At 54.6% G+C, this 115343-nt stretch carries 109 protein-coding genes, 6 tRNA genes, 3 other RNA genes and 1 pseudogene (2 of these 119 cut by a window edge); 63 read left to right on the top strand and 56 right to left on the bottom strand.

Annotated features, from left to right (window positions below; all coding sequences use genetic code 11):
• Together M8Q36_RS13490 and M8Q36_RS13485 are read left to right on the top strand one after the other, a co-directional pair.
• Positions 1-865: the 3' portion of a LytS/YhcK type 5TM receptor domain-containing protein gene (locus M8Q36_RS13490; protein ID WP_175273358.1), read on the top strand. The gene continues 821 nt to the left of window position 1, outside the view; only the last 865 of its 1686 coding nucleotides appear in the window; the start codon falls outside the window, past its left edge; it ends in the stop codon at positions 863-865.
• Between the two features lie 12 nt (positions 866-877).
• On the top strand, positions 878-1606 hold the full coding sequence (locus M8Q36_RS13485) for a LytR/AlgR family response regulator transcription factor (RefSeq protein WP_020454597.1): 729 nt from the start codon (positions 878-880) through the stop codon (positions 1604-1606).
• Here M8Q36_RS13485 and glk read toward each other — a convergent pair.
• Entirely contained in the window at positions 1603-2568 is a 966-nt protein-coding gene (gene glk / locus M8Q36_RS13480) for a glucokinase (RefSeq protein WP_249881217.1), read from the bottom strand. The two genes, M8Q36_RS13485 and glk, sit on opposite strands and share 4 nt — an antisense overlap.
• Before the next feature lie 179 nt (positions 2569-2747).
• Between glk and M8Q36_RS13475 the strand changes: the two genes are divergently transcribed.
• Positions 2748-3983 carry an ion channel protein gene (locus M8Q36_RS13475; protein WP_249881216.1) on the top strand — a complete coding sequence of 412 codons (1236 nt, stop codon included), beginning with the start codon at positions 2748-2750 and terminating at the stop codon, positions 3981-3983.
• Here M8Q36_RS13475 and M8Q36_RS13470 read toward each other — a convergent pair whose 3' ends face one another.
• Complete coding sequence (locus M8Q36_RS13470) at positions 3984-5642, bottom strand: alpha-keto acid decarboxylase family protein (RefSeq protein WP_249881215.1); 1659 nt, start codon at positions 5640-5642, stop codon at positions 3984-3986.
• 172 nt (positions 5643-5814) lie between these two features.
• Between M8Q36_RS13470 and mgrA the strand changes: the two genes are divergently transcribed.
• Positions 5815-6813, top strand: a complete 999-nt coding sequence (mgrA, locus tag M8Q36_RS13465) for an L-glyceraldehyde 3-phosphate reductase (protein ID WP_249881214.1) — start codon at positions 5815-5817, stop codon at positions 6811-6813.
• A 123-nt stretch (positions 6814-6936) separates the two neighbouring features.
• Positions 6937-7251, top strand: a complete 315-nt coding sequence (locus tag M8Q36_RS13460; protein WP_249881213.1) for a DUF2502 domain-containing protein — start codon at positions 6937-6939, stop codon at positions 7249-7251.
• A gap of 41 nt (positions 7252-7292) precedes the next feature.
• On the opposite strand, the gene M8Q36_RS13455 is transcribed toward M8Q36_RS13460, so the two are convergent.
• A complete protein-coding gene (locus tag M8Q36_RS13455; protein WP_249881212.1) occupies positions 7293-8531 on the bottom strand; it encodes an Nramp family divalent metal transporter in 1239 nt (412 codons plus the stop codon).
• A gap of 353 nt (positions 8532-8884) precedes the next feature.
• Between M8Q36_RS13455 and M8Q36_RS13450 the strand changes: the two genes are divergently transcribed.
• Entirely contained in the window at positions 8885-10072 is a 1188-nt protein-coding gene (locus M8Q36_RS13450) for a NupC/NupG family nucleoside CNT transporter (protein ID WP_020454603.1), read from the top strand.
• 41 nt (positions 10073-10113) lie between these two features.
• Here M8Q36_RS13450 and M8Q36_RS13445 read toward each other — a convergent pair whose 3' ends face one another.
• The 3 genes from M8Q36_RS13445 to M8Q36_RS13435 form a co-directional block, all read right to left on the bottom strand.
• Entirely contained in the window at positions 10114-12303 is a 2190-nt protein-coding gene (locus M8Q36_RS13445; RefSeq protein ID WP_249881211.1) for an EAL domain-containing protein, read from the bottom strand.
• Between the two features lie 209 nt (positions 12304-12512).
• A tRNA-Ala gene (locus tag M8Q36_RS13440) sits at positions 12513-12588 on the bottom strand.
• Between the two features lie 41 nt (positions 12589-12629).
• Positions 12630-12705: transfer RNA gene (locus M8Q36_RS13435), tRNA-Ala, on the bottom strand.
• 220 nt (positions 12706-12925) lie between these two features.
• On the opposite strand from M8Q36_RS13435, the gene M8Q36_RS13430 reads away from it, so the two are divergent.
• Both M8Q36_RS13430 and M8Q36_RS13425 read left to right on the top strand, forming a co-directional pair.
• Positions 12926-13285 carry a YfeC-like transcriptional regulator gene (locus M8Q36_RS13430; protein WP_086870949.1) on the top strand — a complete coding sequence of 120 codons (360 nt, stop codon included), beginning with the start codon at positions 12926-12928 and terminating at the stop codon, positions 13283-13285.
• Position 13286: 1 nt separating this feature from the next.
• On the top strand, positions 13287-13679 hold the full coding sequence (locus M8Q36_RS13425) for a YfeC-like transcriptional regulator (protein ID WP_200550271.1): 393 nt from the start codon (positions 13287-13289) through the stop codon (positions 13677-13679).
• 42 nt (positions 13680-13721) lie between these two features.
• Here M8Q36_RS13425 and M8Q36_RS13420 read toward each other — a convergent pair whose 3' ends face one another.
• Complete coding sequence (locus M8Q36_RS13420; RefSeq protein ID WP_045513916.1) at positions 13722-14063, bottom strand: RamA family antibiotic efflux transcriptional regulator; 342 nt, start codon at positions 14061-14063, stop codon at positions 13722-13724.
• A 38-nt stretch (positions 14064-14101) separates the two neighbouring features.
• Positions 14102-15217, bottom strand: a complete 1116-nt coding sequence (locus M8Q36_RS13415) for an MBL fold metallo-hydrolase (protein ID WP_249881210.1) — start codon at positions 15215-15217, stop codon at positions 14102-14104.
• A gap of 177 nt (positions 15218-15394) precedes the next feature.
• Between M8Q36_RS13415 and M8Q36_RS13410 the strand changes: the two genes are divergently transcribed.
• On the top strand, positions 15395-15985 hold the full coding sequence (locus tag M8Q36_RS13410) for a TetR/AcrR family transcriptional regulator (protein WP_045513910.1): 591 nt from the start codon (positions 15395-15397) through the stop codon (positions 15983-15985).
• Positions 15975-16340, top strand: a complete 366-nt coding sequence (locus M8Q36_RS13405) for an MmcQ/YjbR family DNA-binding protein (RefSeq protein ID WP_020454610.1) — start codon at positions 15975-15977, stop codon at positions 16338-16340. The genes M8Q36_RS13410 and M8Q36_RS13405 overlap by 11 nt, the downstream gene beginning before the upstream one ends.
• Here M8Q36_RS13405 and M8Q36_RS13400 read toward each other — a convergent pair.
• Positions 16337-17209, bottom strand: a complete 873-nt coding sequence (locus tag M8Q36_RS13400; protein WP_249881209.1) for a helix-turn-helix transcriptional regulator — start codon at positions 17207-17209, stop codon at positions 16337-16339. The two genes, M8Q36_RS13405 and M8Q36_RS13400, sit on opposite strands and share 4 nt — an antisense overlap.
• 108 nt (positions 17210-17317) lie before the next feature.
• Between M8Q36_RS13400 and M8Q36_RS13395 the strand changes: the two genes are divergently transcribed.
• Complete coding sequence (locus M8Q36_RS13395) at positions 17318-18742, top strand: MFS transporter (RefSeq protein ID WP_249881208.1); 1425 nt, start codon at positions 17318-17320, stop codon at positions 18740-18742.
• A gap of 66 nt (positions 18743-18808) precedes the next feature.
• Complete coding sequence (locus M8Q36_RS13390; RefSeq protein ID WP_249881207.1) at positions 18809-19606, top strand: PhzF family phenazine biosynthesis protein; 798 nt, start codon at positions 18809-18811, stop codon at positions 19604-19606.
• On the opposite strand, the gene M8Q36_RS13385 is transcribed toward M8Q36_RS13390, so the two are convergent.
• The 4 genes from M8Q36_RS13385 to M8Q36_RS13370 all read right to left on the bottom strand — a co-directional run bounded on the left by M8Q36_RS13385 (position 19595) and on the right by M8Q36_RS13370 (position 23897).
• Positions 19595-20464, bottom strand: coding sequence for a DMT family transporter (locus M8Q36_RS13385; protein WP_249881206.1), 870 nt, complete (start codon positions 20462-20464; stop codon positions 19595-19597). The two genes, M8Q36_RS13390 and M8Q36_RS13385, sit on opposite strands and share 12 nt — an antisense overlap.
• Positions 20465-20538: 74 nt before the next feature.
• Positions 20539-21519 (bottom strand): LacI family DNA-binding transcriptional regulator, encoded by a 981-nt coding sequence (locus M8Q36_RS13380; RefSeq protein WP_249881205.1) that lies wholly within the window; start codon positions 21517-21519, stop codon positions 20539-20541.
• Between the two features lie 117 nt (positions 21520-21636).
• A complete protein-coding gene (pheP, locus tag M8Q36_RS13375; RefSeq protein ID WP_096325423.1) occupies positions 21637-23034 on the bottom strand; it encodes a phenylalanine transporter in 1398 nt (465 codons plus the stop codon).
• Positions 23035-23126: 92 nt separating this feature from the next.
• A complete protein-coding gene (locus tag M8Q36_RS13370) occupies positions 23127-23897 on the bottom strand; it encodes a DeoR/GlpR family DNA-binding transcription regulator (RefSeq protein WP_249881204.1) in 771 nt (256 codons plus the stop codon).
• A 97-nt stretch (positions 23898-23994) separates the two neighbouring features.
• Here M8Q36_RS13370 and M8Q36_RS13365 point away from each other — a divergent pair, with 97 nt between their 5' ends.
• Positions 23995-24381, top strand: a complete 387-nt coding sequence (locus M8Q36_RS13365; protein WP_249881203.1) for a VOC family protein — start codon at positions 23995-23997, stop codon at positions 24379-24381.
• A gap of 38 nt (positions 24382-24419) precedes the next feature.
• On the opposite strand, the gene M8Q36_RS13360 is transcribed toward M8Q36_RS13365, so the two are convergent.
• Together M8Q36_RS13360 and M8Q36_RS13355 are read right to left on the bottom strand one after the other, a co-directional pair.
• Positions 24420-26360: a methyl-accepting chemotaxis protein gene (locus tag M8Q36_RS13360; protein WP_249881202.1), complete on the bottom strand. Its 1941-nt coding sequence runs from the start codon at positions 26358-26360 to the stop codon at positions 24420-24422.
• A 297-nt stretch (positions 26361-26657) separates the two neighbouring features.
• The gene (locus M8Q36_RS13355) at positions 26658-26918 is read right to left on the bottom strand and encodes a DUF2534 family protein (protein WP_017458690.1); all 261 of its coding nucleotides are present in this window, start codon (positions 26916-26918) and stop codon (positions 26658-26660) included.
• A 158-nt stretch (positions 26919-27076) separates the two neighbouring features.
• Here M8Q36_RS13355 and M8Q36_RS13350 point away from each other — a divergent pair, with 158 nt between their 5' ends.
• The 4 genes and pseudogenes from M8Q36_RS13350 to M8Q36_RS13335 all read left to right on the top strand — a co-directional run bounded on the left by M8Q36_RS13350 (position 27077) and on the right by M8Q36_RS13335 (position 29748).
• Positions 27077-27550: an NUDIX hydrolase gene (locus M8Q36_RS13350; RefSeq protein ID WP_249881201.1), complete on the top strand. Its 474-nt coding sequence runs from the start codon at positions 27077-27079 to the stop codon at positions 27548-27550.
• A 124-nt stretch (positions 27551-27674) separates the two neighbouring features.
• Positions 27675-29084 (top strand): glutamine synthetase family protein, encoded by a 1410-nt coding sequence (locus tag M8Q36_RS13345; RefSeq protein WP_249881200.1) that lies wholly within the window; start codon positions 27675-27677, stop codon positions 29082-29084.
• Between the two features lie 76 nt (positions 29085-29160).
• A complete protein-coding gene (locus M8Q36_RS13340; RefSeq protein ID WP_017458693.1) occupies positions 29161-29400 on the top strand; it encodes a type II toxin-antitoxin system RelB/DinJ family antitoxin in 240 nt (79 codons plus the stop codon).
• A 61-nt stretch (positions 29401-29461) separates the two neighbouring features.
• Positions 29462-29748: pseudogene (locus M8Q36_RS13335) on the top strand (type II toxin-antitoxin system RelE family toxin).
• Positions 29749-29771: 23 nt separating this feature from the next.
• Here the strand turns inward: M8Q36_RS13335 and M8Q36_RS13330 are convergent.
• A complete protein-coding gene (locus M8Q36_RS13330; RefSeq protein ID WP_249881199.1) occupies positions 29772-30296 on the bottom strand; it encodes a GNAT family N-acetyltransferase in 525 nt (174 codons plus the stop codon).
• Positions 30297-30392: 96 nt separating this feature from the next.
• Between M8Q36_RS13330 and M8Q36_RS13325 the strand changes: the two genes are divergently transcribed.
• Entirely contained in the window at positions 30393-31289 is an 897-nt protein-coding gene (locus tag M8Q36_RS13325; RefSeq protein WP_249881198.1) for a LysR family transcriptional regulator, read from the top strand.
• An 8-nt stretch (positions 31290-31297) separates the two neighbouring features.
• Here the strand turns inward: M8Q36_RS13325 and M8Q36_RS13320 are convergent, their stop codons facing one another.
• From M8Q36_RS13320 to betC, 4 genes are all read right to left on the bottom strand, one after another.
• Entirely contained in the window at positions 31298-33511 is a 2214-nt protein-coding gene (locus tag M8Q36_RS13320; protein WP_502825472.1) for a TonB-dependent receptor, read from the bottom strand.
• Between the two features lie 49 nt (positions 33512-33560).
• Positions 33561-34646, bottom strand: coding sequence for a YncE family protein (locus M8Q36_RS13315; protein ID WP_249881197.1), 1086 nt, complete (start codon positions 34644-34646; stop codon positions 33561-33563).
• 321 nt (positions 34647-34967) lie between these two features.
• Positions 34968-35912 carry a choline ABC transporter substrate-binding protein gene (gene choX / locus M8Q36_RS13310; RefSeq protein ID WP_249881196.1) on the bottom strand — a complete coding sequence of 315 codons (945 nt, stop codon included), beginning with the start codon at positions 35910-35912 and terminating at the stop codon, positions 34968-34970.
• 2 nt (positions 35913-35914) lie between these two features.
• A complete protein-coding gene (betC, locus tag M8Q36_RS13305; protein ID WP_249881195.1) occupies positions 35915-37456 on the bottom strand; it encodes a choline-sulfatase in 1542 nt (513 codons plus the stop codon).
• Positions 37457-37561: 105 nt separating this feature from the next.
• Between betC and M8Q36_RS13300 the strand changes: the two genes are divergently transcribed.
• The 3 genes from M8Q36_RS13300 (at position 37562) to M8Q36_RS13290 (ending at position 40273) form a co-directional block, all read left to right on the top strand.
• Complete coding sequence (locus M8Q36_RS13300; protein ID WP_249881194.1) at positions 37562-38491, top strand: LysR substrate-binding domain-containing protein; 930 nt, start codon at positions 37562-37564, stop codon at positions 38489-38491.
• Between the two features lie 103 nt (positions 38492-38594).
• Positions 38595-39431 carry an ATP-binding cassette domain-containing protein gene (locus M8Q36_RS13295; protein ID WP_249881193.1) on the top strand — a complete coding sequence of 279 codons (837 nt, stop codon included), beginning with the start codon at positions 38595-38597 and terminating at the stop codon, positions 39429-39431.
• Between the two features lie 8 nt (positions 39432-39439).
• The gene (locus M8Q36_RS13290; RefSeq protein WP_249881192.1) at positions 39440-40273 is read left to right on the top strand and encodes an ABC transporter permease; all 834 of its coding nucleotides are present in this window, start codon (positions 39440-39442) and stop codon (positions 40271-40273) included.
• Here the strand turns inward: M8Q36_RS13290 and M8Q36_RS13285 are convergent.
• The 4 genes from M8Q36_RS13285 to M8Q36_RS13270 all read right to left on the bottom strand — a co-directional run bounded on the left by M8Q36_RS13285 (position 40267) and on the right by M8Q36_RS13270 (position 43477).
• Positions 40267-40653 carry a hypothetical protein gene (locus tag M8Q36_RS13285; RefSeq protein WP_249881191.1) on the bottom strand — a complete coding sequence of 129 codons (387 nt, stop codon included), beginning with the start codon at positions 40651-40653 and terminating at the stop codon, positions 40267-40269. The genes M8Q36_RS13290 and M8Q36_RS13285 overlap by 7 nt on opposite strands.
• A 120-nt stretch (positions 40654-40773) precedes the next feature.
• Positions 40774-41640, bottom strand: coding sequence for an ABC transporter permease (locus M8Q36_RS13280; RefSeq protein WP_249881190.1), 867 nt, complete (start codon positions 41638-41640; stop codon positions 40774-40776).
• Positions 41612-42454, bottom strand: a complete 843-nt coding sequence (locus M8Q36_RS13275) for an ABC transporter ATP-binding protein (RefSeq protein WP_249881189.1) — start codon at positions 42452-42454, stop codon at positions 41612-41614. Before M8Q36_RS13275 ends, M8Q36_RS13280 begins: the two co-directional genes overlap by 29 nt.
• Before the next feature lie 15 nt (positions 42455-42469).
• On the bottom strand, positions 42470-43477 hold the full coding sequence (locus M8Q36_RS13270; RefSeq protein WP_249881188.1) for an ABC transporter substrate-binding protein: 1008 nt from the start codon (positions 43475-43477) through the stop codon (positions 42470-42472).
• Positions 43478-43704: 227 nt separating this feature from the next.
• On the opposite strand from M8Q36_RS13270, the gene M8Q36_RS13265 reads away from it, so the two are divergent.
• The 5 genes from M8Q36_RS13265 (at position 43705) to M8Q36_RS13245 (ending at position 47997) form a co-directional block, all read left to right on the top strand.
• Complete coding sequence (locus M8Q36_RS13265) at positions 43705-44727, top strand: malate/lactate/ureidoglycolate dehydrogenase (protein ID WP_249881187.1); 1023 nt, start codon at positions 43705-43707, stop codon at positions 44725-44727.
• Between the two features lie 304 nt (positions 44728-45031).
• Positions 45032-46240, top strand: coding sequence for a SpoIIE family protein phosphatase (locus tag M8Q36_RS13260; protein WP_249881186.1), 1209 nt, complete (start codon positions 45032-45034; stop codon positions 46238-46240).
• A gap of 5 nt (positions 46241-46245) precedes the next feature.
• Complete coding sequence (locus tag M8Q36_RS13255) at positions 46246-46827, top strand: SiaB family protein kinase (protein ID WP_249881185.1); 582 nt, start codon at positions 46246-46248, stop codon at positions 46825-46827.
• On the top strand, positions 46820-47236 hold the full coding sequence (locus M8Q36_RS13250; protein WP_249881184.1) for a DUF1987 domain-containing protein: 417 nt from the start codon (positions 46820-46822) through the stop codon (positions 47234-47236). The genes M8Q36_RS13255 and M8Q36_RS13250 overlap by 8 nt, the downstream gene beginning before the upstream one ends.
• On the top strand, positions 47230-47997 hold the full coding sequence (locus M8Q36_RS13245) for a GGDEF domain-containing protein (protein WP_249881183.1): 768 nt from the start codon (positions 47230-47232) through the stop codon (positions 47995-47997). The genes M8Q36_RS13250 and M8Q36_RS13245 overlap by 7 nt, the downstream gene beginning before the upstream one ends.
• Positions 47998-48190: 193 nt before the next feature.
• Here the strand turns inward: M8Q36_RS13245 and M8Q36_RS13240 are convergent, their stop codons facing one another.
• From M8Q36_RS13240 to M8Q36_RS13220, 5 genes are all read right to left on the bottom strand, one after another.
• A complete protein-coding gene (locus tag M8Q36_RS13240; RefSeq protein WP_249881182.1) occupies positions 48191-48697 on the bottom strand; it encodes a DUF4760 domain-containing protein in 507 nt (168 codons plus the stop codon).
• A 282-nt stretch (positions 48698-48979) separates the two neighbouring features.
• A complete protein-coding gene (locus M8Q36_RS13235) occupies positions 48980-49741 on the bottom strand; it encodes an amino acid ABC transporter ATP-binding protein (RefSeq protein WP_017458705.1) in 762 nt (253 codons plus the stop codon).
• Positions 49734-50399, bottom strand: coding sequence for an amino acid ABC transporter permease (locus M8Q36_RS13230; protein WP_045513859.1), 666 nt, complete (start codon positions 50397-50399; stop codon positions 49734-49736). Before M8Q36_RS13230 ends, M8Q36_RS13235 begins: the two co-directional genes overlap by 8 nt.
• A gap of 14 nt (positions 50400-50413) precedes the next feature.
• Complete coding sequence (locus M8Q36_RS13225) at positions 50414-51055, bottom strand: amino acid ABC transporter permease (RefSeq protein ID WP_045513856.1); 642 nt, start codon at positions 51053-51055, stop codon at positions 50414-50416.
• 45 nt (positions 51056-51100) lie between these two features.
• On the bottom strand, positions 51101-51949 hold the full coding sequence (locus tag M8Q36_RS13220; protein ID WP_017458708.1) for a transporter substrate-binding domain-containing protein: 849 nt from the start codon (positions 51947-51949) through the stop codon (positions 51101-51103).
• Positions 51950-52181: 232 nt separating this feature from the next.
• On the opposite strand from M8Q36_RS13220, the gene pdxR reads away from it, so the two are divergent.
• From pdxR to M8Q36_RS13195, 5 genes are all read left to right on the top strand, one after another.
• Positions 52182-53645 carry a MocR-like pyridoxine biosynthesis transcription factor PdxR gene (pdxR, locus tag M8Q36_RS13215; protein WP_249881181.1) on the top strand — a complete coding sequence of 488 codons (1464 nt, stop codon included), beginning with the start codon at positions 52182-52184 and terminating at the stop codon, positions 53643-53645.
• An 85-nt stretch (positions 53646-53730) separates the two neighbouring features.
• Positions 53731-54849 carry a YbdK family carboxylate-amine ligase gene (locus M8Q36_RS13210; protein ID WP_249881180.1) on the top strand — a complete coding sequence of 373 codons (1119 nt, stop codon included), beginning with the start codon at positions 53731-53733 and terminating at the stop codon, positions 54847-54849.
• A gap of 211 nt (positions 54850-55060) precedes the next feature.
• Positions 55061-56968 (top strand): methyl-accepting chemotaxis protein, encoded by a 1908-nt coding sequence (locus M8Q36_RS13205; protein WP_249881179.1) that lies wholly within the window; start codon positions 55061-55063, stop codon positions 56966-56968.
• A gap of 73 nt (positions 56969-57041) precedes the next feature.
• Entirely contained in the window at positions 57042-57284 is a 243-nt protein-coding gene (locus M8Q36_RS13200) for a DUF1158 family protein (RefSeq protein ID WP_017458712.1), read from the top strand.
• A gap of 330 nt (positions 57285-57614) precedes the next feature.
• On the top strand, positions 57615-58214 hold the full coding sequence (locus M8Q36_RS13195; RefSeq protein WP_020454640.1) for a nitroreductase family protein: 600 nt from the start codon (positions 57615-57617) through the stop codon (positions 58212-58214).
• Positions 58215-58303: 89 nt separating this feature from the next.
• Here the strand turns inward: M8Q36_RS13195 and gltX are convergent, their stop codons facing one another.
• Entirely contained in the window at positions 58304-59719 is a 1416-nt protein-coding gene (gltX, locus tag M8Q36_RS13190; RefSeq protein ID WP_249881178.1) for a glutamate--tRNA ligase, read from the bottom strand.
• Positions 59720-59975: 256 nt separating this feature from the next.
• On the opposite strand from gltX, the gene M8Q36_RS13185 reads away from it, so the two are divergent.
• From M8Q36_RS13185 to M8Q36_RS13150, 8 genes are all read left to right on the top strand, one after another.
• Positions 59976-60051: transfer RNA gene (locus tag M8Q36_RS13185), tRNA-Val, on the top strand.
• A gap of 41 nt (positions 60052-60092) precedes the next feature.
• Positions 60093-60168, top strand: a tRNA-Val gene (locus M8Q36_RS13180).
• Positions 60169-60209: 41 nt separating this feature from the next.
• A tRNA-Val gene (locus M8Q36_RS13175) sits at positions 60210-60285 on the top strand.
• A gap of 4 nt (positions 60286-60289) precedes the next feature.
• A tRNA-Lys gene (locus tag M8Q36_RS13170) sits at positions 60290-60365 on the top strand.
• A gap of 24 nt (positions 60366-60389) precedes the next feature.
• Positions 60390-60521: non-coding RNA, RtT sRNA (locus M8Q36_RS13165), on the top strand.
• A 94-nt stretch (positions 60522-60615) separates the two neighbouring features.
• Positions 60616-60751, top strand: a non-coding RNA gene (locus M8Q36_RS13160) — RtT sRNA.
• Positions 60752-60845: 94 nt separating this feature from the next.
• Positions 60846-60981: non-coding RNA, RtT sRNA (locus tag M8Q36_RS13155), on the top strand.
• 396 nt (positions 60982-61377) lie between these two features.
• Positions 61378-61725: a FlxA-like family protein gene (locus tag M8Q36_RS13150; RefSeq protein WP_020454643.1), complete on the top strand. Its 348-nt coding sequence runs from the start codon at positions 61378-61380 to the stop codon at positions 61723-61725.
• Here M8Q36_RS13150 and M8Q36_RS13145 read toward each other — a convergent pair.
• Positions 61716-62645: a LysR family transcriptional regulator gene (locus tag M8Q36_RS13145; protein ID WP_249881177.1), complete on the bottom strand. Its 930-nt coding sequence runs from the start codon at positions 62643-62645 to the stop codon at positions 61716-61718. The two genes, M8Q36_RS13150 and M8Q36_RS13145, sit on opposite strands and share 10 nt — an antisense overlap.
• An 89-nt stretch (positions 62646-62734) precedes the next feature.
• Between M8Q36_RS13145 and M8Q36_RS13140 the strand changes: the two genes are divergently transcribed.
• Entirely contained in the window at positions 62735-63724 is a 990-nt protein-coding gene (locus M8Q36_RS13140; RefSeq protein ID WP_249881176.1) for a bile acid:sodium symporter family protein, read from the top strand.
• On the opposite strand, the gene M8Q36_RS13135 is transcribed toward M8Q36_RS13140, so the two are convergent.
• From M8Q36_RS13135 to zipA, 3 genes are all read right to left on the bottom strand, one after another.
• Positions 63721-63936: a DUF3820 family protein gene (locus M8Q36_RS13135; protein WP_020454646.1), complete on the bottom strand. Its 216-nt coding sequence runs from the start codon at positions 63934-63936 to the stop codon at positions 63721-63723. The genes M8Q36_RS13140 and M8Q36_RS13135 overlap by 4 nt on opposite strands.
• Positions 63937-65955: an NAD-dependent DNA ligase LigA gene (gene ligA, locus M8Q36_RS13130; protein ID WP_249881175.1), complete on the bottom strand. Its 2019-nt coding sequence runs from the start codon at positions 65953-65955 to the stop codon at positions 63937-63939.
• Positions 65956-66025: 70 nt separating this feature from the next.
• The gene (zipA, locus tag M8Q36_RS13125) at positions 66026-67012 is read right to left on the bottom strand and encodes a cell division protein ZipA (protein WP_249881174.1); all 987 of its coding nucleotides are present in this window, start codon (positions 67010-67012) and stop codon (positions 66026-66028) included.
• A gap of 226 nt (positions 67013-67238) precedes the next feature.
• On the opposite strand from zipA, the gene cysZ reads away from it, so the two are divergent.
• The 5 genes from cysZ (at position 67239) to crr (ending at position 72080) form a co-directional block, all read left to right on the top strand.
• Positions 67239-68000: a sulfate transporter CysZ gene (gene cysZ / locus M8Q36_RS13120; RefSeq protein ID WP_249881173.1), complete on the top strand. Its 762-nt coding sequence runs from the start codon at positions 67239-67241 to the stop codon at positions 67998-68000.
• Positions 68001-68140: 140 nt separating this feature from the next.
• On the top strand, positions 68141-69112 hold the full coding sequence (gene cysK, locus M8Q36_RS13115) for a cysteine synthase A (RefSeq protein WP_017458913.1): 972 nt from the start codon (positions 68141-68143) through the stop codon (positions 69110-69112).
• Between the two features lie 383 nt (positions 69113-69495).
• On the top strand, positions 69496-69753 hold the full coding sequence (gene ptsH / locus M8Q36_RS13110; RefSeq protein ID WP_007370907.1) for a phosphocarrier protein Hpr: 258 nt from the start codon (positions 69496-69498) through the stop codon (positions 69751-69753).
• 50 nt (positions 69754-69803) lie between these two features.
• The gene (gene ptsI, locus M8Q36_RS13105) at positions 69804-71531 is read left to right on the top strand and encodes a phosphoenolpyruvate-protein phosphotransferase PtsI (RefSeq protein WP_249881172.1); all 1728 of its coding nucleotides are present in this window, start codon (positions 69804-69806) and stop codon (positions 71529-71531) included.
• A 39-nt stretch (positions 71532-71570) separates the two neighbouring features.
• Entirely contained in the window at positions 71571-72080 is a 510-nt protein-coding gene (gene crr, locus M8Q36_RS13100) for a PTS glucose transporter subunit IIA (RefSeq protein WP_017458915.1), read from the top strand.
• Between the two features lie 45 nt (positions 72081-72125).
• On the opposite strand, the gene pdxK is transcribed toward crr, so the two are convergent.
• The 10 genes from pdxK to M8Q36_RS13050 all read right to left on the bottom strand — a co-directional run bounded on the left by pdxK (position 72126) and on the right by M8Q36_RS13050 (position 80455).
• Complete coding sequence (pdxK, locus tag M8Q36_RS13095; RefSeq protein WP_249881171.1) at positions 72126-72965, bottom strand: pyridoxine/pyridoxal/pyridoxamine kinase; 840 nt, start codon at positions 72963-72965, stop codon at positions 72126-72128.
• Positions 72966-72982: 17 nt separating this feature from the next.
• Complete coding sequence (gene cysM, locus M8Q36_RS13090) at positions 72983-73894, bottom strand: cysteine synthase CysM (protein ID WP_249881170.1); 912 nt, start codon at positions 73892-73894, stop codon at positions 72983-72985.
• 101 nt (positions 73895-73995) lie between these two features.
• A complete protein-coding gene (gene cysA / locus M8Q36_RS13085) occupies positions 73996-75090 on the bottom strand; it encodes a sulfate/thiosulfate ABC transporter ATP-binding protein CysA (RefSeq protein ID WP_249881169.1) in 1095 nt (364 codons plus the stop codon).
• Positions 75080-75955 carry a sulfate/thiosulfate ABC transporter permease CysW gene (gene cysW, locus M8Q36_RS13080; RefSeq protein WP_249881168.1) on the bottom strand — a complete coding sequence of 292 codons (876 nt, stop codon included), beginning with the start codon at positions 75953-75955 and terminating at the stop codon, positions 75080-75082. Before cysW ends, cysA begins: the two co-directional genes overlap by 11 nt.
• Positions 75955-76785: a sulfate/thiosulfate ABC transporter permease CysT gene (gene cysT / locus M8Q36_RS13075; RefSeq protein WP_017458920.1), complete on the bottom strand. Its 831-nt coding sequence runs from the start codon at positions 76783-76785 to the stop codon at positions 75955-75957. Before cysT ends, cysW begins: the two co-directional genes overlap by 1 nt.
• On the bottom strand, positions 76785-77801 hold the full coding sequence (locus M8Q36_RS13070; protein WP_249881167.1) for a sulfate ABC transporter substrate-binding protein: 1017 nt from the start codon (positions 77799-77801) through the stop codon (positions 76785-76787). The genes cysT and M8Q36_RS13070 overlap by 1 nt, the downstream gene beginning before the upstream one ends.
• 163 nt (positions 77802-77964) lie before the next feature.
• Complete coding sequence (locus tag M8Q36_RS13065; RefSeq protein WP_249881166.1) at positions 77965-78864, bottom strand: Dyp-type peroxidase; 900 nt, start codon at positions 78862-78864, stop codon at positions 77965-77967.
• Between the two features lie 93 nt (positions 78865-78957).
• A complete protein-coding gene (locus tag M8Q36_RS13060) occupies positions 78958-79533 on the bottom strand; it encodes an RpoE-regulated lipoprotein (protein WP_249881165.1) in 576 nt (191 codons plus the stop codon).
• A gap of 60 nt (positions 79534-79593) precedes the next feature.
• Positions 79594-80043, bottom strand: a complete 450-nt coding sequence (locus tag M8Q36_RS13055) for a DUF2919 domain-containing protein (RefSeq protein ID WP_249881164.1) — start codon at positions 80041-80043, stop codon at positions 79594-79596.
• Positions 80030-80455 carry a GNAT family acetyltransferase gene (locus M8Q36_RS13050; RefSeq protein WP_017458925.1) on the bottom strand — a complete coding sequence of 142 codons (426 nt, stop codon included), beginning with the start codon at positions 80453-80455 and terminating at the stop codon, positions 80030-80032. The genes M8Q36_RS13055 and M8Q36_RS13050 overlap by 14 nt, the downstream gene beginning before the upstream one ends.
• Positions 80456-80668: 213 nt before the next feature.
• Between M8Q36_RS13050 and amiA the strand changes: the two genes are divergently transcribed.
• Positions 80669-81544: an N-acetylmuramoyl-L-alanine amidase AmiA gene (amiA, locus tag M8Q36_RS13045; RefSeq protein ID WP_020454660.1), complete on the top strand. Its 876-nt coding sequence runs from the start codon at positions 80669-80671 to the stop codon at positions 81542-81544.
• Complete coding sequence (gene hemF / locus M8Q36_RS13040; protein WP_249881163.1) at positions 81541-82443, top strand: oxygen-dependent coproporphyrinogen oxidase; 903 nt, start codon at positions 81541-81543, stop codon at positions 82441-82443. The genes amiA and hemF overlap by 4 nt, the downstream gene beginning before the upstream one ends.
• A 481-nt stretch (positions 82444-82924) precedes the next feature.
• On the opposite strand, the gene maeB is transcribed toward hemF, so the two are convergent.
• Complete coding sequence (gene maeB, locus M8Q36_RS13035; protein WP_200550217.1) at positions 82925-85204, bottom strand: NADP-dependent oxaloacetate-decarboxylating malate dehydrogenase; 2280 nt, start codon at positions 85202-85204, stop codon at positions 82925-82927.
• A 280-nt stretch (positions 85205-85484) separates the two neighbouring features.
• On the opposite strand from maeB, the gene tal reads away from it, so the two are divergent.
• Positions 85485-86435, top strand: coding sequence for a transaldolase (gene tal / locus M8Q36_RS13030; protein WP_249881162.1), 951 nt, complete (start codon positions 85485-85487; stop codon positions 86433-86435).
• A 20-nt stretch (positions 86436-86455) separates the two neighbouring features.
• Positions 86456-88450 carry a transketolase gene (gene tkt, locus M8Q36_RS13025; protein ID WP_249881161.1) on the top strand — a complete coding sequence of 665 codons (1995 nt, stop codon included), beginning with the start codon at positions 86456-86458 and terminating at the stop codon, positions 88448-88450.
• A gap of 38 nt (positions 88451-88488) precedes the next feature.
• Here tkt and M8Q36_RS13020 read toward each other — a convergent pair whose 3' ends face one another.
• From M8Q36_RS13020 to aegA, 4 genes are all read right to left on the bottom strand, one after another.
• Positions 88489-89427, bottom strand: coding sequence for a hypothetical protein (locus M8Q36_RS13020; protein ID WP_249881160.1), 939 nt, complete (start codon positions 89425-89427; stop codon positions 88489-88491).
• Between the two features lie 49 nt (positions 89428-89476).
• Positions 89477-90520 (bottom strand): DUF1176 domain-containing protein, encoded by a 1044-nt coding sequence (locus M8Q36_RS13015; protein WP_249881159.1) that lies wholly within the window; start codon positions 90518-90520, stop codon positions 89477-89479.
• A 122-nt stretch (positions 90521-90642) separates the two neighbouring features.
• Positions 90643-91218 carry a GDP-mannose pyrophosphatase NudK gene (gene nudK, locus M8Q36_RS13010; RefSeq protein ID WP_097407651.1) on the bottom strand — a complete coding sequence of 192 codons (576 nt, stop codon included), beginning with the start codon at positions 91216-91218 and terminating at the stop codon, positions 90643-90645.
• Between the two features lie 82 nt (positions 91219-91300).
• A complete protein-coding gene (gene aegA, locus M8Q36_RS13005; RefSeq protein WP_249881158.1) occupies positions 91301-93280 on the bottom strand; it encodes a formate-dependent uric acid utilization protein AegA in 1980 nt (659 codons plus the stop codon).
• A gap of 223 nt (positions 93281-93503) precedes the next feature.
• Here aegA and narQ point away from each other — a divergent pair, with 223 nt between their 5' ends.
• Both narQ and acrD read left to right on the top strand, forming a co-directional pair.
• Positions 93504-95198, top strand: coding sequence for a nitrate/nitrite two-component system sensor histidine kinase NarQ (gene narQ, locus M8Q36_RS13000; protein ID WP_249881157.1), 1695 nt, complete (start codon positions 93504-93506; stop codon positions 95196-95198).
• A 199-nt stretch (positions 95199-95397) separates the two neighbouring features.
• Positions 95398-98511, top strand: coding sequence for a multidrug efflux RND transporter permease AcrD (acrD, locus tag M8Q36_RS12995; RefSeq protein ID WP_249881156.1), 3114 nt, complete (start codon positions 95398-95400; stop codon positions 98509-98511).
• A gap of 100 nt (positions 98512-98611) precedes the next feature.
• On the opposite strand, the gene ypfM is transcribed toward acrD, so the two are convergent.
• Entirely contained in the window at positions 98612-98671 is a 60-nt protein-coding gene (gene ypfM, locus M8Q36_RS12990; protein WP_100181659.1) for a protein YpfM, read from the bottom strand.
• Between the two features lie 184 nt (positions 98672-98855).
• Between ypfM and M8Q36_RS12985 the strand changes: the two genes are divergently transcribed.
• The 4 genes from M8Q36_RS12985 to M8Q36_RS12970 all read left to right on the top strand — a co-directional run bounded on the left by M8Q36_RS12985 (position 98856) and on the right by M8Q36_RS12970 (position 101089).
• Positions 98856-99293 (top strand): GNAT family N-acetyltransferase, encoded by a 438-nt coding sequence (locus M8Q36_RS12985; protein ID WP_249881155.1) that lies wholly within the window; start codon positions 98856-98858, stop codon positions 99291-99293.
• 91 nt (positions 99294-99384) lie between these two features.
• Positions 99385-99741, top strand: a complete 357-nt coding sequence (locus tag M8Q36_RS12980) for an ArsC family reductase (RefSeq protein ID WP_249881154.1) — start codon at positions 99385-99387, stop codon at positions 99739-99741.
• Between the two features lie 3 nt (positions 99742-99744).
• Entirely contained in the window at positions 99745-100872 is a 1128-nt protein-coding gene (gene dapE / locus M8Q36_RS12975; RefSeq protein WP_249881153.1) for a succinyl-diaminopimelate desuccinylase, read from the top strand.
• A gap of 16 nt (positions 100873-100888) precedes the next feature.
• A complete protein-coding gene (locus M8Q36_RS12970; RefSeq protein ID WP_017458940.1) occupies positions 100889-101089 on the top strand; it encodes a YpfN family protein in 201 nt (66 codons plus the stop codon).
• Between the two features lie 41 nt (positions 101090-101130).
• On the opposite strand, the gene ypfH is transcribed toward M8Q36_RS12970, so the two are convergent.
• From ypfH to dapA, 6 genes are all read right to left on the bottom strand, one after another.
• Positions 101131-101829 (bottom strand): esterase, encoded by a 699-nt coding sequence (ypfH, locus tag M8Q36_RS12965; protein WP_249881152.1) that lies wholly within the window; start codon positions 101827-101829, stop codon positions 101131-101133.
• A 77-nt stretch (positions 101830-101906) separates the two neighbouring features.
• Positions 101907-103922 (bottom strand): tRNA(Met) cytidine acetyltransferase TmcA, encoded by a 2016-nt coding sequence (locus M8Q36_RS12960; protein WP_249881151.1) that lies wholly within the window; start codon positions 103920-103922, stop codon positions 101907-101909.
• A gap of 10 nt (positions 103923-103932) precedes the next feature.
• Positions 103933-104799, bottom strand: coding sequence for a KPN_02809 family neutral zinc metallopeptidase (gene ypfJ, locus M8Q36_RS12955; RefSeq protein ID WP_249881150.1), 867 nt, complete (start codon positions 104797-104799; stop codon positions 103933-103935).
• A 132-nt stretch (positions 104800-104931) separates the two neighbouring features.
• Positions 104932-105645 (bottom strand): phosphoribosylaminoimidazolesuccinocarboxamide synthase, encoded by a 714-nt coding sequence (purC, locus tag M8Q36_RS12950; RefSeq protein ID WP_017458944.1) that lies wholly within the window; start codon positions 105643-105645, stop codon positions 104932-104934.
• A gap of 106 nt (positions 105646-105751) precedes the next feature.
• Entirely contained in the window at positions 105752-106786 is a 1035-nt protein-coding gene (gene bamC / locus M8Q36_RS12945; RefSeq protein ID WP_020454676.1) for an outer membrane protein assembly factor BamC, read from the bottom strand.
• Positions 106787-106802: 16 nt separating this feature from the next.
• Complete coding sequence (dapA, locus tag M8Q36_RS12940) at positions 106803-107681, bottom strand: 4-hydroxy-tetrahydrodipicolinate synthase (RefSeq protein ID WP_045510336.1); 879 nt, start codon at positions 107679-107681, stop codon at positions 106803-106805.
• Between the two features lie 145 nt (positions 107682-107826).
• On the opposite strand from dapA, the gene M8Q36_RS12935 reads away from it, so the two are divergent.
• From M8Q36_RS12935 to hyfF, 8 genes are all read left to right on the top strand, one after another.
• Entirely contained in the window at positions 107827-108399 is a 573-nt protein-coding gene (locus M8Q36_RS12935; RefSeq protein ID WP_208616137.1) for a glycine cleavage system transcriptional repressor, read from the top strand.
• Entirely contained in the window at positions 108399-108869 is a 471-nt protein-coding gene (gene bcp / locus M8Q36_RS12930) for a thioredoxin-dependent thiol peroxidase (RefSeq protein ID WP_020454679.1), read from the top strand. Before M8Q36_RS12935 ends, bcp begins: the two co-directional genes overlap by 1 nt.
• A gap of 267 nt (positions 108870-109136) precedes the next feature.
• Positions 109137-109757, top strand: a complete 621-nt coding sequence (locus tag M8Q36_RS12925) for a 4Fe-4S dicluster domain-containing protein (protein WP_249882772.1) — start codon at positions 109137-109139, stop codon at positions 109755-109757.
• Positions 109757-111778: a hydrogenase 4 subunit B gene (gene hyfB / locus M8Q36_RS12920; RefSeq protein ID WP_249881149.1), complete on the top strand. Its 2022-nt coding sequence runs from the start codon at positions 109757-109759 to the stop codon at positions 111776-111778. The genes M8Q36_RS12925 and hyfB overlap by 1 nt, the downstream gene beginning before the upstream one ends.
• Before the next feature lie 13 nt (positions 111779-111791).
• Positions 111792-112739 carry a respiratory chain complex I subunit 1 family protein gene (locus M8Q36_RS12915; RefSeq protein ID WP_249881148.1) on the top strand — a complete coding sequence of 316 codons (948 nt, stop codon included), beginning with the start codon at positions 111792-111794 and terminating at the stop codon, positions 112737-112739.
• 16 nt (positions 112740-112755) lie between these two features.
• On the top strand, positions 112756-114195 hold the full coding sequence (locus M8Q36_RS12910; protein WP_249881147.1) for a hydrogenase 4 subunit D: 1440 nt from the start codon (positions 112756-112758) through the stop codon (positions 114193-114195).
• An 11-nt stretch (positions 114196-114206) separates the two neighbouring features.
• Positions 114207-114857 carry a hydrogenase 4 membrane subunit gene (gene hyfE, locus M8Q36_RS12905; protein WP_017458953.1) on the top strand — a complete coding sequence of 217 codons (651 nt, stop codon included), beginning with the start codon at positions 114207-114209 and terminating at the stop codon, positions 114855-114857.
• 4 nt (positions 114858-114861) lie between these two features.
• On the top strand, positions 114862-115343 hold the 5' portion of the coding sequence (gene hyfF / locus M8Q36_RS12900; RefSeq protein WP_249881146.1) for a hydrogenase 4 subunit F. Its footprint extends 1102 nt past the window's final position; only the first 482 of its 1584 coding nucleotides appear in the window; its start codon is at positions 114862-114864; the stop codon falls past the right edge of the window.

The raw sequence follows: 115343 nt of genomic DNA, 5'->3' as shown, positions 1-115343 counted from the left end.
TCACCAGGCGATGAACACCGGCGAAATTATCATTAAAAACAATGATGAAGCCCACCGCACGCCAGAAATCCACTCAATGCTGGTGATCCCGCTGCGTGAACAGGGCATTGTGACCGGCACGCTGAAGATCTATTACTGTCACGCGCACCAGATCACCTCGTCATTACAGGATATGGCCGTTGGCTTATCGCAGATTATTTCGACACAACTGGAAGTTTCCCGCGCCGAACAGCTGCGGGAGATGGCAAACAAAGCGGAACTGCGCGCTCTGCAAAGTAAGATCAACCCGCATTTCCTGTTTAACGCCCTGAACGCTATCTCGTCGTCGATTCGTCTGAACCCGGACACTGCCCGGCAGCTCATTTTCAATTTGTCGCGTTACCTGCGCTATAACATTGAATTAAAAGATGATGAGCTCATTGATATCAAAAAAGAGCTCTATCAAATCAAAGACTATATCGCCATTGAGCAGGCCCGTTTTGGCGACAAGTTGACGGTGATTTATGACATCGATGAAGAGGTCAGTTGTGTGATCCCGAGCCTGCTGATCCAGCCATTGGTTGAAAACGCGATTGTGCATGGCATTCAACCGTGTAAAGGCAAAGGTGTGGTCACCATCAGTGTGGAAGAGTGTGGCAACCGCGTGCGTATCGCGGTGCGCGATACGGGCAACGGTATCGATCCGCAGATGATTGCCCGCGTTGAAGCCGATGAGATGCCCGGCAACAAAATTGGCCTGCTGAACGTGCATCAGCGCGTGAAGCTGCTATACGGCGAAGGGCTGCATATCCGCCGTTTAACGCCGGGCACGGAGATCGCGTTCTTTGTGCAACGCCAGCCGTCTCCCGCTGCATTGTTGCCTTAACAGGAGAGCTGTATGAAAGTCATCATTGTTGAAGATGAGATCCTGGCGCAACAGGAGCTGAGCTGGCTTATCAAAGCGCATAGCCAGATGGAAATTGTCGGCACTTTCGACGATGGTCTCGACGTGCTGAAATATTTACAGCACAACAAAGTCGACGCCATTTTTCTCGATATTAATATCCCCTCTCTGGATGGCGTATTGCTGGCGCAGAATATCAGCCAGTTCGCCCATAAGCCGTTTATCGTCTTTATTACTGCCTGGAAAGAGCATGCGGTGGAGGCTTTTGAACTGGAAGCGTTCGACTACATCCTGAAACCGTACCAGGAGTCACGCATCATCAGCATGCTGCAAAAACTGGAAACGGCCTGGCAGCAGCAATCAGGCCCGGTTGCCAGCCCGCAGCCACGGGAAAACGCGACCATTAATCTGGTGAAAGACGAGCGCATTATCGTCACCAGTATTCATGATATTTATTATGCGGAAGCGCATGAGAAGATGACGTTTGTCTATACGAAGCGGGAATCGTACGTGATGCCGATGAACATCACTGAGTTTTGCAGCAAACTGCCGGCGGCGCACTTCTTTCGCTGCCACCGCTCTTACTGCGTCAATCTGGATAAAATCCGCGAGATCGAGCCCTGGTTTAACAATACCTATATTTTGCGGCTGCGGGACCTGGAGTTTCAGGTGCCCGTCAGCCGCAGCAAAGTTAAAGAGTTTCGTCAGTTAATGAATCTTTAAAGCACGTAACCCAGCGTCTGGCGCAGATGAGCGCCAGAGCCCAACAGCCCCGGATTATCATGCACGATCAGAAATACCGGGATATCCTGGACGTAGGATTTAAAACGTCCTTTGTCCTCGAAACCGCCGCGAAAACCGGAAGCGGTAAAGAAATCGAGGAAGCGCGGCACAATACCACCGGCAATGTAAACGCCGCCGAAAGTGCCGAGATTAAGCGCCAGGTTGCCGCCAAAACGCCCCATAATGACGCAAAACAGTGACAACGCGCGACGGCAGTCAATGCAGCTGTCTTCCAGCGCGCGTTCAGTCACATCTTTCGGTTGCAGATTTTCCGGCAGGCGGCCATCTGATTTGACGATCGCGCGATAGAGATTAACGAGGCCAGGACCGGAGAGCACTCGTTCAGCAGAAACGTGACCGATTTCCGCACGTAACTCTTCGAGGATTATCCCCTCTTCTTCGCTGTTTGGCGCGAAATCGACATGGCCACCTTCGCCCGGCAAACTCACCCAGCGCTTATCCACATGCACCAGATGCGAAACGCCAAGCCCGGTGCCTGCGCCGTAAACGGCAATCGGTTTACCTTCAACCGGCGCCAAACCGCCAAACTGAATCAAGTGTTCGGCTTTGAGCATCGGGATCGCCATTGATACAGCGGTAAAATCATTAATGATTTCCAGATGTGCGAAACCGAGGTTTTTCTTCATTTCGGCAATCGAAAACGCCCAGGTGTGGTTGGTCATTGCCACCCAGTCACCAGTGATCGGGCAGGCGATGGCAATACAGCCGTCTTCCACCGTGACGTCGTGCTCTTTCAGATAAACACGCACCACGTCTTCCAGGCTTGGATAATCGAGGCCGGAGTAGGTTTTGGCCCGGGAGATGTCACCGCTATCGACATCACACAACGCTAAGCGCGCGTTCGTGCCACCCACATCTCCCACTAAAGCATACTTTGTCATTCTTTTACGGCTCCGCTAAAGTCAGAATAAATCTTTGGCACACTGTAAATTCAAGGCGCTGTAACGACAACGACCATATCATGAGTGCCCCAGGATTATCGATCTTCATCACAGATTACCTTAAAGGTTTCAGCCCGGTTGCATCCTCCGTTGCCAGGCTTCGTTACAAGGATAAAAAGATGCTCCATCCGCGTGCGAGAACGCTGCTGTTACTGGCGCTGCCTGCGCTCACTATTGGTGTTGCGTCGAGTCTGATCTTAGCGCTGGTGATGAAAATCGCTGCCCTGCTGCAAACTGTGTTGTGGAGCGGCGTGCCGTGGCGGCTCGGCATCTCACCGGATTCCCCCTGGTGGATACTGGTCGTGTTGACACTCACCGGCGTTGCTATTGGCCTGGTTATCCGTTTCAGCGCCGGTCATGGCGGGCCGGATCCGGCGACGGTGCCGCTGATTGGTTCGCCGGTTGCGGTCAATGCGCTACCGGGGCTGACGCTGGCAATGATCCTCGGTCTGGCGGGCGGCGTAAGTCTTGGCCCGGAACAACCGGTGATGGTGCTGAATATCGCCCTTGCCGTTGCACTTGGCGCGCGCATTTTCCCGCGCGTTGCGCCGCTGGACTGGACAATTCTTGCCTCCGCCGGCACGCTCGGCGCACTGTTTGGCACGCCTGTGGCGGCAGCGCTTATCTTCTCGCAAACCCTGAAAGCCAGTGAAGACGTGCCACTGTGGGATCGCCTGTTCGCGCCGTTGATGGCTGCCGCAGCAGGCGCGCTAACCACCAGCCTCTTTTCGCCACCGCATTTCACGCTGCCCATTCCCCATTATCCGCAGATGCATATCGTTGATATTTTTAGCGGTGCGGTCGTGACGCTGTTCGCCATTGCGCTGGGAATGGTGGCAGTTTGGTGTTTACCGCGTCTGCATCACTTACTGCATCGCCTGAACAACCCGGTGATGACGTTGGGGATTGGCGGCTTCCTGCTTGGCCTTCTGGGCATGGCTGGCGGCCACGTTACCCTATTTAAGGGGCTGGATGAGATGCAGCAACTGGCGTTTGCCCATACCTATACCGTTACCGATTACCTGCTGTTTGCCCTGGTGAAGCTCGCCGCGCTGGTGATCGCTGCCGCCTGCGGTTTTCGTGGTGGGCGTATTTTTCCGGCGGTGTTTGTCGGAGTGGCATTAGGCTTAATGCTGCATGAACATGTCGATGCCGTTCCGGCTGCGGTCACTGTGTCCTGCGCGGTGTTAGGACTGGTGCTAGTAGTGACGCGCGATGGCTGGCTGAGCCTGTTCCTGGCGGCTGTCGTCGTACCGGATACCACTTTGTTGCCGCTGCTGTGTATCGTGATCCTGCCCGCCTGGTTAGTGCTGGCCGGAAAACCGATGATGATTGTCCCCCGTCGCAGTAAGTAACTACTCACTGTTACGCGTTTCCAGCGCATGGGTGACATCTCGCAGCAGATCCGGCAAATCGGCTTGCGGCAACATCACTTCAATCAGCGCAAGCCGATGATGATGCGAGGCGGCTTCCAGCGCCTCCGCCAGTTGCACCGTTTCGCTAACACGCCAGCATTCGGCCTGGCAGTCATGGCTGAGTGCATGCGGGATATGTGTCCAGTTCCAGCGTGCAATATCGTTATAACGCTGATGCGCACCGTGGATCGCCCGCTCCACCGTGTAACCATCATTATTGAGCAATAAAATGATCGGCCGTTGCCCGTCACGCAGCATGGACCCCAGCTCCTGAATAGTGAGCTGCGCTGCGCCGTCGCCGCTAAGCAAAATGACCCGCCGCTCCGGGCAGGCGGTTTGTGCGCCGAACGCGGCGGGCAGGCAATAACCAATCGATCCCCACAGCGGCTGCGTCAGCATGTCAACCTCGGCTGGCAGGCGCAGAGACGCTGCGCCAAAGGCGGCGGTTCCCTGATCGGCCAGTAAAATATCACCGGGGCGAATAAAAGCCTGCAGCGTTTGCCAGAATGTATGCTGATTCAATGTGCCGGAGTGGTGCGGCGAATTGGCGGAGGGCGCGGGAACAGGGTCAAGCACGCAGCGTGGGTTATTGCGACAAACCGAAATCAATGTATTCACCGCGTCCTGCATTGTAATCCCGCTGAACCACTCTTCCCCTACCCGCGCCGCAAAGGGCTGGATATCAATCGTGCGTTCCGCAGGTAGCTGCTGGGTAAACCCGGCGGTGATGGTGTCCGTAAAACGCACGCCGACACACATTACCGCATCGGCACTCTCGATCGCCTCCCGCACCTGCGGCGGGCTGGCGGCACCGCTGTAAGTGCCGACAAACCCAGGCTGCGTTTCATCAAACAAGCCTTTACCCATTAACAATGTGGCGTGCGGGATGGGCGAATCCTTCATCCAGCACTGCAACATTTTCTGTACACCAAAGCGGTGAGCGAGAAAATCCGCCAGCAGCGCAACGCGCGGGCTTTCGCTGAGCATCGCCTGTACACATCGACGAAAGCTGTCCAGACGCCCTTCATTAGGCTGAAGCGGTGCAGGAGTGATAACGTTTACAGGCGGCGTTGCCGCCATTTTTGCCACATCGGCGGGCAACATCAGGTAACCGGGGCGGGATTCACTAAGCATCGAGCGGATCACGCGGTCAATTTCATAGCAGGCGTTTTCTGCTGTTAATACCGCCAGTGCGGCGCTAACAGGTTCATACATGCGCCAGAAATGGCTGAAATCACCGTCTCCCAGTGTGTGGTGCAGAAGTTCACCACGTTGCTGTACGCTGCGACAGGGCGCGCCCACGATATGCAACACCGGCACATATTCCGCAAAGCTACCGGCGACACCATTAATCGCACTTAACTCCCCCACGCCAAAGGTGGTCAGCAGCGCGCCCGCCCCCTGGCAACGCCCGTAACCATCGGCGGCATAAGCAGCATTCAGTTCATTGGCGCAGCCCACCCAATGTACTGCCGGATGCTGGATAACGTGATCGAGAAATTGCAGGTTGTAGTCGCCCGGTACGCCGAAAAGATGATGAATACCGCAGCCGGCAAGCCTGTCCAGTAGGTAGTCGGCAACTGAATAATCGTTTTGCATTGCGCTACGTCTCCAAATACTGACACTTACCTGAGTATTGGAGAACTGTGATGAGAGTCCAGGATACGCGTCAGAGAGAAAGTGGAAAGCAAGCTTTACGGTACCAGGCGGTGTAAGCTCAGTGAATGTAAACGCATACACTAACGTTACGCTGATAAAAAGGAGCAACTGCATGGTTTATCTGGCCAATCCCGCACGTTATGAAAAGATGCACTACCATCGCTGCGGCGACAGCGGGTTAAAGCTGCCGGCAATTTCGCTTGGGTTGTGGCATAACTTCGGTGATACCACGTTGCTGGAAAATAGCCGCCAGTTGTTGCGGCATGCCTTTGATCTGGGTATTACCCATTTTGATCTGGCCAACAACTATGGGCCGCCGCCGGGATCCGCAGAGCGCAATTTTGGCCGGATTTTGCAGGAGGACTTCCTGCCCTACCGCGATGAATTAATTATCTCGAGCAAAGCCGGTTATACCATGTGGGACGGCCCGTATGGCGACTGGGGCTCACGTAAGTACCTGATTGCCAGCCTCGACCAGAGCTTGCGCCGCATGGGTCTGGAGTATGTTGATATCTTCTACCACCATCGCCCGGATCCCGAGACGCCGCTGCAAGAAACCATGCGCGCACTGGACCATATTGTGCGCCAGGGCAAAGCCCTGTATGTGGGACTTTCCAACTATCCGGCGGCGCAGGCGCGCGAAGCTATCGATATTCTTAATGACCTGGGAACACCGTGTCTTATCCACCAGCCGAAATACTCAATGTTTGAACGCTGGGTAGAAGCGGAATTGCTTGATGTATTGCAGGAAAAAGGTGTCGGCAGTATTGCGTTCTCACCGCTGGCAGGCGGGCAACTGACCGACCGTTATCTGCACGGCATTCCACCCGATTCCCGCGCCGCCAGCGGCAGCCGCTTTCTCAACCCGGAGCAAATTACGGATGAAAAGCTGATGACCGTTCGCGCGCTGAATGCACTGGCGGAACGGCGCGGACAGAAGTTATCGCAGCTGGCGCTGGCCTGGGTGCTGCGCAACGATCGTGTTACCTCGGTGCTGATTGGCGCCAGTAAAACCAGCCAGCTTGACGATGCAGTCGGCATGCTGGCAAACCGCCACTTCACCACAGCGGAAAACAATGAGATCGACGCCATTCTCAGCGGCGCAAAATAACAGCAGATTTAGCAAAAAATGCTGCCATTCATGATTTAGGAGTTCCGCCAATAATACGGGGTTTGGCCGCCCCGTAATATTGTTGTAACAGGCCGTTTCGGCCCGATCGTGAAGGAGAAGAGTATGTTCAGGTCACTGATTCTGGCAGCTGTGTTAATGGCTTCTGCGCCGCTGGTGGCAAATGCTGGCGAAATCACCCTGTTGCCATCTGTAAAATTACAAATTGGCGATCGCGATAATTACGGTAACTACTGGGACGGCGGCCGCTGGCGCGACCGTGACTACTGGGGCCGCAACTATGAGTGGCGCGGCAACCGTTGGCACAAACACGACCACGGCTGGCATCGCGGCTGGGACAAAAAGAATGCGTATGAACGCGGTTACCGTGAAGGCTGGCGCGACCGCGATGATCATCGTGGCCGGGGACACCACCACTAATTCAAAAAAAGGAGCGCAAGCGCTCCTTTTTCTCATGCGATTTACAGGCCTGCCGCACTGCCGATTAACAGCCAGCCATTCAAACTGACCACCAGCACCACAATCACCCAGCCAACCCGTTTAACCATTGGCGTATTGACTAACTCGCCCATTAATTTGCGGTTACTGGTGAAAATCAGCAGCGGCACCAGCGCCAGCGCGATGCCGAAACTCAGCAGCACCTGGCTCATGACAAGGATCCTCGTCGGATCCAGCCCCAGCCAGATAACAATAAACGATGGCATCATGGTGATGGTGCGCCGCACCCACAGGGGAATATGAAAACGCACAAACCCCTGCATCACCACCTGCCCGGCCAGCGTCCCCACCACCGTAGAAGAGAGCCCCGCTGCTACCAGGCTAAGACCAAAAATGGTCGCTGCCGCATGGCTTAATAATGGCTCCAGCGTCAGGTACGCCTGGTCGAGATCGGCAACACCGGTATGCCCGTTAAAATGGAACGCCGCGGCCGCTGTCGCCATCATCGCCAGATTCACAAACCCGGCGATAGTCATTGCGATGCCCACATCCCATTTCGTGGCGGAATAACGCTCGCGCTGAGTGCCCTGGTGCAGATGCTGCGTCAGAGACGAGTGCAGGTAAATAACGTGCGGCATAATGGTCGCGCCCAGTACGCCAGCCGCGAGGAACACCGCTTCGCTACTCGGCAAACTCGGGATCGCAATGCCTTGCGCCAACTGAGCCAGCTTCGGCTGGGAAAAAACCAGCTCGACAATATAAGCCGCGGCGACAAACAGCAGCAGGCCGCCTATTACTTTCTCCAGCGGTTTTTGCCCTCGCCGCTGTAACATCAGAATCAAGAACGTCGCCACGCCAGTGAGCACCGCACCTTGCAGTAACGAAACGCCGAGGATGAGCTTAAACCCGATGGCGGCACCAATAAATTCAGCCAGATCGGTTGCCATGGCGATAATTTCTGCCTGAACCCAGTAGAACCACACCAGCGGGCGCGGATAGTGATCGCGGATCTGCTCTGCGAGGTTCTTCCCGGTGGCTATCCCCAGTTTGGCGGAAAGCAGTTGGATCAGCATCGCCATGATATTGGCCCAGACCACCACCCACAGCAGTTGATAGCCAAAACTGGCGCCCGCCTGAATATTGGTAGCGAAGTTGCCCGGATCGATATAACCGATAGCAGCAATAAACGCGGGTCCCATTAAGGCAAACCGTAACTTGCGCGCTGCACGCCCATTACTATTCTCAACGCGACTACTGTTCATTTATTGCCCCTAAATATAGCCTTTGCTATGTTTTATGCTACCAAAATGAGAATGATTATCAAGTTCATTTAAATGGGTTTACCTGATTTCTCTGATAGCCAGAAACAATAGAAGGGTTGAATGTCAAGGATGGTGACGACGACAACAGCTTTTGCCGCAGCGTTATGTTAAGAGTCTAGCAGTATGACGCAACTTTTCACGCTTTTACTTAACATAACAGAAATGTATGTTGGATCACTAATTTTGAGTCTGGTCACAGGTCATTAATATAGTGTGTGTTTGATCTCGTTTTCTTTTGCCTTGTTACATAGAATGTGCACGAAATTCCTACCCGTCTCATATTTGGAGCAAATATGTCCCGCGTTTTGCACTTTGTCCTGGCGCTTGCTGTTGTGGCGCTGCTTGCCCTGCTCGTAAGCAGCGATCGCAAGAAGATCCGCATTCGTTTTGTTATTCAACTGCTGGTGATTGAAGTTTTACTGGCCTGGTTCTTCCTGAACTCTGATATTGGCCTTGGCTTCGTTAAAGGCTTCTCCGAGATGTTCGAAAAACTGCTCGGTTTTGCTAACGAAGGTACCAACTTCGTCTTCGGTAAAATGAATGATGAAGGTCTGGCGTTCTTCTTCCTGAAAGTGCTGTGCCCGATTGTCTTCATTTCTGCTCTGATTGGTATTTTGCAACACATTCGTGTGCTGCCGATCATTATCCGCGCCATCGGTACGGTGCTGTCCAAAGTGAACGGCATGGGCAAACTGGAGTCGTTTAACGCTGTCAGCTCCCTGATTCTGGGCCAGTCTGAAAACTTCATCGCTTACAAAGACATTCTCGGCAAAATGTCCCGCAACCGCATGTACACCATGGCAGCGACCGCCATGTCGACTGTTTCGATGTCCATCGTCGGCGCGTACATGACCATGCTCCAGCCGAAATATGTTGTTGCGGCGCTGGTGCTGAACATGTTCAGTACCTTTATTGTGCTGTCGATTCTCAACCCGTACCGCGTGGATGAGAGCGAAGAAAACCTGCAAATGGCGAAGCTGCACGAAGGCCAGAGCTTCTTTGAAATGCTGGGTGAATACATTCTGGCGGGCTTCAAAGTTGCCATTATTGTTGCGGCAATGCTGATTGGTTTTATCGCCCTGATTTCCGGCCTGAACGCGCTGTTCGCCGCCGTGCTGGGCATCTCCTTCCAGGGGATTCTGGGCTACATTTTCTACCCGATTGCGTGGGTGCTGGGCGTGCCGGCTCACGAAGCGCTGCAGGTTGCCAGTATCATGGCGACCAAACTGGTTTCTAACGAATTTGTGGCGATGATGGATCTGCAGAAAATCGCGGCGAACCTCTCTCCGCGTTCAGAAGGCATCCTGTCCGTGTTCCTCGTCTCCTTCGCGAACTTCTCGTCTATCGGCATTATCGCCGGTGCAATCAAAGGCCTGAATGAAGAACAGGGTAACGTGGTTTCCCGTTTCGGTCTGAAACTGGTGTATGGCTCCACGCTAGTGAGCGTGCTGTCTGCGGCTATCGCTGCGCTGGTTATTTGATTGTCACAGGCTAAAAAAACCGGGGAAATCCCCGGTTTTTTTTATTCAGTGTTAGCCAGCGGCTGCGGTTTACCCAGCAAATACCCCTGCAAGTAATCGACGCCAACATTCAGCAACAATTCGCGCTGCGCTTCATTTTCCACATACTCCGCAACCACAGTCAGCGATTTGGCCTTCGCCAGTTCGCATATCGCTTTGACAATCATTGCATCCTGCTTGTCCTGCAAAATATCCCGGATAAAACAGCCGTCGATTTTAATGATATCGGCCTGGAGCCTTTTCAAACGTTCAAAGTTGGCATAGCCGGTACCAAAATCATCAATCGCGATTTTGAATCCCGCCTTTCGCAACTGCTTAATATTATGGATACTGATTTCCGAATTGGAGAAAGCCTGCTCTTCCGTTATCTCGATGATCACCTGCTGCGGCAATACCGCATAGCGTGCAAAAAGTGCCAGAAACTGCGCGGCGAACTCTTTTTGCATCAGGGTGAGTGGCATTAAATTCACCGAAAAACGCGCCGAATCGCCGGGCTGCGGGTGCGCCTGCATCCACTGGAGCAGGCATTCTATAACCTGCATATCAAACCGTGCGCCAAGATTGAACTGGGCAATAACGGGAATAAAAAGATCTGGCGTAATAAATTCGCCATCAACAACCAGCCGCGTGAGGACTTCCTGGTAACCGTCCCCTTCGGCATTCACGATCGGCTGCCCATAGAGGACAATGCCATTTTCGCTGAGCGCACGTTTCACTTTGTTCAGCTGTAACACGCGTTCCGTGGTTTGATCGGTAACCACTTGCAGGCTGTTTGTCAGCGCCAGTACGCGGTGCTCCGCACTTGCCTGTTCTGAAAGCCAGCTTAACTGGCCCAACGTCTGGTGCAGTTCTTCGCCCGAGCCCTGCAATTCCCCCCAGGAAGCGCCAAACTCAATATCCAGAACGGCATTGTTCCAGTAAATACGGCGACTGTTCAGGTAATCCAGCATATGATGCAAACGCGCCAGGATTTCTGGCCCATCAAGTAACAATAAAAGCTCACTGCCCGGAAGCTGGAAAAAGCGTTCCCCATCCTGTAGCAAAGGCTGAAGCTCACGCGTTACGCTGCGTTTCACATATACACGCATCATCATGCCGAAATGGCGGCTGAGGAATTCGAGGTTTTTCATATGCAGGCAGCACACGATACCATTTGGCTGCTGCGCCATCTGCTGTTCCAGCGCACGCAGGTTGGGCAGGCCCGTTAATGGATCACTCATGGCCTGTATTTCCCAACGCCCTTTCAGCCACTCGCTGCGGTTAAAAACACGCGTCATATAAAGCATGCAGATGGTAAAGCTGATAAGTACCGACATCACAAATGCCAGCGAGTAATCGGAACGCACACCATGAAGAAAATTATCGTTGTACGCCAGCAACAGGAACGCCGAAACGCCCCAACTTAATGAAATGAGCGTAGAACTTAACCTACTGATACCAAAAGTGAATAAAATAAAAATAACCGGCACCAAATAACCCGCAATATAATCATTTTTATATGGAGCGCATAAAATAGCAACAAGCGCAGCAAGCGAAATAAGCCAACAAAGCGTAAAGACTCTATTTTCCCTGGAGAAACACGGTTTAAAACTTCTCAACCATAAGGCGCGGGCAAAGCGAGGATTAAGAATCATCCGCAAAAGATAATAAAAAACCATGGTAAAAATGAGTGCGGCGCAAATCAGGCTCTGGATATCAATAATAGAATAAATAACCGAACCAGCCCCAAAAAAATTCGATAAATTAACCGGATAGTTAAACCAGGCCCCAGCAATATACATCGATGCTTTTATTCCGACAGGCGCAATAAACCCTAACCACAGGATACGCACACCCATATCTTTATTTGGCAGACCATGACGCCAGCGAGAACCCAGCTGCCAACGAACAATACCGCAGATCAGCAACACCGAAAATAATTGGCAAAATAAAAGCATCAATGCTTCAGCGAGGGGAAGATGAAAAAAAACCTCATTTACCAGAGCAAACCCAATGATAATCGGTAATATTCCATGCCAGCCAAATAATAGAAGTATTGCCAGCATTGCACTCAACGGTAACCAGGCAAGATAAACTTCACTGGCATCAACAAGGGTGAGTGGAGAAATAAATCGTGAAACCGGAATAGCCACCAGGCATAAAATTAACGCGAGGAAGAATTTTCTTACCGCACTGTATTTACTGTATTTCATCAGCGTTAATTAAATGCTCCCAACTGGTCAAAAATGAGTCGCCGAGATAATAGGTTTATTCATAGTGCGAATCAAGCTATCAGCGGCTCGAATACCGAGCATAACTGTCGCCTTACCGGACGTATGCTTATTTAGGTATAGCAGAAAGAATTGAATAAAAGAGGAAGATAAAAACAAAAACCCCCACGTAAACGCGGGGGTTTGAATTTTGGTGGAGCTAAGCGGGATCGAACCGCTGACCTCTTGCATGCCATGCAAGCGCTCTCCCAGCTGAGCTATAGCCCCACAATATGCCTTAACGTGCCAATTCCGTTGGGTGCGGAATTTGGTGGAGCTAAGCGGGATCGAACCGCTGACCTCTTGCATGCCATGCAAGCGCTCTCCCAGCTGAGCTATAGCCCCATCGCGTAAAGCGTGTCGTGTTGACGGGCGGCATAATATGAATTCCCTTGCCAGGTGTCAACGGCAAAATCGCGCCGCATTATTCAATCGCTGAAAAAGCATGCAAATGAAAGACATTGCGAACGCCCTCGCAGCCAGTAGTTAAACATGTCACATTTTCCCGTAAAATGGTGCTATAACATAAGCCATTAATTACCCTTACAACAATTCGGGAAATTACATGCTCAAGGAACGAATGACGCCAGAAGAGTTGGCCAGCCTTACAGGATATAGCCGACAAACCATCAATAAATGGGTGCGCAAAGAAGGCTGGGTGACCTCACCAAAACCCGGCGTACAAGGAGGTAAAGCCCGTCTGGTCCATATAAATGAACAAGTCCGCGCATTTATTCGCAGCGCACAGCGCACTGAAGACCAACCCAAAACCACGCTTACCGCCAGCGATACCTCACTTGAGGCGTTATTAATCCGGCTGGCAAAAGAGATGACCGACGCGGAGCAAAAACAACTCTCTTCACTTTTATTACGCGACGGCATTACCGGCTTGTTGCAACGTCTGGGGCTCCGCGATCAAAAATAATATGATGAAATTACCTAACAAAATGACCACCGAAGAATTAGCGGAGTTTCTCGGCGTCGCCAGACAAACGGTGAATCGTTGGATCCGCCAGCAAGGTTGGGAAACAGAACCGTTACCCGGTGTAAAAGGCGGTCGTGCCAGGCTGATTCACCTCACGAAAGAGGTGCGCAGTTTCATTATGAAAACGCCCTCTATGCGCCATCATAATTCTCCCTATTCTATCGCCGAACCCGCTCCGGTTTACGCCAGTGGAAATAGCGCGCTGCATGAGATTATCAAAGTGCTGCAAAACATGACCGCTGAGGAACAAAAGCAGCTTTCAACGCTGCTGGCGCGCGAAGGTATTAGCGGGCTTTTAAGCCGTTTAGGCATCGAGAAAACGCTGGCAGAATAAAAAAACGGCCTTATGCAGGCCGATTTTTTTATCTGTTTTCCATCAATGGGTATGCTGATGATTCTCCCGCCGGTACGCACCCGGCGGCAGATTAAAGGTGCGGGTAAAGATGCGCGTAAACGTCTGCTGCGAATCAAAACCGTACTTCAGGCAGATGTCGTAAACCTTCTGATCGGTATTACGTAAATCGCGTGCAGCGAGAGATAATTTGCGCGTGCGAATATAGCGCCCCAGACTCTCCCCTTTATAGTGCAAGAAAAGCCGTTGCAGATGCCATTTGGAATAGCCCGCATGCGCTGCAATATCATCAATACGTAATGGTTGATGGAGATTGTCGTCGATCCACTCGACGATGGTGTCGATAACCTGAGCGGAAATAGTCATACTGCGATCCCCCTCTGCTCTTCGATTAATAAACGGGTTTATTCCCACCAGGCGCGGAAAACTTGCGCAGTATCAGCCGCAAGCACCGGTTCGCCCAGCCTCGGTGTCAATAAGCGATAGCTTTTGTCCCGGCTTGCTGCCGCCAGCCGTTTGTACGGATCGTCCCATGTGTGTTTTGCCAACACAAAACGCCCCGCATGGCCCGGCAGAACCGCGCGAGCATTAAGTTCCTGCGCTGCCAGAGCGGTCTCTTCGGGCATCATGTGAATGTACTTCCAGTCCTCGTCGTACTGGCCATTTTCCATAATCGCCAGATCAACCACGCCAAACTGTTCGCCAATCGCTTTGAAATGCGAGCCATAGCCGCTATCGCCGCTGTAATAAACGTTCTGCGTGGCGGTAGTGAACATAAAGCTGGCCCACAATGTCTGATTACGTTTCAGACCGCGCCCGGAAAAGTGGCGCGCGGGTAAAACGTGCACGGCCAAATCGTCGCTCACCACCACTTTCTGCTGCCAGTCGGCTTCATGAATGATTGCCGGATCCATTCCCCAGTAACGCAGGTGCGAGCCTACACCGAGCGGCGTCACCACTTTTTTGATTTTCGGCATCAGCGCCTTGATGGTGGCGTAATCCAGGTGGTCATAGTGATCGTGCGAAATAATCAGCAGATCGATCTCCGGCATGTTTTGCGCCGTCCAGAGATCGTTACCGGCAAACGCCTTATTGAGAAATGAAAACGGCGCCGCGTAATGACTCAGAATTGGATCGATCAGAATGCGCTTGCCCGCCAGGTGCAAATACCAGGACGAATGTCCCATCCACACCAGCGTATCCTGCTCAAGCGGCAGGCTGGCGAGATCGGTGTGCACCGCCGGTAACGGCTGCTGCGGGCGCGCGTTCTCGCGTTTAATAACCAGAAAATCCCACCATGCTGCCAGCATATTTTTCTTTCCGGTGAAACCCGGGGTCGGCAACTGGTTTTGAAACTTTCCGTCACGATAATGCGGTGATTTTTCGACTTCAGTAAGCTGTTCGCCCTGCGGGAGTTGGCCAAATCCGGCATTCAGAACAAAAGGTAAACTTGCGGCAGAGGCAACGAGCATAACAAGAACCACGCTGAAAATGAGACGCTTCATATCCTGACCCGACAAAATCGATCCATTCCGTAGATATGACGCTGGTTAAACTTGATTATGAGTGAGTAAGCACTCATTATAGAAAGCAACGCTCAACCGTCAAGATCATTTTTTTTCTATGACATTCGACGTTGCAGCGTTACAGAGGGCATGTTTCAATCGTGGTTTTTACAATGTGAGAGGAAAAGTGTAGTGGCTCGTCCAAAAAGTGAAGATAAAAAACTGGCGTTACTGGAAGCGGCTACCGAAGCCATTGCACAGTCGGGGATCGCTGCCTCCACCGCGTTAATCGCCCGCAATGCGGGTGTTGCGGAAGGGACGCTGTTTCGCTACTTCGCCACCAAAGACGATCTGCTCAACGCACTTTACCTGCATCTGAAAAGCGATCTGTGCGGCACCATGCTGGCGAATATCGATCTCTCAATCAACGATTCCAGGCATCACACGCAATGTATCTGGAACAGCTATATCGACTGGGGCATCCGTCACCCGAATGGTCACTGCGCCGTGCGCCAGATAGCCGTCAGCGACAAACTCACCGACGCCACCCGCCAGCAAGTCGCGGAAATTTTTCCGGAGCTGCATGAGTTATGCCACCGTTCAGTACGGCCGGTGTTTCTGACCGATGAATACTCCCCTTTTGGCGATGCGATTTTCCTGTCGATGGCGGACACTACCATTACCTTCGCCAGCCGGGATGCGTCTCGCATCACCGAGTTTAAGCGCCTTGGCTTCGAAGCCATGTGGCGTGCGCTGGCCATTGAGGAAAATAATGGACAGTAAAACCCTGCAAGCGAGCGCGCACCGTATTGCGCTCGAACTGCCCTTCACCGAACATTGCTGGCCGTTTGGGCCGGAACATGACGTGTTCAAAGTGTGCGGGAAGATTTTTATGATGACCACCACCGCGCACGGCAGGCCGATGGTGACGATGAAAGCCGAGCCGCAAAAATCGCTGCTCAACCAGCAGATCTACCCCAGCATTGAACCGGGGTATCACATGAACAAAAAACACTGGATTTCCGTATTCGCTGGCGACGACATCGACGAATCGCTGCTCGCGTTCCTGATTCAGGAATCATGGAACCGCGTGGTCGACGGCTTGCCGCGCAAAGATCAAAAACGCCTGCGCCCTTAAGCGTTGTCCGCCAGCCAGCTCAACGCCTTTTCACCCGCCTCATCCACCGGCAGATACACCAGCAACCGCGAGCCGTTACGTGGTGCTGAGTACCAGTACATTTGCTGAAGAGAAAACTCGCCAAGCTGCGGATGGTTAAAGATTTTTATCTTATTTTCCAAGCCGCGCACGTCCAGATGCTTGCGCCATAACGCTTCAAATTCCGCAGAAGCCGCACAAAACCGCGCCAGCTTCGCTTCCCACACCGCATCGCCCCGGTGCTCAGCCATGGCCGCGCGGAAATAGGCAACAAAGGTCTGTAACACGCTCTCATCATAGCCGAGCCGGGTACGCCATTGCGGGTGGGTGAGATAGAGATAAATACAGTTGCGATCATCGTCGGGGATTTCGCTGAAATTAACCCCCATCAGGCGCTCAAAACCGACGTTCCACGCCACAATGTCAAAGTTGGTTTTCTGAATACTGGCCGGTTGCGGCAGCAGGCTATCCAGCAAGCGCCGGGTGCCTTCGCTGATGCCTTCACACTGCGGCGTATTCAGCGCTTCCGTTGGCGTTAACCCGGCCAGCAAAAACAGATGGCGGGTTTCCGTTGGCGAACATTGCAAAGCCGCGGCAATCGCCTGCAACACGGTAGCGGAAGGATTAACGTCCCTGCCCTGTTCGAGCCAGGTGTACCAGGTGACGCCAACGTCTGCCAGCAGCGCCACCTCTTCACGCCGCAGCCCCGGCGTGCGCCGGCGCGTACTGCGCGGCAGCCCCAGCCGCTGCGGATCGAGGCTTTCCCGCCGCGCACGCAAAAATGCACCAAGCTGTTTACGGTTCTCATCCAGCACCGTCAGTTCCGGGATCTTTTCGACCATCGACGTCATAACCCTCTCCAGCATGGTAGTGCCAGTACCAGTATAGGCAAGAACTGGTACCCGTTTTTCTGTTAAGCGATGCTACGTCCATCCGATGAATGACGCAATGGAGTTCCCATGAAAACGTCTGCTGTTTCTCCGGGCCGGGCAGGCCTGATCCTTCTGCTGACCGGGCAAATGCTGCCATTGATTGACACCTCAATTACCAATGTCGCGCTCGACTCCATCACTCTGTCGCTGCACACCACCGCCACACAGCTGGCGCTGATCGTCGCGCTGTACGGCGTAGCTTTTGCCGTCTGTCTGGCGATGGGCAGTAAACTGGGGGACAACTTCGGCCGCCGGCGGATATTCTTATGGGGCGTGGCCCTGTTTGGTATCGCTTCGCTGTTGTGCGGGCTGGCAAATTCGGTCTCCGCATTGCTAGGCGCGCGAACGCTACAGGGCATGGGCGCGGCGCTGATTGTGCCGCAGATCCTCGCGACGTTGCATGTCACGCTAAAAGGCACAGCCCACGCACGCGCCATTAGCCTCTACGGCGGTATTGGCGGTGTGGCGTTTATCATCGGGCAGATGGGCGGCGGCTGGCTGGTCTCGGCGGATATTGCCGGTCTTGGCTGGCGCAACGCCTTTTTTATCAATGTACCCATTTGCCTTCTGGTGCTGGCGCTCAGTCGCCGCTATGTGCCGGAAACCCGGAGCGAAACGCGCACACGCATTGACTGGCAAGGCACTGTTGCGCTGGCGATGATCCTCTGCTGTCTGCTGTTCCCGCTGGCGCTTGGCCCCGAGCTGCACTGGCCGTGGGAAACGAAAGCCGCGCTGCTGGCGCTGATTCCGCTGGCATGGTGGATGCGCACCAGCGCATTAAAACAGCAACAAGCGGGTTTAATCCCGCTGCTACCGCCGCGCTTACTCAAGTTGCACAGTATCCGTTTCGGCCTGCTGATTGCGTTGCTGTTCTTTAGCGCGTGGTCGGGTTTTATGTTCTGTATGGCGCTCACGTTGCAAGCCGGAATGGGCATGACGCCGTACCAGTCAGGCAACAGCTTTGTCGCGCTGGGCGTCGCCTATTTTGTCTCTGCCTGGTATGCGCCAAAACTGATTGGTCGCTATAGCATGCGCACCATTTTGCTCACCGGGCTGATGATCCAGGTCAGTGGTCTGCTGGCATTGATTGCTACCCTGCAGCTCTCCGGGCGGGCGGTGGGTGCGCTGGCACTTGCGCCGTCTACCGCGCTGATTGGCTATGGCCAGGCGCTGATTGTGAATAGCTTTTACCGCATTGGCATGCGCGATATCACCACCCAGGATGCAGGCGCAGGTAGCGCACTGCTCAGCACATTGCAGCAGGCCACGCTCGGCCTCGGTCCGGCAGTACTCGGCGGGTTGTTTTTGCATCTTGTCGGCCAGTCGCAAGGCAACTACAGCACGGCGCTGAGTGGTTTTCTGGCAACAGAAGTGGTGATGATGCTGGTGCTGGCGGCAGCGGCAGTGAGCGCCCGCCATCAACTGGCACCGCGCTGCCCGGCTAACTCCTGATTAGCGCTATCCGCAGGCGTAAAAAGGGGATAATGTTATCCCCTTGTTAACAAAGGGAGCGCCGTAGTGGAACTTGATATTTACCAGGTGGACGCGTTCAGTACGCGTCCTTTTTCCGGTAACCCGGCAGCGGTATGTATTACACCGCAGGGGCTGGAAGCCGCATTAATGCAGCGGATAGCTGAAGAGATGGCGGTATCCGAAACCGCGTTTTTAAACCTTGCGGACAATAACCTGCGCTGGTTTACGCCGCAGGCCGAAGTTGATTTATGCGGCCACGGCACGCTGGCGACCGCGCATATTCTGCGCCAGAACGGGCGGCTTGCCGAAGGCGACGCCATCACCTTTTACACCCTTTCCGGCCCGCCGACGGCAACCGCCGTGGCGCAGGGCATTGAGCTTGATTTCCCGCTCCTGACACCGCACATGCAGCCCGAAGCGCCAGCGGAATTACTGAAGGCACTTGGGCTGGCGCATGAACAGGTGAGTGGTTACGGTTTGTTCGGCGCGAAGCAACTGGTGGTGGTTGAGGATGCGCAATTAGTTTACGCACTCACGCCTGATTTTGCGGCGCTTCGCGCCTTGCCAGGCCGCGGCGTGGCAGTCACCGCGCCCGGTCAGGATGCGTATGATTGCGTGTCGCGCTACTTCGCCCCGTGGGTAGGAGTGAATGAAGATCCGGTGACCGGCTCTGCGCACTGTGCGCTGGCGGCCTACTGGTCGGCGCGGCTGGGTAAGCGCTCGCTTACCGCCTTCCAGGCCTCACCGCGCGGCGGCGTTTTAGCGCTGGCGCTCAGGGAAAATGGACGCGTGCTGATCGGTGGTGGTGCGCATACGGTGCTGGCCGGCACGTTACGGCTTTGACGGTAGACGCGCAATCATCCGCCAGCGGAACCAAATCTGCGCCAGCAGGATCAACACGCCGCCAAGGATTTTTTGCAGCGGTAAGCGCTCACCGTACCAAATCGAAGCGGCGATCACCGTCAGTAAGGGTTCCAGCACCATAATGATGGCAGCGCTGGCGACGGCAGCATATTTTTGCCCTTGCAGCTGCAGGCCAAACCTGAGACTTGTAGCAATTAAAATGCTCGCCGCCAGCCACATCGCCGTGGTGCTGGTAAAGGGTTGAGTCCAGGACTCAAACAGCGCAGAAATCACCAGCCCGGCAATGCCGGTGATCGCAAGCTGTACCGCCGTGAGCGGCAGCAGCGGCACTTCTCTGGCACAGCGGCTGGTGTAGCAAAAATAGATCGACTGCACGAACGCCGTCAGCAAAAACCAGCCCTGGCTGGCATGAAACGTGATGGGCATGTGCAGGCTCAGCAGTGCTAACCCAATAATGGCGACCGGCAAACACTCCCAGTAGGCGCGCGCCGGACGGGTTTTTAGCATCACCCAGGCCACCAGCGGCACAAACAGCATCGACAGGCTCATGATAAATGCCCCCTCGCCCAGCGATGGCGTGGTCGATACCGACCAGATCCACAGACAAAGGTTGAGTGCCATCCATACGCCACTTATCACCACCTGACGCACTTTTTCCAGCGCGATGCGTTGCCCACGGCAAAACGGCAGCAGCACCAACGCCGCGCCAAAAAAGCGCAGCCCAAGAAAGGCGAAAACCGGCATTCCGCTAATGGCTTCGCGCGAGAAAATCCACCCGCAGGCGGCAATCAGTGTGGTCAGAACCAGAAATAAATCAGCTTGTCGTTGCCGGGTCATGGCAAGGCTCCCTGAGCAATAAAAAAGCCAGCGCGGCGGCTGGCGAAATCTTTACACACATCATGCCTGAAATGTCAGGCGCTGGCGCGGGAAATATAACGCCAGTCCATGATTACGCTTTCTGGCGGGCTATCGGGATTATCAATACGGTTCAGCAACAGCCGGACGGCTTCGCGCCCCATTGCCTGCGAAGGTTGCTCGATAGTGCTGAGCGGCGGCGTAACCATCTCTGCCAGTTCAGTGCCATCGAAACCGACCACCGCGATATCCTGCGGCATTTTCAATCCGACTTCATGGATCGCCAGCAGCGCCCCGGCGGCCAGCGTATCGGAAACAGCAAACACCGCGTCCGGGCGTTGCGGCGCATTAAGCAGTTGCTGCATCGCGCTTTTCCCGGCGCTGAAACTCAAATCGCGGGCGTATTCCACGTTTTCATAGCGCAGGTGTTTTGCCTGTAAACCGCTCCGGTAGCCACGTTCACGCAGCCGGGCATATTTATAACTCAAATCGTGGTTAATCATGGCAATGCGCTGGCAGCCGCGCTCAACTAAGCGGTCAATCACGCAGCAGGCGGCGTCGACATCGTTAATGCCCACGCAGGAGACGTCGCCGTTATCGGCATACTCGGCACATTGCACCCAGGGCGCGGCGCCAATCATGGTGGACAGCTCCGGCAATTTCGCACACGCATCCATGGTGATGATGCCATCGACAATCTTGCCCGACAGCAATTTGAGTGCTGAGCGCGAGCGCGCCATGTCCGCACCGGAGTTACACAACAGGATGCGGTACCCGTTTTTTTCCGCCTCTTCTTCGATGCCCTTCACCACTTCGGCGCAAAACGGGTTACCGATATTAGAGACCAACACCAGAATCATTGAGCTGCGCGCGGTGCGCAACTGGCGGGCTAATAAGTTGGGTTGGTACTGGCACGCCTTGATGGCCTGCAATACGCGTTCGCGATTTTTCGGTTTCACGGATTCGCTGTTATTCAACACCCGTGAAACCGTTGCAACGGAAACGCCCGCCATCCTGGCAATTTTTTGAATGGACATAACAACAATATATTCTGCGATTGGCCATAAGATCCGAGGCTATCACAGTTGAGACATAGACATCATCACCAGTCCGGCAGGCCGCAGCCCACTGGATCTGGTAGGGAGTCGCACGAGTTACCCGCGCTTCGGCGTACGACGCAGCAGTTTGAAAGCGACAAACAGGAACACAATCCATACCGGCAGCAACACCGCTGACAGGCGCATATCGTCCATCGTGCACATCAAAACGAGGATCATCAGCATGAAGCCAATGCACAGATAGTTACCCGCCGGAAAGAGCAGCGCTTTAAACTGCGGATCGCGCCCTTTGCGGCGCATCGCCGCGCGGAATTTCAGGTGCGCCAGTGAAATCATGATCCAGTTCAGCAGCAGCGTCGCCACCACCAGCGCCATCAGCATGGCGAAGGCTTTTTGCGGCAGCAGATAATTAACCAACACCACCAGCGAGGTGATAGCCCCCGAGAGGAACAGCGAATTCACTGGCACACCACGGCGGCTGACGCGCGTCAAAAAGGCCGGCGCGTTGCCTTGCACTGACAAACCAAACAGCATACGGCTATTGGAATAGACACCGCTGTTATACACCGACAGGGACGCCACCAGAATGACGAAATTGAGCGCTGATGCCACCAGATTACTGTCCAGTTCGTGGAAAATCATCACAAACGGGCTGCTGTTGGCTTTGACGTCAATCCACGGATAGAGCGCCAGTAGCACCACCAGCGAGCCGATATAGAAGAGTAAAATGCGGTACACCACCTGGTTAACCGCTTTCGGAATGGTGGTGTGCGGCTCACTGGCTTCCGCGGCGGTAATGCCGATCAGCTCCAGGCCGCCAAAAGAGAACATAATCACTGCCAGCGCGAGGATAAGCCCGTGCCAGCCGGTGGCGAAAAAGCCGTTATAGCGCCAGAGGTTATCGAAGCTGGCGCGCTCACCGCCATGGCCGGTAAACAGCATCCACAAGCCAAAACCAATCATGCCGATAATCGCCAGCACTTTAATCAGCGCAAACCAGAACTCGGTTTCGCCATACAAGCGCACATTAACGAGGTTGACGGCGTTGATGATGACAAAGAAAGCGGCGGCCCAAATCCAGGTCGGCACGTCCGGGAACCAGTACTGCATGTAGATACCGGCGGCGGTCAGTTCCGCCATTCCCACCAGCACAAACATCGCCCAGTAGTTCCAGCCGGAGAGGAAACCGGCGAACGGCCCCCAGTATTTGTAGGCAAAATGGGAAAATGAACCAGAAACCGGCTCTTCAACCACCATTTCACCGAGCTGGCGCATAATCAGAAAAGCGATAACCCCGGCAATGCCGTAGCCCAGTAACACGGCAGGCCCGGCCATCTGGATCGCGGGGCCAATGCCCAGAAAAAGCCCGGTGCCAATCGCGCCGCCCAGCGCAATCAGCTGAATATGGCGGTTTTTTAAACCTCGTTGTAGTGTCGGCCCTGCTTCCGACGCGGCATCGGTGCTACTTCCCGCTGCCTGTGACGCGTTTTTCACGTCCTTCCCCTTTGTGGTTTCATTTAAAGGGGCACCTTTTAACATCTCCGCTGTGGGCTGGCAAGAAATGAACCCTGCGCGTCTGGTGATGTTTAAACCGTCAGGATCTCAATATTCTCTGCGCGCAAGGCCTGATGAAACGCTTTGCTGAGATCGGTTTCGACCACCAGCACATCAATCTGCTGGCTGGCAGCAACAATGTAGCGGGCCACACCCGGGATCTTACTTGCCGTTAAGGCCACCACCACCTGGTTGCTTTGGGCAATCACCGCCTTTTTAAATTCGCAGTCGGCATAATCAAACCCGGTCAGCCCCATCTCCGGCGACATCGCGCAGCCACCGATAAACGCCTGATCGAAAATGATCCCGTTAAGCTGGCTGATTGCCGGTGCGCCGACGCAACCACCGGTGCTGCTCTGCACCACCCCACCCAGCATGATCACTTCGCAGCGGGGATATTTACACGCAACAGCGGCGATTTCCGGTGAGTTAGTCACTACCGTCAGGTTTAACTCTGGCGGCAGCGCTTTTGCCAGTTCAAGGTTGGTGGTACCAGTATCAATAAAGATGCAGGTGCCGGGTTGAAGCAGTTGCACGCAGCGCTGCGCGAGGAGGCTTTTTGTTGCTCGATCCTGCTCTTTTCTTTGCGTAAAGCTCCCGGCAGTTGCCAGCTGCAATACCGCGCCGCCATAGACCTTCTTGCAGATGCCCGCTTTACTCAGTTCCTGCAAATCGCGGCGAATGGTGTGCTCTGAAACCTGTAATTCAGCGGCCAGCTCCGTACAAACTACCCGTCCCTGCTCCTGAAGACGCTGGCGGATCAGATCTTGTCGTTGATCCGGAAAAGCTGCATAATCGAGCATAAATCCTCTTTTTTAAATTTAAATCGAGCAATAATGAGCACAATCATGCAAATGAATCAGGCTGTCAATTACCATCCCCTACGCCCTGGAGGTCACCTTGAACATTGCCCATGTCGCACTCTGGACACGCCATCTCGACGCACAGCGCGCATTCTGGCGCGACTTTTTTGCCGCCACCAGCAATGAGAAATATGTCAGTCAAAACCGCGCCGGTTTTGCATCCTATTTTATGTCGCTGCACAACGGGCCAACCATTGAACTTATGACCGTGCCGGAGCTGGCCGATGCGCCAAACGCCGCAGAGTTTGTTGGCTGGGCGCATATCGCTATCAATGTCGGCGATGTTGGGGCGGTGGATGCGATGGCAGAAAAAGCCCGTCAGCAGGGCCGGTTAGCCAGCGCCGCGCGATGGACGGGGGATGGTTTTTACGAAGCCGTGATTCTGGATCCGGATAATAACCGTATCGAACTGGTTGCCGGCTAAGATAGGCAGAGAGCCTGTTGCCAGGCTCTCTGTTGAGGTTACGCGTCGAGGCGGAACTGATGCACCGTCTGCGCCAGTTGCTGCGCCTGATCTTCGAGTGAGGTTGCTGCCGCAGCCATTTGCTGCACCAGCGAGGCGTTTTGTTGCGTGACACCGTCCATTTCATTGACGGCAATCGTCACCTGGCTAATGCCTTTGGCCTGCTCATCCGAGGCGCTGACAATCTCATTGATGATGGTCTGCACGGAATTCACCGCCTGCGTCATCTCCTGCATGGTGTGACCGGCATCGTTCACCAGTTGCACCCCGGCTTCGACGCGTTTGCTGGACTCTTCAATCAACGCGCCGATATCTTTCACCGCATCGGCGCTGCGCTGCGCCAGGTTGCGCACTTCAGACGCCACCACCGCAAAACCACGCCCTTGCTCACCGGCACGCGCCGCCTCTACCGCGGCGTTCAACGCCAGGATATTGGTCTGGAAAGCAATGCTGTTGATGATCGCCGTGATATCGCCGATTTTTTTCGCGCTGTCGTCAATTTTCGCCATCGTTTCCACCACCTGACCGACCAGCGTTTCACCCCGGCTGGCAATCTGCGTGGCATTGGCGGTCAGCGCCGTCGCCTGGTGGGCGTTGGCGGCGTTATGTTTCACCGTGGCGCTAAACTGCTCCATACTGGCGGCGGTCTGTTCCAGCGCTGCGGCCTGCTGTTCAGTACGTGAAGAGAGGTTAATGTTGCCGCTGACAATCTCGCCAGCCCCCTGACGCACCGAGTCACTGGCTTCTTTGATCTGCCCGACAATCTGCCGTAACTGCGCCTGCATGGTATGCAGGGCATAGAACAGGCTGCTGCGATCGTTACCTTTCACCGGGATGGTGTTATCGAGTTTGCCGTCCGCGACCGCCAGCGCGATATTCGCCCCTTCCAGCGGTTCGCCACCAATCGGTTTCAACACTTTACGGCTGAAGACCAGGCCGAGCAGCGCACACACCAACAGGATGCTGATAACCCCCAGAACAATGGCGTACATCAGTTGACGGTTAGCTGCCGCCATCACCGAACTCACCGGCGCAACGACGCCGAGATACCAGTTATCGGTACTGTTGCCAATAGAGACTGGCTGCCAGGTGATCAGCGCTTTTTCGCCGAGGATCGGATCATCTTGTTCCACGACTTTACTGGTGAAGCCCTCTGTTTTACCGGGGTAAGGCTTACTGGTCAAGTTTTTATCCGGGTAAGAAATCACCTTTCCGGCGGTAGAGAGCAGCACTGCATAACCGCCCCCTTCCCACGGTTTGATCTGATTCACTTTCTGTTGCAATGAAGCCAGCGAGATATCCGATGTCACAACGGCATGCAGTTTGCCACCGCTGACAATCGGTGCTGCCACTGAGGTCAGCAGCGTCGGTACACCGTTATAGGCATAGCTGTAAGGCTCAATTAACGTGTCTTTCTGGCTTTTTTGCGGCAGCAGATAGTAGTCGCCCTGGCCTGGCGTAAAGATCGACGTTAACGGGTGCAGCTTAAAATTACCGGATTGATCGTGATCGACAAAGAAGGCGTAGCGGCCTTTGGGTGCCTGATCGGGTTTATCCGCGAACTCTGCATCGCGACCGTCATAGGCGTTGTCTTCAAAAATAACCGAGATAGAGAGATAGTCAGGATTATCGCGCAGGGCGGAGATCAGCAGTTTATCCGCCGCCTGGCGGTCAGTGATCCCGGCTTCTGGCAAGGCAATCATACTGTGACCGAGGTTATGCGCCACATCGCGGGCATAGTTCAGTTGTTGCTGGATAGTCAACGCCTGGCTTTCAGCAATTTTTTGCAGATATTGTTCGGCGAGGTGTTTTTGTTCACTGCTGGACTGCCAGCTCAGTACCCCGATAGTGACAACAAAACCGAGGGTGATGGTGATGGCTCCCGTCAGCAACATTTGCGCGCGGGTGCTCATTTTTTTGGTCACAAATTCTCTGGCCATTACGGCTCTCCTGGAGTCAGCCTTTACATCGTCATCTTCCTTTCAGCTCGAACTCCCTGTGAGATCTCTATCGGCGATTATTTTTTGATCTTTAATTGTTAACGGAGATGTTATTACGAGGTAAAAACGCGTTTGCAGGCGATAAACAGCAGCCTGCACAAGCCAATGAATGTAGTGGCAGTTAACCTATCGGTCACTGAGGCTTACTGCAGAACTTTACGCTGAGGACGCGAGAGATCACGATTTCGATTAAGGCGCAAGAGAGACAGCCCCGACAGCACGCCAGGGCAGGAGGGATTAGCCACGATCGTCTTTCGGGCCAAGGAAATAAAAACCAAACGGCAGTGAACCAATGATGGTGAACATCAGGCTGTAGATAGCAACCCATGCGCCCTGCATGATAAACATCGTTACCGTCCAGGATTCCATCGGCAAATTGTACTGATCTTCAACGCCCTCGAAGGTCACTTTCGAAATGACGCTGACGGCAACCAGGAATACAATCACCACCGCAATGATAAATTTTTTCCCCTCGCGGGTACGCAATTTTTCCAGCATATAAACCTCCTGTCATGTGGCTTTTCTGTGCCGCGAGTGTAACCGATCTGCTGCCTGGTTGTTGTGAAAAATCAGGAAAAAGGCCATTTGCGCGAAACCATAACAAGCCCTGGCGATACCCTGATACGGCTGCTTTAGCCATTAACATGGAGAAAACAATGAGTAAGGAAATCCCGATACGCTGCTTTTCGATAGCCCTGTTTGTGCTGTGCAACTCCGCAGCGGGCTGGCGCGTTCTGCTGCTTAAACGCAGCGGTAAAATGCTTAACGGCCTGTGGTGCCAGATTGCAGGCGGCATTGAACACGGTGAAACAGCCTGGCAAACCGCACGGCGTGAAGCTCAGGAAGAGACGGGCTTGCAGCTTAGCGAACTCTATTCCGCCGACTGCTGCGAGCAGTTTTACGAAGCGCACCGCGACGCCATCACCGTCGTGCCGGTGTTTGTTGCGTACGTCGATGAAGCCTGCGAGATAACGCTTAACCACGAGCACAGCGAATACCGTTGGGTCAGCTTTGCTGACGCCCACGAATTGCTCACATTTCCAGGCCAGCGCAAAACACTCGACTGGGTAAAAACGCATTTCGCGGATAGCGCGCCCTCGGCGCTGCTAAAAATGCCTTCTACGCTTTAAGCGCGCCATTTTTATACTATTTTTATCGCCGCGTATTTCCTTTTTACGCGGCGTTTATATCAAAATAAAAAGCGCTCTTTTATGCTGAGTTCACCGCCAAAAAGGCCTGACAGAAAGAAAAAAGATGAACTCGCTGATGACTATTCCGCTGCTGAAAAATATCCGCACCTTTTTTACCACCACAACATTTCCAACACCGTTGCATTCGCGATCTGTGTTGATGGTGGATCAGGAGATCAGACAATTTCAGCAAAATTTTTCTCATGAAATCAAGGAGTATCTGAACGAACACCCGCAAACAAAACACGTTGATATATATCTTAACGATACCCATGGCACATTCCGCGGAAAAAGAGTCGCCGTCGAAAACTTATTTTCGCTAAGCTCGGGTTGTTATTTTCCGCAATCTGTTTACGCCATGGATCGCGAAGGGAAAATAATCACCTCTTCACCCGACAGACTTATTAACGAAGAGCCTGATAATGTATGTTTACCCGTTTCCGGCACGCTACGCCCGAGCGCGCACGATCCACGCCATAACGCGCAATTATTATTAACCATGCTCGACAGCAATAATATGCCGTGGCCGCTGGAGCCAAGAGTTATATTGCAAAATGTGCTGCGTCAGTTTCACCAGCATGGTCTTTACCCGGTGGTGGCAGCGGAAATGGAGTTCTACCTTGTAGATCCCGCTGCACAGCAAAACCGCCCGCAGGGCTGTTTTCATCTGGCCGTGCCGTCCACCTACTCTGCGTTTATTGAGGAACTGGAAAGCATGGCGGCAGCGCAGCGTCTTCCCTTATCCGGCATCGTTAGCGAAGCCGAAGCCGGGCAGTTTGAACTGAATATGTGCCATTCATCCAATGTTGTGGAGAGTTGCGAGCAGGTGCTGGCACTGCGCAAACTCACCGGTACCGTAGCGGAGAAATTTGGCTATCAGGCCAATTTTATGGCGAAACCCTTCTCAGACCTGGCCGGTAATGGCCTGCATTTTCACGTCAGTCTTAATGACACGAATGGCGAAAATGTATTTGCCAGCCCGGCGGAGGCACCCAATGAGATGGTGCGACTCTCCCTTGCCGGCATGCTGGAACTGATGCCCGCGTCGCTGGCGATCATGGCGCCGGGCGTCAATGGGTTCAGGCGGTTGCGTAAGAATCTGGATGAGCCGCTTTTTCACTCCTGGGGTTACAACAAACGCAACGCCGCGCTGCGCATTCCCTGCTCTGACGCGCGCAACCGGCGGATCGAATATCGCCTGGCGGGCGCGGACGCCAACCCTTATCTGGCGATGGCGACGTTACTGACGGGTATGTTATACGGCCTGGAGCGTATTGATGATGACGCGCTGGCCAACTTCACCCGCGCCTCGCCCGATCTGCCGTTATTCCAGCAACCTGCACTGGAGGCGTTTCGCCAGTGCACCTATCTGGCGGACCATTTAGGCAGCGCGTTTTGCGAGCAGTGGTATCACGGCAAGCTGGCGGAACTGAACGCGTTTGAGCGCATTGTGACGGCAGACGAATTGTCCTGATCTGCCTGGCTGCGGTTGCATCAAGGTCTTAACCTTGCCATTATGTCATTACAAACGTAATGACAGGGGTAAATCCATGGGCAATTTGAATGTTCGTATCGATGACGATTTAAAAGCGCGTTCCTTTGCCGCTCTGGAAAAACTTGGCGTAACACCTTCCGAGCTCCTGCGACAGACGCTCGAATATGTTGCCGAGAACGGCAAGCTACCGTTTCACCGCACACTGCTTAATGATGAAGATCGGCAACTGATCGAAATCGTGCGTGAGCGTTTACGTGATCCGAAACCGGTTCGTGTGACACTGGACGATTTGTGATGAAACGCTGATACATGAATGCGGCCAGGGAAAGGCCGCTTTTAGCAAACAAGGAGGTGGTATGGTTTATCAACTGGATTTCGATGAACGCGCGTTAAAGGAGTGGCGAAAGTTAGGCAGCCTGTTCGCGAGCAGTTTAAAAAGAAAATTGCTCAGGTACTTAAAGCGCCGAGGATTGAAGCAAACAGACTCAGCCATTTACCTGATTGCTACAAAATCAAACTGCGCGCTTCAGGTTATCGCCTTGTCTACCAGGTGAACGATGGTCGGATTGTGGTGTTCGTTGTCTCTGTCGGAAAACGCGAACGCAACACCGTGTATAGCATCGCAGAAAAGCGCCTGAAATAACCCGCGCTGCGCGGGCTGCTCGCTCACCCGGGCTGCGGAAGCGTGCCATCCCCCTCCCCCAGCGGGCGCTGCATCAGAACGGTATCCAGCCAGCGCCCGTGCTTCATGCCGACACTTTTCAGCGTGCCGATAACCACAAAACCGGCGCGGCTGTGCAGGCGTAATGAACCTTCGTTTTCGCTGTTGCCGACGTTGGCGATGAGCTGGCGGTAACCGTTTTGCTCCGCCCAGGCCACCGCGCGGGCGAGCAGTGCTTTGCCTGCGCCTTGCTGGCGAAAGTTGTCATCAACATAGATGGAATCTTCCAGCGTGTACTGATACGCCCGCCGCTCGCGATAGCGCGATAAATAGCAGTAACCCCGGACTTGCCCTTCATGCACGGCGACATACCACGGCAAGCCATTGTGGCGGGTTTTCGCCAGCCGCGTACGCATTTCATCCACGTCCGGCGCTTCGGTTTCGAACGTGGCGTTACCGTGCGTCACGTGATAAGCATAAATCTGCACAATCGCGCTAAGATGATGTTCTTGCGCGTCAATAATTTCCATAAACTGTTCCCCGTTTGATGATATCTACAGGCTACCGGTAACGCCGCCCGCGCGGCACCAGGCTGCGCTTATCACCGTTATAAGGAAAACTTTGCCATGCCCCACTTCAGCTTTGACCAGTTAGCGACGTTTAAGCTGGTGCTCGCCCGCGGCAGTTTTACCGCCGCCGCAGAGGTGTTAGGCATTTCGCAACCCGCCGTCAGCCTGCAAATCCGCCAGCTTGAACAGGCCCTGCACGTCCGCCTGATTGAACGTTCCGGGCGTGGTCTGCGCGCCACCGCCGCCGGAGAAACCTTTCTGGCGCATTGTGCGGAGATCGAAAATGCCGTCAGCGCCGCGGTGCAGTCGGTAGCGCAGCATCAGCACGCGGTCAGCGGCAGCGTGACGATAGGCACCGGCGCGACGACCTGTATTCACCTGTTGCCGCCGCTGCTGCAAAAGTTGCACCGCGAGTTCCCGTTACTGTCAGTCGGGGTGCGTACCGGCAACACCAGTGATATCGTGCGCGCGGTGGAAGAAAATCGTATCGATATCGGCCTTGTAACGCTGCCCGCCAACGGGCGCAATCTGGCGATTTCACCGCTATTCACCGAAGAATTTGTGGTGATCACTGCACAAGACGCTGACGGCGTTTTATTGCCGACGCCGGCAACGCTTGCGCACCTTCCGCTGATTGTTTTCGAATCCGGCAGCAGTACGCGCCTGCTCATAGAACAGTGGTTTAGCGCAGGCGGTGTCACCCCCGCGCCGGTGATGGAGCTGGGCAGTATTGAAGCGATAAAACGCATGGTGCGCGCCGGGTTGGGTTACAGCATCGTGCCCGGCGTGGCGGTTCAGGCTGAAGAAGACCGCCAGGGCCTGCGCGTACAATCGGTGCAGCCGCCGCTCCAGCGCCAGTTAGCGCTGGTAATGCGGCAGGATAAAGTGGTGAGTCGGGGGATGCGGGAAGTGTTGAACAGCCTGCAACAGGCGGGCATCACGCCCGCCGGGTAAAACAACTATCAGAAGTCGTAACTCATTGAGACTTTCACGGTGCGCGGATCGCCCTGGTAAATATAGGTGCCGTTGTCTTCTACGCTGGCCCAGTATTTCTCGTTGGTGACGTTATCCACGCCCACGCGCCAGACCATCTCGTTTTTCTCCGCATTCAGCTGCATACGATAGCGCAGGCCAAGATCGAGTGTGGTGTAACTGTCGAGTTTGCGGGTATTGGCGGTGTTTACATATTGCGAGTCGGTATAGTTCACGCGTGCCGTGGCGGTCAGGCCATCGACCGGTTTGATGTCATACTCGGCCCCCATCACCCCGTAGAAATTCGCCACACCAATCGGGCGATTGCCCTGGTTGACGCCATCTTTGGTTTTCGTCAGCTCGGCATCCAGCCAGGTCGCACTGCCATTCAGACGCAGACCGAGCACCGGCTCCCCAAACAGATTCAACTCCACGCCACGGTTACGCTGCTCACCGTCCAGCCCGTAAACATTGGTCGTGCTATTAAGAATGCCGGTCGGCTTTTTGATTTCAAACAGCGCCAGCGTACCACCAATGCGTCCAAAGTCCGTTTTCACGCCGATTTCGTTCTGTTTAGAATGCGCAATCCCCACGCTTTGATAGCGATTTTCCGCTGTCTTCGGCGCTACGCCGCCTGGCTGCAACGCTTCGGTATGGTTGGCGTAGAAAGAGACGACATCCCACGGCTTATAGACCACACCGTACGTCGGCATCCAGCGATCCTGGGTATAACGCGCAGTGGTGGTTTCCGCACCGGTGGCATTGCTGTAGTTACGCACCCACAATTTCTGGTGACGTGCGCCCACGGTAAACAGCAGGCGGTCGTCGAATACGCCGAGCGTGTCGCTCAGGGTATAACCCTGCGAGCGGTAGCGCGCGGTTGTCAGCGGGTCACTGTAGTTGCCGCTATGGGTCAAATTGTCCGGCAGCGGGATCGCCGAAGGATCATAAATGTTCACCACCGGCAGATTTTTTTGATCGGACTGGGTCCAGGCCACGCGATCGCGCTTGATGTTCGCCGAATAACCGACGTTCACTTTATGGGAAACAAAACCGGTATCGAAGTTACCGCGCAACCCTGCCATGCCGCTCCAGGAGTCGGAAATCCGCACCGTATCCATGCGGCTGAAGGTGGCGTCACCGTTTTTATTAAACAGTTTAGGCGCGCCATACGTGCCGTCTTCATGGGCATGTTGGCCGCCGAGCGCGCCGTAAGCTGTCCAGTCATCGGTCAGATCATATTCAGCGCGCGCCAGGCCAAATTCGTTCTCAATATCACTGTGCGCCCAGCGCTGGCTGTAGTTTTTGCGGGTATCCGGCAGCGTCGGAATAAAGTCGACGGCGCTGATATTGACGCCCATTTCGCCGCCATGAACCGTTTTGTTCTGGTAACCGAGATCCAGCGACGTGCGCAAGCGCTCGCCACGATAATCAAGGCCAATTGACGCAGCCGTCGTGCGGCGATGGTCATCTTTCACCGCGGCATCCCCTTCGCGATGCAGCAAATTCATGCGTACGCCGAACTGGTTGTTATCGCCGTAGCGACGCCCCACATCCAGCGAACCACCGACTTGCGAGCGGGTGGTGTAATCGACACCCACGCGGGTAAGCGGCGTATCGTCGGCATGTTTCGGTTCGAGGTTAATCATCCCGCCGACACCCGAACCCGCAGACCCGTTCATCAGCGCGTTCGAACCTTTAAAAATCTCCACGCGCTCCAGCATCTGGGTATCGACAATCTGGCGCGGCACAATGCCCGCCAGACCGCCCATCAACATGTCGTCGCCATCAAGCTGGAAGCCGCGAATACGGTACGTTTCGGCAAAGTTGCCGTAACCCTGGCCAACCTGCACGCCCGCATCGTTACTGACCACATCAGCGATGGTTTTCGCCTGTTGATCCTGCACCAGCTTCGAGGTGTAACCGATAACGTTAAACGGCACATCCATCGCTTTTTGCTCGCCCAGCACGCCAAGACGGCCGCCGTGCGCCACCTGACCATCAAGGAATGCAGGTACGAGATCATTACCGCCAGGCTTAAATTCGCTGTTCACCGTGGTCTGCACGACAATGGTTTCTTCATGCGTGGGTTTTACGCTGGCGTCAGCCGTCGCTGCCTGTGCGTTATGCGCGACCGCGCCAATGACCAGCGCAAGCAAGGTCTTGCGCAAAGGTATCGAATGTTTTTTGCTGTTATTCATCATTATTAGCTATTGAAATAAAAAGAAATGGCCCGTTTCCAGGCCAGCGTCATTACTTGTTCAGATCGATCCTGACGACACTATCCGGGCCGTTGGTGGAGTGATCTTTGTTAAATGCCTGTTTGACGGTGACAAACAGCGTCTGACCATCGGCGGAAAGCAGCAGGCTGTTTGGATGCGGCGGCAGATCCCAGCGCTGTTTTACCGCATAGCTGGTTGCATCAAGGCTCAGCACGTTGCCGGACTCACGCTGGGTAATATAGATTTCATGGCGTTTAGCGTTGAATTTCACCGCCAGCGCATCGCCCTCAAGCTGTTTCACAATTTTGCCGCTGTGGATATCCAGCACCAGCGTGGTTTTGGCTTTTGAATTATCGGTAACGAACAAGCGGCCGGTGGCCTCATCTTCAGCGATATTCAACAGCAGCGCCGGTTTGTCGCCCAGTGGTTTCCAGCGTTGCTCGATACGATTATTGCGCGGATTGACCACCAGGATTTCGCCGCCGCCATTCGCCACGTACAAACGTTGCGTCTGCGCAGAGAAGTGCAGACCGGTCACCCATTTGCCCGCATTTTTGATACGCGCTTTGACCTTCAGGGTTTTCGCGTCAACCACCCACACCAGCGCCGGATCGGCAACGGCGCCGATATATAAATTGCCGTTATGCAGCACAATTTCACGCGCGCCATAGGGCAGGCCTTTTTCGTTGCGTTCCGGGAACAATGTGCGGGAAAGCACTTTGCCGGTGCTGGTGTCGATGGCGCTCACGCCGCCGTCCAGCGAATTAGTGACATACACGGTTTTGCCATCCGGGGAGATAGCCATGCCAAAGTTTTTCAGGTCAGTGTGGGTCGCGCCGAGGGTTTTAAGCGTTTTCGGATCCAGCTTGTATACCACTCCGCCCTGCACATCTTTAAAGCCTTCCGCGCTGGCAACATACAGCGCATCGCCTTGCGGACTGAGCGCCATTTCATACAGACCGCTCGCCAGTTCGCGTTTCACCATGCTCTCTGGTAACTGCGCCGCCGCAGATTTTGCTGCTGGTGCCACAGGCTGTGCGCTGCTGGTGGTATGTGCGCTGCAACCGGCAAGCGCCATCGCCGCCAGCAGAGCCAGCACGGAGGTGTTCATCTTCATGGGAGATCCTTTACCGTTAATGTCATCAGGGCAGACGAGCGCCCACGCCACGCATCCTGTGCGCGATCGTTTGCTGAGGGCAGATGCGGCCCGGCGCAGCTCGTCACAGCTTTTCAGTGTTCCCTGTCAGCCTTCACGCTCACTGTTATTGCGGGGAAGATCCTGTTGTACCCACAAACACTAAAGAGAATGAGAACTATACGCATTCTTTACTTTCGAGCAAGAACTATCGTTTTACTTCGCTGTCGTGGGGATAAATTAAGCGGTAAAAAAAGCGAAAAGCGCCGGATATGCAGACATCCGGCGCGAACAGCGGGAAAATTACAGACCGAGCGCTTTCTCGACGGCCGGTTGTGCAGGTTGACCGTCGCGCGTGGTAACACCCGCGAGCCACGTTTTTAACAGTTCCGGGCGTTGTGCCAGCTCGGCTTTCGCCGCCGCGTTGACATCTTCTTGTTTATCCAGCACGCGGGTGATTACTGCGTTTTCAAGCGCGACATCAAACTTCAGCTGGCTATAAAAGCGATTAAGGTTCGGGCAATCGGTGGCGAAATCTTTGCGTGTCACCGTATTTACCGTCGCGCTACCGTAATTCGCACCAAAGTAGCTGTCGCCGCCGCTCAGGTAGGCCAGCTTAAAGCGCGTGTTCATGGCGTGCGGCTCCCAGCCTAAAAAGACGATCCACTCTTTGCGCTCCACCGCGCGGGTCACTTGCGCCAGCATGCCGCTCTCGCTCGATTCCACCAGTTGCCAGTTTTGCAGGCCGAAATCATGTTTATCGAGCATCTTTTTAAGGTTTTGGTTGGCCGGCGCGCCCGGCGCAATACCATAAATCTTATGGTGAAATTTATCGGCGTACTTTTGCAGGTCGGCGAAATCTTTCACTCCGGCTGCGGCAACATAATCCGGCACCGCCAGCGTAAAACGCGCTGCAGGCAGGTTTGCGCCGATCACCTTAATTGCGCCGTCGGCGGTAAATTTACCGATCACCGGCTCCTGCGCAGGCATCCAGTTACCCAGAAAAACATCCACCTGGCCGGTTTTCAGCCCCTGAAAAGCCAGCGCCACAGAGAGATTCTGCACTTTTTGCTGGTAACCCAGCGCGTTAAGCACCACGCCAGAAAGCGCATTGGTTGAGGCGATATCCGTCCAGCCCGGATCGGACTGGGTCACCGTCGCGCAGCGCTCAGCGTCGGCGGCGAAAGCATTCAGTGAAACGCTGCCAGCCAGCGCCAGCAGTAAAAGTTTGCTCACAGTGTGGTTCATTGTTATTTCCCGGCCGGTTGTTTTAAAGGGTGCGGATAACGGGCAAAAGCTTCCTGTTCATCCAGCGTTTGGTGGTTACGAATGTAGCGCTGCGACGCATCCTGCTGCGGTTGGAAATCCCATTTTGGAATGGCATCGCGCCCGGCGATGCGGGTTAAAAAGAGCCGCCGCTTCTGGCTTGCCAGCACCTGCTCACGCAGCGCCGCCACATCCCAGTGCGCGTCCGCTTCAGCGGCAAACGCATCTGCCACCGTCTGGTATTCGCTGTGTGTCGCCAGGTTTTCGCGCTCATGGGGATCGCGTTGCAAGTGGAATAACTGTGGCGCTTCGCTAAAAGAGTGAATGTATTTCCACGGGCCACGGCGGATCATCAGCATCGGTCCCAGCGCGCCTTCGGCAAGGTATTCGCTGTACGCCCCATCCGGGCCGTTTTCGCCGCGCAAATGCGCCACCAGGCTGTTGCCATCGAGCGGGGCTATCGCCTGCGCTTTACGGTCTTCTCCGCTTGCCAGTTCCACCAGCGTTGGTAGCAGATCCACCAGCGACACGCTTTGTGCGATACGCTTCGGCGTAAACCGCGCTGGGTTATGCACAATAAATGGAATGCGTACCGCATTCTCGAAGAAAGTCATTTTGTACCACAGGCCGCGTTCACCCAGCATTTCACCGTGATCGGCGACCACCAGCACCACGGTATTTTCCGCAAGCCCGGTGTCCTGCAAGGTTTTCACTACCTCGCCGAAACAATCATCCACATACGCCAGCGCACCATAATAGGCGTGACGCGCGCGGCGAATGTGGTCGTCGGTAAGCAGCCCTTCCTCCAGTTGATACATCGCTCGCAAGCGTGCCGAATGCGCGTCGTCTTCCACGTCTTCACGGCGTGTTTGCGGCAGATCGATATCCTCTTCGCGAAAACGATCGAGATAGCGACGCGGAATGGCGAACGGATCGTGCGGATGAGTCAGCGACAGCAGCAACATAAAAGGCTGTTCCGACGGCCGACGTGCAGCGTCATATAACCGCTGGCGTGCGAGAAACAGCGCTTCGTCATCAAAATCAAGCTGGTTGGTGCGCACGCACTCCCCCGCATCCAGCACCGAACTCATGTTGTGATACCAGTCAAGACGGCGCTCCGGGCGTTCCCAGTCCGGCGTCCAGCCGAAGTCTGCCGGGTAGATATCGGTGGTCAGGCGTTCGTCAAACCCGTGGAGCTGATCCGGGCCGCAGAAATGCATCTTGCCGGAAAGCCAGGTGCGGTAACCCTGCTCGCGCAGATAATGACAAAAGGTTGGTGAATCGGCATGAAACTCGGCGGCATTATCATAAACGGCGTTGCGTGAAATAAATTGCCCGGTCATCAATGCGGCGCGCGACGGCGCGCACAGCGGACTATTACAGTAGGCAGATTCAAACACCACCCCTTCGTTGGCTAATTTATCAATATTCGGTGTCAGACTAACCTTATTCCCATACGTTTTTAATGCGCTGGCCGTTAATTGGTCGGCCATAAGAATAACGATATTCGGTTTCTTTATAAGCATGCGACATCCAAAAATAAAATAGACGTAAAAAACGTGATACGTTTATCTCACGCATATATTCCTCTGTGAAGGGGTTATTTCTTTATCGTGAAATAAGGTGGAATTATGGCAGACAAATTACAACTTCCGCCTTTACAGGCGCTGGTGGTATTTGAGGCGGCAGCAAGATTAGGTAATTTCACCGCTGCCGGAAATGAGCTGGGGCTTTCCCAACCGGCGGTGAGCCAGCGCATTCAAATGCTGGAAAACCGGCTTGATGCCCCGTTATTTGAGCGGCGGCATCGCGGCGTGCAGTTAACCGAGTCCGGCCATAGTCTGTACCTGATTGTCCGCAGCAGCCTGAGCGACATCAGCGAGCAACTGGAGCGCACCCGACGCAAGCGCAACGTGCTGCGCATCGACACCGATATGGGTTTTGCCAGCTACTGGCTGCTGCCGCGAATGGAGCGCTTGCAGGCGCTGATCCCCGGAGTGGAAGTGCAGGTTACCACCTCGCCCAATGACTACAATTTTCGCGACAGCAATGCCGATCTGGCCATCTATTTTGGTCAGGGAAACTGGCCGGGAACGCAGACCCAACGCCTGTTTCCGGAAATTGTGTTCCCGGTCTGCGCACCGGAAATAAAGAAGAAAATGGAAGAAAACATGCAGACGGAAGCGCTGCTACGTTATCCGCTGTTAAAGCTGCCGGAAACCCGCCCGCAGCGCTGGATGACCTGGGAGGACTGGTTTCGCTACCACCAGATTTTCGGCCAGAGCCATAGCGCCTCGCGTACGTTTAATGCTTACTCGCTGGTTATCCAGGCGGCGCTGGAAGGCCAGGGCATTGCCCTTGGCTGGCAACCGTTAATTGCACCATTTATTACTCATCAGCAGTTAGCGCAGTGCGGCCCGGCGGTGCGAACCGAGCGCGGTTATTATCTTATTTCTGCCAGCCATAAACCGATTTCCGCCCAGCAGGAAAAAGTCAAATCATGGTTATTAGATGAAGCCTGGGGCTTTCATGAAAACACAACGTCAATTGCCGGTTTTTAAATAAGCTCATGCAGAAAAAGCATATCAGCAAAGTTAAAATAAATACTCCAGCCAATTCTTTTACGTTAGTGTGAACGCGAAACCCAAAAATAAAGCAAACATTATGTCGCAACCTTTATTTGAGTTACGCGCCGTGGATAAAAACTATTATTCGACGCGCCGAAAAAGTATTTTCTCACGCCGGGAAAAAGGCGTACCGGTAAAAGCCCTGCAAAATATTCATTTGCAGATTTTTGCCGGTGAGATTTTTGTCATTGTGGGCTTATCCGGCTCGGGCAAATCGACCCTGCTACGCACCTTAAATCATCTGATCCCGGCCACTTCTGGCGACGTCACTTTTCAGGGGCGCGCGCTGGCAACGTTGTCTGCGCATGAGCTGATTGCGCTGCGCCGCCAGCATATGAGTATGGTGTTTCAGTCTTTTGCGCTCTTTGATGAGCGCACGGTGCTGGAAAACGTCGCCTTCGGTCTTGAAGTTGCCGGTATTCCGCGTGAAGCGCGGGAAGCCAGGGCGCTGACCATGCTTGAGAAAGTGGGCCTTGCGCAGGTTGCTGAGCAGTATCCGCACCAGCTTTCTGGCGGCATGCAGCAGCGCGTTGGGCTGGCGCGGGCGCTGGTGGTGGAGCCGACGGTGCTATTAATGGATGAAGCGTTTTCCGCACTGGATCCGATTATCCGCCGCGAAATGCAAAGCCTGCTGCTGATGCTACAGACGGGCTCGCAACGCACCATCGTCTTTGTCACTCACGACATGGAAGAGGCGCTACGGCTGGGTTCGCGCATCGCGATAATGGAAAAAGGCAAACTGGTGCAGGTAGGTAAACCGGAAGTGCTGATAAACGCCCCTGCTACACCTTATGTGCGCCACTTCTTCTCCGGGGTGGACGTTTCCCGCTGGCAACTGGCGGAAAACTACGCCGATATCTGGGGCACTCGTTAAGGAATACCATGGCTTACCCATTAGATTTTAGTCGGCAGATTGATGATGCTGTCCACGCGTTACTGGCAAATGCGGGCGGGCTTTTCGACGGCATCGCGAGCGTTATTGATCTGTTTGCCGGTGGTCTTGAACAGTTGATTAGCGCGCTCTCGCCGTGGGGGTTGGTGGTGCTGGCGGTCGGACTTGGCGCGTGGCGCATCGGCAAAGGATTTGCGCTGTTCGCGCTACTGGCAACCCTGTACATCATCTATAGCGGCTACAGTGAACATGCTGCAATTACGCTGGCGCTGACACTCTCCTCCACCTTTTTTAGTCTGCTGCTCGGTATTCCGCTTGGGATCTGGAGCGCGCGGCGAGCAACGGTGGGCAGCATTGTGCGTACCCTGCTCGATTTTATGCAGACCATGCCTGCGTTTGTTTACCTGATCCCGGCCACCATTTTGTTTGGCCTTGGTCGCCCGCCGGGTATTTTCGCCACAATCCTGTTTTCGATGCCACCGGTAGTGCGATTAACCGACTTAGGGATCCGCCAGGTCAACACTGCACGGCTGGAAGCGGGGATCGCCTTTGGTTGTACGCCGTGGCAACTGTTGTGGAAGGTACAACTTCCGGCCGCGCAGCCGTCAATTATGGCGGGCATCAATCAGACCATCATGATGGCAATGTCGATGGTCATCATCGCCTCAATGGTCGGCGCTGGCGGGCTGGGCAACGATATTCTCAGCAGCATTCAACAACTGGAAATCGGGCTTGGGTTGCAAAGCGGTATTGTAGTGGTGCTGATGGCGATTTTGCTGGACCGGTTATCCGCCAGCTTTGCCCGCCGCCCTACCCATCAATAACCGCGTAATTTTGAACGTTGCCAGGCGCCGTCGACCAGCTCGGCGGCGGCCTGCACCTGGTCGCGAAATGGCGCGCCGAAGGTTTCCATCAGCGCGGCGTGTCGGGTGAGAAAACGCATCCCTTCGTCGTTGCCGACAATGCTCTCCAGAAACCAGTCTGGCACCTCTTTTTTCAGGCACAGCTCACACAGCGAGGCGGTGAATTGCGCACGCTGCGCGACATCATTTATCCAGGAAGGTTGCTGGTTATCCATCTCGCTGGCCACGGTCGCTTCCAGAGCGCGCTGCGAGCGGCGGTAATATTCGCGGATCTTCGCCGAACTCCACGCTTTGCCAAAGAACAACAGCAATATTGGCACTACACACCAGAAGAGGGTCATCGCTTACTCGTTGTCTGTTTTTTCGCGCAGAGGATAGTACTGACAAAACCTGACAAAAGCATTAGCCGGGATCACTGTTTTGCCCGGCAGCGCCGGGCAGGAGGGAAAAACGTGCGGCGCTTAACGCTGCATTCCCCAGCGTTTAACGGTCACTTTCTCAAGGCTGGCAAAGACCACGCCTTCCACCAGTAAACCAATGGCAATCACCGTGACCAGCCCGGCGAATACGCGGTCGGTGAACAGCTCGTTGCGGTTCTGGAAAATATACCAACCCAGCCCGCCCTGTCCGCTGGACGCACCAAATACCAGCTCGGCGGCAATCAGTGTGCGCCAGGCAAAAGCCCAGCCAATTTTTAAACCGGAGAGGATCGCCGGAAGCGAGGCCGGGATGAGGATCGTCAGCACGTAACGTGGCCCGCTCAAGCCATAGTTGCGCCCCGCCATGCGCAATGTCTCCGGCACACCGCTAAAACCAGACCAGGTATTGAGCGCAATCGGCCACATCACCGAATGCACCAGCACAAAGATCAGGCTCGCATTCCCCAGACCAAACCACAGCAGCGCCAGCGGCAACAGCGCAATCGCCGGCAATGGGTTGAGCATCGCCGTTAACGTGCTAAGCAGGTCACGGCCAAACTGCGTTGTCACCGCCAGCGCACTGGCGACCAGCGCCAGCAGGCTGCCAATCAAATAGCCTTTCAGCAAAATACTCAGCGAGTTAATGATTTTTTCCGGCAGTTCGCCGTTACGCATATCTTCACTGAAAGCGTGCCAGGTTTGCAGCACGCCCGGCAGCATCAAGTCGTTATGCTGTACCCGCGCCGCCACTTCCCACAGCGCCAGTACCAGTAGCACAATCAGCGACTTGCGCAACCACGCCTGATTCCACAAGCGCTGGCTTAGCGGTAATGGTATTTCAACCGGCACATTGCGCAGCGGCGGCAGCTCGCGTTCAAATTCAGGACGAATGTACGGTGGCTGCGACATAAGCCGGCTCCTTGTCAGATGAAAGGGATGCGCCAGCGCCACCAGCCGGAAACAGCAGATCATGGATATGCTGCGCCGCCTGCTGGAACGCTTCGCTACCGAAATCATTAAGCGTGAACTGATGGCAGTTCAGTTCTGCCCTGACCCGCCCGGGATGCGGCGAGAGCACCAGAATACGGCTGCCGACCGCCAGCGCTTCTTCAATCGAGTGGGTGACAAACAGCAGCGTAAAACGTTCCTCTTCCCATAATGCCAGCAACTCTTCCTGCATGGTGCGCCGTGTCAGCGCGTCGAGTGCAGCAAATGGTTCGTCCATCAGTAAAATACGCGGCTTCATTGCCAGCGCCCGCGCAATCGCTACGCGCTGTTTCATGCCACCGGAGAGCATATGCGGCATCACATCGGCGAAATCCGCCAGCCCGACTTTGCCAAGAAAATGCAGCGCCGCCTCTTTCGCCTGTGCGCGGTTCGCTTTGCGGCTCGCCAGGAGCGGGAACATGACGTTTTCCAGTACCGTTTTCCACGGCGGCAGTTGGTCGAACTCTTGAAACACCATCATCCGTTCAGGTCCAGGTGCGGTGATAACGTCGCCCTGCAAGGCAATCTGCCCGCTGCGCGGCGCGAGAAAACCGCCCGCCGCTTTCAGCAGGCTCGATTTTCCACAACCAGATGGCCCGAGCAGAATAAAACGATCGCCGGGCCAGACGTCGAAACTGACATCATGGGTCGCGCGTACCTGCCGCTCGCGGGTGCGGTACTCAATATCGACGTGGCTGACTTGTAATAACGGCCCGTCATGTGGATGCGTTGCCATCGTTGCCTCCTGAGGTTAGCTGCCCGGGTTTTCCCACGCTTCGCTGAAGAAGTACGCTTTCCACGAGTCGGCTTTGTTTTTTAGCACGCCCAGCTCATGCAGTTTTTCCGCATACACACCGGTGCGCTCCGGGGAGACGGTGAAGCTTATTTCCGGGTCATTGACGATTTTCTGCACCAGCGGTAATGGCAGACGAGATTTTTCCACACGAATATAGGTTTCAGCGGCGGCATTCTTATCCGCATTAATAATTTTTGCGGCTTCGCTCAGCGCGCGATAAAAAGCTTTATAGGTTTTCGGGTTCTCGTCGTGGAATTTCTGCGTGGTGTAAAGCACGTTAAACGTTGCCTGCCCGCCTAATACGTCATATGAACTCAAGATTTTATGCACGTTGCTGTGTTCGAGAGCCTGATACTGAAACGGCGGGCTGGAGAAATGGGTGGTAATTTCTGATCCTCCGGCAATTAACGCCGCGCTGGCATCCGGGTGTGGCAGGCTAACACTGATATTATCGAAGCGTTTAAAATCGGCATCGCCATATAATTTAGCGGTTTCAATCTGTAATGTGCGGGACTGAAAACCGACGCCAGCAGCCGGCACCGCAATGCGATCTTTATCGCTCAAATCTTTAATGCTTTTCACCGCCGGGTTATTACTGAGTAAATAATTGGGCATTGAACCGAGGGAAGCAATGGCCTTCACGTTCTGCTTACCTTTGGTACGATCCCACAGCGTCAGCAACGGCGGTACGCCTGCAGAAGCGACATCCAGCGCGCCGGAAAGCAGCGCTTCATTCATCCCCGTCGCGCCAGAGATGGTGCGCCAGTCAACGGTAATATCCAGCCCCTCTTTTTTACCCTCTTTTTCGATAAGTTGCTGGTCGCGTACAACATCAAGAATTAAATAACCAATACCAAATTGCTGCGCAATGCTGATTTTCCCTTCGGCAAATGCCGAATGCGCGATGCCGCTTAAGGTAAAAAGCGCCAGCGCTCCGGCGAGCGTTTTGTTTATTGTATTCATGCCTGTCCCCAGTTTTTTAATTTTTCAAACGAAAATGATTGGCTGGTGGGGTAAGAAAATGGAAATGATTTAATCAGTAATGCTTAGTTAAAAAATCACAATGAGATGTTACTCATCGCTTTATTCAGGCGGCAGGAAAAGATAGTTTTTTTTAATGGTTAGGCACGTTCTGCATCGTCGTTATAGTCGAAAACTCCTCTTTATTATCCTCAATGAGTTAAGGGATTATGCCGCTATTTTCACATCAGCAGTTACGCGCGCTGCTGCAACAACACTTGCTGCGGGTAAATACCGCGCCTGAGATTGCGCAGAAAGTTGCTGATAACCTGGTGGAAGCGTCGTTAAAAGGCCACGACTCGCACGGCGTGACGCTACTTCCTCGTTATATTCGCGCCATCCTGGCCGGCGATTTGAACGCCAATGCCAGCCTGCAAACGGTACGTGAAGAAGGCGCGATCCTCTCTTTTGACGGCAACCACGGTTTTGGTCAGTTGCTGGGCGAGCAAGCAATGGCGGCAGGCATCGCCCGCGCAGAGCAGTCTGGCGTGGCGATTGTCGGCTTAGCCAATTCACACCACCTGGGCCGCATTGGCGCATGGGCGGAACAGGTCGCCGCTGCCGGGCTGGTGTCTATCCATTTTGCTAACGTTGCCGCGCCATCAGCGGTGCTACCGTTTAATGGGCGGCACGCCAGGCTCGGCACGAACCCGTTTTGCGTGGGCGTGCCGCTGCCGGGACGCCCGCCAGTGGTACTGGATTTTGCGACCAGCGCGATTGCCGGGAATAAAGCCCGCATCGCGTGGAATGAAGGGCGATCCATACCGGAAGGCTGCGCCGTGGATGCTCACGGGCAACCAACAACCGATCCGGGTGTATTAATGACGGAACCGCGCGGCGCATTGTTGCCGTTCGGCGGCCATAAAGGCGCAGGGTTATCGCTGATTTGCAGCCTGCTCGGCGCAGCGTTGACCGGGGGTGAAACCGAAAGCCACCAAATCCCGCCGCGCGCGGGGATCATCAATAATATGTTGTCGATTCTTTTCGATCCGCAAAAGCTGGGGGCTGGTGAGCAATATCAGCACGCACTGCTGGCGCAGATCGACTATCTGCGCGAAGGGCAAGAAGACCGGGATGTGCAAATCCCCGGCGAGCCAGAACGACGTGCGTACACCCGTCGCCAGCAGGCAGGTATTTATATAGATGATGTGAGCTGGCGCGAATTTCTTGAACTCGAGGCATTAAATCAGTGAAGCCGCACAAAACTTGGGGTTGACCGCAAAGATGATAAAGATTATCTTTCGCATTACCGAATAGTTGAGCAAATCACTCAGGTATTCGGTACGACATTGCTCACATTGCTTCCAGTATTATTTGCCCGCCTGACAAGTGCGGGCTTTTTTTTACCCCCTCTCCTCTCGCCGCCGCAGATATGACTGTGGTTTTGCTTAGGGAGCAATAATCTCCCGTTATTCATCGGCTTACTTAATTGAAATCAAACCGTCACAAACCCACCTTAACCTAAGATTATTCTTATATCGGGATGCTGTTTGAATCATGGATATACCGCTCTCTTCGCGACAGCTTAATGCTGGTATCTTGCGCCTTGCCGTCCCGCACGTGACACCGGATGCCAATAATGTGCAGGTCATGTCGCTGTTCAATGAACACAAATCGTTAATTGGCCTGCCGGTGCTGGAAAATAACCGCCCTATTGGCATGATTAACCGACATATTTTTCTGTCGCAGATGAGCCGTCCGTTTTTCCATGAACTGTATGACCAGAAAAGCTGCATCGCGTTTATGGATAAAAACCCGCTGATTGTCGATGCCGATTGCGCTCTCGAATACCTGTCCGAGCGGGTGATCGAAACCGGTGACAAAGCCGTCACCGAAGGGTTTATCCTCACCCAGCAGGGGCAATACATCGGTATTGGCCTGGGCATTGACCTTATCCGCACGGTCTCGGATTTACAGGCCAAACAGCATCTGCAAATTATGCAAAGCCTTGAATACGCGCGCATTATTCAGGAATCTATGCTGAGCCGCTCGCGTAACACCATTGAAAAAACGCTGGATGACTGGTGCCTGCACTGGCACCCGCGCGACTGCGTTGGCGGCGATATCTATGCTTTTCAGCGCGTGGAAAATGGCTGGTTGATGGTGCTGGCGGATTGCACCGGGCATGGCGTTCCCGGCGCGTTTATGACCTTTATTTTCTCCTCGGCACTGGAAAAAGCGCTCAGCCTCGCCCCTGCGAACGCGCCGGAACAATTGCTCAGCCTGATCAACCAACATATCAAACAGACGCTCAGCCAGGTGCATCCTTCTGCCGATCGCAGCCAGTCTAACGATGGCTGCGACGCCATTGTTCTGTTTGTTGATACGCAAAACGAGCAAGTCAGTTGGGCGAGCGCGCGCATGCACGCTTTCGTACTCAGCCAGGAAGCTGAGAGCACAACAACGCTTGAAAGCTGCCGCAAAGGTGTGGGTTACACCGACACGCCGGTGGATTACCAGTGGCAGCGCTACCAGGCTCCATTGCGTCGTGGCGACACGTTCTTGATTGTTTCTGATGGCGCGACCGACCAGCCAGGCGGCCCGCGCAATGTAATGTTTGGCAAAAAACGTATTCAGTCACTGTTAGCGCAAAACCGCACGCTGCCAATGCCTGCACTTTCCGACGCCCTGCTCGCGGCGCTGAAAGCCTGGCAGGGGCAGCAAGCCTCGCGCGATGACATGACGTGGTTTGGTTTTCGCTGGTGAACAACATGCAAATAAACGACCTGCAGGTCAAAGAAGCCGTTCTGTTACCCCTTTTTACGCTGCAACGGCAAAACGCCGTTGAGCTTTTTTATACGGGCTATTTTTCCCAGCAGCATATTGTTTCGCTGGGTGAAGTCATTCGTACATGGCTGGATAAACATGAATCCTCAGCGGTAACGCGCAGAAAGCTGTTCTCAGCTTTTATCGAGATGGGGCAAAACATTGTGCGTTACTCCTCAGATGACCGCTATTTATCGACTGAACAGCAAGAGCTGCGCTTCGGTTCGGTCTGCTTTCATATGGATCAAACTCACTATTATCTCGAAACCGCAAACCTGGTGGGGCCGGAAGCATCTACGTTATTGCAGACAAATCTCGATGTGTTGCGCGGTATGTCGCAGGCGGAGATCCGCGATGCCTGGAAACAGGGGCTACGCAGTGAAGCTCCTGTCACCAGTAAAGGCGCGAACATTGGTTTGTTGACCATGGCGCGGGATACCAGCCTGCCGCTGGAATATCGCATTCACCCTCTGGCGGCGAGTTCTCTGTCCGCCTTTCACTTAAAGGCAACGTTCTGCCATGACTGATATGACACTGACGCCGGTTATTGAATTGCCCGCCACCGCCGCGACGCCGGAGGTGAAATTTGATTTTGCTGTCCAACGCCTGATGCTGAAAGGCGAAGCTTACCCGGAAAATGCCGCCGCATTTTTTCGCCCGTTGATGGATGCGCTGGAAGGCTGGTTGCAGAGTGGCCAGCAGACGGACGCGCCGCTCCAGTTGCATGTGGCGCTGAGCTACTTCAACAGCTCCAGCACCAAGCTGTTATTTACGCTGTTCGAAAGTCTGAATGATTACGCCCGAGGCGGCGCGGCGTGTGAGCTGTACTGGTACTATGACGCGGAGGACGATATCTCCGAGGAGTTTGGCCAGGAGTTGCGCATCGATTTCCCGTCGCTGACCGTTTTTCTTATCCCGGACATCAACGCATGTTAGATATCAATGAGCTATTCAAGGAGGATTATTCCGTTCTCGAAGATGCCCGCCTGGCCGCTGCTGACGACAGGCTGACGGCGGATGCCTGCCGTGAAAAATTGTGGTCGGTGGCGAAAAACTACCAGCGGCTGATCCGCGAATCGTATCGCCTGATTTCACGCAGTGATCGCGCCGAGCGCGAGCTCAATCGCATGAATGAGCAGTTGCAACAGCTCGCGGCACGCCTTGAATATGAGGCGACGCACGACCCACTAACCGCCGTGTTTAATCGCAGCGCAATCATTAATCACATTAACCAGGGTCTGACGACCGGCCATGTGGCGCTGATCCTGCTTGATATTGATCATTTCAAACGCATTAATGATGAGTACGGTCACCCGATGGGCGACCGCGTGATTTGTGCGCTGGTGGCGCGTATTCGCCGTGCCGTGCCGCAAAGCGCGGCAATCGGTCGCGTCGGTGGAGAGGAATTCACCATTGTGCTGCCAAAAGCGCGTGTCGAAGAGGCGATGATCACGGCCAGTTATATTCACTCATCGCTGAACGCTTCACCGCTCGAGGTGCTTCCCCAGCAGCTGGTGACCGCCAGTTTTGGTGTCAGTTTGGGGTATAAAGACAGTGATTTCGAGACGCTGTATAGCATGGCCGACACCGCGCTGTATCACGCGAAAAAACGCGGGCGTAACCAGGTGGCGCTGCATGAGGATTTTTTTCGTCCGCAGCTAAAAATGGGGCTGTCGTCGGAAAATGTTCAGCATTGAGGAAGCGGGCGTTCGACTACGTTCGGCAGAGTGCAACGATCCGCCGCAACACATGGTGCTTTGCGGCAGGCTTTCAGCCTGTCTTGCTCTGATGTAACCGACGCTTACCGGGTCAACGTTCGCGAAAACAGCAATCCAGGCGTGGGCATCGCAGAAAAATGAAGATAACTGAGCCAATTTGCCAGGGGGTTTGTCAGATTGTTTTATTGTTCTTAAGCGGCTTGTTTTTCCAGCGTTTATGCAACCATTCAAACTCCTGATAAGTAAGAGAAGTACGCAGTTTTTCCCGTAACGCCTTAATCAGCGGCTCAGCGGTTTCGTAGGTGTTTATTACCGTCGTATATGAGGCCTGCTTAATCATGTTTTCCTCATAAATACCTGCTCTTATGCTCACCGCCATACGCTCATAGAAATTAAGAATGTATTGTATTTTTCGTCCTTCGTAGTTCTCATCCTTTGAAAGATTTTCTGCAACAGGGAACACATATGAACGGAAGGATTTCCCGGAGTCGCGAACGCGCCGAAGTGTATGCAGACCATCAATGTATTCACTGTCTTTTCTGCTTTCAAAAAGAAAGGTCGCCGTTTGGGTTTTACGGGCCATCTTCACGTTAAATCGGATGGTAAGAACAGCGGTACAAATACCGCCAAAAACAAGCAGATTGCTGATGACTTGCCACGCTGTCGGACTGATTTCCATAGACAATTCCCTGTCATTAGATAAAAAAAGCGGAGCCTGAGCTCCGCCTGTAAAAAAATTGTCTGTCAGAAACCGTCGAACTCATCACATTTTTTCATATAAATCTCCCTGTACGCATTACCCTAACAATGAGTGAAATTTCACTTAGGTGGTGATTTTATAATCGCAGTAGCCGCTTCGCAATGGCAAGTCCAATGCAATCCTGTTTGGATATTTCAAAGTGCGGCACCGCTCGAAAAACAACGATTAGCGGTCTGTTTTATCGGTTCTGAATCACTATCCTCACCTGCTGGATTGCAAAAACTTCCTCACCCTGTCTGAATCCGGGTTGGTGAAAAATTTCTCCGGTGGTGCTTTCTCGATCAGCAGCCCTTTTTCCAGAAACACCACTTCATCCGATACCTGGCGGGCGAAATCCATCTCGTGCGTCACTACTACCATGGTGTAACCCTCTGCGGCGAGATCTTTCATCACGCCCAGCACTTCGTTAACCAGTTCCGGATCCAGCGCTGAAGTGGGTTCATCAAATAAAATCACCTCCGGCGACATCGCCAGCGAACGGGCAATCGCCACGCGCTGCTTCTGACCGCCGGACAGCGTAATCGGGTAGACATCGGCTTTATGGTTCATGCCGACCTTTTCCAGTTGCCGGTGGGCAATCTCATTCGCCTGTTCACGCTTCATCCCCTTCACATGCACCAGCGCTTCGCTGACGTTGTGCAGCACGGATAGATGCGGCCACAGGTTAAAGCTCTGGAACACCATGCCAACCCGTTCACGGATGTGTGAAAGATCTTTATGCGACATCGCTTTGCCGGTTTTTTCATCCACACCGATGCGCTGCCCGCTGATACGCACTTCACCGCGATCCGGCTGTTCCAGCCAGTTCATACAGCGCAGCAGCGTCGATTTCCCCGAACCGGACGACCCCAGAATGCTGACCACCGTGCCCTTCTTTACGGTCAGATTGATATCGCGCAGCACTTCCACGTTATCAAACTGTTTGGACAGGTTTTTGATGCTTACCGCGCTTGCTTCAGGCATGGGTCATTCCTCTTTTCGCTCCGTAATGGCTCAACCGCTTAATCAGCAACTCCAGCAGAATGCTGATGCCCCAGTACAGCGCAATGGCGACAATAAAGGCGTTAAACGGAATAAAGTACGTGGACTGCACACTGTTCGCGGCGGCGGTGATCTCCTGCACGGTAATAATGCACAGAAACGCCGTGTCCTTCAGGCAAATAATCAGCTGGTTGCCCATTAAGGGCAGCGCGGAAGAGACAATATTCGGCAGAATAATACGCAGGAAGATCTTATAACGAGAAAAACCTTGCGATACGGCAGCTTCAATATAGCCCGAGGAGAATATTCTGCGCTGACTGCGTAATATTTCGAAGAAATAGGCACCATGATAAATTACCAGGGCTAATAACCCTGCGGTCCAGGCGTCCATGCTGATACCTAACTGCGGTAAACCGTAATAAAGCAGATACGCCAGAATCAAAAACGGTATTGCCCGCATCAGGCTGACAAAAGCAATAATCAGGCGATGAACAACACGGTTCTGATATTCCATCAGGTAGCAAAATAGCACACCGATCAATAACCCGACCACGGCGGCAATAATAAATAACTCTAACGTCGCCAGCAGCCCGTTGAAAAAACTCTCACGCGCGGCCCAAATAATTCCCCACTGATTCATATACCCTCCGCCTTTTATCGCGCCAGGCGCTTCGCTTTGCGTTCAGCTACGCCCTGCAACTTCAGCAGCAGGCCGATAATAATCACGTATAACAGCGCCGCAGCGAGGATCGGCGACAGCGGTTCATAGGTCACTGATGAGATCCGGTTAGTGACGCGCGTTAAATCCACGACACCAATCACCGCAATCGCCGGGCTGCCTTTGATCAAAAACGACATCTCGTTGACCAGCGCCGGCAGGCTTTCGATCCACATTTGCGGCAACATAATGTGGCGGAAATAGGTCCAGCGCCGCATCCCCACAGACTCCGCCGCTTCCCGCTGTTCACGTGGGAAATTACGAAACGCGTTGCGCCAGATTTCCGCGTTAAACGCCGAGGTGTTCAGCGTCAGCGCGACAATCGCCGCCAGCGTTTTATCCAGGTTAATGCCGAGCGTCGGCAGGGATAAAAACAGAAACAATACCAGCGTCACCAGCGGCGTGGCTCGCGCCAGGCTGATGTAAACCACCAGAAACTGGTCAATAAACGGGATCTTCATCATGCGGATGAAGGCGATAACCAGGCCGATAACCACCCCGAACGCAATCGCCACGCCTGAGATCCAGAGGGTCGTCCATGCGCCTTCAATCAATAACTGCCATGAGATTAAGTCCATGTTCCCTCCTGTTAAAACGGGCGGCGGTTGCCCGCCGCAGAATACTTACAAACCGGCTAACTTGTGGAACTGATCGGCGCTAGTGATCGGCTCTTTCGGCAGTTCATAGGTTTCGCCAAACCACTTTTTCTGCAGCTCAGTGAGTTTGCCGGTTTCAGTCATATGGTTCATAAAACCGGTCATAAATTTCAGCAGTTCCGGTGAGTTTTTCGGGATCGGCCACGCCATGTAACCCGGACCGGAAACGGCCAGGCCTTTGGCAAAGACTTTCGGTTTGGCTTTCACCAGATCGTTGACGGAAATCACCACGTTAATCACGTAATCAACGCGCTTGTTCGCCAGATCGGCGTAGGCTTCCGGGTAGGATTGGTACTCCACCACCGGTCCGAGTTTTCCACCCACTTTCTCCAGCATCGCTTTCAGCTCCGGCAAACGCGCCAGCAACGCGCTGCCCGCCTGTACGCCCACTTTTTTACCGCTGAGATCGGCAATGGTATTTAAGGTTTTATCGTCGGCGCGTTTGACAAAATAGTGCTGCGCGGAGGCCCACGGCGGGGTGAAATTAAAGACATTGAGGCGTTCATCGGTAATTACCGCACCGGTGAGTGCCATATCATATTGGCCGGTGGAAACCGCAGCGAGTAGTCCCGTCCACGGTAAGATACTTTGGTTAATATTGAATTTCGCGTATTTGCGTAATTCCTCAAGCATGTCCTTATTAAAACCATCCGTCTGGCCATTATTCATAAAATTGAATGGCGCGTAATCGTCTTCGGTCGCCACTTTCATGGTGCCAGATTTTTCAATTTCGGGTAAATCCGCTGCGACTGCGTGTAAGGAAAATGCCAAAGCGATCGTGGCTGCAAGACAATATTTGCCGAATACGTTTTTCATCTCTCCACCCTTATTTAATGTGCCAGACCGGTATATCCCAGGTGTGCCGGAAGCGTTGCAAGATATATGCCGAAACACGACATCGTGTGTTTTTCGTGACTGCGTTTTTACAATAGGGAGGCTTGCGCTTTTGTGAATAGAGCCAGTTCTGGCGAATGAGTGTGTCAGTTAACAGGAAGCTGGTATGGAATTTGCTCCATCGCATTACGTGATATATCCGAAGGAGTGCAGCATGATTCGTCACCTGTTGAATGTGAATTTTGACGGCCAGCGTGGATTGCAGGAGCAAGTCCGCGAATGTTTGATCAACGCCATTCTGAGCGGGATTTTTCCGGCGGATACCGCGCTGCCCTCCTGCCGTCAGCTTGCCAGCCAGCTTAACGTTTCGCGCAATACCACCGCGCTGGTGTTTGAAGGCCTGGTCAACGAAGGTTATCTGGTGAGCCGCCCGCGCAGCGGTTATTACCTGCACCCGGATTACTACCGTTGCGGGCAAAACCCGACGCCACCTGCACCTGAATGCGAAAGCGCTGCACCACGCTGGGGCAACCGCCTGAAAATCACCCCCAGCCAGCAGGAATCCATCCTTAAACCAGCGGGCTGGATGCACTACCGCTACCCGTTTATCTACGGGCAGCCTTATACGCAGCAATTCCCGCTTGCGAGCTGGCGCGCGGCGGCAAACTGGCTGCACGGTGGTGTGCGCGACCCGGCATGGGTTATCGATCATATTGACCAGGATGTGCCGATGCTGATTGAGCAGATCCGCACCCGCGTGTTGCCCAAACGTGGCATCGTTGCCGCACCGGATGAGATCCTGATTACGCTCGGCTCGCAAAACGCGCTCTATCTGCTGACGCGTTTGCTGATGTCGCCCGCGACGCGCGTGGCGGTGGAAAACCCCGGCTTTCGCGAAGCCATTAACACCTTCTTATTAAGCGAGCCGCAAATCGTGCCGCATGACGTGGATAGCGAAGGGCTGGTGCTCAACGAAACCCCTTGCGACTACTACTATGTTACGCCAGGCCACCAGGTACCGACTGGCGTGACAATGAGCAAAGCGCGGCGCGTGCAATTGCTCGATTACGCTGCCCGCCATGATGCAGTGGTGATCGAGGACGATTACGACTCGGAAAGTAACTTTATGCAAAATCCGCTGCCCGCGCTGAAAGCCAGCGATCGCAGCGGGCGCGTGATTTATGTCAGCAGTTTGTCCAAAGCACTGTCGCCGGGGTTACGGCTGGGGTATATGGTCGCCGCGCCGGAAATCATTGATGAAGCGCGGGCGCTGCGCCGCCTGGTGTACCGTCATCCGCCAACCAATATTCAATACCAGATGGCGCATTTTCTGGCGCAGGGGCATTACGAAACCCATTTGCGCCGCTACCACGAAGACTCCGCCCGCCGCTGGGATTGTCTGCACAACGCGCTACACACGTTTCTTCCGGAGTGCCAGTTGATGCTGGGTAGCGAACATGCCAACGCCTTCTGGCTGCGCACACCAGAACAGATCAACACCCAGCAACTGACCTGGCGCGCCGCCCACGCGGGCGTATTGATTGAGCCTGGCGCGCGGCATTTTCTTGATGCCGCGCCGCCGGATAACTTCTTTCGTATGGGATTTCACGCGATCAATCCGGATGCAATTGCCCCTGGCGTGGAAGTGTTGCGCGGCCAACTGGCGCAGCTATGTTGATATTTTGAGCGGTTGTCGCCGCCTCGCAGGAAGGAATGCGTAATCGCTTCCATAATGAAGCAAACCCATTTATCGCGAGAACGCTATGCCACTGCCGGATTTTCATGTTTCTGAACCGTTTACGCTCGGCATTGAACTGGAGTTACAGGTCGTTAACCCGCCGGGTTACGATTTGAGCCAGGACTCTTCACGGCTGATTGAAGCGGTAAAACACCAGATAAGTGCCGGTGAGGTCAAGCATGACATCACCGAAAGCATGCTGGAGATTGCCACCGGCGTGTGCCGGGATATCAACCAGGCGGCGCATCAGTTTTCCGCCATGCAGCATGTGATTTTGCAGGCCGCATCCGAGCACCATGTGCAGATATGCGGCGGCGGTACTCACCCTTTTCAGAAGTGGCAGCGCCAGGAGATCTGCAATGATGAGCGTTATAGCCGCACGCTGGAGACGTTTGGTTATCTGATGCAACAAGCGACGGTGTTTGGCCAGCATGTGCATGTTGGCTGCACCAACGGCGACGATGCGATCTATTTGCTGCATGGTCTTTCCCGTTTTGTGCCGCACTTTATTGCGCTCAGCGCCGCCTCGCCCTATATCCAGGGCACCGACACCCGCTATGCGTCTTCGCGCCTGAACATTTTCTCTTCCTTTCCTGATAATGGCCCGATGCCGTGGGTGGCGAACTGGCAGGAGTTTGAAGGGCTGTTTCGCCGCCTGAGCTACACCTCAATGATTGAAAGCATCAAAGATTTGCACTGGGACATTCGCCCCAGCCCGCATTTTGGCACCGTTGAAGTGCGGGTCATGGACACGTCACTAACGCTTTCGCACGCCATTAATGTTGCCGGGTTTATCCAGGCGCTGTCGCACTGGCTGCTGGCTGAGCGGCCGTTTAAACACCAGCCGCAGGATTATTTACTGTATAAATTCAACCGCTTTCAGGCCTGCCGTTACGGGCTGGAAGGTCTGATTACCGATGTGCACACCGGTGAGCGGTACACCATTGCTGACGATCTCACTCGCCTGCTGGAGAAGCTCGCGCCGTCGGCAGATAAACTGAATGCAGGTAGCGCCCTGGATGAACTGGCAAACGTGGTGAAACGCGGGAAAAGTGAAGCACAGATGATGCGTGAATTTATCGCCGATGGTGGCTCGCTAATTGGATTAATGCAAAAACACGCTGAGATTTGGGCGGCAGGCTAACGCATTAATTTTTTAGTTATTATTCTTAACCACAACATAAATAACCTGCGCATCAGCAGGTTATTTTTTCTTATTACGCAAAATCATAACCACTAAGTGGTAGATGGATTCAACAGAATTGATAAATATCAACAAGCCCTGCGTTAGAAATAAAGCCCCCGCACTCAACTCCGATAACGAATTAAAGCAAACGAGAACATGAGGCATTTGTATGAGATGGATTTACCGTTTATCAATGAAATTTAAATTATTACTGGCTTTACTGCCTTTATTGTTTGCCCTCATATGGTTAGCAACCAGCGGCATCCTGGCGCGCGTGGAAACAGGCCAGCAGATGCGCACCATCATGTCATTAACGGATCTGGCGAAAAATGCCGGTGGCGTTATTCATGAATTACAAAAAGAGCGTGGTATGAGTGCAGGATATATCGGCAGTAAAGGTCAGCAATTTAACGCTGAGTTAACTGCACAATATATTCTCTCTGATAAAGCCCTGAGCCAATTAGCTGAAGCATTAAAAGAATTTCCGCTCCAGCGGGCGAATAATGATATTCGTCATGCGCTCGATCAATTCCACCAGCATCAACAAGGCATAACAGATTTTCGCCAACAAATTCATGCCCTCAGCGTCAGCGGCACGGAATCACTGACCTGGTACAGCACCATTATTAGCGATTTACTTAATGTGGTAGGCGGTATTAGTCAGTTGACGGACAACGGCGAAATTGTCAATCAACTGGCGGCATATTACAGCGTACTGAATGCCAAAGAGCAAACCGGCGTTGAGCGTGCGCTGATGTCCAACGTGTTTTCCGCCGACCGATTTACCGACGGGCAGTTCCGTCAGTTAAACGAAGTGGTTGGCAAGCAACTTTCCTGGCTGGCGGCGACGCGAGCGTTCAGTACTGCCGCCGTCAATGAACGGCTGACGGCGCAACTGCAAACTCCGGAAGTAACGCGCGCGCTTGAGATGCGCCAGCAGGCAATTGACCATGTGGCAACCGGCGGTTTTGGCATCGCGCCGACAGACTGGTTTAACACCCAGACTGCGCGCATTAATACGCTGAAATCTGTGGAAGATGCCGCGGCAAATACCTTGCTGCTAACGGCAAAAGGTCTGGCGGATAATGCCTGGCGCGATGTGATCGTTTTTGCGGTGATAAGCGTCGCAGCCCTGGTGATCGCGCTTTTCTTCGCCCTGCTGGTGGCCAGTAGTATCCATCGCCAGTTGCACCATTCACTGGCAACGATTGAAGGGATGGACGGCGATCTCACCCAGCGGCTGGATGTGCCGGGAAGCGACGAGCTGTCGTTGCTGAACCGCGCTTACAACCAGGCCATCGAGAATATTCAGCATATTGTCAGCGAGATAAAACACGGCGCGGGCGTGTTGCGCGGCGCCAGTTCCGAGATCGCCAGCGGGAACCAGGATCTGGCCTCACGAACGGATGAACAAGCCGCGTCACTGGTGGAAACCGCGGCCAGCATGGAGCAAATCGCAACCGCAGTGAACCAGACGGCGGATAACGCCAACGAAGCCAAACGGCTGACGCAAGAGATGGAGCAACAGGTGCAGGAAGCAAGCCGGGTGGCGGGTGAAGCCAGCCAGAGCATGATTGCCATTCGCGGCTCCAGCGAGCAGATCTCAAATATTGTTAGTTCAATTGACGAAATCTCCTTCCAGACCAACCTGCTGGCACTGAATGCGGCAGTTGAAGCCGCACGCGCCGGTGAGCTGGGTAAAGGTTTCGCCGTGGTGGCGAGCGAAGTGCGTAACCTTTCGCAGCGGTGCGCCAATGACGCGCACCAGATCCGCGAACTGGTGAGCAAAAACATGGAGCAGATCCAGCAAGGCGTCACGCTGGTGCAGGCTTCTGACCGCGCGCTGCAATCGGCAAAAGCCCATACCGGGCAGATGCTGGCGTTTGTCAGCGATATTGCGCGTGCGGCGAGCGAGCAGTCACTGGGCGTGTCGCAGGTGCATCAAGCCCTGAACCAACTGGAGCAGGTCACCCAGCAAAATGCCGGGCTGGTCGCCAGCGCGGCGACCGCCAGTCAGATGCTGGATCAACAATCGGAAACCATGGCGACGCTGGTTGACCGCTTCGTCGTAGCGTAAAAGCCTGTCGGGGAACGTTGCACAGCGCGCCGCTTTCCCCGACAATGCGGCTTTTCACCTTCGATTAACGCTTATGAAACACTCGCTCGAACCGCTGCTTACGCTGGCAGGTATTCTGCTGATGGCTTTTCTCTCCGTGCTGCTGCTTCCTGCCCCTGCGCTTGGGTTGCAACTGGCGCAAAGCCTGGTGCAGCGCTTTCATCTGCTGGATTTGACGCAGCTTTATATCATTCTTTATTGCCTGTGGTTTTTGTTGCTCGGCACGGTGGAGTTTTTTGTGGTGCGCTTTATCTGGAAGCGCTGGCTCGCCGCCTGAAAACACCCTGGTTCCCCTTCCCTGTGCTTGTACAGTGGGGAACATACCCCCTTCCCTCTTGATAACTATTCAAAAGTCATTCTAATTTTTTGAACACTACGCGCAAATAGTTCAGCTTTTTCTTTCCCTTTCACCGGCCTATTATTCGTTTCATCAGGGCAAAACAGCCCATTACAAACGGAACTGGCCCGCAGGTTGGCCGTAAATTAATCAAAACTTTCGTTGCAGGCCAGATTAACCATGAACCCATTACAGAAACTTTTTAGCGCTTTGTTTCCACAGTCCGCAGGTAACAACGTAGCGGACGTGCAGCCAACTTCAGGAGTGACTATGTCAGACAATTTTCTCGCTTTAGCAAAACAACGCCGCACTATCTACGCCCTGGGTAAAGATCTGCCGGTGGCAGAAGATGTGGTCATTGAAACCATCAAAGAAGCGATTCGTCAGGCACCTTCGGCGTTTAACTCACAGAGTTCCCGCGCGCTGATCCTGTTAGGTAAAGAACATGTGCAGTTCTGGGAGCTGACTCGCGAGCAACTGAGAAAAATCGTGCCGGAAGAGAGCTTTAAAGCCACTTCCGACAAGCTGGACGGCTTTGCCGCAGCGGCGGGTTCCGTGCTGTTCTTTGAAGATCAGGATGTGGTGAAAGGCTTGCAGGAGCAGTTCGCCGCTTACGCCGATAACTTCCCGGTATGGTCTGAACACAGCACCGGTATCGCACAGTACGCCGTGTGGCTGGCGCTGACCGAAAAAGGCATCGGCGCGAACCTGCAACACTATAACCCACTGGTTGACGCCGATGTGCAGCGCACCTGGGGTATTCCGGAGAACTGGAAACTGCGCGGCCATATGAACTTCGGTTCGATCGTGGCCCCGGCTGGCGATAAAGCCTTTATGGATGACGCCAAACGCTTTGTGGTTGCCCGTTAATCGACGGAATTCACGCTGCGTGCAGTAAGTTGACAGCCATAAAAAAGCCGCCTTAATAAAGGCGGCTTTTTATTTACAGCAGGTAAAACTTACTGCTGGCTTTCACGCTCAGCAATAAAACCCAGCGCTTTATTGATCCGCGCGATGCTGCGCGCCTGGCCAATGGCGTGAACGGTGACATCCAGCGCCGGAGACTGACCCGCGCCGGTCACGGCAACGCGCAGCGGCATACCCACTTTACCCATGCCCACTTCCAGCTCATCGGCAGTCGCCTGAATCGCGTGGTGAACGTTTTCCGCCGTCCAGTCGGTGATAGCAGCCAGTTTGTCACGCACCACTTCCAGCGGCTGACGCGCAACCGGACGCAGGTGTTTTTTCGCCGCATCGGCATCGAATTCATCAAACTCTTCATAGAAATAACGGCAGCTTGCCGCCATCTCTTTCAGTGTTTTGCAACGCTCGCCGAGCAGCTTCACTAACTCAAACAACTGCGGGCCAGTATGGGTGTCGATGTTTTCCTGCTCAATGTGCCACTGCAGGTGCGTCGCCACATACTCGGGATCCAGCGTATTGATGTAGTGATGGTTCAGCCACAGCAACTTGTCGGTGTTGAACGCGCTCGCCGATTTACTCACCGCGCCGAGAGAGAACAGCTTGATCATCTCTTCACGGGAGAAGATCTCCTGATCGCCGCTCGACCAGCCCAGGCGCACCAGATAGTTAAGCAGCGCTTCCGGCAGGTAACCGTCGTCGCGATACTGCATTACGCTGACCGCGCCATGGCGTTTGGAGAGTTTTTTACCGTCGTCGCCGTTAATCATCGACACGTGCGCGTAAACCGGAACCGGCGCGTTCAGCGCTTTCAGGATGTTGATCTGACGCGGTGTATTGTTGATATGGTCTTCACCACGGATAACGTGGGTGATTTCCATATCCCAGTCATCAACCACAACGCAGAAGTTATAGGTCGGTGAACCATCAGTACGGCGGATGATCAGATCGTCGAGTTCGAGGTTGCTGAACTCAATCGGGCCGCGAATCTGGTCGTCAAAAATAACAGAACCATCCTGCGGGTTGGCAAAACGCACGACGCACGGCTCGTCATCAGCATGGTGCGAATGATCGTGGCGGCAACGACCGTCATAACGTGGTTTTTCATTATTTGCCATCTGCGTTTCGCGCAGCTGCTCAAGGCGTTCTTTCGAGCAGTAGCATTTGTAGGCGGTACCGGCTTTGAGCATTTCATCGATGACCGCGTTGTAGCGATCAAAGCGTTTAGTCTGGAAGTACGGGCCTTCGTCCCACTCCAGGTTCAGCCAGTTCATGCCATCCATGATGGCTTCAATTGCTTCCGGAGTGGAGCGCTCAAGATCGGTGTCTTCAATACGCAGCACAAACTCACCGCCGTGATTACGTGCAAATAGCCAGGAGTAAAGAGCAGTGCGCGCGCCGCCAACGTGCAGGTAGCCGGTGGGGCTTGGCGCGAAGCGAGTTTTGATTTTCATGAAATGGCCTTACGTTTATAAAGATGCCGACCGTCGGCAATAGCGAAAATGAAAGTGGGCGATATTCTATCACTGTGGGCTGATTCCTCAATGTTGTTGCCGCAATGAGGGGGTTATCAGGCTATTTTGTTTAGAAATCATGCTCTCGCGACGCTTTACGCAGCGGTTTGTCTAATTTTACGACGAACGAACAATTTCTTTTGAAAATGCGTTGACTCATTTTCAACTCTCCCTATAATGCGACTCCACACAGCGGGGGTGATTAGCTCAGCTGGGAGAGCACCTCCCTTACAAGGAGGGGGTCGGCGGTTCGATCCCGTCATCACCCACCACGATTTTTGTGGCTTCCGCAGTGTAGATAAGAATGAGAAGTGGGTGATTAGCTCAGCTGGGAGAGCACCTCCCTTACAAGGAGGGGGTCGGCGGTTCGATCCCGTCATCACCCACCACTTTCTCGCCAGCGAATTCTTATCAGTTGAAGTACCGAAGTGGGTGATTAGCTCAGCTGGGAGAGCACCTCCCTTACAAGGAGGGGGTCGGCGGTTCGATCCCGTCATCACCCACCACTTCGGGTCGTTAGCTCAGTTGGTAGAGCAGTTGACTTTTAATCAATTGGTCGCAGGTTCGAATCCTGCACGACCCACCAATGTAAAAAAGCGCCCTAAAGGCGCTTTTTTGCTATCTGCGATATTCAAAGATTCGAACCTGCAGCAGGTTCGAGTCGAACGTAGTGAGACAACGGAGCCGCTTGCGGCGACGACCCGAAGGGCGAGCGAAGCGAGTCATCCTGCACGACCCACCAATGTAAAAAAGCGCCCTAAAGGCGCTTTTTTGCTATCTGCGATATTCAAAGATTCGACAAAATTGTCGGGAACAATTTTGAACAACGCGCAGCGTTGGCCCGTAGGGCGAGTCTCAGGATGAGACGAGTAACTCTGCAGCAGGTTCGAGTCGAACGTAGTGAGACAACGGAGCCGCTTGCGGCGACGACCCGAAGGGCGAGCGAAGCGAGTCATCCTGCACGACCCACCAATGTAAAAAAGCGCCCTAAAGGCGCTTTTTTGCTATCTGCGATATTCAAAGATTCGACAAAATTGTCGGGAACAATTTTGAACAACGCGCAGCGTTGGCCCGTAGGGCGAGTCTCAGGATGAGACGAGTAACTCTGCAGCAGGTTCGAGTTGAGCGCAGCGAAACAACGGAGCCGCTTGCGGCGACGACCCGAAGGGCGAGCGAAGCGAGTCATCCTGCACGACCCACCAATGTAAAAAAGCGCCCTAAAGGCGCTTTTTTGCTTTCTGCTATTCACCATTCTCCAGCCCTGTTCCAGCCGTCAGTTGAAATCCATTGATTACCAACCCGCGCAATTCCAGTTATGTGACCAGTAAATCGATGAATTTTTCCCGCCGAACAATTTACTTTAAAGCAGCATACAAACGATTAAATCCACGTTAAGCCAGCTAAAAAAACCACCCCGACCACAATGTGAAAACGAATAAAATTTCAGTATTTTCAATAAGTAAAAACGGTAACGCTTATCCATAATTTATCCTTAATGTCCCGCTATGATGCCCGCCGAACGGCCATTCGATTAAGACAATTCAAGAAATAGATGATGTCGGCCGATAACCATGTTTTATGGCAAAAAGGAGTGTGCAATGACCACAATTTCGACAACTACAGCGTCAATTCAAACGGGTAGCGCGGGTAGTTCATCGTCTACCGGCAACGATACCGCTTCGCAAATCAGCCGCATTACTCAGAAGATCACCAAGCTGACGCAGCAGCTGAAAGAAATCGCTAACGGGAGCGGTTCGACGGAAGACAAGAAGAAACAGCAAGAGATGATTCAGACTGAAATCCAGCAACTGCAAGCGCAGCTGGCGCAACTGCAGCGCAAACAGGCTGAGGAAGCAGAGCAGAAACAAGCCCAGCAGCACCCGCAAACGAAAGCGGAAGGTGTTAACAAACCTTCCGACGATCATCAGATTGATATTTACGTCTGAGTAAATAACGGATCGTCCTCACGGGCCTGGTTTAAACACCGGGCCTGTTCTCTGACAACTTCCCACAATGCCTGCGCCGCCCCTGAGAGAGACCTGTTTTTTCGTCGCACCAGCATAATTTTGCGCTGCATATCCGGCACCAGCCGTTTTACCGCCAGCTCGCTTCCCTGCGGCAGCGGCAAGGCGAGTGCGGGCAGAATGCTTATACCGATCCCCGCTTCAACCATCGGAAACAGGGTTGCCGGGTGGCCAATCTCCTGCACGATTGTTGCGCGTACGGCGAAATGGCGCAGCGCCGCATCGATAAGCGGTCGGCTACCAGACGCGTAATCCTGCACTACTAATCTCGCACCATCCAGCGCCGACCAAGGCACCTCAGCAAGCTGTGCCCACGGATGATCGCTGCGACACAGCAAAAAGAATGGCTCCTCAAGGATCTCTTCGCTCTCAAAATCGTTCACCGGGCCAGGATCGATAACAATGCCAAAATCCACCTCGCCCTGGCGAATGCTCTCCAGCACCCATTGCTGCGGCCTGTCGTGCAACACAAAATCAATTTCCGGATAACGCTGGTTGCTGCTGGCGATGCATTGCGGGATCAGATGTGCCGAAATGGTCTGGCTCGCCGCCACGCGCACCGTGCCAGTCAGCTGCTGACCGACACGCCCGGCTTCACGTAGCGTGCTGCTAAGCTCATCTAACAGTCGTTCGAGGCGTCCGGCCAGTTGATGCCCGGCTTCGGTCAGCACCACTTCGCGGGTGGTACGGTCGAGTAAGCGGACACCGGTTTGCAGTTCCAGCTCTTTCACGCTGTGGCTTACCGCAGACTGGCTGAGGCCGATTATCTCCCCTGCCCGGCTAAAACTCTTGGCTTGCGCCACCGTGACGAAGACACGTAACTGACGTAAGGAATAATTCATCTTATAAATTCATGAATGGATGCAATAAATCAATTTTATTTCTCAAAACAGAAAAAGCACAATAGCGGCATCGACTTTCAGGAGTGCACATGAAACTTTTTCGTATCCTTGATCCTTTTACGCTCACGCTGGTATGTACCGTTTTGCTGGCCTCTTTCTTCCCGGCGCGCGGCGGTTTTGTGCCGTTTTTCGAAGGGCTGACCACCGCCGCGATTGCACTGTTGTTTTTTATGCACGGCGCAAAACTGTCACGCGAGGCGATCATCGCTGGTGGTAGCCACTGGCGTTTACACCTTTGGGTAATGTGCAGCACGTTTGTGCTTTTCCCGGCGCTCGGCGTGCTGTTTGTCTGGTGGTCGCCGGTGAATGTCAGCCAGGAGCTGTATACCGGTTTTCTGTATTTGTGCATTCTGCCTGCGACCGTCCAATCGGCAATAGCCTTTACCTCGCTGGCGGGCGGTAATGTCGCGGCGGCGGTTTGCTCGGCATCGGCCTCCAGCTTACTCGGCATCTTCCTGTCGCCGCTGCTGGTTGGCCTGCTGATGGATCTGCACGGCGCAGAAGGCAGCCTTGAGCAAGTGGGCAAGATCATGCTGCAACTGCTGCTGCCGTTTGTGCTGGGGCATCTTTCCCGCCCGTGGACCGGCGCTTTTGTGGCAAAGCATAAGAAATGGATTTCAAAAACCGACCAGACGTCGATTCTGCTGGTAGTTTATTCCGCCTTTAGCGAAGCGGTGGTGAACGGCATCTGGCACAAAGTGGGCATCGGTTCGCTGCTGTTTATCGTGGTGGCGAGCCTGGTGTTGCTGGCGATTGTCATCGTAGTGAACGTAGTGGTGGCACGGAAATGTGGCTTCAACAAAGCCGATGAAATCACTATTGTTTTCTGCGGTTCAAAAAAGAGCCTCGCCAACGGTATTCCTATGGCTAACATCCTGTTCCCGACGTCGGTGATTGGCATGATGGTGCTGCCGCTGATGATCTTCCATCAGATCCAGTTGATGGTCTGCGCCGTGCTGGCGCGCCGTTATAAACGTCAAACGGAGCAACAGCAGGCGCAGGACGCGGCGAAAGCCTAATTGCGTTTCAGGGGCTGCACCAGATGGCTCAGCCCTTCCGTTTTGATCAGTAACGTTATCTGCATCAACTCGCCCAGCCGCCCGGCGGGAAACGAATCCTTCCGGGCAAACCACAGCAGATACTCTTCGGGCAGATCGATAAGCCGCCGCCCCTGATATTTACCAAACGGCATGAGCGTATTTGCAATCTCGACCAACTGTTCCTTTTCCATTTACGCTCCCAGCAGGCGCATCATCTCAGCTTCGTCGATAACCTCTATACCCAGTTCTTGCGCTTTCGCAAGCTTAGAGCCTGCGGCTTCCCCGGCAATCACCAGATCCGTTTTCTTCGACACGCTGCCCGCCACTTTTGCCCCTAAGGCGGTTAAACGTGCTTTGGCGTCATCGCGCGAAAGCTGGCTCAGGCTACCGGTCAGCACGATGGTTTTCCCGGCAAATGGGCTGTCGATCTCTTCAGCCTTGACGACAACCGGCGCAGGCCAGTGAATGCCAACATCCTCAACTAACTGGCGGATAACCTCGCGGTTGCTCTCTTCATTGAAGAAGTTGTCCACATGCTTCGCGACCACAACCCCGACATCAGGCACTTTTTGCAGCTCGTCAACGCTTGCGGCCATCAGCGCCTCCAGCGTACCAAAGTAAGCCGCCAGACCGGCGGCCGTGGCTTCGCCAACCTCGCGGATACCGAGCGCGTAGAGGAAACGGGCAAAGGTCGTCTCTTTGGCTTTCTCCAGCGCATTGACCACATTTTGCGCCGATTTAGGCCCCATACGATCAAGCCCCGTCAGCTTACCGGCCGTCAGGCGGAATAAGTCTGCCGGCGTGTGGACGTACTCTTTTTCAACCAGTTGGTCGATTATCTTGTCGCCCATGCCATCCACATCCATCGCGCGACGGGAGACAAAATGCTTCAGCGACTCTTTACGCTGCGCACCGCAGATTAACCCACCGGTACAGCGGGCAACAGCTTCGCCTTCAACACGTTCAACATCGGAACCACACACCGGGCAGTGCGTCGGAAAAAGCACTTCACGGGTTTCTTGCGGACGCTCGGAAAGCACCACATTGACCACCTGCGGGATCACATCACCGGCGCGGCGAATCACTACTTTGTCGCCAATACGCAGACCCAGACGGTCGATTTCATCGGCGTTGTGCAGTGTTGCGTTGCTGACCAGCACCCCGGCAACGTGTACCGGCTCAAGCCTGGCGACAGGCGTAATTGCGCCGGTTCGCCCGACCTGGAATTCCACATCGCGAACAAAGGTCATCTGCTCCTGCGCCGGGAATTTAAAGGCGACAGCCCAGCGCGGCGCGCGGGCGACAAAGCCCAACTGTTCCTGTAAATCGAGCGAGTCGACCTTAATCACCACGCCGTCAATATCAAAACCGAGCGTGGGGCGATCGGCTTCAACCTGGTGATAGAAAGCCAGCACCTCTTCCGGCGTGTTGCAAAGGCGGATGCGGTCACTTACCGGCAGCCCCCAGGCTTTGAACTGCTGCAAGCGGCCCAGATGGCTGCGCGGCAGCTCGCCGCCTTCGAGAATGCCGATGCCATAGCAGAAGAAGGTCAGCGGGCGTTTGGCGGTGATACGCGGATCGAGCTGGCGCAATGAACCTGCGGCTGCATTGCGCGGGTTGGCAAAGACTTTCGCACCGGTACGACGCGCATCTTCGTTGATTTTTTCAAAACCCGATTGCGGCAAAAACACTTCACCACGCACTTCGAGGCGGGCGGGAATATTGTCACCGTGCAGCTTGAGCGGGATGGCGCGGATAGTGCGCACGTTAGTGGTGATATCCTCTCCGGTGGTGCCATCGCCGCGCGTTGCCGCACGCATCAGCACACCGTTTTCGTAGAGAATACTCACCGCCAGGCCATCCAGCTTTAGCTCGCAGCAGTAGGTAAGCGCGTCGGTGCTTTTCAGCCTGTCCTGCACACGTTTGTTAAAAGCGAGAAAACTCTCTTCGTCAAACACGTTGTCCAGCGACAACATCGGCACTTCATGGCGTATCTGGCTAAAAGCGGTAAGCGGCGCTGCGCCAACACGCTGCGTTGGCGAATCCGGCGTGACTAAATCAGGGCGCTGCGCTTCGAGCTCACGCAGTTCACGCATCAAACGATCGTACTCGGCGTCCGGGATCTCCGGCGCGTCCATAACGTGGTACAGATATTCATGATGGCGAAGGCTGGTTCGCAGTTCTGTCAGTTGTTGTTCAATTGAGTCCATATCGCACCATCAATGATAAAAAACCCCCGACTGGCGGGGGTTCTGGAAGGAAATAATGTTCGTGGTCCCGTTACGCGTTGGCGTCTTTGACCTCGCGAATACGATCCTGGTATTCACGTAATTTCTGCGGGGTCATCATCCGACGCTGATCGTCCAGCACCACACCACCAACTTCATCGGCGATATGCTGTGCGGATTGCAGCATCAGTTTAAAGTTTTGCAACTCGTCGCCATAGGAAGGCACCTGCATAAAGATGGTGACGCCAGGCGTTGCCATCTCGCTCATCGTATCGACATCAAACGTGCCGGGATTGACCATATTGGCCAGGCTGAAAAGCGCCGGGCCACTGCCGTCCGGGCTAAGATGACGATGAAAAATGCTCATATCGCCGAATTTAAACCCGGCCTGCAAAATGCTGTTCAGCAGCACTTCGCCATTCAACGTGCTGCCATGGTGTGCAGCAACGTTCATGATAATCACGGTTTCTTTGCGCTGCGGTTTTTCCACCGGCGCTTCGACAACCGGTTCAGGTTCCGGCTGAGGTGCGGGCTGCGCAATTTCAGGTTGCGATTGATACTGCGGCGCAGGCTGCTGAGGTGCCACTTGCTGTTGTGGCGCTACAGGCTGTTGCGGCGCGTGACGCACCGGCTGCGTTTCAAAGGCAGGTGCTTGCGCTGGGCGCTCCGGCTGCTGCTGGGAATAAGGCTGCTGCGCGTGGTGCGGTGGCTCTGCGGGTTGAACCGGCGGTGCCGACGGGCGTGGTTGTGCCGACGCATAAGGCGGCTGATATTGGTGCTGACGCGGCGCGTCCTGCTCGTTACTGGCTGCCGGCGCGTGATTCACTTTATGAACACGCACTTCACCTACGCCTTCGTCTTCTTCGACATCCTCGTCATCCAACTCGTCGTCGTCACGTCTCGACTTCATACGTTTTAATGGGCGATCCCGGAACATGGACGAACGTTCTTTGCGACTGGTCCAAAACCCATGAACCAGCAAAGCAATTATGGCGATCGCGCCAACAATGATTAATATCAGACGCAAATCCTGCATCATTATATTCTCTGTTGTTCTAACACCTTGCCACCACGGCAAACATTTACTCACTAAGAGTATTTGCCCATTACGTCAAGTGCAAGTGCGCGCGTGTCTTTCGCAGCATAAAGATGAACGAAATTGTGCTTTTTGCTGTTTTTTCGAACATTTCCGAACGGGTTTCCCCCGTCTGATGAATATTATAAGCTGCAGTTTTCGGTCGTCATGAAAGGAGTATGGCCAGATTATGGTTTCATCATCCCCGTCTGTTGCTCGCAGCGGCATGTTTTACTTTTCCCAGGGCTGGAAACTGGTCACACTGCCAGGCATTCGTCGCTTTGTGATCTTGCCGTTAATGGTGAATATTTTGCTGATGGGCGGCGCGTTCTGGTGGCTATTTACCCGCCTGGATAGTTGGATCCCTTCGCTGATGAGCCATGTGCCGGACTGGCTGCAATGGCTGAGCTATTTACTGTGGCCAATTGCCGTTGTCTCAATTCTGTTGGTCTTCGGCTACTTCTTCTCAACCCTTGCGAACTGGATTGCCGCTCCCTTTAATGGCTTGCTGGCAGAACAGCTGGAAGCACGCCTTACCGGTGCGACACCGCCCGACGTCGGCGTTTTTGGGCTGCTAAAAGATGTACCGCGTATCATGAAGCGCGAATGGCAAAAACTGGCCTGGTATCTGCCCCGCGCCCTGCTGCTGCTGGTACTTTATTTTATTCCCGGTATTGGGCAAACCGTCGCCCCGGTGCTGTGGTTCCTGTTCAGTGCGTGGATGCTGGCTATCCAGTATTGCGACTATCCGTTTGATAACCATAAGGTGCCGTTTAAAGCGATGCGCGTTTCCTTGCGCGAACGCAAGGTTATTAATATGCAATTCGGTGCGCTCACCAGCCTGTTTACGATGATTCCGGTGTTGAACCTGGTCGTGATGCCCGTAGCGGTGTGTGGCGCAACGGCGATGTGGGTCGATTGCTACCGGGAAAAACACGCGGTTTGGCGATAAGGATTTATTCCGTTTCTTATTCCATACTGATTAGCATTATTTCACCCTAGCATATAGATATGCGATTTCCTTACTTCCCCAACAACAGTAAGTGCGTATGCTGAGGTGGTTCCCAAATTTCATACAGTTAAGGACGGGCTATGAGTAAGATTTTTGAAGACAACTCGTTGACGATTGGTCATACGCCGCTGGTTCGACTGAACCGCATCGGTAACGGCCGCATTCTGGCGAAGGTCGAATCACGTAACCCAAGCTTCAGCGTAAAATGCCGTATCGGTGCCAATATGATTTGGGATGCCGAAAAACGCGGGGTGCTGAAACCGGGCGTAGAACTGGTTGAACCAACCAGTGGTAACACCGGGATCGCACTGGCCTATGTCGCCGCTGCGCGCGGCTACAAACTGACGCTGACCATGCCGGAAACCATGAGTATCGAACGCCGTAAGCTGCTGAAGGCATTAGGCGCGAACCTGGTACTGACGGAAGGCGCAAAAGGCATGAAAGGCGCTATCCAGAAAGCAGAAGAAATTGTCGCCAGCGATCCGGCGAAATTCCTGCTGTTGCAGCAATTCAGTAATCCGGCTAACCCGGAAATCCATGAAAAAACCACCGGCCCGGAAATCTGGGAAGACACCGATGGCCAGGTTGATGTATTTATCTCCGGCGTGGGCACTGGCGGTACGCTGACTGGCGTAACGCGTTATATCAAAAATACCAAAGGCAAAACTGACCTGATCACCGTCGCGGTAGAGCCAACGGATTCTCCGGTTATTTCCCAGGCACTGGCAGGCGAAGAGCTGAAGCCTGGTCCGCACAAAATTCAGGGCATCGGCGCGGGTTTTATTCCCGGCAACCTGGATTTGAAACTGATCGATAAAGTTGTCAAAATCACCAACGAAGAAGCCATCAGCACCGCGCGTCGTCTGATGGAAGAGGAAGGTATTCTGGCGGGTATCTCTTCAGGTGCAGCCGTCGCGGCAGCGCTGAAATTGCAAGAAGACGAAACCTTTACCAATAAGAATATCGTGGTCATTTTGCCTTCTTCTGGCGAGCGTTATTTGAGCACCGCGTTGTTTGCCGATCTGTTTACTGAAAAAGAATTGCAACAGTGATGCCAGATTGTTAAATCAGCACAAAAAAGCACCGATTGCGGTGCTTTTTTGTGGCATATATCAAATTTTTGTCCTACCTGGCATTGCCTGAAACCTCCTGGTCTGGTATTTAACCATCACATTTATTTTGATGCGCGAAATTAATCGAAGGCAAGATTTCACCAAGCTGAATCGATTTTATGATTTGGTTCAATTCTGCCTTTCGCTGCATAATGTTTAATGACGAGCGAAACGTCAGCAGCCAGAAGCGCCAGCGTTTGGTTGCGCCAGGCAGGCTTCTGTAGTTTGTCCCGTTGCGCCGGCGCTAACAATACAGGCTAAAGTCATGCCGCCAGGCTAGACTTTAGTTCCACAACACTAAACCTATAAGTTGGGGAAATACAATGTTCCAGCAAGAAGTTACCATTACCGCTCCGAACGGTCTGCATACCCGCCCTGCTGCTCAGTTTGTTAAAGAAGCAAAAGGCTTCTCTTCTGAAATCACTGTGACTTCTAACGGCAAAAGCGCTAGCGCGAAAAGCCTGTTCAAACTGCAAACTTTGGGCCTGACTCAAGGTACTGTTGTGACGTTGACCGCTGAAGGCGAAGACGAGCAAAAAGCGGTTGAGCATCTGGTTAAACTGATGGCAGAACTTGAGTAAGTTTTACTTACGGGTTCTTTTCAAGATCAGTCACAAGTAAAGGTAGGGTTATGATTTCAGGCATTTTAGCATCCCCGGGTATCGCTTTCGGCAAAGCACTGCTGCTGAAAGAAGACGAGATCGTCATCGACCGGAAGAAAATTTCTGCCGACAAGGTTGACCAGGAAGTTGAGCGTTTCCTGAGCGGTCGTGCCAAAGCATCGGCACAGCTGGAAGCAATCAAAACGAAAGCGGGTGAAACTTTCGGTGAAGAAAAAGAAGCCATCTTCGAAGGGCATATTATGCTGCTGGAAGATGAGGAGCTGGAGCAGGAAATCATAGCCCTGATTAAAGATAAGAACATGACTGCCGATGCGGCAGCGCATGAAGTTATCGAAGGTCAGGCTACAGCCCTGGAAGAGCTGGATGATGAATACCTGAAAGAACGTGCTGCTGACGTACGTGACATCGGTAAGCGTCTACTGCGCAACATTCTGGGTATGCCGATTATCGATCTGAGCGCAATTCAGGAAGAAGTGATTCTGGTTGCGGCCGATCTGACACCGTCAGAAACTGCCCAGTTGAACCTGAAAAAAGTGCTTGGTTTTATCACTGACATCGGTGGTCGTACTTCCCACACGTCTATCATGGCGCGCTCCCTTGAGTTGCCAGCGATCGTGGGCACCGGTAGCGTCACCACTCAGGTTAAAAATGGCGATTATCTGATCCTCGATGCGGTTAACAACAAAGTCTACGTTAACCCGAGTGACGAAGAGATTGAGACACTGCGCGCGGCACAAACTCAGGTTGCTGAAGAAAAAGCCGAACTGGCGAAACTGAAAGATCTGCCGGCGATCACCCTTGATGGTCACCAGGTGGAAGTGTGCGCCAACATCGGTACCGTTCGCGATATCGCGGGCGCTGAGCGCAATGGCGCTGAAGGTGTTGGTCTGTACCGTACCGAATTCCTGTTCATGGATCGCGACGCCCTGCCGACTGAAGAAGAGCAGTTTGAAGCCTACAAAGCGGTGGCAGAAGCCTGCGGTTCTCAGGCAGTTATCGTCCGTACCATGGACATTGGCGGCGACAAAGAGCTGCCTTACATGAATTTTCCGAAAGAAGAGAACCCGTTCCTGGGCTGGCGTGCTGTACGTATTGCGATGGATCGTAAAGAGATCCTGCGCGATCAGGTACGCGCTATTCTGCGCGCTTCCGCTTTCGGTAAACTGCGAATTATGTTCCCGATGATCATCTCTGTCGAAGAAGTGCGCGCACTGAAGAAAGAGATTGAGATCTACAAACAAGAATTGCGTAACGAAGGCAAGGCGTTTGACGAGAGCATTGAAATTGGCGTGATGGTGGAAACTCCTGCTGCCGCGACAATTGCCCGCCATCTGGCGAAAGAAGTTGATTTCTTTAGTATCGGTACCAATGATTTGACGCAGTACACCCTGGCGGTTGACCGTGGTAATGATATGATTTCACATCTTTACCAGCCGATGTCACCGTCTGTACTCACCCTGATCAAGCAAGTTATTGATGCTTCTCATGCGGAAGGCAAATGGACTGGCATGTGTGGTGAGCTTGCTGGCGACGAACGTGCTACACTTCTGTTGCTGGGGATGGGTCTGGATGAATTCAGTATGAGCGCCATTTCTATCCCGCGCATTAAGAAGATTATTCGTAACACAAACTTCGAAGATGCGAAGGTGTTAGCAGAGCAGGCTCTTGCTCAACCGACAACGGACGAGTTAATGACGCTGGTTAACAAGTTCATTGAAGAAAAAACAATCTGCTAATCCACGAGATGCGCCCAAATTACTGCTTAGGAGAAGATCATGGGTTTTTTCGATAAACTGAAATCTTTGGTTTCTGATGATAAAAAAGACACCGGAACCATTGAGATTATTGCCCCGCTTTCTGGCGAAATCGTCAACATTGAAGATGTACCGGATGTTGTATTCGCTGAGAAAATCGTTGGTGATGGCATTGCTATCAAACCGACCGGTAACAAAATGGTAGCCCCGGTTGATGGTACTATCGGCAAAATCTTTGAAACCAACCATGCCTTCTCTATCGAATCCGATAGTGGCATTGAACTGTTTGTTCACTTCGGTATCGACACCGTTGAACTGAAAGGTGAAGGTTTCAAACGCATCGCAGAAGAAGGCCAGCGCGTAAAAGTTGGCGATCCGGTAATCGAATTTGATCTGCCGCTGCTGGAAGAGAAAGCCAAGTCAACCCTGACGCCGGTGGTTATCTCCAACATGGACGAAATCAAAGAGCTTATCAAACTTTCTGGTAGCGTAACCGTGGGCGAAACCCCGGTGATCCGCATCAAAAAGTAATGCGTAATGCATAAAAGAATGGCGCCGAAAGGCGCCATTTTTACTTTACTGCGGCGGTAAAATCAGCTCGTCATAGCCTTTTTCCAGCGTATATCCCATCACTTCTACGACCCGATCGCCCGCAGCCTGTATCGCCATATCAAGCGCTTTTCCCTGAACAATGCTGCTCACCAGTTCAGAACAAAACAGATCGCCAGTGCCTTTGAGATCTGTCGCCACACGCGGATAACCACTCACATGAACCGCATCAGCGGTAACCAGTACCACGTGAATGTGCTCACCTTGCTGCTCAACCGGCGCACTGGTGATCGCCACCCAATGCAGCGATTCCGATAACAGGCCTTTTGCTGCCTCAATAGCACTTTGCAAATCCCGGCATGGCTGACCACTCAGCACTTCCAGCTCGAACACATTTGGCGTGATACCCTGCGCCAGTGGCAGCAGATGTTCACAATATGCCTGCGGAATTTCTGGTTTAACGTAGATGCCGCTATCGGTATCGCCGATCACCGGATCAACCAGAATTAGCAATTGCGGATGTTTTTCCCGCAACACAGTGAGCCACTGTGCCAGCAGTTTTATCTGGCTGGCACTGCCCATATAACCGGTCGTGACAGCTTTAACGCTGCGCAAAACATCACGCTCTTCCAGCGCTTTTAAATAGCCGCTAAACCACTCGTCGGGAATGACGCCGCCGTAAAAGGTGTCATAGTGCGGCGTGTTGCTGAACAGCACCGTCGGCACGGCCAGTACATTCAAATGGTGCTGGCGAATATTCGGTACCGCTATACTGTTGCCCACGCTCCCGTAGACAACTTGTGATTGTACGGCAACAATATCAGCCTGCTGCGCCCGGGTCTTATCCCTGAACAGGATCATCTCCATTAGCTCTCCTTAACGGGTTAAATTCCCGCGCCCTGCGAATAACTCTCTTCACCAAATACGCCAGTTGAAAGATAGCGATCGCCGCGATCGCAAATAATGGCGACGATCACCGCATCCGGGTTCGCTTTCGCCACCCGTATTGCCCCTGCTACTGCGCCGCCGGAACTGACACCGCAGAAAACGCCTTCCTGCACCGCCAGCGCGCGCATGGTATTTTCCGCTTCGCGCTGATGGATATCCAGCACCTCATCAACCAGAGACGCGTTAAAAATCCCCGGCATATATTCAGCAGGCCAGCGGCGGATACCAGGAATACTGCTGCCCTCTTCCGGCTGCAAACCGACAATCGTTACTTTTTTATCCTGCTCACGCAGAAAACGCGATACCCCGGTAATAGTGCCGGTAGTGCCCATACTGGAGACAAAATGCGTGATTCGCCCACTGGTCTGACGCCAGATTTCCGGACCGGTGGTAGTGTAATGTGCGTAGGGGTTATCCGGATTGTTAAACTGATCGAGCAGTTTGCCTTCACCGCGCGCTGACATCGCCAGTGCCAGATCGCGCGCCCCTTCCATTCCCTGCTCTTTGCTGACCAGAATCAACTCCGCGCCGTAGGCACGCATCGCGGCGCGCCGTTCCTGGCTCATGTTGTCCGGCATCAGCAATTTCATGCGGTAGCCTTTCAGCGCGGCGATCATCGCCAGCGCGATACCCGTATTACCGCTGGTCGCTTCAATAAGTACGTCGCCGGGTTTAATCTCCCCGCGCTTTTCCGCCTGCACAATCATCGATACTGCCGCTCTGTCTTTTACCGATCCCGCCGGATTGTTGCCTTCCAGTTTGACCCAGATTTCACTACCGTTATCCGGCGTCAGGCGTTGCAATTTGACCAGCGGCGTATTGCCAATGGTTTGTTCTAATGTGTTCACAATCGCTGTCCAATAAAAAACCCGGTCGCAAGATGCATACCGGGCTTGTAGGCCGGATAAACCTGTATGTTATCCGGCAGAAACCACGTCTGTTTAAGCTATCAGGCAGAATCCGCCAGAGCAAGTTCTGCGCGGGCCACAATGCGTTCGTTACCGTTATATAAACGGGCATGTTGCAGGCCAACAAACAAACGCTCACCGCGCTGCGGAGGTTGCTCATCACGCATCACTACGGTCAACGGCTCCGGGTTCCAGCCCAGCGGCTGCACAACCAGTTGGGTGTAATGGCCTTTCGGACTGGCTTCCAGCACCTGTACCGGCAGCGGAGAATCGAGGCTGGTGCGGCGGCTGACATCCACTTCCCACGGGCGCAGGAACAGATCGACATCCCCCTGGTAAGCCGGAGTATAACCAAGTGGCCAGCGGTGTGCGCCAACGTGGAACTGCCCACCGCTCACCGTGCCTTTCAGGCGGTTAACCTCCCCCATAAACTCCAGCACAAAGCGGGTTGCGGGTTCGCGCCAGACCTGATCCGGCGCATCCGCCTGTTCAATGTTGCCCTGGCTCATCACCACGACGCGATCGGCAACTTCCGTCGCCTCTTCCTGATCGTGCGTTACGAATACGCTGGTGAATTTCAGCTCTTCATGCAACTGGCGCAACCAGCGGCGCAACTCTTTACGCACCTGCGCATCAAGCGCGCCGAAAGGTTCATCCAGCAACAGGATTTGCGGCTCAACCGCCAGCGCACGCGCCAGCGCCACACGCTGTTTCTGGCCGCCAGAAAGCTGCGCCGGGAAACGTTCCGCCAGATGTGCCAGTTGCACCATTTCCAGCAGTTGCGTCACTTTGGCTTTGATCGCCGCCGCGTTTGGTCGTTCACGACGCGGCAGCACCGTCAGGCCGAAAGCGATATTGTCGAACACCGTCATATGACGAAACAGCGCATAATGCTGGAACACAAAGCCAACGCGGCGCTCGCGCGCATGCAAACGGCTGACATCAGTACCATGAAAACGAATGCGCCCGCTGCTCTGATGCTCAAGACCGGCAATAATACGCAGCAACGTGGTTTTACCGGAACCGGACGGGCCCAGCAACGCCACCATCTGGCCGGAAGGGATATCCAAAGAGATATCATTCAGCACCTGGGTGCGACCAAAAGACTTCTTAATATTGGCAATCTCAATGCTCATGATTTCCCTCCTGTTGCTGGCGTTTTTCCTGATTATTCAAACGCCACTGCAACGCACTCTTTAAAAACAACGTCAAAATAGCCATCAAGGTCAGCAGAGCTGCGGCAGTAAACGAACCGACGGTATTGTAATCCTGCTGCAGTAATTCAATTTGCAGCGGCAGCGACAGGGTTTCACCGCGGATAGAGCCGGACACCACCGACACCGCGCCAAATTCACCAATCGCCCGCGCGTTAGTGAGCACTACGCCGTACAGCAGTGCCCAGCGGATGTTCGGCAACGTTACGCGCTTGAACATCTGCCAGCCGGACGCGCCAAGCAGAATCGCTGCTTCGTCCTCCTGGCTCCCCTGGCTTAACATCACTGGCACCAGTTCGCGCACCACAAACGGGCAAGTCACAAACACGGTAACCAGCACCATGCCCGGCCAGGCGAACATAATTTGCAGATTATGCGCATCCAGCCAGCCGCCAAGCGGGCCGTTCGAGCCATAAAACAGCAGATAGATAAGACCTGCGACCACCGGCGAAACAGCAAAGGGAATATCCAGCAGCGTCAACAGTAACTGGCGGCCGGGGAAGTTAAAGCGCGTCACCAGCCAGGCCAGCAACGTGCCGAATATCAGGTTCAGCGGCACCGAGATCAGCGCAATCAGCACCGTCAGCCAGATGGCATGCAGCATGTCGGCATCAGCGAGATTTTGCAGTACTGGTGCCAGGCCTTTGCTAAATGCCTGCACGAAGATATAAACCATCGGCACGACGAGAATAAACGCAGAAACAAGGACGCCCGTACCAATCAAAAACCATTTGCCCCAGTTCACCTGAGGCTTGTCATAGCGTTTCAATTCAGTTATTTCCGCCATTAGTGACCTACCACACGCTGACCAAAGCGGCTTTGCAGGGTGTTAATGGAAAACAGCAACAGCAAAGAAGCCGCCAGGATCACCGAGGCAATCGCGCTCGCCGCCGGGTAATCAAACTCCTGCAAGCGTACAAAAATCATCAGTGAGGTGACTTCGGTCTTCCAGGCGATGTTACCGGCGATAAAGATCACCGCGCCAAACTCGCCAAGGCTGCGGGTAAACGACAACGCGACGCCCGCCATCAATGCAGGAGAGAGTTCCGGCAGCACCACTTTGCGAAAACTTTGCCAGCGCGTCGCGCCCAGGGTTTCCGCCGCCTCTTCATATTCCGGCCCTAACTCTTCCAGTACTGGCTGGATGGTGCGTACCACAAACGGAATGCTGGTAAACGCCATTGCCACCGCAATACCGAGCCAGGTATAGGTCACTTTGATATCAAACTTCGCTAACCATTCGCCGTAAAAACCATTCACCGAAAACAGCGATGCCAGCGTCAGACCCGCCACGGCCGTGGGCAACGCAAAAGGGAGATCCATTAACGCATCCAGCAGTGTACGGCCCGGAAAACGGTAACGCGTGAGGATCCACGCCATCAACAAGCCAAACACGCCGTTAAAAACGGAGGCGACAAAGGCTGCAATCAGCGTGACTTTATAAGCGGCCACAACCTGCGGATTAGTGACCACCTCCCAGTATTGCGCCCAGCTCATCTGCGCCAGCTGCATCACCAGCGCGCTCAGCGGCAACAGCAGTATCAGACAAACAAAAAACAGGCTGCTGCCGAGGCTTAAACCGAAGCCAGGCAGCACGCGTTTTGATCCTGCAAACATCACTTACGCCCCGCCGCCAGCAACGTGTCCAGTTCACCACCATTGCCGAAATGGGTTTTCATCACTTCAGGCCAGGAACCAAACTTGTCCTCTACACGGAACAGCGCCGTCTGCGGGAATTTATCGCTCAGTTTTGCCATTACTTCCGGGTTGTTCACGCGATAGTAATAATCGGTAATGATGGTTTGCGCCTGAGGGCTGTAAAGCCAGGTGAGATAAGCCTTCGCCGCTTTTTCCGTGCCGTTGGCCTTCACGTTTTTATCCACCCACGCCACCGGGAATTCAGCCAGGATGTTGACCTTCGGTACGACAACCTCAAAACCCTGCGCTTCATACTGCTTGCGGATGTTATTCACTTCCGATTCAAACGAGATCAGCACATCGCCAAGCCCGCGCTCAACAAAGGTGGTTGTTGCGCCGCGACCGCCGGTGTCGAACACTTCAACGTTTTTGAGGAACTGGGTCATAAACTGCTGAGTTTTGGCTTTGTCACCGCCATCCGCTTGATCCACTGCGCCCCAGGCCGCCAGATAGGTATAGCGCGCATTGCCGGAGGTTTTCGGGTTCGGGAAAATCAGCTTCACATCGCTGCGCACCAGATCGTTCCAGTCGTGAATGTTCTTCGGGTTACCTTTGCGAACCAGAAACGCCATCGTTGAGTAGAATGGCGAGCTGTTATTCGGCAAACGGCTCTGCCAGTCCGCCGGGATCAAGTTGCCTTTGTCGTGCAGGATCTGCACATCGGTGACCTGGTTATAGGTCACAACGTCGGCTTTCAACCCTTGCAGGATCGCCAGCGCCTGCTTTGAGGAGCCAGCGTGAGATTGCTTAATGGTCAGCTTGTCACCACCGTTATCTTTCGCCCATTGCTGTTCGAACGGCGTGTTAAGGGCCGCAAAGAGCTCGCGTGATACATCATAAGAGCTGTTAAGCAGTTCCGTCGCTTGTGCCTGCGCGGCCCACAGCGTAAGCGCTGCCAGCGTCAGATATCCTTTTTTCAGTAAGTTAACGGCCATTGCGCACCCTTATAAGCTGATGACATTTCGTCACTCAGTTTATTTATAACGGGTGTGAAACCAGTAACGGTTTTATATACCAATTGGTGATTTGGAATCAGAAAAGAATATAAGCAGAAGGGAGTAGTGACCGGGTTTCCCCGGCCAGGCAGAGGTGCGTAGTTTACAGCGCCAGCAGCTTATCCAGCGACGGCGCGAAGTAGTAGCCGCCGGTCACCGGGCGGGTAAAACGCAGCATGGCATCGCGCTTACCGTCGGTATCACCAAACATGCTCAGCAGTTGCTGCTCAATGTTATATAGACGGGCGCAATAGGTGCAGAAATAGAGCCCATGGGTGCCGCTGGCGGTGCCATAAGGCAGGCTCTGGCGGACGATTTTCAGCCCTTTGCCGTTCTCTTTCAGGTCAACACGCGTCAGGTGTGAGGTGTCCGGGCGCGCATCACCGTCGATCTCTTCATTGGCCTCTTTGGTACGGCCGATCATCATTTCCTGATCGCCCACGCTCATGCGATTAAGCTGCTTGAGGTTATGCTCCCAACGCTGCACCATCACGTAGCTGCCACCGGCGTCCACACCATCCTGAATAATGGCAACCTCGCGGCGTTTCTCATCACCTGCCGGATTTTCCGTGCCGTCGATAAAACCACTCAAATCGCGCTCTTCCACCCAACGGAAACCGTGTGTCTCTTCTTTAACCTCAATCGCCTTGCCGAACGCCGCCAGCGCGGCCTGAGCGACAGAGAAATTCACATCGTGGCGCAGAGAAAGAATGTGGATCAGCAGGTCTCGCTGTGTTGCGGGCGCCAGGCCTTTGCCATACGCCGGAAAATCTTTTAGCTCGTCTGCGCCTTCAGCACCGTTCAGCGCGCGCCAGGTCTTGTTGCCAAAGGCAATGGTCGCGCCCAGCGCCGCATCGGGGAATTGCAATTGAAAGGTCGCCAGCTTATCGGCGAATACACGGCTCGCCACGCGCAGGGCATCGGTGTCCCCTTTCACGTTGGCTTCAATCCAAATCGCCGCACGGCAATGTTCTGGCAAAATGCCGCTTTGAACCTGGGACATGACTCCTCCTGGAAAAAAACAGGCCACGAAACCGTGGCGATAATCGCGGTATTGTACCTGTTTTTCCCGCAGCAGCAGCGAGTTGAGATCAAATTAACGGCGCCAGATAAACTTGCTCACTTTCCAGTTTTTCAGCGCATCATCGGATGGCATCAACCCTTCCGGGCCACTCCACTGGCCGGTAAACACATAGCTGATATGCTGGCTACCCGGCGCTTTACACTCTACGCCCACGCTGTCATCGCCCGCGCCTTTCACGCAGTTACCGAAAGCTTTATCAAACAGCGAATTGAACGGTGCGCCGATTTTTACCCCTTTATCCGTGGCGATACTATTATCGAGCACATCAATACGGCTGACCGTGCCGTTTTCGCCGTTCACCACCAGCGCCAGTTTGTCGTCTTTTAGCGCTTCAAAATAACGAACGATGCTGCCTTTTTCCGTCTTCATACCGCTACGCAGATGGTAATCGCCACCCAGCGCATCCTGAATTGCTTGCTCGTTCAGCGGCGTGCTGGCGGTGATGTTACCAACACCGTTGTCGCTCACCTCAACAGATGAACCAAACCAGTTCCACGGATAGGCCGCCGACCAGTTGACGGAAGCCAGCGTCGAGCAGCCGGTTAACGCCAGCGGCAGAACGCAAATAAGTGTACGCAGGGATTTCATGCTTCATTCCTTTTATTCATTGAACGCCTGTTGGAGTCCCGGAAGTGAAAAAAGTGCCGCTTAATGTTGAGCAAGGGAAAAACAGGCCCGAAGACGCCGGTTTGTCGCAAGCCACCACAGCGCAAACAGATCGGCAATAACCAGAAACAGCCCGATCCCGGAGAGCGCCTCGCCGGTAAACCAGCGCCAGGGTTGCCATACCAGCAGCGCCAGTTGCACCAGCAATACCAGCGGGTAGAGTGCGCGCCACAGGCGGGGAAAATGTTCACGGCGGCCGCTCAGTAAAAAGGTCAATGCCGCAGGAATACCCGGCAGCAAGCCCAGCCAGAAATCATCGTGATCGGGGTAAAACAACGCTAACAGCGCATCGCCCTGCCCGCGCGATGCCCCCGCAATAACAAACAGCATCCAGGTGCGTGCCTGTAGCAGCAACACGCACCAGAACAAAAAAGGGAGTTTCAGGCGACCATGGCTGTCGTAATCGGCGGGATAAATATCAGTACTCTTCATCTTCAATCAAACGCTTGCCCAGACTGGCCGAATCCATATGTTCATAACCGAGGCGCTCATACATGCCGATAACCATCTCGTTATCTTCCCGCACCATCAGGTTAATTTTCGGGCAGCCGCGGGCAATCAGCTTTTTCTCCAGCCGGCTCAACAAGGCGTTAGCGATGCCGCGCCCGCGAAACTCAGGATGAACGCCAAGGTAATAAGCCGATCCTCGATGACCGTCATAACCGCCCATCACCGTGCCGACCACTTCCCCGCCGACTTCGGCGACCAGAAACAGGCTCACATCGTGATTCACTTTGCGTTCAATATCCATTTCCGGATCGTTCCATGGTCGCAACAGCTCACAACGCTCCCACAAGGTGATCACTTCTTCGAAATCTTCCTGGCGAAAAACGCGTATCTCCATGGTATTCCCCGTCATTTTCAGCTGTGTAAACGTAGATTATGGCCCCAAGCGCCGCTGTCGCCAATATCCGGCATCTTCGGCGCTGAAATTTGGCATAATGTCACTCTGTCACGTATTGAAATGAAAAGTAAAACATTAGTTCGCACGGATAGTCGTAACGGCAAACACGATACGCTATAACACCAGGGACCACGAATAAGACAATTCAGGCGTATGAGCACCTTTAAACCTTTAAAAACACTTACCTCGCGTCGTCAGGTGCTGAAAGCAGGCCTGGCCGCCCTGACATTAACGGGCATGTCTCGCGCTATCGCAAAGGACGAGACACCACTTAAAACCACGACCGGGCACAGTAAACCGAAAGCCAGGAAAGCCGGCGCGAAACGCATTGTGATGCTTGATCCGGGCCACGGCGGTATTGATACCGGCGCGATTGGTCATAACGGTTCGCAAGAGAAACACGTGGTACTGGCGATCGCCAAAACCGTCCGCGCCCAGTTGCGTGCGCAGGGAATTGATGCGCGCCTGACGCGCACCGGCGATAAATTTATTCCGCTTTATGATCGCGTAGAGATTGCCCACCAGCACGGTGCCGATCTGTTTATGTCGATCCACGCCGATGGTTTCACCAACCCAAGCGCTGCGGGCGCGTCGGTGTTTGCGCTTTCCAATCGCGGCGCCAGTAGTGCAATGGCCAAATATCTGTCGGATAAAGAAAACGCCGCCGACGATCTGGCCGGGAAAAAAGCCAGAGACAAAGATCACCTGCTCCAGCAAGTGCTGTTCGATTTGGTGCAAACTGACACCATTAAAAACAGCCTGACGCTCGGCTCGCATATTCTCAAGCAGATCAAACCGGTACACCGCCTGCATAGCCGCAACACAGAACAGGCGGCCTTTGTGGTGCTAAAATCGCCTTCGATCCCCTCCGTGCTGGTGGAAACGTCGTTTATCACCAACCCGGCAGAAGAGAAGCTGCTTGGCACAGCGGCGTTTCGCCAGAAAATCGCCAGCGCCATTGCCGATGGCGTACTCAGCTATTTTAGCTGGTTTGATAATCACAAAGCCCACACGAAGAGACGCGGATGACCACGCCTGATATCCACCCGGTTAAAAACGCCCTGCTAAATTTGCAGGACAAGATCTGTGACCAGTTAAGCACCCTTGATGGCGGCGCATTTATTGAAGATGCGTGGACGCGTGCGGCAGGTGGCGGTGGGCGCAGCCGTGTGCTGCGTGATGGCGGCGTATTTGAACAGGCGGGCGTCAATTTTTCGCACGTTCACGGCGACGCAATGCCCGCGTCGGCCACCGCGCACCGCCCGGAGCTGGCGGGTCGCAGTTTTGAAGCGATGGGCGTTTCGCTGGTGGTTCATCCGCGTAATCCGTATGTGCCCACCAGCCATGCCAATGTGCGCTTCTTTATCGCCGAAAAACCCGGTGCGGAACCGGTGTGGTGGTTTGGCGGCGGCTTTGATTTAACGCCCTACTACGGTTTTGAAGAGGATGCTCGCCACTGGCACCGCACAGCGCGCGATATCTGTTTGCCCTTCGGCGAAGAGGTATATCCACGCTATAAAAAGTGGTGTGACGATTACTTCTACCTTAAACACCGTGATGAACAGCGCGGCATCGGTGGGTTGTTTTTCGACGATCTCAACACGCCAGATTTCGATCACTGCTTTCGCTTTATGCAGGCGGTGGGCAACGGCTATCTCGAGGCTTATATGCCGATCGTTGAACGCCGCAAAGCCACGCCTTATGGCGAGCGTGAGCGCGACTTCCAGCTTTACCGTCGCGGTCGTTATGTGGAGTTCAATCTGGTATGGGATCGCGGCACGCTGTTTGGCTTACAAACCGGCGGGCGCACTGAATCCATTCTGATGTCGATGCCGCCGCTGGTGCGCTGGGAATACAATTATCAGCCCGCCGAAGGCAGCCCGGAAGCCGCCCTCAGCGAGTTTATAAAAGTCAGAGACTGGGTTTAATTTCTTTAATTCTCAGGCCGGATAAAGTGCGCTATTCAACGGATATGTCACTGATGAGGTATTGTTCCGTTCACCAGATGTTCAACAGTTTCTGAAACATCGCTGCATGTGAACGGGAAAAGGGGAGCTGCCGCGCTCCCCTTTTTAATCCCCGCGTCTCCGCAGGAAATCGGTGCTTCGCACTACGCTCATCTCCCGAGTGCTTGCCTGCGGTTAGCTCGACTCGCGATTACTTGCCCCTTCGGAGTCAGCGCAAGCGCTGTTCAAAATGGCTCCCGGGGCAATTTTGTCCGTGGCTCGATTCGCCTCTGGCCGCCATCCATGGCGTCCAGACCTTGTCACTCACTCTTCGGTTCGCCGATTTCAGCGGAACGCAACCCATCGCAATTGAATTTCGCCCGGACAGACAGAGCTAGCGGCTTCCTTCAAAAACAACCCAACAAGCCACAATCCGATTATCGACGGTTCGTAGACACAAACATTACAACGGCTGCGTTTGCGCCTCGACCACCGCCAGCGCAACCATATTGACGATACGCCGCACCGAGGCAATCGGCGTCAGCACATGCACCGGTTTCGCCACGCCCATCAGTACCGGCCCGACAGTCACCCCTTCCGAACTGGACACGCGCAGCAGGTTATAGCTAATTCGCGCCGCTTCTACGTTCGGCATAATCAGGATATTCGCCGCCCCTTTCAGCGGGCTATCCGGCATACGTTCATGGCGGATAGTCTCATCCAGCGCCGCATCGCCATGCATTTCGCCGTCAATCATTAACTCCGGCGCGCGTTCACGCACCAGCGCTAACGTATCGCGCATTTTCACCGCCGCAGGCGCGTTCGATGAACCGAACTGCGAATGCGAAAGCAGCGCCACGCGCGGTTCAATGCCGAAACGGCGCACGGTTTCCGCCGCCAGAATGGTGATCTCCGCCAGTTCTTCCGCGCTCGGATCCTCGTTGACGTAGGTATCGGCGATAAAGGTGTTACCGCTCGGCAGCAGCAGCGCATTCATCGCCCCTGCGGTATGCACATTGTCGCGATAACCGAAGATCGGCTGCAGCACACTGAAGTGCTCGTGGTAATCGCCGATGGTGCCGCAAATCAGCGCGTCCGCTTCGCCACGATGCACCATGATCGCGCCAATAATGGTGGTATTGCCGATCACCGCGCGCTGCGCCTGCTCCTGCGTCACGCCGCGGCGTTTCATAATGTTGAAGTACTCCATCCAGTACTCTTTAAAGCGTGGATCGGACTCGTTATTGACGATTTCAAAATCCACGTCCGGGCGGATTTGCAAACCGAGTTTCTGAATACGCATCTCAATGACGCTCGGGCGACCAATCAGGATCGGTTTTGCCAGCCCTAACGTCACCAGTTCCTGCGTGGCATGCAGCACACGTGGCTCCTCACCTTCTGCCAGCACGACGCGTTTCGGTGCGTTGCGCGCCTGCGAGAAGATCGGCTTCATAAACAGATTGGTTTTGTAGACAAACTCAGTCAGCTTATCGACATAAGCATCGAAATCGGCAATCGGTCGCGTCGCCACGCCGGAATCCATCGCGGCTTTCGCCACCGCAGGCGCGATTTTGACAATCAGACGCGGATCAAACGGTTTCGGGATCAGGTAATCCGGGCCAAAGCTGAGATCCTGGTCGCCATAGGCCGAGGCCACCACTTCGCTCTGCTCGGCATGCGCCAGTTCCGCGATGGCGTTAACCGCCGCCAGCTTCATCTCCTCGTTAATTGCCGTTGCGCCGACATCCAGCGCGCCACGGAAAATAAACGGGAAGCAAAGAACGTTGTTTACCTGGTTGGGGTAATCGGAACGGCCGGTGCAGATAATGGCGTCCGGGCGCACCGCTTTCGCCAGATCCGGCAGAATTTCCGGCTCCGGGTTCGCCAGCGCGAGGATCAGCGGCTGGCGCGCCATACCTTTCACCATTTCCGGGGTCAACACTTTCGGCCCGGAACAGCCAAGGAAGATGTCCGAACCGGCAACCACATCCGCCAGCGTGCGTTTGCCGTCATCGTCAACGGCATAAGCGGCTTTGGTTTCCGCCATATTCGGCTCGCGGCCTTTGTAAATAACGCCTTTTGAGTCGCAGACCACAATGTTGTGTTTCTGCATCCCAAGCGCCACCAGCAGGTTCATACAGGCAATCGCCGCTGCGCCCGCGCCGGAAACCACCATGCGCACATCGGAGAGGTTCTTCTCGACCACGCGCAGGCCGTTGAGAATAGCGGCGGTGCTGATAATCGCCGTACCGTGCTGATCGTCGTGGAATACCGGAATATTCATGCGCTCGCGCAGCTTCGCTTCAATGTAGAAGCACTCCGGCGCTTTGATGTCTTCCAGGTTTATGCCGCCAAAGGTCGGTTCCAGCGCGGCCACAACATCAATCAGTTTGTCCGGATCGTGTTCATCCACTTCGATATCAAACACATCAATTCCGGCGAATTTTTTGAACAGTACGCCTTTGCCTTCCATCACGGGTTTACCGGCCAGTGCGCCGATATTGCCAAGGCCGAGTACCGCAGTACCGTTGGATACCACGGCGACCAGATTGCCGCGCGCGGTGTATTTGTAGGCTGCCAGCGGGTCTTTTTCGATCTCAAGACAAGGCGCGGCGACGCCAGGAGAGTAGGCCAGTGCCAGATCGCGCTGTGTTGCCAGCGGTTTTGTCGGGGAGACCTGAATCTTCCCCGGGCGGGGGAATTCGTGAAAATCGAGGGCACTTTGTTTTAGTTGGTCGTCCATTTGAGGTTCCTTTCACGTTGTTTTCAGAGTGAAACGTGCGATGTCTATCCCAATGCGCCGCATAGTATGGCCTCTGTCGCCCGCATAAACTTTGAACATAGCCAAAATCTCGCGATGACATAAACAAAATTGTTATCAATTTATCGCAACTTTGTTACGTGCCGCAAAACGCAGGGCGCGGGCGCGTCTGCTATGCTTTTTTGTTATGCACCTCTCATCCTCACAAAAGTGCGACAGAAAGCACTCCAGTAATCCATTGCTTTTAAAGGAGTTATTTTTCATGAATCACTTAGACGGCCTCAAACAATTCACTACCGTGGTGGCCGACAGCGGCGACATCGAATCCATTCGCCACTATCAGCCGGAAGATGCCACCACCAACCCTTCCCTGCTGCTGAAGGCGGCCGGGCTGGCGCACTTCTCGCATCTGATTGACGATGCCATTGCCTACGGCAAAGCGCGTGGTAAAACCCAGGAGCAGCAAGTGGCAGAAGCCAGCGACAAACTGGCGGTTAATTTTGGTGCGGAAATTCTGAAAAGCATCCCGGGACGCGTCTCCACCGAGGTTGACGCCCGCCTCTCTTACGACAAAGAAAAGAGCATCGCCAAAGCGCTCCAGCTGGTGGCGCTTTATAAAGATCAGGGCATCGATAAGTCACGCATTTTGATCAAACTGGCGTCAACCTGGGAGGGGATCCGCGCGGCGGAAGAGCTGGAAAAAGAGGGGATCAACTGCAACCTGACGCTGCTGTTCTCGTTTGCCCAGGCGCGCGCCTGTGCCGAAGCGGGGGTGTTTTTGATTTCGCCTTTCGTTGGCCGTATTTACGACTGGTATAACGATCGCAAACCGCTCGACCCGTATGTGGTGGATGAAGATCCCGGCGTGAAGTCGGTGCGCAATATCTACGACTACTACAAACAACATCGCTATGAAACCATCGTGATGGGCGCAAGCTTCCGCCGCACCGAGCAGATCCTCGCTCTGGCGGGCTGCGACCGCCTGACTATCTCTCCGGCGCTGCTGAAAGAGCTACAGGCACAGGAAGGCATTGTTGAGCGCAAGCTGGTGCCATCGCGCCAAACCTTCCATCGCCCGGAACCGTTAACAGAAGCTGAATTCCGTTGGGAGCATAACCAGGATCCGATGGCGGTCGATAAGCTGGCCGACGGTATCCGTCAGTTCGCCGTTGATCAGCGCAGCCTTGAAGATCTGCTCGCCGCTAAACTTTAACCTTTGCCATGGAGTGAATTATGTCCCGTAGAGAGCTTGCAAACGCCGTTCGCGCCCTGAGTATGGACGCGGTGCAAAAAGCCAATTCTGGCCACCCTGGCGCCCCGATGGGGATGGCGGATATTGCCGAAGTGCTGTGGAATGATTTTCTGCGCCACAACCCGGCAGACCCCACCTGGTACGATCGCGACCGCTTTATCCTCTCTAACGGTCATGCCTCAATGCTGCTGTACAGCCTGCTGCACCTCAGTGGTTATGACCTGCCGCTTGAAGAGCTGAAAAACTTCCGCCAGCTCCACTCCAAAACCCCGGGCCACCCGGAGATCGGCTATACACCGGGCGTGGAAACCACCACCGGCCCGCTCGGACAGGGGCTGGCGAACGCCGTCGGGCTGGCGATTGCCGAACATACGCTGGCCGCGCAATTCAACCGGCCGGGGCATAACATTGTTGACCACTACACCTATGTGTTTATGGGCGATGGCTGCCTGATGGAAGGCATTTCCCATGAAGTCTGTTCGCTGGCGGGCACGCTCGGGCTTGGCAAACTGATCGGCTTTTACGATCACAACGGCATCTCAATTGATGGCGAGACCGAGGGCTGGTTTACCGATGACACCGCCAAACGCTTCGAAGCCTATAACTGGCATGTGATTGGCGATATCGACGGCCATTCACCCGAGGCGGTGAAAAAAGCGATTGAAGAAGCGCAAAGCGTGAAAGATAAGCCGTCACTGATTATCTGCCGCACGGTGATTGGTTTTGGCTCGCCGAACAAAGCTGGGAAAGAGGAGTCGCACGGCGCAGCGCTCGGTGAAGAAGAAGTGGCGCTCACCCGGCAAAAACTCGGCTGGAAATACCCGGCTTTTGAAATCCCCAAAGAGATTTACCAGGCGTGGGATGCCCGCGAACGCGGGGCGAAACATCAACATGACTGGAATGAAAAACTGGCGGCCTGGGCCAAAGAGTACCCGGATCTGGCAGCTGAATTTACACGCCGCATGAGCGGTGAACTGCCGGAAAGCTGGGAGAAAACCACCACCGACTGGATCAATAAGCTGCAGGCCAACCCGGCGAAAATCGCCACCCGTAAAGCCTCGCAGAACACGCTCAACAGCTATGGGCCAATTTTGCCGGAGCTGCTTGGCGGCTCTGCGGATCTCGCGCCCAGCAACCTCACCATCTGGTCCGGCTCCACCTCGCTGAAAGAGGACCCCGCCGGGAATTACATTCACTACGGCGTGCGTGAGTTTGGTATGACGGCCATTGCCAACGGCATCGCGCATCACGGTGGTTTTGTGCCTTATACCGCCACCTTTTTGATGTTCGTTGAATATGCCCGTAACGCGGCACGTATGGCGGCGCTGATGAAAGCCCGGCAGATCATGGTATACACCCACGATTCGATTGGCTTAGGGGAAGACGGTCCAACGCACCAGGCGGTTGAACAACTCGCCAGCCTGCGCTTAACGCCAAACTTCAGCACCTGGCGTCCGTGCGACCAGGTAGAAGCAGCGGTCGGCTGGAAGCTGGCGATCGAGCGACATCATGGCCCGACAGCGTTGATCCTCTCACGCCAGAACCTCACGCAAATGGAGCGAACCCCGGAGCAGGTGCAGGCCATCAGCCGTGGCGGTTATGTCCTGAAAGACTGCGACGGCACGCCGGATGTGATCCTGATTGCTACCGGCTCGGAGATGGAGATCACCGTCAACGCGGCGGAGCAACTGACTAACGAAGGCCACAAAGTGCGCGTGGTATCGCTGCCGTCGACCGATATTTTCGACGCGCAGGATGAAGCCTGGCGTGAATCTGTGCTGCCGTCGGATGTGAGTGCGCGCGTGGCGGTTGAAGCCGGTATCGCCGATTACTGGTACAAATATATCGGCCTGAAAGGGGCGATTGTCGGTATGACCGGTTACGGGGAATCGGCACCTGCCGAGAAACTGTTCCCCTACTTCGGCTTCACGGTCGAAAACGTGGTGGCGAAAGCCAAAGCGGTACTGAAAAAATAAGCGTGAGCGCGCCAGCATAAATGGCTGGCGCGCCTTTTTTATTTCACCACCAGCAACGGCTCGCTCTCCTGCGGCGTCACGATATCTTCCTGCTTTTCATCCCACAACGCTTTTTTCACCAGCACATTCCCGTTGTGCTGCGTATCGCGTTTCACCAGCGTTGCGGCGTCATCGTCTTCCTGAACATTGATGTTGATGGGAAATGAAGGCAGCGCTTTCGTCCATTGCCCTTGCTGGATATCAAAGACATAAACCACTCGCCAGGCGCTGGTCCACCATTGCGGGAAAACAACGACCCGATCGCGCCCGCTATCATCGAGCTGCGACAGCGTTTCCACCCCGCCACCAATGCACTGCGGCACCACCGCAGGTTGTACAGCCGGGTTGCTGCTCCAGAGCTTACATTCACAATCGCCCTCTTCATCGCAACTGCCACCGGTTTTGGGGTCGCGCGCGTTCACCCACACGACATCTTTGCTGTTGCCGTCAAACTTGCCTTTGGTCAACAGCCCCTGCACCGACGCCTCTTTTTGATTCAGGCGGGTGAGCAAATCACTTTCGCCGCTAATGCGCCAGCCCTCAGGCTGCTTGCTGAAAGTAAGCTGCGCCGGGTAGTTTTTTACCTGTTTTTCATCGAGCCCGGCTTGTTTAACAAACTCGACCTGAACCTGGCCCGCCTCATCTTCGGCGATATCAAGCGTGGTGATAATGCGCTGCGCATAGTGTGGTGAGTGAGAGGTGAACGCTTGCTGGCGGCGCAGGACCTCATCGCGCGCAAGGCGCTGACCAAACCATTCGACCTGAGCCGCATAGAGATCGCTGCCGGTTGCCCGAGCATTGCCATTCAGATGGCTATTCCAGACATCAACAAGCTGGGTGATGTTCTGTTTATCCGCTGAGGTCAGTTCAGCCTGTGCAGGCAGAACGGCAAAAAAGAGCACGCAGGCCGCAAGCCATTGTGGGTAAAAGCGTTTCATTATTCCCTTCCCGATAAAAATATCCGCAAGGGATTATGTCAGCGAAGGGTTAGCGCGTCACCCACAGCGTTGGCCACGCATCGGGGCCGTGCCAGCTATCGCAGGAGGGCTCCTGCGCGTAACGCACCAGGCGAAAGCGCTGGCCGTCAAAACGCCAGCGGCTCGACACGCCGCAATCCGCCAGGCTGCGGCCTTTGGAGAGCGTGGTGAGTTCGTGGGTTTTCTCATCAAATGCCGCATTCATCAGCTCCATTTCATCGTTACCGTTATCCGGCGTGAAAGGCAGCATCAGGCGCACCAGCCGCGCGGCAAATGGTTTTTCCCGTGATACCAGCCAAGCGCGTTCGACCATGTTATACGCACCCGCTTCACAGTCGATCAACAGCAACGCTTTATCATCGGTTAGCGCGCTCACACGCACCTGGCGGCGCATCGGATCAAGCGAACACTGGCTGTTGTTCATTCGCCAGGTGCCGTAATCCAGCAAATCGTTCAGTTCCTGGTGTGTCAGCGGGGTTGGCGCCACATTGGCCGTGGCTACCTTTTTCAACGCGGGTGCGGGCGGAACGCTTAACGACGGGCTATCGCCCTTTTTAATCCATGCCGTTTCGCTACCGACGCGTTTTTGCAGCGCATCAATAAACAGTAGCGCCGCTTTTAGCCCCACCAGAGAAATCTCGCCCTTGCTGCCTTGCAGGGTAAGCGACTGGCCTTCCTGAATGTTTTTTAAAAATGAAGTGATGGCATCAGTGTTATCCGTCACCAGATGCCACGGCGTGATTTGCCAGCGATCGCTCGCCAACGCCAGTGGCTGACCGTCAAACAGTAAACGCCCGGCAATCGGTGGTTCTTTAGTAATCGGCGCGTCGATACCGCCATAGTCGATACGCAGCGTGGCATCGGCACGCGCGCCGGCGCTGCGCTCCAGCGTCATTACCAGCCCCTGATGCTCACCAATATTGCGTGCCACGCAAAAGTTCTGGTTATTACAGGTGACTTGCCAGTCGGAAAAGGTTTGTTGCGCGGGTGCTGCGCACAGCAACGGTGCGGCCAGAAGACCGAAGAGCAAAGTCAAAACGCTGCGGTAACGCATGGTTGGCACAACCCCGGAAGAATAGACGCAGAACCTGCGTATATTCTATTTCCCGGTTGGCTTGCTCAATCGGATTTGTCGGATAGCTTCATCTGAAAGCGGAGCTGATAACCTTATTAATTTCAGTCCATTAGGCCAGATGTTTGCAGATATTGCAGTAAAATCACCGCTTTGCCATCACGGATCTCACCGTTGGCGACCATCGCTAAGGCCTGCCGGAAGGGGAGTTCCAGCACTTCGATATCTTCATCTTCCACGCCGCCACCGTTATTAGCGCGCTGCGCATCGTTATATTCCGCAATGAAGAAGTGGACAATTTCCGTTACCCCGCCCGGCGACATGTATAACTCAAAGACTTTGCGCACCTCGCCAACTTCGTATCCCGTCTCCTCAATGGCTTCCTTACGAATGCACACTTCCGGCTCATCGTCATCCAGTAACCCGGCGCAGGCTTCAATCAGGCGACCATCCACGTTGCCATTTACCCAGGTGGCGATCCGGAACTGGCGGATCAGCACCACGCTCTGTTTTTCACGGTTATACAGCAGGATAGTGGCGCCATTGCCGCGATCATAAACTTCACGTTTATGACGCACCACTTCACCGTCCTGACGGGTCAAATCGTAGGTGATATTGCGCAGGACAAAATAATTTTCAGAGAGGATTTTATCTTTGATGACTTCAATTTTCAGCGACATACAGGCTCCAGAGCGCTAACAACTTTGCGTAATACTACGCTGCGAAGTATGACGCCGTGAAGCCTGTTTTATGGCAAACGCCTTAATGCTGCCCTGGTGCTTTGATGCCCAACCAGTCCATCATACCCTGTGCGGCGTGGCGCCCCTCCGCCATCGCGGTCACCACCAGATCGGCACCGCGTACCGCATCGCCCCCGGCAAAAATTTTCGGATTACTGGTCTGGTAGCGATACTGGCTTTCGACACTGGCGGCAATGCGCCCCCAGTCATCAACGCGCACACCGTGGCGCTCCAGCCACGGCATCGAATGCGGGTTAAAACCAAACGCCATGATCACCGCATCAGCAGGCATAACAAACTCACTGCCTTCAATTGGCACCGGACGGCGGCGGCCTTTAGCATCCGGCTCGCCGAGCTGTGTGCGCAGCAAGCGAATGCCGCAAACTTTGCCGCTCTTATCCTGCTCAAGGTTGACCGGCTGGACGTTGAACTCAAACTCAGCCCCTTCATCCCGCGCATTTTTCACCTCTTTCTTCGAGCCGGGCATGTTGGCTTCGTCGCGACGGTAGGCGCAGGTCACTTTGCTCGCGCCATGACGCAGTGCGGTACGGACACAGTCCATTGCCGTATCGCCGCCGCCAAGCACCACGACATTGCGCCCCCTGGTGTTGATAAACGGCTCGTCGGCGCTGTCCGGCAGCCCCATTAACTGGCGGGTGTTGGCAATCAGGAACGGCAGCGCATCATAAACGCCCGGAGCGTCTTCATTTGGCAACCCGGCTTTCATGGAACGGTAAGTGCCAACGCCCACAAACACCGCGTCGTAATCGCTGAGCAGCGTCTCCAGCGCGATGTCTTTACCAATTTCACAATTGAGTTCGAAGCGAATGCCCATCGCGCTGAAAATTTCACGACGGCGCGCCAGCAGCGATTTATCCAGTTTAAAAGCGGGGATGCCAAAGGTGAGCAAACCGCCGATTTCCGGGTGGCGATCGAACACCGTGGCGCTCACGCCGTGGCGAGCAAGCACGTCCGCACAGGCGAGGCCAGCCGGGCCAGCACCGATAATCGCGATACGTTTATCCACCGCCGCAACCTGCTGTAAATCGGGCTGCCAGCCCTGCGCCAGCGCCTGATCGGAGATATAGCGCTCAATATTGCCGATCGTGACCGCACCATACTCATCGCGTACCGTACATGCCCCCTCGCACAGCCGGTCTTGCGGGCAGACGCGACCGGTGATCTCCGGTAAGCAGTTAGTTTGATGCGAAAGTTCGACCGCAGCCGCAATATCGCCCTCTTTTACCCGCTCGATCCACTGCGGAATATGGTTATGCAGCGGGCAGGTCCATTCGCAAATGCTGTGGTCGCCGCACTTCAGGCAGCGCTCCGCTTCACGACTGGCCTGATCGGCGCGAAACGGCAGATAGATTTCATCAAAACCGTTTTTACGCGCCGCCAGTGGCAGTTTACCTGGCTCACCGCGCGGCGGCGTTTTGCGCATCTGCCGCACTTTGCGGTCGTTAAAGGCGGGAGTCAGCGCCGCGACACTGTGCCACGGCTGCGCTTCATGGCTGGCGGTACGCAGACGGCGAGATTTAGCAAGCCCCGCAAGCGCGTCGCTGTTCACCAGTTGTAGCGCATCGGCCGGGCAATTCTGCGCGCAGGCCGGGCCTTCCGCCCTGCCCTGGCAGAGATCGCATTTGTGCGCGGTGGCTTTTACCAGCCCGTCGCCAATTGGCGTGACCAGCACCTGCATGGTGCCAAACGGGCAAGCCACGACGCAGGATTTACAGCCAATACACTTTTGTTGATTGACCTGAATCGCCTCATCAACGCGGCTGATTGCGCCATTCGGGCAACTGCGGGCACAGGGCGCAGCTTCACAGTGGTGGCAGGTCACCGCGCTGCGGTGTTGCTGATGTTTAACCACGGTGATCCGTGGGTGAAAATGGTCGGCGCTTAACACATGTTGCTCATTATTGTGCGCCATCACACACGCGACTTCGCAGGCACGACATCCTATACATTGCTGGCTATTCGCCATAATAAAACGATTCATGGCACCCTTCTTTTCTGGTTTAATAAACCCTATTTTTTATATGAGCATTGTATTTACCGGGGCAGCACGACACAGGCAATGTTCAATTGCCCAGAAAGGTTATCTATTTGTCACGAGCTTGTAGCAGATCAATTTATTTCAGGATTTCTGAAAAATTATTTCATTCGATGGGCGTTCAGGCCGATGTTTCCTGTACGTAACATCAGGATTGGGAAGCGCTGCAGTGATAGTCAAAAAACCTGTTTCAGGAAGCCTGGCCAGAGCCTTTTTCTCTCTTGTTTTACTGTCGCTGCTCTCCACCGGAGTGGCACTCGTCACGCTTGCCAGCAGCCTGCGGGATGCGGAAGCCATTAATATAGCCGGGTCGCTGCGTATGCAGAGTTACCGTCTTGGTTACGAGCTGCAAAAACAGACCGCCGAGCTACAACCCCACCGCCAGATTTACCAGCAGACACTGAACTCTCCCGTATTACAAACCCTGAACCACTGGTACGTTCCGCAGGAAGTGCAGCAACGTTATGGGCAATTGCACGAAAACTGGCGCCAGATGGAAAAACATCTGATTCAGGGCGACCAGCAGTGGTACGAGCAAAATATCCAGGCTTATGTCGGGCAAATTGATTTGTTCGTGCTGGCGCTCCAGCACTATGCCGAACGCAAGATGATGCTGGTAGTCGCTATTTCGCTGCTGGGCGCAGCAGGGATTTTCACGCTGGTGTTTTTTACGCTGCGCCGTATTCGCCAGCGGGTCGTCAAACCGCTTAATAACCTGGTCGCCACCTGCCAGCGGATCCAGCAAGGGCAGTTTTCCTTGCTGCCGCTCGATAACAAACTGGATAACGAACTGGGTTTACTGGCTTCAACGTTCGACAGAATGTCCGGTCAACTGTTTAAGCTCTACCGCTCGCTGGAAACGTCGGTGGCGGAAAAAACCCGCGATCTGCACGAAGCCAACAGCCGCCTGGAAGTGATGTACCAGTGCTCGCAGGCGCTCAACACCAGCCAGATTGACGCTCTTTGTCTGCACCATGTGTTGCAGATCGTCTACGACCATCAGGCAGCCTGCTTCCTGGAACTGGTTGTCGATGACAACTGGCGGATCCAGCAAGGGGAGCTTAACCCCGCACTGCCGGTGAACAGCTTGCCGGTAAATATGCAGGAGAACGTGCTGGGCGAGCTGCGCTGGCAAAGCCAGCAGCAGCCGCTCTCCGCGCCGCTGATGTGCAATATTGCCACCATTCTTGGACGCGGGCTCTATATCAACCAGGCGCAGAAACATTACCAGCAATTAATGCTGATGGAAGAACGCGCCACCATCGCCCGCGAGCTGCACGATTCACTGGCGCAGATGCTCTCCTATCTGCGTATCCAACTGGCGCTGCTTAAACGCGCCGTGCCGGACGATAACGCCCCGGCACATCTGATTATCGACGACTTTTCGCGCGGTCTGAACAACGCCTGGCAGCAGTTGCGTGAGCTGCTCACCACGTTCCGCCTCTCTTTACAGCAAAGTTCGCTACCCGCCGCGCTGCGTGAAGCACTGGATGTCTTGCAGAGCCAGACCAGCGCGAAGCTGAATCTGGATTGCCGTTTACCCACCCAGGCACTGGATGCGCAACAGCAAATGAACGTCTTACAAATTGTGCGTGAAGCGGTCATCAACGCGATTAAACATGCGCAGGCCAGCGAAATCACCGTCAGTTGTGTGACCGATCCTGACGGGCTGCACTCGGTCTACATTCGTGATAACGGCATCGGTATGAACAGTACGCAGGAGCCCGCCGGACATTACGGGTTGACGATCATGCGCGAGCGCGCCGAGCGTCTTGGCGGTGTGCTGGAAATTGTCTCACCGCCGGGCAGCGGCACGCAGGTGCAGTTTCGTTTTCCGTTATCGGTCAGCGCGGAGCGTCAATAAGTGTAAAGAATTTAAAGTAAAATGATTTTGTGCAGGAGGAAATTTTGCTTAAGTGTGGTTATGCATAGTTATGCCTTAATCAGGCATGATAATTTACATTTTCTCCTTTTTTTCTCCACGATTGGTTTCTGCATTGCCGCTACATTGATGCAAGCAATGTCACTATAACGATGCGCAGCAATATGAGGTTTTATTTCTGATGGCGAATTTTTTTATTGATCGCCCCATTTTTGCGTGGGTGCTGGCGATCCTGATCTGTCTTACGGGGACACTTGCCATTATTTCTTTACCCGTCGAACAATATCCCGATTTAGCCCCGCCTAACGTCCGCATTACCGCTAACTACCCTGGCGCATCGGCGCAAACCCTGGAAAATACCGTTACTCAGGTTATCGAGCAGAATATGACCGGCCTCGATAATTTAATGTATATGTCCTCGCAAAGCAGCGCCACCGGGCAGGCGACGGTCACCCTCAATTTCAGCGCCGGTACCGATCCTGATGAGGCCGTACAGCAGGTACAAAACCAGCTGCAATCGGCGATGCGTAAACTTCCGCAGGCCGTGCAAAACCAGGGCGTCACGGTGCGTAAAACCGGTGATACCAACATTTTAACCATCGCGTTTGTCTCCACCGACGGTTCGATGGATAAACAAGATATCTCCGACTACGTGGCGAGTAATATTCAGGATCCGATTAGCCGCGTAAACGGCGTAGGCGATATTGACGCCTACGGTTCGCAATATTCCATGCGTATCTGGCTCGATCCTGCGAAGCTCAACAGTTACCAGCTCACCGCCTCGGACGTCACCACTGCCATTTCATCGCAGAACGCGCAAATCGCCGTCGGGCAGCTTGGCGGAACGCCTTCTGTTGATCGCCAGGCGTTAAACGCCACTATCAATGCGCAGTCACTTTTACAAACGCCGGAACAGTTTCGCAATATTACGCTGCGCGTGAATCAGGACGGTTCAGAAGTGCGTCTTGGCGACGTGGCGACGGTGGAACTGGGCGCAGAGAAATATGACTACCTGAGCCGTTTTAACGGTAATCCCGCGTCCGGGCTGGGGGTGAAGCTGGCCTCCGGCGCTAACGAAATGGCGACGGCAGAGCTTGTGATTAATCGCTTAAACGAGCTGGCACCTTTTTTCCCGCACGGTCTGGAATATAAAGTCGCTTACGAAACCACCTCGTTTGTTAAAGCCTCGATTATCGATGTGGTGAAAACCCTGCTCGAAGCTATCGCGCTGGTGTTTCTGGTGATGTACCTGTTCCTGCAAAATTTCCGCGCCACGCTGATCCCCACTATCGCCGTGCCCGTCGTGCTGCTTGGCACATTCGCCGTGCTCTACGCATTCGGCTACAGCATTAACACCCTGACCATGTTCGCCATGGTGCTTGCCATCGGTCTGCTGGTGGATGATGCGATTGTGGTGGTGGAAAACGTCGAACGCATCATGACCGAAGAAGGGCTGTCGCCCAGGGAAGCGACGCGTAAATCAATGGGGCAAATCCAGGGCGCGCTGGTGGGGATTGCGATGGTGCTGTCGGCGGTATTTGTACCGATGGCGTTCTTTGGCGGCACCACCGGCGCGATTTATCGCCAGTTTTCCATCACCATTGTTTCGGCGATGGTGCTTTCTGTGCTGGTGGCGATGATCCTCACACCGGCGTTATGCGCCACGCTGCTCAAGCCGCTGCATAAAGGTGAGCTGCACGGGCAGAAAGGCTTTTTCGGCGCTTTTAACCGCATTTTCAACCGTAATGCCGATCGTTATGAAACCGCCGTTGGTAAAATTCTGCACCGCAGCCTGCGCTGGATTTTGCTCTATGTGCTGCTGATTGGCGGCATGGTGTTGCTGTTCCTGCGTCTGCCAACGTCGTTTCTGCCGCTGGAAGACCGGGGCATGTTTACCACATCCGTGCAGTTGCCGAGTGGTGCAACGCAACAGCAGACGCTGAAAGTGGTGCAGAAAGTCGAAGACTATTTCTTCACCCACGAGAAAGCGAATGTTGAATCGGTGTTTGCTACCGTCGGCTCCGGCCCCGGTGGTAACGGGCAGAACGTGGCGCGTTTGTTTATCCGCCTGAAAGACTGGGAAGCCCGCGACCCGAACAGCGGTAGCGCGTTTGCCATTATCGAACGCGCCACCAAAGCGTTTAGCCGCATCAGTGAAGCCCGCGTTTTCGCCAGCAGCCCGCCCGCTATCAGCGGCATGGGGAGTTCGGCCGGTTTTGATATGGAATTGCAGGATCACGCCGGTGCAGGCCACGATGCTCTGATGGCCGCGCGTAATCAGTTGATTGAAATGGCGGCGAAAGATCCGGCGCTGACCCGCGTTCGCCATAACGGCCTTGATGACAGCGCCCAGTTGCAAATCGATATCGATCAGCGCAAAGCGCAGGCGCTGGGTGTGTCGATTGATGATATTAACAACACGCTGAAAACCGCCTGGGGTTCCAGCTACGTGAATGACTTTATGGATCGCGGTCGCGTGAAAAAAGTCTACGTACAAGCTGCGGCGAAATACCGCATGTTGCCGGACGATATCAATCTCTGGTATGTGCGAAATAGCAGCGGTGGAATGGTGCCGTTCTCCGCGTTTGCTACTTCGCGCTGGGAAACCGGCTCGCCGCGCCTTGAGCGCTACAACGGTTATGCCGCAGTGGAGATTGTCGGTGAATCCGCCCCCGGCGTCAGCACCGGTACGGCGATGGATGTGATGGAAAAACTGGTTAGCCAGTTGCCTACCGGTTTTGGTCTGGAGTGGACCGCCATGTCTTACCAGGAACGTCTTTCCGGCGCGCAGGCACCGGCGTTATATGCGGTCTCCCTGCTGGTCGTATTCCTGTGCCTTGCAGCGCTGTATGAGAGCTGGTCTGTGCCGTTCTCGGTGATGCTGGTGGTGCCGCTTGGCGTGATTGGCGCGCTGCTGGCAACCTGGATGCGCGGGCTGGAGAACGATGTCTACTTCCAGGTCGGGCTGTTGACGGTCATAGGCCTGTCGGCGAAAAACGCGATACTCATTGTTGAGTTTGCCAATGATATGAATGCGAAAGGCGAAGATTTGCTGGTCTCCACACTGCATGCGTGCCGTCAGCGTTTGCGGCCGATCCTGATGACCTCGCTGGCGTTCGTTTTCGGTGTGCTGCCAATGGCAACCAGCACCGGTGCGGGCTCCGGCAGCCAGCATGCGGTGGGTACCGGTGTGATGGGCGGGATGATTTCCGCCACCGTGCTGGCGATTTTCTTTGTGCCGCTGTTCTTCGTGCTGGTGCGTCGCCGTTTCCCGCTCAAAGCGCGCGCGCAGTAATTTCTGCATAACAAAAAGGCGACCTGCTGGTCGCCTTTTTCATGTGTCGGTTCACATTGTTATTTATTAAGCCGTCACTGCTTAATCGTCCGTCAGGAAATTATTTACGAAGCATGCCTTCGATAAAGTCTTTCCAGTTCCCCAGTTCATGTTCAATCATAACTACCTCTCTTATTATTCTGGCAATTCTACTTAAACCCGTAACAACATTGAAGAGATGTTAATCAATTGCTTCAATCGCTATTAGCGGGGTACTTTTAATGCTTGTGATAACTATGAGCCGATGTCATGTCATTTACTGTGAATAACGGCAATATTCCATAAAAACTTTAGGGCCAAATGAAATGACGATCACATTGTTCGATAAATCAGCAATTGAAGCGGTGGACTGGCTGGCGTTAACGGCGCTGATTGCCGCAGGCGGACTCAATGAGCGCGACCCGCTACAGGTCGAGCAAGCGTGGCGCAACAGCACCTTCTGCTGGTTCGGCTACCATAACGGGAAACTGGTCGCCACGGCGCGTGCTATCAGCGATCTGACATGGGCCAGCTATGTTGCGGATATTGTGGTCGCGCCAGAAATGCAGGGCCGCGGTTATGGAAAACAGCTAATGTCTGACATTGTCAGAACATTATTACCGTTCGGCAAAACTTTTATTTATTCCGTACCGGAAAAGACCGGATTTTATCAACAATATGGTTTCCGTTTTTTAACCACAGGCATGGTATGCGCAACACCTGAAAGTTTATTCAAACTGGAACAGAGTGGTTATATCCGCTGACATTTGCTTATCAGACTAATCACAGGCAAATTAAAATCCATTATTCTAATTTCTTGCACAAGTAACCAAAAATGAGACAAAAGGATTCACCATGATCACCATGTACGGCATTAAAAACTGCGACACCATTAAAAAAGCGCGCCGCTGGCTCGAAGCGCAGCGGGTGGAATACCGTTTCCATGATTACCGCGCAGACGGTATTCATGCAGATTTACTGCGTACATTTGTTGATGAACTCGGCTGGGAAGCGCTGTTAAACACCCGTGGCACCACCTGGCGTAAGCTGGATGAAGCCCAGCGCGCCACCATCACCAGTGATGATGCCGCCATCGCGTTGATGCTTGAAATGCCTGCAATTATCAAACGCCCATTGCTCTGCGCGCCGGGTAAGCCTATGCTGCTGGGTTTCAATGAATCCAGTTATGAGACGTTTATTAACGAGGTGTAGTTTATGTCGTGCCCGGTTATTGAGCTGACACAGCAGCTTATTCGTCGCCCTTCTCTGAGCCCCAATGATGCAGGATGCCAGGCGCTGATGATTGAACGTCTGCGCGCTATCGGTTTTACCATTGAGCCGATGGATTTTGGCGACACGCAAAACTTCTGGGCATGGCGCGGGCAAGGCGAAACGCTGGCCTTCGCTGGCCATACGGATGTGGTACCGGCTGGCGATGCCGACCGCTGGATCAATCCGCCTTTTGAACCGACCATCCGTGACGGCATGCTGTTTGGCCGCGGCGCGGCAGACATGAAAGGTTCGCTGGCGGCGATGGTCGTCGCCGCCGAGCGTTTTGTCGCCCAGCATCCGCAGCATAAAGGCCGTCTGGCATTTCTTATCACCTCTGACGAAGAGGCCAGCGCCACCAACGGCACCGTTAAAGTGGTCGACGCACTGATGGCGCGTAATGAACGGCTGGATTACTGCCTGGTCGGCGAGCCTTCCAGTACGGAAGTGGTGGGCGATGTGGTAAAAAATGGTCGCCGTGGTTCAATGACCTGCAATCTGACGATTCATGGTGTTCAGGGGCATGTTGCCTATCCGCACCTGGCGGATAACCCGGTGCACCGCGCCGCGCCAATGCTCAATGAGCTGGTGGCGATCCAGTGGGATCACGGCAACGAATACTTTCCGCCGACCAGCATGCAGATTGCCAATATCAAAGCCGGAACCGGTAGCAACAACGTTATCCCTGGCGATCTGTTTGTGCAGTTCAACTTCCGCTTCAGTACCGAGCTGACCGACGAGATGATCAAAGCTCATGTGCAGGCGTTACTGGATAAACATCAGTTGCGTTACAGCGTGGAGTGGTGGGTTTCCGGGCAGCCTTTCCTGACGGGGCGCGGCAAGTTGGTGGATGCGGTGGTTAATGCCATTGAGCACTATAATGAAATCAAACCGCAGTTGTTAACCACCGGCGGCACGTCAGATGGCCGTTTTATCGCGTGTATGGGCGCGCAAGTGGTTGAACTTGGGCCGGTGAACGCCACCATTCACAAGATCAACGAATGTGTGAACGCGGCGGATTTGCAACTGCTTGCCCGTATGTATCAACGCATTATGGAACAACTCATCGCCTGATGGCCTGGAGGATGACATGGACTGGCTGGCAAAATATTGGTGGATTCTGGTACTGGTTTTTTTACTTGGCGTACTGATTAATGTGATCAAAGACCTGAGCCGGGTCGATCACAAAAAATTCCTCGCTAACAAGCCGGATCTGCCACCGCATCGTGATTTCAACGACAAGTGGGACGACGATGACGACTGGCCGAAACAGGATCAGCCGAAAAAGTAAGCCTCACATAATTCACCCCCTATCGGGGGTGAATTTTTTGCTCATAAAAACTCAATAATATCGTCGTTATTCGGCTTGCCGCCGCTTAACGCTTCATCGAAATAGTGCTTCGGCACGGTGTAGCGCAAATGTTTGAGCGCCAGCTCAATACTGCGATCATCAATGGCATGGCCCAAATCGTCGACAATATCCAGCGTGATATCGCCGCCCAGCGTTTGCACTGCTTCCTGCGCCTTCACCGCCCAGGCCAAATCGATAACCCGGTCTTCACCGCCGTGAATCAGGTGAATGGTCTGCGCCGTAGAAACCGCCTGCGGCAGCGTGGCATAACGCCCGTTGAAGGCAATGACACGCGAAGCGAGATCCGGCTGCGCTTTCAGCCCTTCCAGCGCCATAATCGCCCCCTGCGAAAAGCCAATCAGCGCCGTGGCTAACGCATTTACGCCGCTTTGCTGCTGCCAGTAGCGCACAACGTCAATAAATTGCGGCATTACAGCATCAATGCGTTGCTGACGATTTTCTTCCGTCACGCCTGCCACGGAAAACCACTGGCGGGCGGGTGGTGCACCGCAGGCTTCGACGCCGCCAATACTGACGATCAGCGCATCGGGAAAGTGCGGTGCAAACCAGCTGCCGATTTGTCCCATGGAGACCGGGTTATCGCCAACGCCATGAAACAACAGCAGTAATTGTTTTGCCGGGGATGGCGGACTTTGTACAACGAAATGGTCATGTTTCATGGTTGTCTCCTTAAATCGTTAAGTGCAGTTTACGCCCGGGAGCCATAATGACCATGCCATTTAACTGAATGAGTTAGTTAAAAAAATTGCAGTTTCTGCACCTGTGTTTTCAGATTGAGTACGCGATCAGCATCCAGTTGCAAGAGCGCCTGTTCACACTCCCGGCGCTGAGATAACAGCAGCGCTTTACGCCCGCTCAGCGATAAACGCTGGCATAACGCCTGTTCGCTTTCGCCATTGCTTACCTGTCCTCGCAGTGCCGACAATGGCAAATCCGTGTACGCCAACAAACGGCATAACGCGCCATAAGCCGCCGAAAGAGGTCGATGCGCGAAGGCAAAACCGGCCAGCTCCAGCCAGTCCTCTTCACTAAGCGTAGTCGACTGAACAACAGGCAGAGACAATGTTTCCTCGCGCCAGTCGGCAAGCCAGGGCAGATCGCGCGCCAGCCGGGTCTGTTCCCGCACCCGCAAGGCTTCGCCAGCCGCCGTCAGCGGGAGTATCGCCATGGCGGTAAAACAGCCGCTGCTCGCTTCGCGATGGCTGCCAAGGCGCACCAGCGAAAAACCGCCGCGCTGCCAGAAGCGCCATAATTCTGGCGTATAGCCAAAACTGACGGAGAGGTAATCACACCCCGTTGTATGCGCTCGCGCATGGGCGATGAGCGCACTGCCAATCCCCGTACGCTGGCAAAAAGGATGCACAGCAATGCGGCTGATGCGCCGCCCGCGCAGGGTTGCCGCCAGCGGGCTACCGCCGTGCGCGGCCAGCGATTGCGCGACCAGGTTACCACGCGGGCGACGAAAACCCGCCCACACCGCCTGGCTAAGCCCGGCACTTAACCCACCCTCTTCCACCAGCCAGAGCGCGGCAACCGCCGTTTTTGCCCGGCAAGCCTGCCAGAAATGCTGCCCTGGCGCATCCATCATGCGTCGCAGATCGAGCGGTGACGTGCGGTAATGGGCGCTCGCCAGTAGACGATAAATCGCCGCCGGGATCGCCGGTGCCTCTCGCCAGGCCTGCGCCGGTAGTGGTTGCATGGTGATGTCACCTCTCGGCGGTTCCGCGACAGGTTCATCGTCAAACAACAACAGAGCGCTAATTACCTGCTCCAGCGGGCAGCCCTGCGCCCAGCGCAGCGGCGTAGAGAGCGTGTAATGGCGTAACTGCGGAAACCCGGCGCAGAACTTCAGCAAAAACCCCTGCCCGGTGCCTTCGTAACCCTGTACGGTGGTGGTGAGCAATGCGCGAGGGAAAGCGGAAACCAGCGCATGCAGCAGCGGACCAGGCATGGCAGCCGCTTCATCCACCACCAGCCAGCCGGGTTGTGTTCCCTGCGCCGTTATTTGCTGGAGTAACGCATCCGGGGCAATAAAGTTGAACCGCTCCCCGGCGTAGTGCGCCAGCACATCGGTGGCGGCGCGCGCAGGTGCGGTAACCGTGACAGGCTCAGATATGCGGGCAATATGCATCCCCGCCAGCGCCGATTTTCCTCGCCCGCGCGGTGCCGTCACCACCGCGACACCTGGCGGCATGTGCTGAAGTTGCGCGAGGATCTGCGCCTGCTCGCGCTCGGGTGCACCAGTTGCCGCGTGCCATTCAGGCCGGGAAGGAAAATCCGGAAGAGAAAAAGGTGACGTTTGCTGCCACACCACGGTTTGTGGATCGTCACGGAGCGTACGGCAAAAGTGATCAATAAAAATCGGGGTCGGGATCGGCTCGGCGGTGTCGCTCCAGCGCAGGCTGTCTGCATCCGGCTGCTGCGGCCACAGCGCGAACGGCGGTGTGAGCAACACCAGCCAGCTACCGGCCGTGAGCGTCCCGCCAAGCGCGGCAAACGCGGCGACATCGAATCCTTCACGCGCATCGAACACGGCATGATGGAATTCCCGCCCGAGCAAAGTAGTTAATGCGCGAGGTTGAATGTGTTGTGGCCAGCCGCTGTTTTCACCGACCCACAGCCAGTCGCCGGGAAGCAAGTCGCGCAGTGTGCTCGCCTGCGCCTCACTCCACGCAGGCTGACCGGCAATCACCAGCAAGCGACGGATCCCTTCCTGCGCCATGCGGGCGCTCAGTTCAATCAGTTGTTGCATCACGAGATGATTACAGCTGCCCGCTGAATGTATTGCACTGCGCCGGATCGCCGCTGTCCATGCCGCGTTTGAACCAGGTGTAACGCTGTGTCGAAGTGCCATGCGTGAAACTGTCCGGGAATGCGACGCCCTGGCTGCGCTGCTGTAAGCGATCATCACCAATGGCTTGCGCAGCGTTTAACGCCTCTTCGACATCGCCCGGCTCCAGCACACCCTGCTGCTCCATGCTGTGGCCCCAGACGCCCGCATAACAATCGGCCTGCAACTCCATGCGCACCGACAAGGCATTTGCCTGCTGTTGTGTGGCGTTTTGTTGCAGGCCGCGCACTTTAGCTTCCGTTCCCAGAAGTTTTTGCACGTGATGACCGACTTCATGCGCAATCACATACCCCTGGGCGAAATCGCCGCCCGCACCGAGCTTGTTTTTCATCTCATCGTAAAAAGAGAGATCGATATAAATTTTGCTGTCCGCCGGGCAGTAAAACGGCCCCATAATGGATTGCCCGGTACCGCAACCGGTATGGGTGCTGCCACGGTACATTACCAGCGTCGGCTGTTGATAATGTTGACCCATTTTTTCAAACAGCTGGCCCCAGGTCTCTTCGGTGGTGGCGAAAATAACGCGGGTAAAATGCGCAGACTCATCCTCGTGCGGGTTCGCGGCGCGCTGTTGTTGCGTGGGAGAGCTAACCGGTTGCCCGGTCAGTAAACTGGTGAGATCAACACCGTAATAGCTCGCGACGATCACCACAAACAGCAGGATTATCCCACCCTTGCCACCCGGTAAACGAAACCCCGGCCCGCGCATCGACGGCCCACCCGACTCATTACGTCGGTCTTCTACGTTGTCACTCTCTCGACGGCCTTGCCAGCGCATAACTACCTCACTATCCCAATGATGGACTCAGTGTATATATGATCGTAGGCGCAGAGGGAAGGATTAGCACAGGAAAAAAGTGAGGAAATCCGGAGGATGCAGGCATCCTCCGGAAGTAACGCGAGGTGAAGATCAGTCCAGTTTCACGCCAAGACGGTGCGCCACGGCTTCATAGGCTTCAATCAGGCCGCCAAGGCTCTGACGGAAACGGTCTTTGTCCATTTTATCCAGCGTCTCTTTATCCCACAGGCGGCTGCCGTCCGGGGAGAATTCATCGCCGAGTACCACTTCACCTTTAAACAGGCCAAATTCCAGTTTGAAATCAACGAGGATCAAACCGGCGTCATCAAACAATTTGCTCAGCACGTCGTTGGCCTTGTAGGTCAGCTCTTTCATGCGCGCCAGATTTTCTTTGTTCACCCAGCCGAAGGTTTCGCAGTAGGATTCGTTCACCATCGGATCGTGCATCGCATCGTTTTTGAGGAACATATCAAACAGCGGAGGATTCAGTTCAATGCCCTCTTCAATGCCCAGACGTTTCACCAGCGAGCCTGCCGCACGGTTACGAATCACGCACTCTACCGGCACCATATCCAGTTTTTTCACCAGACATTCGGTATCTGAAAGCAGCGCTTCCATCTGGGTCGGGATACCCGCTTCTTGCAGCTTGGTCATAATGAAATGGTTGAACTTGTTGTTCACCATGCCCTTACGATCGAACTGTTCAATGCGCGCGCCATCCCCTGCTGACGTATCGTTACGGAATTCGAGCACCAACAGGTCCGGGTTTTCCGTACTGTACACGGTCTTCGCTTTGCCGCGATACAACTCAGCTTGCTTTTGCATCTTCATTACTCCAGGTGTGATTACAAGGCTAATTTGGCTATTTTACGCCGACGCACACGTTTGCGTCACCATAATAAAAAAAGGCCGGAACATCCGGCCCTGAGGATTATCGGTTAAACGCCGCCTGGAAGGCTGCGACTAACGCGTCGTTCTGCGATTGTGTCAGCGTGTGGCCTTTCGGATCGATGAACTGGAGGCTGCTGCGGTTATCCAGATCGCCGACCTGCAGTTTATAGTCGCCGGAGGCCAGACCCGGATCGCGCGCGCCCAGTTCCTGCCAGCTGCTGTCAGACAGCGGCTTGTAGGTCACGGCAATGCTGCCCGTTGAGCGGGTGCTGTCGGTCACTTTCATGCCCACTTTTTCCAGCACGGACGGCAGACGCTGCCACACCACGTTAAACGGACCACGCACCACCAGCATCGGCAGACCGGTATCATCGGCAGCGCTCTGGACATTCAGCGTAGAGACGCTGCGGTTTTCCGCCGCGTTTTGCGCGTCCGTTGCGGTTTTATCCAGACCGGAGGAGATCACGTTCAGCATTTCGGTGCTGTAACGCTGCAGCGATGCGGCGTCCGCAACCGGTTTGCCCGCCTGTTCCAGATTCACCAGCTTGACGACAACCGCCTGCTGGTAACCCTGCGGTTTCACCGAGATTTGATAACGACCACGATACTGCTGATCTTCATCCAGACGGTTCCAGTCAACCCAACCAGTGGTCAGGGTTTGCGTGGCATCGTCACGTTTGTCGATGCTGTAGTTTTTCCCCTGAAGAATGCTGACGACCTGCGGCCACAGCGTGCTGTTGCGACCGTTTTCGACCATCAACGTCGCGGTGTCACCGGTAAACTGGGTGCGCGCACCGCTCACCAGCGCCAGCGGCTGAGCTGGCGGACGAATGTCCAGCGCTTTACCTACTGCGCCACTGCCGTTAGCAACAGGAATGGTGTAATCACCGTTTTGCACCGGAAGGATCATCCCTGCGGGCGCGTGAAGTTCAGCAAGCGGAGCCGCATCCAGATAGGATTCGTCACCGCTAACCTGACGCTTATAACGTGAATCGGAACTGCAGGCGGCGAGCAACATCACAAGTGAAACACCCGCTACCTTCGCCAGGCGCGACTTCTGTACTGAGTAAGCCATCAAATCTCCCTAAACTTTACAGCAGACCAGCATGCTTAAGCGCAGTGCGGACAACGTCACGACCGTGGTCGGTGATGGGCGTCATCGGCAGACGCAGCGTGTCGGTTGCTACAAGCCCCAACTCCATACATGCCCATTTGACCGGGATTGGATTGGGTTCGACAAATAGTTTGTTATGTAACGGCATCAAACGCTGGTTGATCACGCGTGCTTCGGCGTAATTCCCCTCGGCCGCCAGTTTGCACATGTCAGCCATATCACGCGCCGCCACGTTGCTGGTCACGGAAATCACACCGTCACCGCCGAGCTGCATAAAGTCCAGCGCGGTGGCATCGTCGCCGCTCAGCAGAATAAAGTCGTCTGAAACCAGCTCTTTGATCTGGTGAACACGACTTAAGTTCCCGGTCGCTTCCTTAATACCGATAATATTTTTAATTTTCGCCAGGCGACCCACGGTTTCCGGCAGCATATCGCAGCCGGTACGCGACGGCACATTATACAGAATTTGCGGCAGGTCAGTATGTTCGGCGATGGCTTTAAAATGCTGGAACAGCCCTTCCTGAGTCGGGCGGTTATAGTAAGGCGTAACGGTCAGGCAACCCACCACGCCGCTGTCGTTGAAACACTGGGTCAGGCTGATGGCTTCTGCGGTAGCGTTCGCGCCCGTCCCGGCAATCACAGGGATGCGCCCGTCGGCCAGTTCAACCGTCATCTTCACCACGTCGGCATGTTCATCATGGCTCAGCGTGGCGGATTCACCGGTAGTCCCTACCGAAACGATCGCCGTGGTTCCGTTGGCGACATGGTAATCAATCAGTTTTTTCAGGCTTGACCGGCAGACTTTACCTTGCGAATCCATCGGCGTGATAAGCGCGACAATACTTCCCGTGAACATGGGCCATCCTCTGTGCGAACAAGATTCTCAATGGTACGTGCGGTGCCGTCAGAAAAGCAAGAGACCTGAGGCTCTGTGGCGGTTGTATGCCGGTTTTTTTTATGCTTTCCTTATGATTACCTCACGTTTGACAGGAAGCTCAGGTTTGACAACCTCATCACAACACTTTTTGGTTATCACTGCGCTGGGGGCCGACAGGCCTGGCATTGTGAACACGATCACACGCCACGTCAGCAGCTGCGGCTGTAATATCGAAGACAGCCGTCTGGCGATGCTGGGGGAAGAGTTCACGTTTATAATGCTGCTTTCGGGTTCGTGGAACGCCATCACGCTTATCGAATCGACGTTGCCGTTGAAAGGCGCCGAGCTGGATTTGCTGATTGTGATGAAGCGCACCGATGCCCGTCCGCGTCCTGATATGCCAGCCACCGTGTGGGTGCAGGTTGAAGTCCCCGATTCGCCCCACCTGATTGAGCGTTTCACTGCGCTTTTCGACGCACACGACATGAATATTGCGGAGTTAGTCTCCCGTACACAGCCCGGTAATCTTACCGTTGCGCCAACGTTATTTATCCAGATAACCGCTCATAGCCCCGCGTCACAGGACGCGTCAAATATTGAGCAGGCGTTCAAAGCCCTATGTACAGAATTGAACGCGCAAGGCAGTATAAACATCGTCAACTATTCCCAGCATGATGAACAGGATGGAGTTAAGTAATGAATCCACTGAAAGCCGGTGATATCGCACCGAAATTTAGCTTGCCCGATCAAGACGGTGAACAAGTAAATTTGGCCGACTTCCAGGGACAGCGTGTTCTGGTCTATTTCTACCCGAAAGCCATGACACCAGGCTGTACTGTCCAGGCCTGTGGCCTGCGCGATAACATGGATGAGTTAAAGAAAGCGGGTGTGGAAGTGCTGGGTATCAGCACCGACAAACCAGAGAAACTTTCCCGCTTTGCCGAAAAAGAGCTGCTCAACTTTACGCTGCTCTCTGATGAAGACCACCAGGTCTGCGAGCAGTTTGGCGTCTGGGGTGAAAAAACCTTTATGGGGAAAACCTACGATGGCATCCACCGTATCAGCTTCCTCGTGGATGCTGACGGTAAAGTTGAACATGTGTTTGATGACTTCAAAACCAGCAATCACCACGACATCGTGGTTAACTGGCTGAAAGAGAACGCCTGACAGTAACGCACCTTTTCTCAGGGCGGCCCATTCTGGTACGCCCTTTCCTTTGCTTCGCCCTTCAGATATTTGACCACGATCACACTTCACGCCGTGATGTCGACACTTGTGCCGACAGGTTAATTTTCGCGCTGCACTGACCATCACTTTTGTTCGCCCCTCGATCCTCAAAAATACACAATCATTTGAAATTAAACGATTTATAACTTTGGCACAGCTTATGCTAAAGCAGGCTCAATGTTTTTACGTCGATTCCAGGGAGCCGAAATGAACCGCTTTGTGATTGCCGATCCCGAGTGGTGTATAGGATGCAATACCTGCCTTGCCGCCTGCTCGGATGTGCATAAAAGCCAGGGACTGCAACACCATCCCCGGCTGACACTCGTGCGCACCCCCAGCAAAACCGCGCCGATACTGTGCCGCCACTGTGACGACGCGCCATGCAAACAGGTGTGTCCGGTTAATGCCATTTCGTTTCGGGATGATGCCGTTTATCTCAACGAAACGCTGTGCATTGGCTGCAAACTATGTGGGCTGGTGTGTCCGTTCGGGGCGATCACGCCCGCCGGCAGCCGCCCGCTTAATATTCCCGCCCGTTATGAGCATCACATTGCCGAAGAACAATTACGCGATGTGCCCGGCAGTGCGCCCAACGATCACCCCTTTTTACGCTGGAACGCGGGGGTGCAAACCATCGCAGTGAAATGCGATCTCTGCGACTTTCTGCCCGAAGGCCCTGCCTGTGTACGGGCTTGCCCCACGCAGGCGCTGCATCTGGAAACGGAAAACACACTGCATAAACAGCTCAAGGCCCGTCGGGAGCTGGCCGCGCTGAGTTCAACCGATGTGACCTTCCCTCCTCTTCCCTCTTCGCCGGAGCAACGCTAATGGATGCCCTGCAATTATTGATGTGGTCAATCGTGGTGTACGTCGCCGGAGGCGTCCTGTCGTTGTTGCTTGCCCGCAGTCAGGAACTGGCGATCAACGTCGCCGGGATCGCCGCCATGCTCGGCGGCGTGCTGGGGATCGCCAGCGCCCTGAGCGCATTGCACGGCGGCGTGCCGCTGAGTTTTCAGGTTATTGGCCCGTTTGATTTCGCCCATTTCGTGGTACGCATGGATAGCCTGAGCGCTTTCATGGTGCTGGTGATTTCACTGCTGGTCACGCTGTGCGGGCTCTATTCACTGGCGTATGTGCGGGAATACATCGGCAAGGGTGCCGGGGCGATGGGCTTTTTTATGAACCTGTTTATCGCCTCAATGGTCGGTCTGGTGGTGATGGATAACGCGTTCTGGTTCATCGTGCTGTTTGAAATGATGTCCCTCGCCTCGTGGTTTTTGGTTATCACTGACCAGGATGAAGAGTCGATCCGCGCCGGGATGCTCTACTTCTTTATCGCCCACGCCGGGTCGGTACTGATTATGATCGCCTTCTTCCTGATGTGGCGGCAGAGCGGCAGCCTCGATTTCGCCAGTTTCCGCATGCTCACGCTTGAACCGGGCACCGCGTCAGCGGTCTTCTTGCTGGCCTTTTTCGGTTTTGGCGCCAAAGCCGGGATGTTGCCGCTGCACAGTTGGTTACCGCGCGCCCACCCGGCGGCACCGTCGCACGCGTCGGCGCTGATGTCGGGCGTGATGGTGAAAATTGGTATCTTCGGCATTATCAAAGTCGGTATCGACCTGCTCGGCCACAGCGGTATTCCATTGTGGTGGGGCGTGGTGGTGCTGGCTTTTGGCGCGGTGTCGTCGGTGCTTGGCGTGCTGTACGCGCTGGCGGAGCACGACATCAAACGCCTGCTGGCATGGCACACCGTCGAGAATATCGGCATCATTTTGCTGGGCGTCGGCGTCGGCATGGCGGGCATCGCCTTACATCAACCGGTGATTGCCGCTGTCGGCCTGCTCGGCGCGCTGTTTCATCTGCTTAACCACGCGCTGTTTAAAGGCCTGCTGTTTCTGGGCGCAGGCGCAATCATCTTTCGTCTGCATACCCGCGATATGGAAAAAATGGGGGCGCTCGGTAAACGGATGCCGTGGACAGCCGGCGCATTTCTGGTGGGCTGCCTTGCGATTTCCGCGATGCCGCCGCTGAACGGCTTTATCAGCGAGTGGTACACCTATCAGTCGCTGTTCTCCCTGACCCGCATTGACGCCATCATCCCGCGCCTCGCCGGCCCCATTGCCATTGTGATGCTGGCGATCACCGGTGCGCTGGCGGCAATGTGTTTTGTGAAAGTTTACGGCGTCAGTTTTTGCGGCAATGCCCGCAGTGAAAAAGCCGATCAGGCACGCGAAGTGCCGTGGCCGATGGTTGCCGCCATGTCCGTGCTGGCGCTGCTGTGCGTCGTGCTCGGCGTGGGCGCAAGCTGGGTGGCCCCGCAATTAATGCATATCGCGCTGAGCTTAACGCCACCAGCAGCGCTTGCCGCCGCTGAAGGCGCAACGCTTATCCCCGGAGATGCGCAGCAAGCGATGCTGACGCCTTCCACCGTGTTCCTGCTGTTACTGCTTTTGCCCCTCCTGCCCGGCGTGCTGTGGTTCCTCAACCGCCAGACGCGCGGCGCGTTTCGCCGCAGCGGCGATGCCTGGGCCTGCGGTTACGCGTGGGAAAAAGGCATGGCTCCTTCCGCAGGCAGCTTTACCCAGCCGCTGCGCGTGATGTTCGGCCCGCTTTACCAGCTACGTAAACAGCTCGATCCGGCTCAGCCTTTACAGCGCAGCCTGGGCGGTATTACGCAGGCGGCAACACGCACGGAGCCGTTCTGGGACGAGAAAATCATTCGCCCGCTGGTCAGCTCAACGCAGCGCGTGGCCCGCGTGGTGCAGTACCTGCAAAGCGGCGATTTCCGGCTCTACTGCCTGTATGTGATTGCCGCGCTGGTGATCCTGCTGCTGACGATCGCGCTGTGAGGAGGAGACAACAATGTTAGAACAGACATCTGCGTGGTCACTCGGGCTATTTGCCCTCTGCCAGGCAGCCCTATTGCTGGCGCTGACGCCGCTGTTTACCGGCGTTTCCCGGCAAATCCGCGCCCGCATGCACTCGCGAAAAGGGCCGGGGATCTGGCAGGATTATCGCGACTTACAAAAGCTGCTGAAACGCCAGGCTGTCGCGCCGGCTTCCTCCGGCCTGATGTTTCGCGCCATGCCGTGGGTGTTGCTCAGCAGCATGCTGCTGGTGGCGATGACGCTGCCGCTGTTTATCCGCACCGCGCCGTTTGCCGGCGCGGGCGACTTAATCACCCTGATTTATCTCTTTGCCCTGTTCCGTTTCTTCTTTGCCCTTTCCGGGCTGGATACCGGCAGCCCCTTCTCCGGCCTCGGCGCCAGCCGCGAGCTGACGCTGGGAATTCTGGTGGAGCCGATGCTGATCCTTTCGCTGCTGGTGCTGGCGTTACTGGCGGGATCCACCCAAATCAGCGCCATCAGCAACACGCTGGCGGCGGGCTGGATGTCACCGGTCGCCACCTTTTTAGCGCTGCTGGCTTGCGGGTTCGCCTGTTTTATTGAGATGGGCAAAATCCCGTTCGACGTCGCGGAAGCGGAGCAGGAGTTGCAGGAAGGCCCGCTGACCGAATACTCCGGTGCCGGTCTGGCGCTGGTGAAATGGGGCGTCGGCCTGAAACAGGTGGTGATGGCCTCGCTGTTTCTGGCGCTGTTTTTCCCCTTCGGTAATGCCGTCACGCTCAGCGCGGGCGCGATGGCGCTGTCGCTGGTGATCACGCTGCTGAAACTGCTGGTGGTGTTCGTGCTGGCGTCGGTGGTGGAAAACTCGCTGGCGCGCGGGCGCTTTTTGCTGACGCACCGCCTGACCTGGCTCGGCTTCAGTCTGGCTGCGCTGTCCTATGTCCTCTGGTTAACCGGTTTGTAAGGAGCGCGGAAAAATAATGGAAACTCTTGCTCTGACGACGCTACTGCTGCCCTTTATCGGCGCGCTGGTCGTCTCGCTTTGCCCACGGAAAACCGCGCCGCAGCTTGCCACGCTCTTCGCGCTTCTGGCAACGCTTGCCACCGTGCTGCTGGCCTGGCGCTTTTACCAGGCGGGCAGTGAAACCGCAGATATGCCGCTGCTGGCGGTGGGTCAGGTGGTGCTGTTTGGTCTGTTAGTCGACCGCATCAGCACCCTGATCCTGTTTGCGGTGGTGTTTCTTGGCCTGCTGGTGGCGCTCTATTCGACCGGTTACCTGACGCGCAGCAACCGCGAGCATCCGCATGACGGCAGCAACCGTTATTACGCGTTCCTGCTGGTGTTTATCGGTGCGATGTCCGGTTTAGTGCTCTCCTCCACGCTGCTCGGGCAACTGCTGTTTTTCGAGATCACCGGCGGCTGTTCCTGGGCGCTGATTAGTTATTACCAGAGCGAAAAATCCCAGCGCGCGGCGATGAAAGCGCTGCTTATTACGCACGTCGGTTCGCTTGGCCTGTATCTGGCGGCGGCCACGCTGTTTTTGCATACCCACACGTTTGCCCTGAGCGCCATCAGTCAGCTACAAGGCCCGGCGGCCTATCTGGTATACGGCGGCATTCTGTTTGCCGCGTGGGGCAAATCCGCCCAGTTGCCGTTACAAGCCTGGCTGCCGGATGCGATGGAAGCACCAACCCCGGTGAGCGCTTACTTACACGCCGCGTCCATGGTGAAAGTGGGTGTCTACATTTTTGCCCGCGCAATCGCCGAAGGCGGGCACATTCCTCACATCATCAGCTGGATTGGTGTCGGCATGGCGACGCTGACGCTGGTATATGGCTTTTTGATGTATCTGCCGCAAAAAGATATGAAACGGCTGCTGGCCTGGTCGACCATCTCGCAACTGGCATGGATCTTCCTCGCCCTGTCGCTGTCGACCTTCGGTTCACCGCTGGCCTTCAAAGCGGGGATTGTTTACATCTTCAACCACGCCTTTGCCAAAAGCCTGTTTTTCCTCGTGGCGGGCGCGCTCAGCTACAGCTGCGGTACGCGTCTGTTGCCGCGCTTGCGCGGGGTAATGAAGACATTGCCGCTGGCGGGCATTGGCTTTTGCGTTGCCGCGCTGGCGATCACCGGCGTGCCGCCGTTTAACGGTTTCTTCAGTAAATTCCCTCTCTTCGCCGCCGGGTTTGCCCTGTCGAATGACGCCCCGATTTTACTGGCGGTAATGATTCTGGCGCTGGTGGAATCCGTCGCCAGTTTCGGCTGGTTTATTTACTGGTTCGGGCGCGTGGTGCCAGGTGAGCCGAGCGAGGAAGTGGCGCAGGCCGCACCGCTGCCGTATGCGATGAAACTGGTACTGGTGATTCTGATTGTGATGTCGCTGTGCTCAAGCGTGATCGCTGCGGCGTGGCTTGGATAAGGGAGTCGATAATGACGGGAACACTGCTTGTTAACAACCTGGCGGGGCTGATGATGTTCACCTCGCTGCTGGTCACCTGCGCCAGACGCTACTCCGTCTCCTGCTGGTTGTATGCCCTGCAATCGCTGGTGCTGGTCTCTATCTTTTTTACCCTGTCGCAGCTGCTGGACGCCGAACAGTTGCTGATGTGGTCGTTCAGCGCGTTCTTCACCAAAGTGCTGCTGGTGCCGCTAATCATGGGCTACGCCTTTCGCAAGATGGCGCAATCCGGCGTTGGAGAACGGCTGTTTGGCCCGGCCACGCTGGTGCTGATGGCGGCGGCAATTGTGCTGCTGTGCTGGTTTGTGGTGCGCCCGGTGCAGTTACCGATGATCGCCCAGCTCAAACCGGCGCTCGCCGTTGCGCTCGGTCACTTCCTGCTTGGGCTGCTGTGCATTATCAGCCAGCGTAATATATTGCGGCAGATCTTCGGCTACTGCCTGATGGAGAACGGCTCGCACCTGGTGCTGGCGCTGCTCGCCTGGCGCGCGCCGGAGCTGGTGGAGATTGGCATCGCCACCGACGCCATTTTCGCGGTGATTGTGATGGTGCTGCTGGCACGGAAAATCTGGCGCACCCACGGCACGCTGGATGTCAACACGCTGACGGCGCTGAAGGGGTAACACCATGAGCCATACCTTGATGTTCACGTTGTTACTGCTGACGCCGCTGCTGGTTTCTGCGCTGTGCTTCGCCTGCCGGTTAAGCGGCAATGCGGCGCGCATGCTGGTTACGGTGGTGCATACGCTGGGGATTTCGCTGCTGCTGATTATCGCCCTGTGGACGGTCGCGGAAGCGGTGCGCGAAGGGGAAATTTTCGCCGCCAGCCGCTGGTTGCATATCGACAGCCTGAGCGGGCTGTTCCTGTCGCTGCTGGGCGTCATCGGTTTTATTACCGGGCTTTACTCGATTGGCTATATGCGCCATGAAGTCGATCACGGTGAAATCAGCGTGCCGACGCTCTGTTACTACTACGGTTTTTTTCACCTGTTCCTGTTCACCATGCTGCTGGTGGTCACCAGCAATAACCTGATTGTGATGTGGGCGGCGATCGAAGCCACTACGCTCAGTTCCGCTTTTCTGGTCGGTATTTACGGGCAGCGCTCGTC

The organism is Kosakonia sp. R1.Fl (assembly GCF_023516815.1).
In the GTDB taxonomy this organism is placed as follows: Bacteria; Pseudomonadota; Gammaproteobacteria; order Enterobacterales; family Enterobacteriaceae; genus Kosakonia.
Note: the sequence above shows the minus strand (reverse complement) of the source record. Positions and strands in the feature narration are given on the sequence as shown.

Coding starts and splice junctions, on each gene's coding strand:
- ptsI (WP_249881172.1), top strand. CDS start 69,804: ATGATTTCAGGCATTTTAGCATCCCCGGGTATCGCTTTCGGCAAAGCA.
- cysK (WP_017458913.1), top strand. CDS start 68,141: ATGAGTAAGATTTTTGAAGACAACTCGTTGACGATTGGTCATACGCCG.
- mgrA (WP_249881214.1), top strand. CDS start 5,815: ATGGTTTATCTGGCCAATCCCGCACGTTATGAAAAGATGCACTACCAT.
- cysZ (WP_249881173.1), top strand. CDS start 67,239: ATGGTTTCATCATCCCCGTCTGTTGCTCGCAGCGGCATGTTTTACTTT.
- M8Q36_RS13150 (WP_020454643.1), top strand. CDS start 61,378: ATGACCACAATTTCGACAACTACAGCGTCAATTCAAACGGGTAGCGCG.
- M8Q36_RS13265 (WP_249881187.1), top strand. CDS start 43,705: ATGCCGCTATTTTCACATCAGCAGTTACGCGCGCTGCTGCAACAACAC.
- hyfE (WP_017458953.1), top strand. CDS start 114,207: ATGACGGGAACACTGCTTGTTAACAACCTGGCGGGGCTGATGATGTTC.
- betC (WP_249881195.1), bottom strand. CDS start 37,456: ATGCTTATAAAGAAACCGAATATCGTTATTCTTATGGCCGACCAATTA.
- M8Q36_RS13460 (WP_249881213.1), top strand. CDS start 6,937: ATGTTCAGGTCACTGATTCTGGCAGCTGTGTTAATGGCTTCTGCGCCG.
- M8Q36_RS13360 (WP_249881202.1), bottom strand. CDS start 26,360: ATGGCCAGAGAATTTGTGACCAAAAAAATGAGCACCCGCGCGCAAATG.
- M8Q36_RS13475 (WP_249881216.1), top strand. CDS start 2,748: ATGCTCCATCCGCGTGCGAGAACGCTGCTGTTACTGGCGCTGCCTGCG.
- acrD (WP_249881156.1), top strand. CDS start 95,398: ATGGCGAATTTTTTTATTGATCGCCCCATTTTTGCGTGGGTGCTGGCG.
- dapE (WP_249881153.1), top strand. CDS start 99,745: ATGTCGTGCCCGGTTATTGAGCTGACACAGCAGCTTATTCGTCGCCCT.
- M8Q36_RS13370 (WP_249881204.1), bottom strand. CDS start 23,897: ATGCTCGATTATGCAGCTTTTCCGGATCAACGACAAGATCTGATCCGC.
- M8Q36_RS12970 (WP_017458940.1), top strand. CDS start 100,889: ATGGACTGGCTGGCAAAATATTGGTGGATTCTGGTACTGGTTTTTTTA.
- M8Q36_RS13055 (WP_249881164.1), bottom strand. CDS start 80,043: ATGAAGAGTACTGATATTTATCCCGCCGATTACGACAGCCATGGTCGC.
- M8Q36_RS12980 (WP_249881154.1), top strand. CDS start 99,385: ATGATCACCATGTACGGCATTAAAAACTGCGACACCATTAAAAAAGCG.
- M8Q36_RS13470 (WP_249881215.1), bottom strand. CDS start 5,642: ATGCAAAACGATTATTCAGTTGCCGACTACCTACTGGACAGGCTTGCC.
- gltX (WP_249881178.1), bottom strand. CDS start 59,719: ATGAAAATCAAAACTCGCTTCGCGCCAAGCCCCACCGGCTACCTGCAC.
- pdxR (WP_249881181.1), top strand. CDS start 52,182: ATGATTCGTCACCTGTTGAATGTGAATTTTGACGGCCAGCGTGGATTG.
- M8Q36_RS13070 (WP_249881167.1), bottom strand. CDS start 77,801: ATGGCCGTTAACTTACTGAAAAAAGGATATCTGACGCTGGCAGCGCTT.
- M8Q36_RS13230 (WP_045513859.1), bottom strand. CDS start 50,399: ATGAATCAGTGGGGAATTATTTGGGCCGCGCGTGAGAGTTTTTTCAAC.
- M8Q36_RS12925 (WP_249882772.1), top strand. CDS start 109,137: ATGAACCGCTTTGTGATTGCCGATCCCGAGTGGTGTATAGGATGCAAT.
- glk (WP_249881217.1), bottom strand. CDS start 2,568: ATGACAAAGTATGCTTTAGTGGGAGATGTGGGTGGCACGAACGCGCGC.
- purC (WP_017458944.1), bottom strand. CDS start 105,645: ATGCAAAAGCAAGCTGAGTTGTATCGCGGCAAAGCGAAGACCGTGTAC.
- M8Q36_RS13140 (WP_249881176.1), top strand. CDS start 62,735: ATGAAACTTTTTCGTATCCTTGATCCTTTTACGCTCACGCTGGTATGT.
- M8Q36_RS13235 (WP_017458705.1), bottom strand. CDS start 49,741: ATGCCTGAAGCAAGCGCGGTAAGCATCAAAAACCTGTCCAAACAGTTT.
- M8Q36_RS13225 (WP_045513856.1), bottom strand. CDS start 51,055: ATGGACTTAATCTCATGGCAGTTATTGATTGAAGGCGCATGGACGACC.
- M8Q36_RS12915 (WP_249881148.1), top strand. CDS start 111,792: ATGTTAGAACAGACATCTGCGTGGTCACTCGGGCTATTTGCCCTCTGC.
- M8Q36_RS13355 (WP_017458690.1), bottom strand. CDS start 26,918: ATGCTGGAAAAATTGCGTACCCGCGAGGGGAAAAAATTTATCATTGCG.
- M8Q36_RS13020 (WP_249881160.1), bottom strand. CDS start 89,427: ATGAAACGCTTTTACCCACAATGGCTTGCGGCCTGCGTGCTCTTTTTT.
- ypfH (WP_249881152.1), bottom strand. CDS start 101,829: ATGAAACATGACCATTTCGTTGTACAAAGTCCGCCATCCCCGGCAAAA.
- M8Q36_RS13395 (WP_249881208.1), top strand. CDS start 17,318: ATGAAAACGTCTGCTGTTTCTCCGGGCCGGGCAGGCCTGATCCTTCTG.
- cysW (WP_249881168.1), bottom strand. CDS start 75,955: ATGGCGGAAATAACTGAATTGAAACGCTATGACAAGCCTCAGGTGAAC.
- M8Q36_RS13245 (WP_249881183.1), top strand. CDS start 47,230: ATGTTAGATATCAATGAGCTATTCAAGGAGGATTATTCCGTTCTCGAA.
- dapA (WP_045510336.1), bottom strand. CDS start 107,681: ATGTTCACGGGAAGTATTGTCGCGCTTATCACGCCGATGGATTCGCAA.
- M8Q36_RS13330 (WP_249881199.1), bottom strand. CDS start 30,296: ATGGAAATTATTGACGCGCAAGAACATCATCTTAGCGCGATTGTGCAG.
- M8Q36_RS13050 (WP_017458925.1), bottom strand. CDS start 80,455: ATGGAGATACGCGTTTTTCGCCAGGAAGATTTCGAAGAAGTGATCACC.
- cysT (WP_017458920.1), bottom strand. CDS start 76,785: ATGTTTGCAGGATCAAAACGCGTGCTGCCTGGCTTCGGTTTAAGCCTC.
- M8Q36_RS13315 (WP_249881197.1), bottom strand. CDS start 34,646: ATGAAGATGAACACCTCCGTGCTGGCTCTGCTGGCGGCGATGGCGCTT.
- zipA (WP_249881174.1), bottom strand. CDS start 67,012: ATGATGCAGGATTTGCGTCTGATATTAATCATTGTTGGCGCGATCGCC.
- M8Q36_RS13420 (WP_045513916.1), bottom strand. CDS start 14,063: ATGACTATTTCCGCTCAGGTTATCGACACCATCGTCGAGTGGATCGAC.
- maeB (WP_200550217.1), bottom strand. CDS start 85,204: ATGGACGACCAACTAAAACAAAGTGCCCTCGATTTTCACGAATTCCCC.
- aegA (WP_249881158.1), bottom strand. CDS start 93,280: ATGAATCGTTTTATTATGGCGAATAGCCAGCAATGTATAGGATGTCGT.
- M8Q36_RS13270 (WP_249881188.1), bottom strand. CDS start 43,477: ATGAATACAATAAACAAAACGCTCGCCGGAGCGCTGGCGCTTTTTACC.
- tkt (WP_249881161.1), top strand. CDS start 86,456: ATGTCCCGTAGAGAGCTTGCAAACGCCGTTCGCGCCCTGAGTATGGAC.
- M8Q36_RS13350 (WP_249881201.1), top strand. CDS start 27,077: ATGAGTAAGGAAATCCCGATACGCTGCTTTTCGATAGCCCTGTTTGTG.
- M8Q36_RS12985 (WP_249881155.1), top strand. CDS start 98,856: ATGACGATCACATTGTTCGATAAATCAGCAATTGAAGCGGTGGACTGG.
- M8Q36_RS13450 (WP_020454603.1), top strand. CDS start 8,885: ATGTCCCGCGTTTTGCACTTTGTCCTGGCGCTTGCTGTTGTGGCGCTG.
- ligA (WP_249881175.1), bottom strand. CDS start 65,955: ATGGACTCAATTGAACAACAACTGACAGAACTGCGAACCAGCCTTCGC.
- ypfJ (WP_249881150.1), bottom strand. CDS start 104,799: ATGCGCTGGCAAGGCCGTCGAGAGAGTGACAACGTAGAAGACCGACGT.
- crr (WP_017458915.1), top strand. CDS start 71,571: ATGGGTTTTTTCGATAAACTGAAATCTTTGGTTTCTGATGATAAAAAA.
- nudK (WP_097407651.1), bottom strand. CDS start 91,218: ATGTCGCTGAAAATTGAAGTCATCAAAGATAAAATCCTCTCTGAAAAT.
- M8Q36_RS13340 (WP_017458693.1), top strand. CDS start 29,161: ATGGGCAATTTGAATGTTCGTATCGATGACGATTTAAAAGCGCGTTCC.
- M8Q36_RS13280 (WP_249881190.1), bottom strand. CDS start 41,640: ATGTCGCAGCCACCGTACATTCGTCCTGAATTTGAACGCGAGCTGCCG.
- M8Q36_RS13320 (WP_502825472.1), bottom strand. CDS start 33,511: ATGATGAATAACAGCAAAAAACATTCGATACCTTTGCGCAAGACCTTG.
- M8Q36_RS13065 (WP_249881166.1), bottom strand. CDS start 78,864: ATGTCCCAGGTTCAAAGCGGCATTTTGCCAGAACATTGCCGTGCGGCG.
- M8Q36_RS13290 (WP_249881192.1), top strand. CDS start 39,440: ATGGCTTACCCATTAGATTTTAGTCGGCAGATTGATGATGCTGTCCAC.
- pdxK (WP_249881171.1), bottom strand. CDS start 72,965: ATGGAGATGATCCTGTTCAGGGATAAGACCCGGGCGCAGCAGGCTGAT.
- M8Q36_RS13060 (WP_249881165.1), bottom strand. CDS start 79,533: ATGAAATCCCTGCGTACACTTATTTGCGTTCTGCCGCTGGCGTTAACC.
- M8Q36_RS13210 (WP_249881180.1), top strand. CDS start 53,731: ATGCCACTGCCGGATTTTCATGTTTCTGAACCGTTTACGCTCGGCATT.
- cysA (WP_249881169.1), bottom strand. CDS start 75,090: ATGAGCATTGAGATTGCCAATATTAAGAAGTCTTTTGGTCGCACCCAG.
- M8Q36_RS13205 (WP_249881179.1), top strand. CDS start 55,061: ATGAGATGGATTTACCGTTTATCAATGAAATTTAAATTATTACTGGCT.
- M8Q36_RS13135 (WP_020454646.1), bottom strand. CDS start 63,936: ATGGAAAAGGAACAGTTGGTCGAGATTGCAAATACGCTCATGCCGTTT.
- M8Q36_RS13200 (WP_017458712.1), top strand. CDS start 57,042: ATGAAACACTCGCTCGAACCGCTGCTTACGCTGGCAGGTATTCTGCTG.
- bamC (WP_020454676.1), bottom strand. CDS start 106,786: ATGGCTTACTCAGTACAGAAGTCGCGCCTGGCGAAGGTAGCGGGTGTT.
- M8Q36_RS13295 (WP_249881193.1), top strand. CDS start 38,595: ATGTCGCAACCTTTATTTGAGTTACGCGCCGTGGATAAAAACTATTAT.
- M8Q36_RS13255 (WP_249881185.1), top strand. CDS start 46,246: ATGCAAATAAACGACCTGCAGGTCAAAGAAGCCGTTCTGTTACCCCTT.
- M8Q36_RS13425 (WP_200550271.1), top strand. CDS start 13,287: ATGATGAAATTACCTAACAAAATGACCACCGAAGAATTAGCGGAGTTT.
- choX (WP_249881196.1), bottom strand. CDS start 35,912: ATGAACCACACTGTGAGCAAACTTTTACTGCTGGCGCTGGCTGGCAGC.
- M8Q36_RS12910 (WP_249881147.1), top strand. CDS start 112,756: ATGGAAACTCTTGCTCTGACGACGCTACTGCTGCCCTTTATCGGCGCG.
- amiA (WP_020454660.1), top strand. CDS start 80,669: ATGAGCACCTTTAAACCTTTAAAAACACTTACCTCGCGTCGTCAGGTG.
- M8Q36_RS13455 (WP_249881212.1), bottom strand. CDS start 8,531: ATGAACAGTAGTCGCGTTGAGAATAGTAATGGGCGTGCAGCGCGCAAG.
- M8Q36_RS13325 (WP_249881198.1), top strand. CDS start 30,393: ATGCCCCACTTCAGCTTTGACCAGTTAGCGACGTTTAAGCTGGTGCTC.
- M8Q36_RS13195 (WP_020454640.1), top strand. CDS start 57,615: ATGTCAGACAATTTTCTCGCTTTAGCAAAACAACGCCGCACTATCTAC.
- M8Q36_RS13485 (WP_020454597.1), top strand. CDS start 878: ATGAAAGTCATCATTGTTGAAGATGAGATCCTGGCGCAACAGGAGCTG.
- M8Q36_RS13275 (WP_249881189.1), bottom strand. CDS start 42,454: ATGGCAACGCATCCACATGACGGGCCGTTATTACAAGTCAGCCACGTC.
- hemF (WP_249881163.1), top strand. CDS start 81,541: ATGACCACGCCTGATATCCACCCGGTTAAAAACGCCCTGCTAAATTTG.
- M8Q36_RS13300 (WP_249881194.1), top strand. CDS start 37,562: ATGGCAGACAAATTACAACTTCCGCCTTTACAGGCGCTGGTGGTATTT.
- M8Q36_RS13285 (WP_249881191.1), bottom strand. CDS start 40,653: ATGACCCTCTTCTGGTGTGTAGTGCCAATATTGCTGTTGTTCTTTGGC.
- M8Q36_RS12960 (WP_249881151.1), bottom strand. CDS start 103,922: ATGCAACAACTGATTGAACTGAGCGCCCGCATGGCGCAGGAAGGGATC.
- M8Q36_RS13220 (WP_017458708.1), bottom strand. CDS start 51,949: ATGAAAAACGTATTCGGCAAATATTGTCTTGCAGCCACGATCGCTTTG.
- M8Q36_RS13430 (WP_086870949.1), top strand. CDS start 12,926: ATGCTCAAGGAACGAATGACGCCAGAAGAGTTGGCCAGCCTTACAGGA.
- M8Q36_RS13380 (WP_249881205.1), bottom strand. CDS start 21,519: ATGTCCATTCAAAAAATTGCCAGGATGGCGGGCGTTTCCGTTGCAACG.
- M8Q36_RS13405 (WP_020454610.1), top strand. CDS start 15,975: ATGGACAGTAAAACCCTGCAAGCGAGCGCGCACCGTATTGCGCTCGAA.
- M8Q36_RS13250 (WP_249881184.1), top strand. CDS start 46,820: ATGACTGATATGACACTGACGCCGGTTATTGAATTGCCCGCCACCGCC.
- M8Q36_RS13400 (WP_249881209.1), bottom strand. CDS start 17,209: ATGACGTCGATGGTCGAAAAGATCCCGGAACTGACGGTGCTGGATGAG.
- M8Q36_RS13240 (WP_249881182.1), bottom strand. CDS start 48,697: ATGGAAATCAGTCCGACAGCGTGGCAAGTCATCAGCAATCTGCTTGTT.
- M8Q36_RS13345 (WP_249881200.1), top strand. CDS start 27,675: ATGAACTCGCTGATGACTATTCCGCTGCTGAAAAATATCCGCACCTTT.
- ptsH (WP_007370907.1), top strand. CDS start 69,496: ATGTTCCAGCAAGAAGTTACCATTACCGCTCCGAACGGTCTGCATACC.
- tal (WP_249881162.1), top strand. CDS start 85,485: ATGAATCACTTAGACGGCCTCAAACAATTCACTACCGTGGTGGCCGAC.
- M8Q36_RS13445 (WP_249881211.1), bottom strand. CDS start 12,303: ATGAAATACAGTAAATACAGTGCGGTAAGAAAATTCTTCCTCGCGTTA.
- M8Q36_RS13015 (WP_249881159.1), bottom strand. CDS start 90,520: ATGCGTTACCGCAGCGTTTTGACTTTGCTCTTCGGTCTTCTGGCCGCA.
- M8Q36_RS13385 (WP_249881206.1), bottom strand. CDS start 20,464: ATGACCCGGCAACGACAAGCTGATTTATTTCTGGTTCTGACCACACTG.
- M8Q36_RS13260 (WP_249881186.1), top strand. CDS start 45,032: ATGGATATACCGCTCTCTTCGCGACAGCTTAATGCTGGTATCTTGCGC.
- bcp (WP_020454679.1), top strand. CDS start 108,399: ATGAATCCACTGAAAGCCGGTGATATCGCACCGAAATTTAGCTTGCCC.
- hyfB (WP_249881149.1), top strand. CDS start 109,757: ATGGATGCCCTGCAATTATTGATGTGGTCAATCGTGGTGTACGTCGCC.
- M8Q36_RS13145 (WP_249881177.1), bottom strand. CDS start 62,645: ATGAATTATTCCTTACGTCAGTTACGTGTCTTCGTCACGGTGGCGCAA.